Below are 113,527 nucleotides of genomic sequence, written 5' to 3' on the forward strand. Positions count from 1 at the left end.
TCGGCGAGGCGGTCGGCGTGGGCGCGGCTCGGGGGCGCGGCGAGGTCGCCGGGGGTGGTGAGGGCGGCGGCGGCCATGAGGTGGCCGTGGCGCAGGCGGGCCGGTACGGGCAGGCCACGCAGGGCGCCGGAGAGGTAGCCGGCGGCGAAGGCATCGCCGGCGCCGACCGCGGCGACGACGTCCACGCGGGGGGCGGGCTCGGCGTGGCGTACGCCGTGTTCGTCGTAGGCGACCGCTCCGTCGGCGCCGCGCTTGACGACGAGCGTCGCTGGTTCGGGGAGGGCGGCGCGGATGGCGTCGGGGCCGCCGGTGATGCCCCAGGCGTCCTCGGCCTCGTCCTCGCCGACGAAGACGAGGTCGGCGCCGCGGGCCAGGTCGAGCAGGACGCGGGCGTCGTCGGGGCGGGGCCACAGGCCGGGGCGGTGGTTGACGTCGAAGGAGACGAGGGGCCGGCCGGCGGGGATGCGGGCGGTGAGGTCCGCGGTGAGGTCGAGGCAGCCGGGCGAGAGCGCGGGCGTGATCCCGGACAGGTGCAGGACGCGGCCGCAGCGGATCGCGGCCAGGTCCATGTTCTGGCTGGTCATCGCGGAGGCGGCGGAGCCGGCGCGGTAGTAGGCGACCTCGTGGGCGTCAGTGGCGCGGTCGCCCGCGGTGCGGAAGTAGATGCCGGTGGGGCGGGCGGGGTCGCGGCGTACGGCGGAGGTGTCGACGCCGTACGCGCCGATCGTGTCGACCAGGTGGTCGCCGAAGCCGTCGGCGCCGACGCGGCTGACCCAGCGGACGGTGTGTCCGGCGGCGGCGAGCACGCACGCCACGTTGGACTCGGCTCCGCCGATACCGCGGTCGAAGGACGGTACGTCGGCGAGGCGCCCGGGTACGGACGGCACGAAGGTGACCATGGACTCGCCGAGCGTGACGACATCCACGGGTGCGTGGTGCGCGGGGGCGGCAGGTCCGGTGGCGGTCACGGTGGTTCGGGCTCCTCGTGGGGTCTGGGCTCGCGCCCGGAAGGGATCAACAGCTCCGTTGACCCGGCGTTGGCTCGGATGTTAGACAGCAGTAAGCGACATACGCAATGACCGTTGCATTATTTGCAACGGCCTTCTTATGAGGAGGCTCCATGGCCGCCGACAGCGCCGTCAACGCCGTAGCCCGGCTCAGGGATCTGGATCTCGAGCGGGTCGACCACCGCTTCAAGGGGCTGCCCCCGGACGCGGAAGGCCTGACCGTCGGCGAGCTCGCGGCCGAGCGCCGCAACCTCTTCACCGGCGGCTTCACGACCCCGGTCCTCGCCCTCTCCGCCGAGCGCCTGGAGCACAACCTCGCGCTCATGGAGACATACGCCACTCGCCACGGCCTGGCCTTCGCGCCGCACGGCAAGACGTCGATGGCGCCGCAGCTCTTCCACCGCCAGATCGAGCACGGCGCGTGGGGCATCACCCTCGCCGTCCCGCACCAGGTGCGGGTCGCCCGGGCCTTCGGCATCCAGCGGATCTTCCTCGCGAACGAGCTCGTCGACCCGGCGGCCCTGCGCTGGCTCGCGGGCGAACTCGACCGCGACCCCGACTTTCGCTTCATCTGTTACATCGACTCGGTGCGCGCCGTCGAGCTGATGGATGCCGCCCTCGCCGAGGCCGGGGCCACGCGCCCGGTCGACCTGGTCGTGGAGCTGGGCGCGGGCGATGGCGCGCGCACGGGCGTGCGGACCGAGGCCGAGTGCTTCGACATCGCGAACGCCGTCGCCGCGGCGGACACGCTGCGCCTGGTCGGCGTCGCCGGTTATGAGGGTGAGGTGCCGGACGCGTCGCCCGAGACCGTGGGCGCCTGGATGCGCCGCCTGACCGCGCTGCTCGTCGAGTTCGACAAGGCGAACCGCTTCGCGGACCTGGAGGAGATCGTGGTCAGCGCGGGCGGCAGCGCCTGGTTCGACACGGTGGCCGAGGCGTTCGCCGAACTGCCCGAACTCTCCGCTCCTGTTCTGAAGTTGCTGCGCTCGGGCGCGTACGTGTCGCACGACGACGGCCACTACAAGCACCTCACGCCGTTCAACCGGATCCCCGAGGAGGGCGCCCTGCACCCGGCGTTCCGGCTGTGGGCGCAGGTCGTCTCGCGCCCGACGGCGGAGCAGGCGTTCACGAACGCGGGCAAGCGCGACGCGGCGTACGACCTCGACCTGCCCGAGGCGCAGGTCGTGCGGGACGCCCGTACGGGCGAGGTGCGCGAGGCCACCGGTGTGACGGTGACAGGGCTGTCCGACCAGCACGGCTGGGTGCGTACGGAGGGGGGCGAGGACCTGGAGGTGGGCGACTGGCTCGGCATGGGCCTGTCGCACCCGTGCACTTCCTTCGACAAGTGGCAGCTGATTCCTCTCGTCGAGGCGGACGGCACGGTCGTGGACTACGTCCGGACGTTCTTCTAGGCGCCGGGCTCCGGTGGGGGCTGGTCGCGCCCCGCGGCGGAGCCGCTGATGTCACAGCCCCGCGCCCCTGAAGGCTTGCGGCTTCGCCGCTCAGCCTTCATCGGGGAAATGCCGCCCGCAGGGCGTGCATTTCAGGGGCGCGGGGAACTGCGCGACCAGCCACAACGCACCCGCACCCCCGCACCCCCGCACCAAAGAGAGGCACCCCCCATGGACCTGGTCATCCGCGACGCGCGCGTCATCGACGGCACCGGAGGTGCCTCCTACCTGGCCGACGTCGGTATCCAGGACGGCCGCGTCACCACGATCCACCGGGAGGGCGACGGCGGCCCCCGCCCCTCGGCCCAGAAAACGCTGGAAGCGCACGGCCTCGCCCTGTCCCCCGGCTTCATCGACATGCACGCCCACAGCGACCTGGCGCTGCTGCGCGACCCCGACCACAGCGCGAAGGCCGCGCAGGGCGTCACGCTCGAAGTCCTCGGCCAGGACGGCCTCTCGTACGCGCCGGTCGACGACCGCACGCTCGCCGAGGTCCGCCGCGCGATCACCGGCTGGAACGGTGACGGTTCCGACATCGACTTCGACTGGCGCACGGTCGGTGAGTACCTGGACCGCCTCGACCGCGGTATCGCGGTCAACGCCGCGTACCTGATCCCGCAGGGCACCGTACGGATGTACGCGGTGGGCTGGGACGACCGGGACGCGACGCCCGAGGAGCTCGACCGCATGCGGCAGCTCGTCGCCGAGGGCATGGAGCAGGGCGCCGTCGGCATGTCGTCCGGCCTCACCTACACGCCCGGCATGTACGCGAAGGACGCCGAACTCACCGAGCTGTGCCGGGTCGTGGCCTCGTACGACGGTTACTACTGTCCGCACCACCGCTCGTACGGGGCCGGGGCGCTCGACGCGTACCGGGAGATGGTGGAGCTCACCCGGGAGGCGGGCTGCCCGCTCCATCTCGCGCACGCCACCATGAACTTCGGGGTGAACAAGGGCAAGGCGCCCGAGCTGATCACCCTGCTCGACGCGGCGCTCGCGGACGGCGCCGACATCTCGCTCGACACGTACCCGTACACGCCGGGCAGCACGACGCTCGTCGCGATGCTGCCGAGCTGGGCGAGCGAGGGCGGCCCCGACGAGATCATGAAGCGGCTGCAGGACGACGCGACCGCCGAGAAGATCCGGCACCACATGGAGGTCATCGGGGCGGACGGCTGCCACGGTGTGCCCATCGAGTGGGACGCGATCGAGATCTCCGGCGTGTCCGACCCGGGGCTCGCGTCCTGCGTCGGCAAGACGGTCCAGGAGTCGGCCGACATGCGCGGCGAGGAGCCGTGGGTGACCGCGCGCCGTCTGCTCATCAACGACAGGCTGGGCTCGACGATCCTCCAGCACGTCGGCCACGAGGAGAACGTCCGGGCGATCATGCAGCACCCGGTGCACACGGGCGGCAGCGACGGCATCCTCCAGGGCTTCAAGCCCCACCCGCGCGCGTACGGCACGTTCCCGCACTACCTGGGCCGCTACGCGCGCGAGCTCGGCATCATGTCGCTGGAGGAGACGGTCGCCCACCTCACGTCGCGTCCCGCGGCCCGGCTTCGCCTGGCCGACCGCGGCCTGGTCCGCGAGGGCTACCGCGCCGATCTGGTCCTCTTCGACCCGGAGACGGTCGCGGCGGGCTCCACGTTCGAGGCGCCGCGCACGCTCCCCGTGGGCATCCCGCACGTTCTGATCGACGGGAAGTTCGTGATGGAGGACGGACGCCGCACGGATGTGCTCGCGGGGCGGGCGGTGCGACGCACAGCGTGAGTGCCCGCGCCCGAGGGCGTGCACGGCACGTCAGGCGGGCTGACGGTCCAGGGTCTCGGTCGCCGTTCCGGCGCGCTGCATCCGCTGCCAGCGCAGCCGGCTGCCGAGCAGCGCGGTCCACACCGAGTGCACGACGACGAGGTACATGAGCTGGCGGCAGACGAAGATCTGCAGCGGCAGCGTCCACAGCGGCTCGAACCTCTCCTTGTCGAGCCGCAGCGCGTAGACGGCGCCGAAGACCTGGACGGCGGTGAAGCCGAGCCAGACGGCGGCCGCCTGCCCCGCGTCCTGGAACAGCAGCCCGTACAGCGCGAACACGTCGACGAGCGGCGCGAGGAGCGGCAGGAGAGTCTGGAAGACGAGCAGATACATCAGGCCGCGGCGGCCGAACTTGCCCGCCTGCCCGCCCTCGACCGGGGCCCTGCGGTGCTTCCACATCGCCTGGAGCGTGCCGTAGCACCAGCGGTAGCGCTGCTTCCACAGCTGCTGCACGCTCGCGGGCACCTCGGTCCAGGCGATCGCGGACTCCTCGTACACGACGCGCCAGCCGGCCCGGCACAGCGCCATGGTGAGGTCGGTGTCCTCGGCGAGAGTGTCCTCGCTGACGCCTCCGACGCCGGCGAGCGCCTCGCGGCGGAAGGCGCCGATCGCGCCGGGCACGGTCGGCATGCACTCGAGGACGTCGAACATGCGGCGGTCGAGGTTGAAGCCGATGACGTACTCGAGGTGCTGCCAGCGGCCGAGGACCCCGTGCCGGTTGCCGACCTTGGTGTTGCCGCTGACGGCGCCGACGCGCGGGTCGGCGAACGGCTGGATGAGCCGCTCGATCGCGTCCGGTTCGAAGACCGTGTCGCCGTCGATCATCACCACGAGGTCGAACTGCGCCCAGGACAGACCGGTATTGAGGGCCGCCGCCTTGCCGGCGTTGTCCTGACGGACCACCATCACGCGCCGGTCGAGCGCGTGCACCGACTCGGCGATCTCGAAGGTGCGGTCGCTCGACCCGTCGTCGACGACGATGATCTGGACGTACGTGTGCGTGGAGGCGAGCAGGGACCGCAGGGTCGCCTCGATACCCGCCTCCTCGTTGTAGGCGGGGACGATCACGGTGACCGGCTCGGTGACGGGCGGCGGGCGGCGGCCCCTGCGCCGCTTCTTCCTGACCCGGCCCACATGCACGCGCGCGATGGTGAGCAGGAGCACCAGGCGGGCCACGGTGATCACTCCGGCGGCGACCATCAGCCAGGTCATCGCGCCGACGAAGGCGCGTGAGGCGGCCTGCGCCCAGACGACGGCGGCGCCGCGCACCTCGGCGAACGTGGACACGGGGTAGGTGGCGCCGCTCAGCCCGAGTCCCTCACCGACGGTCGTGAACCGTACGTGGCCCAGTGGGCTCGCGAAGATCCGCTCGGTGTCGCGCACGGCAGCCGCGGAGCCGGTGAACTGGCGCACGGCGCCGTCCTTGAGGCCGCGCCCTGGGCCGTCGGCGGCGACCACGACATAGCCGTCGACGATCGCGTCGCGCGCGGCCTGCCACTGGTCGTCGCAGAGCTTCGCGGTGGTGGAGGTGTGCGGCAGGCGCAGCAGATGGGTGCCGACGCCCGCGCTGCCGGCGAGGACGTTCTGGGTGAGGGCGAGTTCGAGGCCGGCGCGCGGGGCCGAGAGCCCGGCGAGGTTGGCGTCGCTGTAGGTGTGCGAGCCGATCTGGTGGCCCTCGTCGCGGATGCGGCGTACGAGGCCGGGGTGGGCGGCCGCGTCGGTGCCGGTGAGGAAGAAGGTGGCCTTGGCGTGGTGCTTCTTCAGGACGTCGAGCAGGCGCGGGGTCCAGGCCGGGTCGGGGCCGCCGTCGTAGGTGAGGGCGACCTGGCCCGCGGGTATCCGGGAGGCGGAGACGCCGCCGGTCTTGGGGTCCATGCTGATGATGGGCCCGCCCGTGAAGAGGTTGGCGGGCGCCTTCTCGCAGACCCCGGACGGCGGGTCCGTGGCGGCTATCTCGTGCCGCCCGTAGCCGCCGAACAGCAGCGCGGTGGCGGCGACCACGAGGGTCAGCAGGAGCAGCACCCAGTGGGCGCGGGGTTCGCGCTGCTTGCGCCGGCTGGGGCCTGGGGAGCGGTGGGGGGAGGGGGCCGGGCGGGTGGCTCGGGTCACTTGGGCCCCTTGGTCGATCCCGTGCCGTGACCACGCCCCGGGTTGTCCGTGGCGTTCCCCTTGGCCGGCGCGGTGGTGGAGGGCGCCGTGGTCGTGGGCGCCGTGGTCGTGGGCGCCGAACTCGTTGCGGGTTCAGACGTGGTCTTGTCCGACGGTTCGCCGTCGCCCTTGGTGGACCCGGGGCTCGCGGAGGAGGACGGGGCGGTGGCCGTGGGGTCCTCGGGCTGTACGGAGGTGCCGGGGCGCGCGGTGGGCGACGAGGACGGCGAGTGCTCGGCGCGAGGCGCCTTCGTGTCGTCCTTGTGGCCCCAGGGCAGCGGTCCGCCGGACGGGCCGGAGCCGAACAGCCCGGCGATCACGACACCGAGGAACACGACGCAGCCCGCGCCGATCCCGATGGCGGCACGCCGCATGTGCCGCCGTCTTCGCCCGGAGCCGTCGACGAAGATCGCGCCGTCCTCGTCCGCGTCGGGGGCGCCGACTGTGGCGATGGGCGCCGTGGATATGAGGTCGTCGGGCGCGTCCGCGTACGCGAGGGGCGGTTGTTCCTCGTACCAGCCGTGCGCCGCGGCCGGATCCGCGTACTGCTCGTACACGCCCGTCGTGGCCTCCGCGTCGTACACGCCGTAGACCCGCGGCGCTTCGCCGTGCTGGGGGTGCTGCCAAGACATGGGGGCGCAGTGTAGAGAGTCGGGGGGCTTCGTGCGTAGCCGGCGGCGATATCGACCCAAAGCGACCCGCTCGTGATGCCCCACGTGGCCGAAAACACGGAGCGCCCCGCCATACCCGGCCGTAAGCTCACGGATATGCAGGTGATCCAGTCGACGAAGCTCGCCAATGTCTGTTACGAGATCCGGGGCCCGGTGCTCGAGGAGGCGATGCGTCTGGAGACAGCAGGCCACCGCATCCTCAAACTCAACACCGGCAACCCGGCCGCCTTCGGCTTCGAGTGCCCGCCCGAGATCCTCGAGGACATGCTCCGCAACCTCGGCGACGCGCACGGCTACGGGGACGCGAAGGGCCTGCTCGCGGCCCGCCGCGCGGTGATGATGCACTACCAGACCCTGGGCGTGGAGACGGACGTCGAGAACGTCTTCATCGGCAACGGCGTCTCCGAGCTGATCGTGATGGCGATGCAGGGCCTGCTCGACGACGGGGACGAGGTCCTCGTCCCGGCGCCGGACTACCCCCTGTGGACGGCCGCGGTCTCTCTCTCCGGCGGCACCGCCGTGCACTACCGCTGCGACGAGCAGTCCGACTGGATGCCCGATCTCGCCGACGTGGAGCGGAAGATCACCGACCGCACCAAGGCGATCGTGATCATCAACCCGAACAACCCGACGGGCGCCGTCTACAGCGACGACATGCTGCGCGGCCTCACCGACATCGCCCGCCGCCACAACCTCCTGGTCTGCTCGGACGAGATCTACGACAAGATCCTCTACGACGGCGCGACGCACACGCCGACCGCCGCCATCGCCCCGGACCTGCTGACCCTCACCTTCAACGGCATGTCGAAGGCGTACCGGGTGGCCGGCTACCGCGTGGGCTGGATGGCGATCTCCGGGCCGCGCGCGCACGCCGACTCGTACATCGAGGGCCTCACGATCCTGGCGAACATGCGCCTGTGCGCGAACATGCCGGGCCAGCACGGCGTCGTCGCGGCGCTCAGCGGACGCCAGACGATCAACGACCTGGTGCTCCCCGGCGGCCGTCTGAAGGAGCAGCGGGACACCGCGTACGAGCTGCTGACGCAGATCCCGGGCGTGACGTGCGTGAAGCCGAAGGGCGCGCTGTACCTCTTCCCGCGGCTCGACCCGAAGGTGTTCAAGGTCAAGGACGACCGGCAGATGGTCCTCGACCTGCTGCGCGCCGAGAAGATCATGGTCGTGCACGGTACGGGGTTCAACTGGCCGGAGCCGGATCACTTCCGGGTGGTCACGCTGCCGACGGTCGGCCAGCTCACGGAGGCAGTGACCCGCATCGGCCGCTTCCTGGACGGCTACAGCCAGCCGTGAGGACCGCCTGAGCGCCCCCTTCGGGGACAAGACTCAACTTTAGACTGAATCTAAGCTAGGATGGTCTTCAAGCTACCAGCCTGGAGGCCATTCCATGTACGAGCCGATCCGCACCAAGTCGGTCCATGCCATGGCCGACCCCGGCGACTTCCCGCACCGCTCCCGCGAGGAGGAGCTCGACATCCAGCTCGCGGGGCACCTGGCCGCCCTGCTCGCGGTCACCGACGAGCTCGGCCTGGGCGAGGTGGGTGACCGCATCGCCGACCAGGTCGCCCGGCTGCGCGGCACGCCGCCCGCCCGGCACACCGGCCGAACCGACGCACCCGCACTCGCGCTCCACCGCCGCGCTCACGCCCTCGCGGGCCGCGCACTGGTGGTGGCCGCGTCCCGCGCCGACACGGCGGCCGCGATCCTCGCGGCCGAGCAAATGGACGCGCACACGGCCGCGATCACCGCTGCCACCACCCCCGCCGCACCCGCTCGACTGGTCGGCGCCCTCTGACGGCCCCGGTCCGCGGGCCGGGGAGGTGCGCGGACCGGGTGCCATTCATGTACCGCACCTGGCGGCCGCCGGCTCGCCCGCAGGCGCCGGCCGCGAGGCGGAGCCGCCGGATCCGTCAGGCGTCCACGAGTTCCCTCGAACCCAGCTTCTCTCGTGACGATTCGAGGTTGCGGGTCACCCGGTCGAGGTGATCGGGGGGCACTTTGCCACTCTCGAGGAGGCGTTGGCTGCAGTTCGCCGACTCCTCATATTCTCCGATCCAGTAGGCGGCTACGGCGAGTTCGTCGAGTGCGTGCCACTCGTACCATTCGAACTCGACGAACAAAGTGTCTTTCGGGTACGGAATCTGCGCTGCCTGCCGCGCGAACATGTACGCAAGTGGCCAGCGCTCGCCGTTCATGCGGCAATAGCGTGCGAGTCCACCGAGGGCTTCGGCGCCGCGCGAGGGACGGCTCTCGTACGCGCGGAGGTAGCGGTCGATCACCTGAGCCGGCGGGCGGCCGATCTCTGCCGCGAGCCGTGCGGCGTAGAGGTGCGCACAGAAGACTTCCTCGGCGTAGCCGCCCATGCGTGCCCGGCGGTCGTAGGCGACGAGTGACTTTTTCGGCTCTCCGGCATCGCGCCAGCTCTGGGCGAGGTAGAAGACGTAGCGGGAGTTGTCGGGTTCCTTGATCAGGCCCTTCTGAAGGATCTTGGCGTCCCGCAGGTACTTCTTCCGCTGGCCTTCCTCCTTCAGGCGTGCGCCGCCCCCCACCGAGAGGATGTTGGCGCCCTTGAACGTCCCGAGGCTGTGCGACGTTCCGCACTCGATGTACTCGTGCAGGACGCCGACATAGCGCCAGGGCAGCCGAGTCGAGACCAGAGCCTGGCGCCAGTGGATGAGTGTCCCGCTGTGCAGTGCGACATGGTAGGCGTCGTGAGTCAGCTCCGGCATGCGAAAGCCGGGCTCCACCTCCATCAGGTCGTCGGCGTCGATGAACAGCAGATAGTCGGCTTCGGAGCGTGCCAGGTCGATCGCCTCGCTGCGGCTCCCGTCGTATCCCTTCCAGGGACTCTCGTACAGGGTGCCGGGCAGATCGCTGAAGACGTCACGGATGACGTCCTGGGTGCCGTCGGTCGAGCCCGTGTCCAGGATGACCCAGGTGTCGATCAAAGGGCGCACGGATTCGAGGCAGCGGCGGATGACATGGGCCTCGTTCTTGACGATCATGTTCAAGCAGATCGTTGATTTCACAGGCTTCATCCTGCTCTTTGAGGTAAATCACCAAAACGGATAGGCATCTGACTGCACAACACTGGCCAGGCAGGCGCGCCGAGTTGACGCAGGGCGGGGCTCTTGAAACTCTTCCCGCGGCGACACGGCGCAGGATCGGGCTCTATCGCTTACGCTCCAGCAGCGCGACAGTCAGACCACTGAGGGGGACCGTCCCGGAGGTGGCGTACTGCGCACGCAGCGCCCTGGCCTGATCCGCGGGGACCGCATTCAAGGGATCCGGATCATTGCCCGGCACCACCACCCAGATTCGACTCTCACCTCTCAAGCACGTGACCGGCGCCGGACAATAAACCGGAAACAGTTCGTTGTTCTCGGCCGCCGGTTTGGCGACGAACACTTCCCGCGGCTTCAGACCGGGTCGAAGATAGTAACGAACTCCCTGGTCGAGCATCCACGGAGCTCCCTTGACATAGACCGCCGCATCCCCGGAGCGGTAATACTTTTCGATGGTCCGCGCGGCTGCCTTATAGTCCGCATTGTGCGGGACATCGTGTTCGAATTCCCCTCTCATCCTGCGCTGGTCGGGCAGCACGAGCAGACCGACCACGGTCAGAACCACGGCAACCGTCAGCCAGGACCGCGCCGCCCGGGCAAGGCCGGCCCCCGCCAGGACCGTCCAGACCGGCACCGTGAACAGGGCGTACTGAAAACGGAAGTAGGAGACATCCCCGTGGGACGCCGCCCACAACACGAAAGGAGGCAGCAGGGCCACGGTGAAGCACAGCAGAAGGGCATCGCGGCGCTCCTTCCCTGCCATGGCGGCCAGCGTCATCACCACTCCGGCACACAGGCCGGAGGTGAACAACTGGGGCCAGAAATCGGCCAGGCCCCACAGGTCCGGCTCGGGAACCCAGAAAAGCTGACGGGACGCCTGCGACGTGCCCAGCACGACCACCGGGATCACACCTGCCGCACCGGCCAGAGCCGCGAGGCAGAAGCGCCACAGGACGCCGCCCTCCTGCCGGGATCGGTGGACGACCACGGCGAAGTGCCCCGCCAGAACGGTCAGCGCGATCAGGTGCAGCAGCCCGACGACCGCCACACACAGGGCGTACCCCGCCCAACGCCACCAGCGCCTGGGGGCATCGAGGGCACGGAGCAGCAGGAACGTCGCCAAGGTCGCGGCCAGGACCACGAGGGCGTAACTGCGAGCCTCCTGACCGAACCGGCTCACGACGGGAATCAGGGCGAAGAGCAACCCGCCGCACATCCCGGCACGCGGGTCGAAGAGCCTGCGCCCGATCAATGCCACCAGAGCCGCTGTTCCGCTCATGGCCAGCGCCGAGGGCATGCGCATGGCTGTCTCCGAGTAGCCGAAGACGGCCATCCACCCGTGCATCAGAACGTAGTACGTGGCATGCACCGCGTCGACGTTCTGCAGCATCGCCAGAGTCTGGCCCAGGCTGCGACGGCCCACATCCGAGGTGACGAGCTCATCGGTGCCCAGCTGAGGGCCGTCGATCCGGAGGAACACGATCGCCAGCGTGGTCAGTGCCGGCCACATCCATAGACCGACAGATGCCCCAAGGGGTCGTTTCCGCCTCGTGGTCTCCGGCTGAGTCTCTGCGTTCTGAACAGGGCTGGTAAGGGTTGTCACGGAAACAGTTTTAGAGCCGCCGCATGGCCGCACGGCACAGCCACGGACAAAGAAACCCGTCATTCGCCTGATCGGCCCTCAGGCACGGCGTCGGCCCAAACCGATAATCCAAGTCTTTCACCGACCAGCGTAGGCACTGCACACCAATGGATCTCTTACGGGTTACTCATGCTGAGCCATTGTGTTGATCGCTTTGCGTACCGCTTAACCGCATTGCGCTCACTGTCGAAGATCCCGAGGGGCTCAAAAGAGCTTCCGGAAAAAACACACAGGTTCCCCAAGGAGTAAAACAGATGAGTCCTGAAAACGGGACCCAATCCAAGCTGGGCCCGCTTCCCCGGCGCGGTAGGTGGATCGCCGGCGGTGCGGTGGCATCGCTGGCCGTCGTGGTGCTCGGCTTCACCAGCCCGGCTCTCGCCGCGACGTCGCAGACGGCCGGAGTGGCCCAGGCGGGAGCGCAGGGCGGCGACAAGTGTAAGGACAAGGAGGACCGCTACGGTGCCCCCGGTGTCCTTGGCTACGGCGACAAGGACAAGGACAAGTGCAAGGGCCCCAAGGGAGACACCGGTAACACCGGGAACACGGGCAACACCGGGGACACCGGCAACACGGGCAACACCGGCGACACGGGTAACACCGGGAACACCGGCGACACCGGCAACACCGGCAACACCGGGAACACGGGGAACACCGGCAACACCGGCGACACGGGGAACACCGGGAACACCGGGAACACCGGCGACACCGGGAACACCGGCAACACCGGGAACACCGGCAACACCGGGAACACCGGCGACACGGGGAACACCGGGAACACCGGGAACACCGGCAACACCGGGAACACCGGCAACACCGGCAACACCGGGCCGTGCACCGACATCGACTCCTACGCCCCCTCGAACACCGAGGGCTTCTCCGCGGTCCTTCTCCCCAACGGCAATGCTTACGCCTTGAAGCAGGACCCGCGGGGTGCCACGGAGGACGACACCGACGACGAGGTCAACTGGGAGCTCATCTCCGACAACGCCGACTACCCCGACGGTGCCTGCGCCATCGCCATTGAGGATCAAGGCAACGACGCCTACATCAAGGTCGTCACCCAGAGCGGCGAGGTGTGGCAGACCCACGGGGACACCAACGGTCAGAACTGGATCTGGAACGAAGGCTGGGTCCAGATCGAGCCGCCGGCGGCGGCACTAGCGACCCGAGCCTCCAAGTTCATGCGCCCACTGCCCGAGGGCGCCCCGCTGAACTGACCTGTCCCGAAGAGCCAGATGCGACCCTGAACTCGTCGGGATCCCTCTGAAGCGTGTCCGTGCCCGGACCATCCGGGCACGACACACCTGCGTGAGACGGCCGCTTCCCGTAACGGGAAAGGGTTCGGCCCCCAAAGCCGGTGAGTCGGCTTCGGGGGCCGGGGTGCGACGGGCCTGTGATGACGCCACAGGACAGGGCGGAAGTCGGTCGGGCCCGCCGCGTTGTCCTACGGGAGCGGGTCAGCCGAGCCGGGCGACCAGCGCGCGGTACTCGTCCCACAGCTCCTTCGGCGTGTGGTCACCGAAGGTGTTGAGGTGCTCGGGGACCAGGGAGGCCTCGTCGCGCCACACCTCCTTGTCGACCGTCAGCAGGAAGTCGAGGTCGGAGTCGGCCAGTTCGAGGCCGTCCGTGTCGAGGGAGTCACGCGTCGGCAGGATGCCGATCGGCGACTCGACGCCCTCGGCCTTGCCCTCCAGGCGCTCGACGATCCACTTCAGGACACGGCTGTTCTCGCCGAAGCCGGGCCACACGAACTTGCCCGCGTCGTTCTTGCGGAACCAGTTCACGTAGTAGATCTTCGGCAGCTTCGCCTGGTCCTTGTCCTTGGCCACGTCGACCCAGTGGGCCATGTAGTCGCCCATGTTGTAGCCGCAGAACGGGAGCATCGCGAACGGATCGCGGCGCAGCTCGCCGACCTTGCCCTCGGCGGCGGCGGTCTTCTCGGAGGCGACGTTCGCTCCGAGGAACACGCCGTGGTTCCAGTCGAAGGACTCGGTCACCAGCGGCACAGCGGAGGCGCGGCGGCCGCCGAAGAGGATCGCCGAGATCGGCACGCCCTTCGGGTCCTCCCACTCGGGCGCGATGATCGGGCACTGCGAGGCGGGGGTGGTGAAGCGCGCGTTCGGGTGGGCCGCGGGGACGCCGGACTCGGGGGTCCAGTCGTTGCCCTTCCAGTCGGTGAGGTGCGCCGGAGTCTCCTCCGTCATGCCCTCCCACCAGACGTCGTTGTCGTCGGTGAGCGCGACGTTCGTGAAGACGGAGTTGCCCCACAGCGTCTTCATGGCGTTGGCGTTGGTGTGCTCGCCGGTGCCGGGCGCGACGCCGAAGAAGCCGGCCTCGGGGTTGATCGCGTAGAGGCGGCCGTCCTCGCCGAAGCGCATCCAGGCGATGTCGTCGCCGATGGTCTCGACGGTCCAGCCGGAGATCGTGGGCTCCAGCATGGCGAGGTTGGTCTTGCCGCACGCGCTCGGGAAGGCGGCGGCGACGTACTTCGACTCACCCTGCGGCGGCGTCAGCTTGAGGATGAGCATGTGCTCGGCGAGCCAGCCCTCGTCGCGCGCCATGACGGACGCGATGCGCAGGGCGTAGCACTTCTTGCCGAGCAGGGCGTTGCCGCCGTAGCCGGAGCCGTACGACCAGATCTCGCGGCTCTCCGGGAAGTGCGAGATGTACTTGGTGGAGTTGCAGGGCCACGGCACGTCCTGCTGACCCTCCTCCAGCGGCGCGCCCAGCGTGTGGACGGCCTTCACGAAGAAGCCGTCGGTGCCGAGCTCCTCGAGGACGGGCTGGCCCATGCGCGTCATGGTGCGCATCGAGACGGCGACGTACGCGGAGTCGGTGATCTCGACGCCGATCGCGGAGAGCTCCGAGCCGAGCGGGCCCATGCAGAACGGGACGACGTACATCGTCCTGCCCTTCATCGAGCCGCGGAAGATGCCGCCGTTGCCCCCGCTGCCCTGGAAGATCTCGCGCATCTCCGTGGGGGCTTTCCAGTGGTTGGTGGGGCCCGCGTCCTGCTCCTTCTCGGAGCAGATGAACGTCCGGTCCTCGACGCGCGCGACGTCGGTCGGGTCGGAGGCGGCGTAGTACGAGTTCGGGCGCTTGATCGGGTCGAGCTTCTTGAACGTTCCCTTGTCGACCAGTTCCTCTGCGAGGCGCTCGTACTCGGCCTCCGACCCGTCGCACCAGACCACACGGTCCGGCTGCGTCAGTTCAGCGATCTCGTTGACCCACGAGATCAGTTCCTGGTGCTTGGTGGGGACATTGCCCAAAGAAACGGGAGCCGCGATGTCGCGCGCCACGATTGCTCCTAAATGAGGGGTTTTTGTGTTGTTGCCCCTTGGGGGCTGCGACCCGGATGCTTCACGTGTTGATCCCTCTGGCGCTCATCCGGTGCCGACCGCACTCATATGATCATCCGACGCCGGCGCCCATATGTCCAGAGGGCCCCACAGCTGAGCGAAGTGAGGATCGCCACTCGTATGCGTCACTGATCGTCACTCGTATTCGTTACTTACGGCCCCGTAGGTACGATGCGGCACATGACTGCCGCCACGCCATCCGAAGTGACCGCGACAGAGCCCGTTCCGGTGAAACCCCGGCTGCGCGGCTGGCTGCACGCCGGGATGTTCCCCGCGGTCGTCATCTCCGGCCTGGTACTGACCGCGCTCGCGGACTCCACCCGCGGCCGGATCGCCTGCGGGATCTACGTCCTCACGGCCTGCCTGCTCTTCGGCGTGAGCGCGCTCTACCACCGGGGCGACTGGGGCCCGCGCGCGGACGGCGTGCTGCGCCGCCTCGACCACGCGAACATCTTCCTGATCATCGCGGGCACCTACACGCCGCTCACGATGCTGCTGCTCCCCGAGGCCAAGGGCCAGTGGCTGCTGTGGGGCATCTGGGCCGCCGCCGCGGCCGGCATCGTCTTCCGCGTCTTCTGGGTCGGCGCCCCGCGCTGGCTCTACACCCCCTGCTACATCGCGATGGGCTGGGCGGCCGTCTTCTTCCTGCCCGACTTCCTGCACGCGGGCGGCACGGCCGTGCTCGTCTGCGTGATCGTCGGCGGGCTTCTCTACAGCGCGGGCGGCGTGATCTACGGGATCAAGCGCCCGAACCCGTCACCGCGCTGGTTCGGCTTCCACGAGGTCTTCCACTCGCTCACGCTCGCGGCGTTCGTCGTGCACTACGTCGGCATCTCGCTGGTGGCGTACCAGCACGCCTGACCTCGCCCTTCACCCTCCCGGCCGCGGCTTCCGAGCCGCGGCCATTTTTTGTGCCCCGGCCCTCGCGTCGTTCGTGACCCGACCCGTGCGCCCGGGTCCAGGGCCCTTGTGTCCGGATCCAGGGCCCCTGTGTCCGGATCCAGAGGTTGACAGTAGCCACCTTTTGAAAGCTACTCTCATTTCATGGTTACTGTCACCAAGCAGGACTCACCGCGGGACAGCGTGCAGCGCGACCTGCGCCGCTGGTGGGCGCTCGGCGCCCTGGTCGCGAGCATGCTCGTGCTCGGCTTCGACATGACGATCCTCAACGTGGCGCTGCCGACCATGGCCGCCGACCTCGGCGCGGACACCGGTCAGCAGCAGTGGATGGCGGACTCGTACGTCATCGTCTTCGCCGCCCTGATGCTTCCGGCCGGGCTGCTCGGCGACCGGTTCGGGCGGCGCCGGATGCTCATCGCCGGACTCGGCGTCTTCCTCGCGGGCTCGCTCGTGGGGGCGCTCGCGAGCGAGGTCGGCTGGGTGATCGGCGCCCGCGCGCTGATGGGTGTCGGCGCCGCGCTCGTCATGCCGCTCGCCCTGTCCGTGCTGCCCTCGCTCTTCGCCCCCGACGAGCGCACCAAGGCCGTCGGGATCATCTCCGCGGCCTCGGCGGTCGGCATGCCGCTCGGCCCGATCCTCGGCGGCTGGCTCCTCGACCACTTCTGGTGGGGCTCGGTCTTCCTGGTCAACGTCCCGATGGTCGCCATCGGCATCACGGCCTGCCTGTTCCTGCTGCCGGAGACCCGCGACCCCGCCTCACCGCGGGTCGACGTCGTCTCCACCGCGCTCACCGCGGCCGGCCTCGGCGCCCTGATCTACGCGATCATCGAGGCGCCGCACCGCGGCTGGACCGACCCTGTGGTGCTGGTCCTGTTCGCGGCCTCCGTCGCCCTGGTCACCGCCCTCGTCCTGCGCGAGCGGCGCAGCGAGCGGCCGCTCCTCGACCTCACCCTGCTGGCCCGCCGCGGCTTCCTGCTCAACACGCTCGCGGCCACCCTCGGCATGTTCGTCCTGTCGGGCCTGATGTTCGTGCTGCCGCAGTACCTCCAGGCCGTCCTCGGCAACGACGCGCTCGGCACCGGCGTACGGCTGCTGCCGATGATGGCCGGGATGCTGGTGGCCGCGAAGTGCGCGCAGCCCCTGGTCACCAGGTTCGGGCCGCCCGCGGTGATCAGCGCGGCGCTCACGGTCCTGGCGTTCGCCGCGTTCCTCGGCAGCCGCACCACGGCCGACTCCGGTTACGGGTTCACCGCGCTGTGGCTGGGCATCGCCGGGGTCGGCTTCTCGTTCGCCCTCGTCCCCGCGATGGGCGCCGCGCTGTCGGCGCTGCCCGCGGACCGGGCGGGCAGCGGCTCGGGCCTCCTGATGACGGTGCGGCAGGTGGGCGGCGCGCTCGGTATCGCCCTGCTCGGGGCGCTCCTCGCCGGGGCCTACGGCAGCCGCCTCGACACCGACGGCCTGCCCGGTCCCGCGGCGGGCACCGCCCAGGACTCCGTGATGGCCGCCCACGCCGTGGCCACGAAGCTCGGGGACCACGCCCTCGCGTCGTCGGCGAACGCCGCGTACGTCCACGGGATGAGCGTCGTGCTGCTCGTCGTGGGCGTCGCGTCGCTGGTCACCGCCCTGCTGGCGGCCGCCCTGCTCCCCCGTACCGCGCCGGCCACGGGCGTGGCCCCGGTCCCCGGTGATGCCCGAGAATGAGCCCATGGCCCCCTCCGCACGCTCCACCTCCGCCGCCGACCGCCCCGGGATGGGCCTTCGCGAACGCAAGAAGCTCAAGACCCGCGTGGCGATCAGGGACGCGACGTACCGCCTGATCACCGAGCAGGGGTACGACGCCACGACGGTCGAGCAGATCGCAGAGGCCGCCGAGGTGTCGCCGTCCACGGTGTTCCGGTACTTCCCCACCAAGGAAGACATCGTCATCACGGACGAGTACGACGCGATGCTGGAGTCCGAGCTGCGGGCGCGCCCCGCGGACGAGTCGATCGTCGACTCGCTGAAGCATGTGATCGCGCAGGCCGTGCACCTCGGGTTCGACGACGATCCCGAGGTGTCACGGCTGCGGACCAGGCTCCAGGTCGAGGTGCCCGCGGTGCGCTCCCGGATGATGGAGTCCATGTCCGTCACCGGGCAGCTGCTGTGCCGGGTGATCGGCGAGCGCACCGGCCGCGACGCGAACGGCCTGGAGGTCCGCGTCTACGCGATGGCGCTGGTCGGCGCGCTCATGGAGACCACGCTGTACTGGGCCGAGCACGGCCACCAGGAAGAGCTGCGCGACCTGATGGACCGCACGCTGGAGACGTTCAGGAACGGTCTCTAGGGGGGCCGGCGGATCAGGGTCGGATAGGTCACGGCGCCTGGCGCGGTGCGTCGCAAGGCGCTGGAGCGTCCTGATAGCGGAGCTGTTCGGACGTTTCGGCAACGCGGCGAGGTGCCGTGTCAGGCGTCGCGACCCCGGCCATGATCCGCCGGACACCCCCTAGCACCCGGCGGAGTCCGACGGCGTCCGGCTCGCTTCAGTCCTGCAGCTTCACCGCGAGCTCCTGGGCGTCGGTGACGGGGGCGTCGCAGGTGAAGTTGCGGCACACGTACGCGGCCGGGCGGCCGTCGACGAGCGGCCGGTCCGCCAGCAACGGCAGTTCGCCGGAGCCCACTTCGCCCACCGCGACAACCGCGCCCGGCGCCGTGCCGAGCAGCGCCGTGCGGTGAAGCTCGCCGCCGATCTCGCCTACGACGGCGACCTCCTTCGGCCCGTCGAGCAGCGCCTCCGCGACCGCGAGCCCGTGCCCGATGAAACGCGGGGCACGCGGCCCGAGCGCCCGCACCACACCCAACGCCCGCTCGGCGGCGGTGCGATGGGGCTCCGAACCGGTCTGGGCCGCGTACGAGAGCAGCGCGCCCGCCGCCGCGCTCCAGCCCGAGGGCGTGGCGTTGTCGGTCGGGTCCTGCGGCCTGCGGATCAGCTGCTCCGCGTCCGCCGCCGTGTCGTACAGGGCGCCGGACTCCGCGTCGGTGAACTGGTCGAGGACGTGGTCGACGAGGAACCCGGCGAACTCCAGCCAGACCCCCTCGCCCGTCACGGACGCCAGCGTGAGGAAGCCCTCGGCGACATCCGCGTAGTCCTCGAGGACCCCGGCGTTCGCGCCGGCCCGGCCGTCCTTGCTGGTACGGGCGATGCGCGCCCGCGCGTCCATGTGGAGCCGTACGAGCAGGTCGGCGGCGGCGAGTGCGGCCTGCACCAGGTCCGGCCGGTCGAAGTACGCGCCGGTCTCCGCGAGCGCGGCGATCGCCAGGCCGTTCCACGCGGCGACGACCTTGTCGTCCCGCCCGGGGGCCGGCCGCTCGGCGCGCGCGGCGAACAGCCTGCGCCGGACGTCCTCGACCCGCGCGGCATCGAACTCGGTGTCCTGTTGCGGGAGTTGGAGGACGGAGGCGCCCTCCTCGAAGGTGCCCTGCTGCGTCACGCCGAAGTACTGGGCGGCCAGCTCGGCGTCCGCGTCGCCGAGCACCTCGCGCAGCTGCCCGGGCGTCCACACATAGAACGCGCCCTCGACGTGGCGGCCCTCGGCGTCCTCGCTGTCCGCGTCCAGCGCGGACGCGAACCCGCCCTCGTTCGTCCGCAGCTCCCGCACCATGAAGTCCGCGGTCTCCAGCGCGACGCGCTTGGCCGTCTCCGAACCGGTGGCCCGCCACAGATGCGCGTAGGCGCGGCACAGCAGCGCGTTGTCGTAGAGCATCTTCTCGAAGTGGGGCACGACCCATTCGCGGTCGACGGAGTAGCGCGCGAAGCCGCCGCCCAGCTGGTCGTAGATCCCGCCGCGCGCCATCCGCTCGCAGGTGTCGTCGGCCATCTGGAGCGCGCCCTCGGCGCCGGTGCGTGCGTAGTGGCGCAGCAGGAACTCGATCACCATCGACGGCGGGAACTTCGGGGCACCGCCGAATCCGCCGTTCGCCTCGTCGTACTCGCGGGTCAGGCCGAGCAGCGCCTGCGCGAGCTCGCCCTCGCCGGGGATCTGTGTGTCCCCGTACGACAGCTCACGCCCGGCCAGATCGCCCACGATCTTCGCGGCGACCTCGGCGACCTCGTCCTTGCGCTCGGCCCACGCCTGCGCCACGCCCTCCAGGATCTGCCGGAAGGACGCCATCCCGTGCCGCGGCTCGGGCGGGAAGTAGGTGCCGAAGTAGAACGGCTCGGCTTCCGGCGTGAGGAACACGGTCATGGGCCAGCCGCCCTGGCCGGTGGCGGCCTGCACGGCCTCCATGTAGACGGCGTCGACGTCGGGGCGCTCCTCGCGGTCGACCTTGATGTTGACGAAGCGGTCGTTCATGAGGGCGGCGGTCGTCTCGTCCTCGAAGGACTCGTGCGCCATGACGTGGCACCAGTGGCAGCTGGAGTATCCGACGCTGAGCAGCACCGGGACCCCGCGCCGCCGCGCCTCCTCGAAGGCGTCGGCCGACCAGGGCCACCAGTCGACGGGGTTGTCGGCATGCTGGAGAAGGTAGGGGGACGTCTCATGGGCCAGTCGGTTCGGCATGCGCCCCATCCTCGCGCACGTCGGTCGCCGATCGGCCCTTTGATCCCCGGCCTCTCGCGCCGTGACCCCATACGCAGCACACTTGACGCGGAACCGTTGCCGCCGGAGGGGGACCTGAGATGCGAGACAGCCATCGGGCGGAAGCCGAGGGGCTGTTGGCCCGGGCCGTGGAGGAGGAAGTACGGCGTTCGGGCGGGCGCACGGACGGCGGGGTACTGCTGTCCCGTGCGCGCGGTGCGCTCGACGCCATGGCGGAGACCGCCGCCGAGGAGTACGCACAGTTCACACACGCCCTGGACGAGGCCGAGGCCGGGCAGATGTCGTTCGGGCAGCGCTTCGCCCAGGAGCGGGGATCGACTCCCCTGCTGGTCACGGCCGTTGCCTCGGTGGGCGCCTGCGTGGCCGACCTGCTGCTGGGTACGGGCGCGGGGACCGCGGTCGGCGCGGGCGCGGCCGTCGCCGTGGTGGGCGCCGCCACGACCGTCGCGAAGGTGACGGCCTCTCATGTGCCCGCCGCGAGCCGCCGAGCCGGGGCGAGGAGCCAGCCGGGCGGGCCCGAACAGCTGAGACTGCAGTGGCTGACGGCGCTCGACGTGCGGGGAATCCGGCCGTTCCTCGATCAGCAGCGCGTCCTCGCCGCCACCGCGGGGACCGGCGCGAAGAAGCCGACGCCGCAGTTGCGCCGTACCGACAAGAGCGCGGCGGCCAGGCGGCGCAACGTACTGGAGCAGTCGTTCGGCCAACTCCCGGAGCCACAGGGCCCGTTCGCGGGCCGCAGGGCGCAGATGCAGCGCATCGCCCAGTGGGTGCACGCGGCCCGCGCGAGCACCGAGACCCGGCCCACCGTCGTCGTGCTGCACGGCGCGCCCGGCTCCGGCCGCACGACGCTCGCGGTGCGGGCGGCGCACGAGCTGCGCGACCAGTTCCGCGGCGCGTGCGTCGTGGACCTGCGGGGCGACGCGCCCGAGGCCCCGCTGTCGACCCGGGACGCGCTGCTCCATCTGCTGAACCGGCTCGGCGCGCCGCGCGAGCAGCTGCTCTTCCGGGAGCGTTCCTCGCAGGAGCAGCAGGTGCGGCGCCTCAGCGAGCTGTACCACCAGCATCTGACGGGGCTTCCGGTCACGATCGTCCTGGACGACGCGAACGACGCGGAGCAGGTGCGCACGCTGATCCCCGAGCGGTCCGACAGCCTCGTCCTGGTGACGGCGCGCAAGCCGCTCGACCTGCCGGCGGACGTCCCGGCGTGGGTGCACCAGGTGCCGGTGGACGCGCTGGACGCGGCGGGCTCGGAGGAACTGCTGCGCGAGTCCGCGGAGGACGACTCAGGGCCTTACGACTCCGAATCATCGGACACAGTAAGGGAGTTGTGCGGTGGCCTGCCGCTGGCGCTGCGCATCGCGGGATCCGCGATCGGGCCGCGTACGACGCGCGCACTGGCGTCCGACCTGGGCGCGTACGGGCCCGTGGAGCCGGTCGAGCGGGTGCTGTGGCTGCGCTACACCGACCAGCCGGAGGCGGCCCGGCGGCTGCTGCGGCGGCTCGCGCTGGCCGGGCGGGCCTCGCTCGGTGCGGCCGCGGCGGCCGCGCTCCTCGCGACGGACGAGTCGGAGGCCACCCGCCATCTGACGGCGCTGTCACGCGCCGGGCTGATCGACCACGTGCGGGGAAGCCGGTACCGGCTGCACGACCTCGTCCGCTCCTTCGCGCAGGCCCGCCTCCTCGACGAGGAGGAACCGGCCGAGCGGACGGCCGCTCAGGAACGCCTCATCCAGAACTACGCGGAGCTCGCGGACTCGGTGATCCGGCTCGTCGACGGCAAGATGTCGACGCGCGCCGGCCAGGTCGGCCCGCACGGCTTCACCTCGCTGGACGCCGCGCTGCGCTGGCTCGACGACGAGTCCAGCTTCATCACGGCGACGCTGCGTGGCGCGGAGGGCGTCGACCAGGCGGCCGTACTCAATCTGCTCGGCGCCCTGTGCGACTACTGCCTGCTGCGCGGCGACCTCTACCGACTCGGCGAGATCAGCGAGCTCACCCAGGCCGTCGACCAGGGGCTTCTCGTGCGCTCGGTCCAGTGGCGCACGGGTATCGCGGCGCGCCAGCTCGGCGAGCTCGACAAGGCGCGTACGACGCTGGCGTCCGTGGTGGACCTCTACTTCGAGGCGCACCACAACGCGGGCGCGGCCCGCGCCCTGTGTTCGCTGGGCATCACGCTGCACCACCAGGGCCAGCTCAAGGAGGCGGCGGCGAAGCTCCGCGAGGCCCTCGACCTCCAGATCACGGAGGAGACGGCGGGCGACCGGGGCTGGACGCTGCATGCGCTCGCCGCGGTGGAGCGCGACCGGGCCCACGTAAAGGAGGCGCTCGATCTGCTGACCTCGGCGCTGGCCCTGCACCGCGAGAACGAGTCCGTGCACGGCGAGGCGTGGGCGCACTTCCAGCTGGGGCAGCTGTGCCTGCGGATGGGCGACCTGCCGGACGCGGAGCGTGAACTGCGTGCCGCCCTCGACCTGTACAGCCGTACGCGAGACAACCGCGGCGAGGCGTGGGCGCTCACGCAGCTGGCGCGGGTGCGCCTGGTGGACGGCGATGCGTCGGCGGCCGTCGACGGACTGCGCCAGGCCGCCTCGCGCCACCGCGACAACGAGGACGCGCGCGGCGAGGCCTGGACGCTCTACTACCTGGGCCAGGCCCTGGAGGAGAGCGGCAACCTCGACCAGGCGGTACGCGAGCTGGAGCGCTCCCGCACGATGTTCTCGCGGATGCGCGACGTGTACGGGCTCGCCTGCGCCCGCCACCACTCGGCCCGGGTCACGCGTGACCAGCGCGCCGCGCAGACGGGCTCGCTGCGCAACTCCGGCTTCGCGCGCCAGCTCCTGGTCGACGCCCGCGCCGACTTCCAGCGCATCGGCGTCGCGCACGGCGAGGGGTGGACGTGCCTGGAACTGGCGGTGGTGGACGCAGGCAACGGGCGCGCGGCCCAGGCCCTGACCCTGTGCGAGGAGGCGGCGGCACTGTTCGCGTCGTACGGCGACCGCCGCGGCGAGGACTGGGCGAACTTCCTGCGTTGCACGCTGCTGCCGTACGCGTCCCCGGGCGGCTCGGAGATCGGCACGGCCGTGGCGCAGGAGGAACTGTCCCAACTCGCCCGCGCCACCCACGCCGGCCGGGACGCCAAGCTCGACGACTACGTGGAGGCCTACCAGCTCCTCCTGGAACGCGGCGCGGACCTGGAGGCGGGCTGGCAGGCCTGGCGCCTCGGCATGGTCCCCAAGCGCCACGCCCGCGACGTGATGGGCGTGGAGGTGGGGGCGGGGCGCTGAGGGCGAGGCGGTGCGGGGGCTGTGCGCGGGGCGGCGCGTGACGCGAGGCTGCTCAGCGCGAGGCTCTGCGAGCGCGTGGGGCGCGTGAGGCGCGTGAGCGGCTGAGAGCGCGGCGCTGCGAGCGCGTGAGGCGCACGATCGCTGAGGACGAAAACGCCTCGTGGCCGGGACGCCACGCGGCCCGAGGACGCAAAGTGCCGCAGGCGCTGCGTGGCCGGGCGCTCAGGGCGCGAGGCACTGGGTGGCGCGAGGGCGCTCAGAGCGCGGCGCTGCGAGCGCGTGAGGCGCACGATCGCTGAGGGCGAGAGCGCCTCGTGGCCGGGACGCCGCGCGGCCCGAGGACGCAAAGTGCCGCAGGCGCTGCGTGGCCGGGGGCTCAGGGCGCGAGGCACTGCGTGGCGCGAAGGCGCTACGGCCGGGGCGCGGGGTCGCTCAGGGCGCGGCGCTTCGGGCGCGTGAGCACGAGCCCGCTGCGTGGCGCGAGGCGCCGGGCGCGAGATGCCGGGCGCGAGGCGCCGGAGACGAGGGTGCTGCGGGCGTGCGAGCGTACCCGCGCAGCACGAAGCCGCTCGGCGCGGCTCACTGCCGTGCCGAGCGCGTTCCGTTCAGCGGGGCGTCAGCCCTTGGCGGGCGAGGCCGGGGAGCCGGCCGCGGGGTCCGCGGCGGCGTCCGTCTTCTCCTTGAAGTCGACCTTGCCCATGTGGCGGTTCATCGACTTCATCAGGCCCCAGACGGCGACGGCCATCACCGCGAAGACGATGAAACCGAGGACGCCCGGGGTCACCTTGTTCTCGTCGACCTCCTTGGCGAGGGGGACGAGATGCGTCATTGCCAGGCTTGCGCTTGCGCTCATGTCAGGCATTGTCGCGGATGCCCGCAAAGAGGTCGTCCTCGGGGAGGGAGGTATCGACGAGAGACTTCGCGAGCTCGTACTCCTCGGTCGGCCACACCGCCCGCTGGAGTTCCATCGGGACCCGGAACCAGCCGCCGTCGGGGTCGATCTGCGTGGCGTGCGCGATCAGCGCCTTGTCGCGGACCTCATAGAAGTCGGCGCACGGAATGTGCGTGGTCAGCGTCCGCTCGACCCGCTCGAACTCGTCCCACCGCTTGAGCCACTCCGCGTAGGGCGACTCCAGGCCGCGGTCGAGCATCGCCTGGTGCAGCGCCTCGGTGCGCGGCCGGTTGAAGCCCTGGTTGTAGTAGAGCTTCTGCGGCTGGTAGGCCGGGCCGTACTCGGACTCCGGGTACTTCTCGGTGTCCGCCGCGCCCTCGAAGGCCACCATCGAGATCTTGTGGGTCATGATGTGGTCGGGGTGCGGGTAGCCCCCGTTCTCGTCGTACGTCGTGACGACCTGCGGACGGAACGAGCGGATCTGCCTGACGAGCTCCCCCGCCGCCTTGTCGACGTCCTCGAGCGCGAAGCAGCCCTCGGGCAGCGGCGGCAGCGGGTCGCCCTCGGGCAGGCCCGAGTCGACGAAGCCCAGCCACTCCTGGTCGACGCCCAGGATCGCGCGCGCCTCGTCCATCTCCTTCTTGCGTACCTCGTGGATGTTCTCCTCGATGTACGTGTCCCCCTGAAGCTTCGGGTTGAGGATGGAGCCTCGTTCCCCGCCCGTGCAGGTCACGACAAGGACGGCCACCCCCTCGGACACGTACTTGGCCATGGTGGCCGCACCCTTCGACGACTCGTCGTCGGGGTGGGCGTGAACGGCCATCAGTCGCAGCTGCTCAGTCAAGACAAGATCCTCAGTGAATGACTCGGTGAATAAGGCGCCCTCGGTCATACAGCGCATTGGGCGGCTTCTATAGTGACGGAACCGGGGGGCGGAAAATTCCGGCAGTCTGTCCGGGGCCGGTCCTCGACCCGCCCCGCGCGAGAGGAACGATCATGAGTGCGGTGAGTGAGCAGCTCCCGGACGGCCGCTACGGCCGCTCCCGCTCCGCCGACGAACGAGCGGACCGCACCCTGAAGATCGTCGGCGCCGCGCTCGGCGCCCTGCTCGTCGTCCTCATCGGCTGGTTCGGCTACCACTACGTCTTCGGTACGAAGATCAGCGCCGAGGTCATCACCTTCAAGGCCTCCGACGCGGCGGTCAAGGTGCACCTCGAGGTCCGTAAGGACAGCGACGCCAAGGGCTACTGCACCATCCGGTCGCAGTCCGCCGACGGCGCCGAGGTGGGCCGCGCGGACTTCCGCTTCGACCAGCGCGACAGCCGGATCGACAAGGTCGTGACGCTGCGCACCACGGCCCGCGGCACCAGCGCGGAGCTGCTCGGCTGCCACGCGGGGTGACCGCACGGCGGCCGTACGTTCGGCCGTACTGCGGCCGTACGGGTTTCGTCGCCTGACCTGCGGTGACGAATTCTTGATGGCATATGTCCTCCCCCTTCGGCGCCTGAATTGTTAGGCTCGTGGTTTCGCCCACCCGTGAAGGCACATGCTTCTGGGTAGGGCGATGCTTTGTATTCCCAGTACCTACGAGGAGCACCTGTGACCCAGACCAGCGAAGACGTCACCTGGCTCACGCAGGAGGCGTACACCAAGCTCAAGGACGAGCTGGAGTACCTGTCTGGTCCCGCGCGCGCCGAGATCACCGTGAAGATCGCGGCGGCACGCGAGGAGGGCGACCTGCGCGAGAACGGCGGGTACCACGCGGCCAAGGAGGAGCAGGGCAAGCAAGAGCTCCGCATCCGCCAGCTGACCCAGCTCCTGGAGAAGGCCAAGGTCGGCGAGGCGCCTGCCGCGGCCGGCGTCGCTGCCCCCGGCATGGTCGTCACGATCGCCTTCGACGGCGACGAGGACGACACCATGACGTTCCTGCTCGCCTCGCGTGAGTACGCGAGCGCCGACATCGAGACGTACTCGCCGCAGTCCCCGCTGGGCTCCGGTGTGAACGGCAAGAAGATCGGCGAGGACGCCCAGTACGAGCTGCCGAACGGCAAGCTCGCCTCGGTGAAGGTCCTCGCGGCGACGCCCTACGACGGCTGAGAAGCCGTACAACGGCTGAACCGACCGTATGGCGAAGGCCCCCGGCGCGTGCTGCGCCGGGGGCCTTCGCGTGTTCGCGCTCGGAGCCGTAGCCGTCAGGCCGTCGCGTTGCGGTACTTGCGGACCGAGAGCGTCCGGAAGGCGACGATGATCACGACGGACCAGAGCAGCGAGGCCCACACGGGGTGCTGCATGGGCCAGGCGGGAGAGTCGGAGACGCCCGGGTTGCCGAACAGCTCGCGGCAGGCCTGCACCGTGGCGCTGAACGGGTTCCAGTCGGCGATGTGGCGCAGCCAGGGCGTCATCTGGCTGGAGTCCACGAACGCGTTCGAGATGAACGTCACCGGGAAGAGCCAGACCAGCCCGCCCGACGTGGCCGCCTCGGGGGTGCGTACGGACAGGCCGATGAGGGCGCCGATCCACGTGAACGCGTATCCGAGCAGGAGCAGCAGGCCGAAGGCGCCGAGGGCCTTCGGGACGCCCTCGTGGATGCGCCAGCCCACCAGGAGCGCGACGATCGCGAGGACGAGCAGGGTCAGGGCCGTCTGCACGAGGTCCGCGAGGGTGCGTCCGGTGAGGACGGCGCCACGGGACATCGGCAGCGACCTGAAGCGGTCGATGAGGCCCTTGTGCATGTCGTCGGCGATGCCCGCGCCGGCGCCCGCCGTGGCGAACGTGACGGTCTGGGCGAAGATGCCGGCCATCAGGAACTCTCGGTAGACCGCGGGGTCGGTGGTGCCCCCGATGTTCATCGAGCCGCCGAACACGTAGCTGAACAGCACCACGAACATGATCGGCTGGATCAGCCCGAAGATGACGACCTCGGGGATCCGCGTCATCCGGATCAGATTGCGCTTGGCGACGACGAGGGAGTCCCTGGCGGACTGCACGGGGCCGCCCGCAGGGCGGGGCGCGAGGGTCTGGGTGACGGCGCTCACTTGACGGCCTCCTTCTTCCGCTTGGACTGCTTGGCGGCGCCCGCCCCCGAGCCGTTCCCTTCCTCCTTCTCCTCGGCCACGTGGCCGGTCAGGGAGATGAAGACGTCGTCGAGCGTGGGCCGGCGCAGACCGATGTCGTCGATCTCGATGCCGCGGGTGTCCAACTCCCTGATGACCTCGGCGAGGAGCTTGGCGCCGCCGGAGACGGGGACGGTGAGCTTGCGGGTGTGCTGCTCGACGGTGGTCTCGCCCTTGCCGAACCCGGCGAGGACCTCGGCGGCGGGCGTCATGTGCTCCCGCTCGTGGACCACGAGCTCGACCCGCTCGCCGCCGGTCTGAGCCTTGAGCTGGTCGGACGTGCCGCGCGCGATGACGCGGCCGTGGTCGATCACGCAGATGTCGTGCGCCAGGTGGTCGGCCTCTTCGAGGTACTGGGTGGTGAGCAGCAGTGTCGTGCCGCCGGCGACCAGCTCCTGGATGACCTCCCACAGCTGCAGCCTGTTGCGCGGGTCGAGTCCCGTCGTCGGCTCGTCCATGAACATCACGGGCGGCGAGACGACGAGTGCGGCGGCCAGGTCGAGTCGGCGGCGCATGCCTCCGGAGTACGTCTTCGAGGTCCGGTCGGCGGCGTCAGCGAGGTTGAACCGCTCGAGCAGCTCGGACGCGCGCACCTTCGCCTCCTTGGCCTTCATCTGGTACAACTGGCCGACCATTTGCAGATTTTCACGACCCGTCAGATACTCGTCGACCGCGGCGAACTGGCCGGAGAGTCCGATCGAGCGCCGCACCTCGTTCGGATGCTTGAGAACGTCGATGCCCGCGACGACGGCCTTGCCGCTGTCCGGCGTGAGCAGCGTCGTCAGACAGCGCACGGCAGTGGTCTTCCCCGCCCCGTTCGGACCGAGCAGGCCGAGGACCGTGCCCTCCGGGACATCGAGATCGACGCCGTCCAGAGCCCTGACGTCGCCGAAGGTCTTCACCAGACCTTCGGCGTAGATGGCGCCTGGCATGTGGCTTCCCCCATGGGTTGTGGGTGACCTGTTTGGTTGCCTTGCTCAGGAAAGCTTAGGTATGTCCGTCCGGGCACGCCCGACGGATTGGTGACGCGCACCACAAAGTATCGCGATACATCGCGTCTCATCAACTGGTTTTCCGTAATCTCCCGGCTCCACCGGTCAGTCGATGACGAGGTAACCCGCGTCCCGGAGCGCCGCGCCCACCTCGGCGCAGTGCACCGGCCCCTTCGTCTCCAGGTGCAGCTCCACCTCGGCCTCCGTGAGCCCGAGCCGGGGATCGGTCCGTACATGGCTCACGTCGAGGACGTTGGCGTCGACCCCCGACAGCACGCCGAGAAGCGTGGCCAGGGCACCGGGACGGTCCGTCAGACGCAGCCGCAGCGACAGATATCGGCCGGCGGCAGCCATGCCGTGGCGCAGGATCCGCTGCATCAGGAGCGGGTCGACGTTGCCGCCCGACAGCAGCGCCACGACCGGGCCCTCGAAGGAGCGCGGGTCGCTCAGGAGCGCCGCGACCGGGCTCGCCCCGGCCGGTTCGACGACCAGCTTGGCCCGCTCCAAGCAGAGCAGCAGCGCGCTCGACAGCTCGTCCTCGGAGACCGTACGGACCTCGTCGACCAGCTCCTGGACCAGCTGGAACGGCACGTCACCGGGCCGCCCCACCTTGATGCCGTCGGCCATCGTCGCCGGATACGGGATCGACACCGGCCGCCCGGCCTCCAGTGAGGGCGGGTACGCCGCCGCGCCCGCCGCCTGCACGCCGATCACCTTCACATCGGGGCGCACCGCCTTGACCGCCACCGCGATGCCCGCGGCGAGCCCGCCGCCGCCGATGCCCACGACGATCGTGCGCACCTCGGGGCACTGCTCCAGGATTTCGAGGCCGACCGTGCCCTGTCCGGCGATGATGTCCGGGTGGTCGAAGGGGTGGATGAACACGGCGCCCGTCTCGAGCGCGTACTCCTGCGCCGCCGCCAGCGTCTCGTCGACGACCTGCCCGTGCAGCCGCACCTCCGCGCCGTAGTCACGGGTCGCCGCGACCTTCGGCAGGGGCGCGCCGACCGGCATGAAGACCGTGGAGCGTACGCCGAGGAGAGAAGACGCGTGCGCTACACCCTGCGCATGGTTTCCGGCACTCGCGGCGACCACGCCCGCGGCGCGCTCCTCGGGAAGCAGGCCCGCGATCCTGACGTACGCGCCGCGCAGCTTGAAGGAGCCGGTCCGCTGGAGGTTCTCGCACTTGAGGTGCACCGGCGCTCCGACCAGCCCGGAGAGGTACCGGCTGCCCTCCATCGCCGTCATCCGCGCGACCCCCGAGAGCATCTTCTGCGCGCCGCGCACATCGTCCAGGGTCACCGTCGGCAAGGAGTCAGCCGTGCTGTAGCTCATGACGGCAAGTCTCGCAGCTCACGCCGTACGGCTCCTGGTGTGACCACGGTCCGAGACTGGTTTGCGCAGCGTCGGTACGACCCGCCTTCCGGCCGCGTACCCTGTCCCCCAACCCACCACCCCCGCATGAAGTGAGCCCCCGGCCATGCCCACACCACCGGAAACGATGGACATGACGACCGCCGGCGACACCGGCCTCCTCGAAACGCTCCAGCACGAGGTGGCGGTCTTCGCCCGCCGTGCCGAACAGACCCGGCTCGGCGGGGTCGGGCAGGTGCGCAACTCGATGGACCGAGCCGCGTATCTGCTGCTCAACCGCCTGGACAAGGAAGGCCCGATGGGCGTCAAGGCGCTCGCCGCGAGCATGGGCATCGACTCGTCGACGGTGACGCGTCAGGTCGCGCCGCTCGTCGACACGGGCCTCGTCAAGCGGACGTCCCACCCGGAGGACGGACGCGCGGTCGTCCTCCAGCTGTCGCCGCGCGGCCTCGCCCGGCTCGACGAGGTACGCACGTCCAGGCAGTCCCTGATGGCCGAGTTGACGCAGGAGTGGACCCCGCAGGAGCGCGAACAGTTCTGCGCGCTCCTCACGCGCTTCAACACCGCGCTGTCCGCGCGGCAGGCGGGCCAGCCCGCCCCGTCCGGGGAAGCCGCTCCCGGCTCTTGACCCCGGGCCCGCACCTGCCCTCATATGAGACCGGGCCCCTGTCGTACGCGGCCGGGGCCCGTCCCGTCCCAGCGACCGGCCGCCGAGCGGCCCGGCTGGAGGTGCGGTGCGAGAACGGCGCGCGTTCCAGGACGCCCGCCGGGCCCGGGAGTTCGAGGCGTTCGTCGCGGGCGCGGCAGGGCGGCTGCTCCATGCCGCGACCCTGCTCACCACGGAGCCGGCCGACGGCAACCCGCGCGCGCGGAAGCTGCTCGTCGCGGCGCTCGCGCAGACGTACGCCTCCTGGGACCGGCTGCGCGGCGAGGACCCCTACGACCGCGCCCGCAAGGAGCTCGCCCTGCGCTTCGCCCGCGCGGCCTGGCACCAGCACCGCGGGTACGGCGGCGTACTGCGCCACCTCGGCCCGCAGGCTCGGCTGATCCTGGTGCTGCGCCTCTACGAGGGGGTCGGCGAGGAGCAGGTGGCCGCGCTGCTCGGGCTCCCCATGGAGCGCGTACACGTGATCCACGCGCGCGCCATGGCGCTCGTCCTGCACCCGCCGCGCGGGCCCGCCCCGGCCCTTGCGGACGCGCCGTCCCTGGAGGAGGCGCCGTCATGAACGGACAGGCCCGCACGGAACGCGAGGTCCGCGCGATCCTGGAGGCCGCCCAGGGAGCGCTGCCGCCCGGGATCCACACCGAGGCGGTGCGCCGGGGCGGGCGGATCCTGCGCCGCAGGAGAGTGCTGCGCCGCCTGATGTGGCTCGCGCTGTGCCTGGCGATGACCGCGTTCTTCGTATGGGCCCTGCTGGCCAGGCCCTGGGTGGAGCCGCCGTCCGGGACGACTCCACCACTCACGGACTGGTGACCGCGCGCCTCCTCGCGGCGGCCGTCCGCGGTATCAGCCGAGCGCCTGCTGGAGGTCGGCAAGCAGGTCGTCGGCCGACTCGATGCCCACGGAGAGACGTACGAGATCGCCGGGCACCTCGAGCGCCGAGCCCGCGACCGAGGCGTGCGTCATGCGTCCCGGGTGCTCGATCAGGGACTCCACACCGCCCAGGGACTCGCCCAGGGTGAACAGCTTCGCCCGGTCGCAGACCGCGACGGCGGCCTCCTCGCCGCCCTCGACCTGGAACGACACCATGCCGCCGAACGCCTTCATCTGCTTGGCGGCGACCTCGTGACCGGGGTGCTCCGGAAGGCCCGGGTACAGAACACGCGTCACGCGCGCGTGCCGGGACAGCATGTCGGCGACCCTCGTCGCGTTCTCACTGTGCCGGTCCATGCGCACGGGCAGCGTCTTGATGCCGCGCAGCACCAGCCACGCGTCCATCGGCCCGGCGACGGCGCCCATCGCGTTCTGGTGGTACGCCAGCTCCTCGCCGAGCGCCGGGTCGGCGACGATCAGCGCACCGCCGACGACGTCCGAGTGACCGCCCATGTACTTCGTCAGGGAGTGCACGACGACGTCCGCGCCGAGCGCCAGCGGCTGCTGGAGGTACGGGCTCGCGAAGGTGTTGTCGACGACGAGCCGCGCCCCCGCCTCCCGCGCGACCTGCGCGACGGCGGCGATGTCGGTGATCCCGAGCAGCGGGTTGGACGGCGTCTCGACCCAGATGACCTTGGTCTTCGGCGTCAGCGCCGCGCGCACGGAGGCCGGGTCGCTGGTGTCGGCGACCGACCACTCCACGCCCCACCGCGAGACGACCTTCGCGAACAGACGGAACGTGCCGCCGTACGCGTCGTTCGGGATGACCACGTGATCGCCGGGGCTGAGCAGCGTACGGAGAAGGCAGTCCTCGGCGGCGAGCCCGGAGGCGAACGCGAGGCCGCGGCGGCCGCCTTCGAGGGCGGCGAGGTTCTCCTCCAGGGCGGTCCTGGTCGGGTTGGCGCTGCGGCTGTACTCGTAGCCACCGCGCAGCCCGCCCACGCCGTCCTGCTTGTACGTGGAGACCTGGTAGATCGGGGGGACAACGGCGCCCGTCAGGGGGTCGGCCGTGTTGCCCGCGTGAATGGCCACGGTCTCGAACCCGTGACCGCCGTGGGCGTTCTGGCTGTTGTGCGTGTCGCTCATGCGGCCAGAGCGTAGTGCGCGCGCGGGCCGCGCGGCGGCCCTACCGGGCCTCATTCGCCAATTGTCCGACCCTTCTGGTTCGCTTGTACGCATGGGAATTCTCTGGGTCCTGATGGCAGTGGTCATGTTGGGGGCGGTGCTGGGCCCGTACCTGTTGCGCAGGCGCGGCGGGATACGCCAGGTCGCGCCCGGTTCGCCGGACGCGGCGGACCCCGCGGAGTACGGCTTCATGCGCCAGGAGGACCTGGACGTGCGGCTCCCGGGCCCCGACCAGGACCTGCTGAACGTGATGTCGGTGGTCCAGCGCAACCAGGACTTCACCGCCGCCAAGCAGCTCCTCGCCAGCACGGGCAAGGACAGCGAGCAGCGCTGGGAGCGCGTGCAGGCGATCGCCGGCGCCGCCGCCCTGGAGCTCGCGCAGACGCCGCGGCTCGGTGCCGGGTGGCTCCACGCGTGGCGTGCCCAGGACCCCAAGGACCCGGGCGGGGCGCAGGTCTTCGCGGAGTTCCTCGTCCAGCAGGCCTGGCGGAACGCGGGCGGTGAAGCGCAGGCCGACGAGCGGCGGATCATCCTGGAGGAGGCCAGGTCGGCCTGCGAGGACGCGGCACTCCTGGCCCCCGGCGACCCGGTCCCCCACATCACCCATCTCGCCGTGGCCCGCGGCCTCGGGTACTCCCAGCACGACTTCGAGCAGCTCTGGCTCAAGATCCTCGACACGGCGCCGGGCCACATGGGCGCCCACCTGGCGGGCCTGCGGTACTGGTGCGAGAAGTGGCACGGCTCGCGCGAGCTCGCCTTCTCCTTCGCCGAGGCCGCCGCCGCGCGCGCCCCGCGCGGCTCGCTCCTCGCCGCGCTCCCCCTCTTCGCGCTCTACGAGCACCTGCCCGACGTCAATCTGGTGCGCAGCTTCTACCAGAGCGAGGTCGTCACCAAGTCGATCCACGGTGCGCTCTTTGCCGTCCAGGCCGCCCGCCCGGACGACCCCATGCTCGCCCACGTCCGCCATCTCCTGGTGTTCTTCCTGGTCCGCTGCGAGCGCTGGGCCGAGGCGATGGAGCAGCTGCTCCACGTCGACGGCCACGTCGGCGCGCTCCCCTGGACGACGGGCTCGGACCCGGCGGCGGACTACGCGGTGTACCGGGCGCTCGCGGTCGCGGGCTACGAGGCGAACGGCGGGAGCCCGGCGACGCTGCGCCACTGACCACCCCGCGCGGCCCGACGCTCAACTGCTGCGTCTCGACTAGAGGTTCTGCTCTCGGCCCAGCATTCCCCGACTGTGGCCCACCGTCGGCACCCTTCGTCCACAGCGGGGCACCCCCAACCCCGCAAGCGCAAGCACGGCCCGGCTGCGGAGCCTCGGCCAGCCAGCCAGCCTCCGCCTTCCGCCGGGCCGCCTCGCGGTCAGCCCTCCGCGCGGGCGGGCAGCCGCCATCCCGGGCGCGGGAAGTGGCAGGTGTAGCCGTCCGGGTAACGCTGCAGATAGTCCTGATGCTCGGGCTCGGCCTCCCAGAAGGGACCGACCGGCTCTACCTCGGTGACGACTTTGCCCGGCCACAGTCCGGAGGCGTCCACATCCGCGATCGTGTCCTCGGCGATCCGCTTCTGCTCGTCATCCACGTAGTAGATCGCCGAGCGGTAGCTGAGACCGATGTCGTTGCCCTGGCGGTTCTCGGTGCTCGGGTCGTGGATCTGGAAGAAGAACTCCAGGATCGCGCGGAAGTCGGTCCTCTCGGGGTCGAAAAGGATCTCAATGGCCTCCGCGTGAGTGCCATGGTTACGGTACGTCGCGTTCGGCACGTCACCCCCGGTGTATCCGACCCGGGTCGCCGTCACGCCCGGGAGTCGGCGGATCAGGTCCTCCATCCCCCAGAAGCATCCGCCCGCCAGCACGGCCCTCTGCGTCTGCGCAGCCATTTCGGCCCCTCCAATATCTGTCAGCTCGGTCACTCGGGGTACTCGGCTCGCACACCGCCGGCATCCCACGCGCAGTTTCTCAACGCGCGAGGGCTCCAAGCGATTCCGCGCCACTCCAACCGTCGCTGCCCGGATGGGTCACATGGCAGCACAGGCTCGCCGGCACGGGCGTCTCGTGCCCGATCGGCGTGGCGAGGGCTGAGGGCTGACAGCACCTGTCAGCCGATAGGTGATCACTTTCGGTCAAGGTTCTCCTGGGCCGCATGACAGCGCCGCTCCGTTGCCACGATTTCCCTCATGGCGACTTCGGGGGCAAAGAGCGGGCGACTCGGCGGACTGGATCAGTGGTGGGGCGTCCTGGCCGGCGCCCTTCTGATCGCCGCGTGGATCAACTCCGCCGCTGGTCCGGCGGTGGTCATCGCGCTCTCCGCTGCCGTACTCGTGTGGTGCTTCTTCCAAGCCCCCGTGACGTGCGGCGCACCCGTGCGAGGACGAGCGGACGGCTGCCGCAACAACGCATCGGGACTGCTGCTTGGCTGCCACATCCACCAGCACCGGTGGCAGAAACTCAAGATGCTGATCCTGCGCCGACAGGTGCGCGCGTTCTGCTCCGGCCTGTTCTCGGACGGCAAGGCGGCGATCGTCACGCTGGCCGGCGTGGGCAGTTTCATCTCGGGCCTGGCCGCTCTGGTCCCTGGCGTCATCGTCAAATGACGGGACCCGCTCCCGAACTCCCTCCTCCGTCACCGTGCCCGTCACCGGCCCGGTCATCGGGTGGTCAAAGGGTGGCCAGGTCACGGCCAAACCGCCGTATGCGTTCGGCATGCGGCCCCGACGGCGGGTGACATAGCCGGATTTGCCCTTTCTCTTGCTGGCTAGTGTGACGGAACGAAAGCGTCCGCAGCGAAGGGGAGCCAGCGGTGGAGGTGCCGATACGTTCGCGGCTTCTCGACTACGCCGACCACACCGAGTACGCCGAGGCGAAACCTCCCGCAGGGGCCGACACCGATCCGGCGCACGGGCGTTCACCGCTCCTCGACTACGTGGGCGGCGTCGACGCGGGGACGCTCGCACGCGATGACGCGACGGGCCCGAAACCCGGTGTTCCCGCCTACCACACGGCCGTGTACGTACCGGCCCATCCCCGCTACGCCGACATCACCGACGCGGACGGCCGCCCCGCCCGCGTGCCCTTCATCGCCTACGAGCTGTTCGCGCACCCCTCCGACGGAAACGTGGCCCTCGCGTTCACCACGCTGGAGAAGCTGGTGTCCGCGCTCGGCCCGGCCCAGCCGTGGATCGCCGCCTCGATCGGCCCGCTGGCCGAGGGCATGCGCGAACACGGCGCCCGCGTCCGCCTCGACCCCGAGGTGGCCCCAGGGCACCACAACTGGCGGCAGGCCGACCTGGCCGCCTACGCCCGGGAGATGCCCTGATGGCCGATCTCAAGGTGGTCATGAGCGACCTCACCTCCATGGCCGGCACCTTCCACCGCGAGGCCGGCCACTACCGGGAGCTGCACCCCCAGGTCGCCCCGCCTCTGGTGGACGGGGGCGACGCCGGGCTCGATCACGCCGTCAAGGAGGTCGCCGACCTCATCGTCGCCCTGCACACCGGCTTCGCCGACCGGCTCGACGACCACGGCGACAAGGTCACCGCCGCCCGCGACTCGCTGCGGCGGCACGACATCGACGTACACGGCCTGTTCGAGGACCTGATGGCGGGAGAGGGCTGATGACCGACAGCTGGGTCGGCGGCGACATCGGCGGGCTGCGCACGATGGCCGAGACGTACCGGAACGCCAAGAAGGCGCTCGAAGGCGTCGTCCATCCGCTCGGCGGCGCCGTGGACACGCTGGTGGACGACGCGGGCTGGAAAGGCGAGGCGGCGGAGAGCCGCGACGCCGTCGCGGACGTCGAGGCGCTGGAGCAGGACATCGCCCGCGCCGATCACGGCAGCACCGCCCTGCCCTACGACCGCGCCCTGAACGTGAAGCTGGCAGACGCCGCGGATGCGCTGCGCGTCGGCGAGGGAGTGGAGAAGCTCCCGGACTTCCTCAAGGAGATCCCGGTCCTGGACGTCGCCGCCGCGGGCACGTGTGGTCTGCTGGAGGCGTCGGACGACCACGACAAGGGCTGGTCCTGGCAGCACTCGGTGGCCGTCGACGGCGGTGCCAACGTCGGCGGCCTCGTCGCCGGTACGGCCATCACCGCCGGCCTGGTGGCTGCCGCGCCCTTCGACGTCCCCGTGGCCGTGGTGGCCGGGGTCGGCGGCGCAGTCGTGATCGGCGCGACCGGCGTCATCGACCACGCCTTCCACGAGCACTGGAGCGAGGACATCCACAAGGACGGCGTGGTGGGCGGTGTGCTGCACGGCAGCGGCCATGTCCTCTCCCAGACCGGGGACGACTTCAAGCGACTTGGGAAGGATGTCTGGGGTGGCATCAAGAGCATCTTCTGAGGTTCCCGCCGCGGGGGCCTCGCCCGTGCCGGGCGATGGCCGGATTCCGGTGCTGCCCGGGCTCGGGACCAGCTGGTACGAGCGTGGGGTGCGGTACTGGATGCGGCGTACCGGGACCGGTGTGCTGTGGCTGGCCGTGCTGGCGTTCTTCTGTTTCGTCTCCCTGAGCCTTTACTCGGGGTTCCGTGAGGTGCTGCCGTCCGGCGTGCGCACCGTGTGGGACGTGGCGCAGGCCGTCGCGGCCTGCGTGGCTGTCGTGTGGGGCTGGGTCGTGCAGCGCCGGGCGCACCGCAGGGATCTTCTGGACCCGCCCAGTCCCGGGCGGGCCCGTGCCAGGCGGCGGGCCTCCGCCGGGCGCTCCACCGGGCTGGCCGTCCTCGGCCGTGGCCTCGTGGTGATCGCCGCTCCCGTCATGCCGGCGTTCGCCGCGTTCTGTGTGGGCTGGAGCGTCGCCGTGCTGACCGTCCGCGAGTATCCGACCGAGGTCGGCGCGCGGCGGGCGCTGCAGGGGTAGGGCGCCACTCCAGGACCACTCGCACCGAGGCGGCGTCCTCAGGCCGCGAGGCGTACCTCGCCCTGGCGCGGGGCGGCCCGGCGGACGGCGTGGCCGGCGGGCAAAGTCGTGAGGCGGAGCAGTTCGGACCGGCCGAGGGCCAGGACGTCGGCGAGGCCGAGGCCAAGGGCGTGGGCCGCGGCCGCCAGGACCTCGGACGACGCCTCCTTGAGGCCGCGCTCGATCTCGGAGAGGTACGGGAGGGAGATCCGGGCCGCGTCGGCGACGTCCTTCAGCGTGCGTTCCTGGGCGAGGCGCTCGCGGCGCAGGACATCACCCACGATGTCGCGCCAGAGCGGCTCCTTGGGCGGCACCCCGGCGGGCTCCGCCGGGACCGGGCGCAGGGCCGGACGCAGAGGGATGACGCGGGCCTGGTTCGACGCGTGGCTGCTCACGGGTTCAGCGTAGGAGCGGCGCACACCGTGCGGCGCATCGTTCTGCCCGCGGCAGAAAACGATGCCCCCACGTCATACGCCCCGCCCCGCCTCCGCCCGCATCCGCGCCGCCATGGTCGACGGGTCGTAGTCCCCCGGAACCCCCTCCACGAAGATCACCTCGCCCTCCAGGTTCCGCGTCCGCAGCGGGATGAGCTCCTGGTAGGCGTCGGAGTCGTACCAGCCGTGCGCCGCGGCCTTGTCAGGGAACGAGATGACGACGACACCCCCCGGCCACGACCCCTCGATGTCCTCCAGCCGGCCGCCGTGCACGAGGAAGCGGCCGCCGAACGGGTCGAGGGTCGACTGGACGCGCTCCATGTAGTCGAAGACCTCTTCGTTCGGCACGGTGGTGTTGCGCAGGGCGGCGATGGCGTAGGCGGTCATGGGGTCCTCCCCGGCAGGATCGGTTCGATGACTCGATCCTGCCGGGGGACGGACGGACCGTCGATTACGCCTCAGGTAATGCCCCGGGTGATGCGAAGGGCAACGGCGAGGGTCAGATCGTCGCCGTGTCGATCACGAACCGGTACCGCACGTCGCTCGCGAGCACGCGCTCGTACGCCTCGTTGATCTGGCTCGCCTCGATCAGCTCGATCTCGGCGCCCAGGCCGTGCTCGGCGCAGAAGTCGAGCATCTCCTGGGTCTCCTGGATGCCGCCGATGCCGGAGCCGGAGAGGGACTTGCGGCCCGCGATCACGGAGAACAGGTTGATGGAGATGGGCTCCTCGGGGGCGCCCACGTTCACCAGGGCGCCGTCCGTCTTCAGGAGCGAGAGGAACGCGCCGAAGTCGAGCGGGGCCGAGACCGTCGACAGGATGATGTCGAAGGTGCCGGCCAGCTCCTCGAAGGTCTTCGGGTCGCTGGTCGCGTAGTAGTGGTCGGCGCCCAGCTTGAGGCCGTCCTCCTGCTTGCGCAGGGACTGCGACAGGACGGTCACCTCGGCGCCGAGCGCGTGCGCGATCTTGACGCCCATGTGGCCGAGGCCGCCCATGCCGAGGACGGCGACCTTCTTGCCGGGGCCCGCGTTCCAGTGCTTGAGCGGGGAGTACGTGGTGATGCCCGCGCACAGCAGCGGCGCGGCTTCGTCGAGGGCGAGGCCCTCGGGGATGCCGACGGTGTAGTTCTCGTCGACGACGATGTGGGTGGAGTAGCCGCCGTAGGTGGGCTCGCCGTTCTTGTCGAGGGCGTTGTACGTGCCGACGTTGCCCTTGGCGCAGTACTGCTCCAGGCCCGCCTTGCAGTTGTCGCACTCGCGGCAGGAGTCGACCATGCAGCCGACGCCGACGCGGTCGCCGACGGCGAACTTGGTGACGCCGGGTCCCACCTCGGTGACGATGCCGGCGATCTCGTGGCCGGGGACCATCGGGAAGATGCCCTCGCCCCAGCCGTCGCGGGCCTGGTGGATGTCGGAGTGGCAGATGCCGGCGAACTTGATGTCGATCAGGACGTCGAACTCGCCCACCGGGCGGCGCGGAATGGTGGTGCGCTCCAGCGGAGCCTTTGCGGAGGGTGCGGCGTAGGCGCTGACGGTGGTGATCTGTGCGGTCATGCGTCCAGCCTGCCCCAGCCGGAGGCCTCCGCCGAGCTCAGGGCCTTGCCCCGCTTTGCGTACGCCCACTGGTCCTAATACTGGCGGGGTCAGGAACACCTTCGTACGACTGTGGCGGCCCGGCGATACTTGACGCATGGACGATCACGGGACCCGCGCCGCCCCGGCCGCCGGCGAGCCGCTGGACCGGCGTGCCGAGCTGAGCGAGTTCCTGCGCACCCGGCGGGCCCGGCTGAAGCCGCAGGATGTGGGGCTGCCGGACTTCGGGCGGCACCGGCGCGTGCCGGGCCTGCGCCGCGAGGAGCTGGCGCAGCTGGCCGGTGTGTCGGTGGCGTACTACACGCGCCTGGAGCAGGGGAACGGGCGGAACGTGTCGGCGGAGGTGCTCGACGCGATCGCGCGCGCCCTGCGCCTCACGGACGCCGAGCACGCGCATCTGACGCATCTCGCGAAGCCGAAGCAGCACAAGAAGTCGAAGCGGTCCAGCAGGCCCCAGCAGGTGCGGGTCGCCCTGAGTCAGCTCCTGAACACGCTGGACGGCGTCCCGGCGTACATCGGCGGTCCGCGCTCGGAGATCCTCGCGTGGAACCGGATGGCAGCGGCGCTCTTCGGTGACTGGAGCGAGCTGCCGCCGCCCGAGCGGAACTGGGCGCGGCTCGTCTTCCTCAACCCCGCCTACCGCGACCTGTTCCTGGAGTGGGACTCCAAGGCGTCCGACATGGTCAGCTACCTGCGCCTGTACGCGGGCTGCCACCCCGACGACCCGGAGCTGTCGGCCCTGGTCGGTGAGCTCTCCGTCAAGAGCGAGGAGTTCAGGCGGCTGTGGGCGACGCACGACGTCAGGGAGAAGAGCCACGGCGTGAAGCGGATGCGGCATCCGCTCGTCGGTGACATGTCGCTGATGTACGAGACGCTGCACCTGCCGGACGACGAGGAGCAGTTCCTGGTCATGTACCACGCGGAACCGGGCTCCCCGTCGGCCGAGGCGCTGCGCCTCCTCGCGAGCTGGGGCACGGACGCGGTACGGGCGGGCCAGGGGCAGGCCAAGGACTGAGCGGCGCTACGGCTGGTAGGGCGGCGCCGCCCCCCAGTTCCACAGCGGTACGGGCTGCTCGGCGGGCCGGACCGCGTCGGGGCCCGAGAAGTACACGGCGAGCCGGGTGCCCCACTCGATGTAGGCGCTGAACGCGGAGCGGAACTCGGCGTCGGCCGGCAGGCCCGCCTCGTCCGCCGCGTCCTGCATCAGGTTGACCCAGCGGCGGCGCTGCGGCTCCGTGATGTGTTTGCCGACGTGCTTGGCGACCATGTGGCTGTGGCCGCCCTGCTGTTCGGAGTAGGCGGCGGGGCCTCCGAAGACCTCGCCGATCCACAGGGCGACGTGCCCGGCGTGCTCGGGCGGGAGGTCCGCGAACAGGGGGCCGAGGAGGTCGTCCTTGAGGACCTTGGCGTAAAAGACGTCGGTGAGCCGCGCGAAGGCGTCGGCGCCGCCGGCCCAGTCGTACAGGCTCGGGACGGACGCGCCGGTGCCGCGCACCGATGTGGGCTTGTAGTGGCGCATCTCGTCGATGTCCCCGACGTACGGCCTGATCTCGGCGAGGAAGTCCTGGAAGAGCTCGGACTTTCGGAAGCCCTCGATGTGGTCCTCGGTCGAGGTCCAGGTGATGCGCAGGATGAAGTGCTCGAAGTCCTCTTCGCAGCGCGCCAGTTCGTAGTCGACGCACTGGGGCGCTGCGGCGAGCTGGACGGCGGCGCGCGTGTACGCCGCGAGGAACTCTGCGGACCGGTCCTCGGGGATCCGGTAGCGGATGTACTCGACAGTCTGCGTCGTCATGGCAGTAAGCAAAACACGGGTGGCCCGCCCCGGCCATGAGGTCGGGACGGGCCACCTGGGCTGTCAGCGCTTGGCGTAACGGGCCATGCCCGTCACTACGCCGGCGGGCGTAGCGCGCCTACGCCACACGACCGCGGCTACTTGCCGTAGTACGCGTTGTAGACCGAGATCGTCGACTTGTTGCCCTTCTTGTCGGCGATCTTGGCGTGGAAGGAGACGGCCTTGCCCTTGGCCGGGTTCTTCACGGTGACCTTGCCGTTCTTGACGTCCAGCTTCTTCCACGTCTGGCCGTAGTCGTAGGACACGTACACGGCCAGCGACTTGAGGTTGCTGCCCGCGGCCGCGCCCTGGACGGTGACGGGGACCGACTGGGTCTTGTCGGCGGGGGCGGTGCTGTCGAGGCCGACGGCCGCGTTGAAGCGGGCCGTGGACAGCGGCAGCCTGGCCGCCTCGGCGGAGGAGGCCGGCTTCTTCGAGCGGAACGTCCAGCTGGCGTCGACGCGGGTGGAGGCCGCGGCGACCTTGACGCTGCGCTTGATGGACGTCGACAGCTTGTACTCGGCGTCGCCGGAGGTGACCTTGAAGGGCTTCTCGCCGACCAGCGGGTCGTCGTTCTCGCCGACCTTGGTGCTGCCCTTGTAGAGCGTGGTCTTCACCGAGAGGTACTGCGAGTAGCCGGCGTGGGTCTTGCCGTCGGCGTACATCGGCAGGTTGCCGTAGATCTCGTTGCCGTCGCGGTAGACGCCGTAGTCACCGCCGATGCGGGGGCCGAAGACGCCGGTGTTGAACGTCTTCTCGTACGCCTTGCCGCCCTGGAACGACTGGGGGGTGCCGAGCGTGTAGGAGGCCTCCTGGGTCGGGAAGCCGTCGCTGTCCTCGGGGCCGTTCTGCGAGAACTCCAGGCCCCACTTCACCTTGTCGCCGGTGGACAGGTGCAGGGTGCGGGTGCCGGGGAGCTTCTGGTCGACGGCCACGGACCAGCCGCCGGAACTGTCGGGCAGCATGCCGTTCGCGCGGATGGAGCCGGTCTTGTCCTTGGCCGCTCCGCCGAGGCCGACCTTCACCGTGGCCAGGTCGCCCGCCGTGTAGTGCTTGGTGTAGCCGGTGGCGAGCTTCTTGACGGCGCCGCCGGAGACGGTGTCGTACTCGGTGTCGGCGCCCTTCATCCACACGCCGGTCCACTGCTGCTGGAGCTTGATGCCGGTCGGCTCCGGGCCGATGCCGGCGGTGCGGAAGTTGGTGTACGAGTCCAGGAGCCAGCCGTAGCTGGACGAGGAGTCGGCGGTGTCGACCGTGAACTCCGGCGCGGCGAGGACGCCCTCGGCGGCGGCGTCGGGGACGGTCACGGACACGGGCTTGGTGGTGCGGGCGTCGAGCGTGACCGTCGTGTTCTTGGTGACGTCCAGCTTCGGCTGCACCAGCCAGTCCGCGCCCTTGGAGAAGTCCTCGGGGTCGGCCGCCAGGTACTCGTTCAGGATGTAACTGCCCTTGGGAACACGGACCTTGACGGTGCCCGAGGCCGGGTCGTAGGGGACGAAGAACGCGTCCGTGCCGATGCCGGCCAGGGACGTCTCGTAGCCCTGGGCGTCCTTGCCGTCGCGCCCGATGTGCTTGAGCGTCACGTCGTACGACTCGACCTCGCGCTGCACGGCGGCCGCGGTGCGCACGGACTGGCCGCCGCCCGTCGCCACGACGTACGCGGAGTACGCGCCGTCGACCGTGCCGCCGAGCTTCGTGTTCGCGGTCAGGTCCACGGAGGCGGTGCCGCCCGCGGGGACGGTCACCTTCGTCGCGCCGAGCTTGAAGAAGCCGGCCGGGGCGGCCTGGCCCTTCGGGTTGGTGCCGGTGGCCGTCAGGTCGAGGGTGACGTCCTTGTCACCGGTGTTCCTGTACGTCACCTTCTTGGTGATCGCGGCATCGTCGGTGTGCGGCCACTGCGCGACGCCGAAGCTCACCGAGACGGGCTCGGCAAACACGGTCTGCTCGATGGCCTTGTCGACCTGGATGCGGCCCGAACCCTGCTCGAAGGGCGTGTACTTGCCGCCCTTGGTGGAGCCGGTCAGGACGCCCTTGAGCTGGGCGGACTTCCAGTCCGGGTGCTCCTGCTTGAGGATCGCGGCGGCGCCCGCGACGTGCGGCGTCGCCATCGACGTACCGGAGATCGTGAGGTAGCCCGCGGGGTTCTCGCCGACTTCCCTGTCGATGACGCTGCCCGGGGCGGCGGCGGCCGTGATGTCGACGCCGGGGGCGGTGACGTCCGGCTTGACGGCGCCGTCGCCGATGCGCGGGCCGCGGCTGGAGAACTCGGCCAGCTTGTCGTTGCCGTCGACCGCGCCGACGGTCAGAGCCGCGTCCGCGCTGCCCGGGGAGCCGACGGTCGAGTCGCCGAACTCGCCCTCGTTGCCCGCGGCGATGGCGAACAGGATGCCCTTCTCGGCGGACAGCTTGTTGACCTCGGCCTCGAGCGGGTCGATCTCGGGAGTGTCACCGCCGCCGAGGCTGAGGTTGACGACGTCGGCACCCTGGTCGGCGGCCCACTCCATGCCGGCGAGGATGCCGGAGTCGTCGCCGAAGCCGTCGTCGCTGAGGACCTTGCCGTTGAGCAGCTTGGCGCCAGGGGCTACGCCCTTGAACTTGCCACCCGACTTGGCTCCGGTACCGGCGGCGATGGACGCGACGTGCGTGCCGTGGCCGTAGCGGTCCACGGCGTCGGCGGAGGTGGAGAAGTTCTTCTCGCCGACGACCTGGCCCTTGAGGTCGGGGTGGGTCGCGTCGACGCCCGTGTCCAGGACGGCGATCTTGACGCCCTTGCCGTCGTAGCCGGCCGCCCACGCCTTGGGGGCCCCGATCTGCGGGACCGACTTGTCCAGGCTGGCCTTGCGCACGCCGTCGAGCCAGATGCGGCTGATGCCGGAGGCGGTGGAGCCCCGGGAGGTCGTGACGGCGTCCCAGAGGCGGGTGGCGTCCTGCTTGGGCGTGGTGACGGCGTCCGCGTTCAGGGACTTGAGGGTCCTGCGGACCGTCGTGTCACCGGCGTCGCGCACGTCGGCGCGGGCGGCGGTCGCGGTGCCCTTGTAGCCGACGATCACCTTGAGGCCGTGCTTCTGCGCCTTGCGGTTGGCCGACTTGGAGAGCTCGGTGACGTCGAAGAGCCGCTGGTCGAGCTTGCCGCTCGCGACCAGCCGCTGTGCGTCGGCCGGCACCACGAGGGTGTGGCCGGCGACGGTGCGCGTCTGCGCGGGGACGTGCTCACGGCCCTTGGCGTGCTGGTAGCCGACCGGCTTCCCCTTCGCGTCGAGGGTGACGCGGTCGCCGGTGATGAGCGTGATGTGCTGGTCGGGCGAGGCCTTCGCCGTCTCGCCGGACTGCGCCGCGGGGGCGGCGGCCACGGCCGGGGCGGTCAGACCCGCGGTGAGGACGACGGCCGCCGCGGCGGCCACAGTCGTGGCGCTCAGTCTCTTCGAGGTTATTCGTGCCTGTCTGTGCAACTTTCCCCCTGGTGACGGTAGTTCACCGGTGGGAGGCCCAAGCGGACCCCCCTGCAGAGAGATGATGCAGGGGGGACACCGGTTGTGCACCGAAGCGATCGAAATCAGACAGCTTTTGAGTTTTCCGTGATGGTGATCCGGCCCTTGCGGATGGTCGCGAGCCGGGGCGCCCTGCGGGCGATCGACGAGTCGTGGGTGACCATGATGAAGGTCAGCCCGTGCTCCTTCCACATGGTCTCGAGCACGTCCATGATCTCGTCGCGCATGGACTCGTCGAGGTTGCCGGTGGGCTCGTCGGCGAGCAGCACCTTGGGGTTCTTGACGAGGGCGCGGGCGATGGCGACGCGCTGCTGCTGGCCGCCGGACATCTCCCCGGGCAGATGGCCGAGCCGTTCGCCGAGGCCGACCGAGTTCAGGGCCTGCGCGGCGCGTTCGCGGCGGTCGGCGGCCTTGAGGCCGAGCGGCACGAGGGCCGTCTCGACGTTCTCCTGGGCGTTCAGCGTCGGGATCAGGTTGAAGCTCTGGAAGACGAACCCGATGGACTCGGCGCGGAACTTGGTGAGCCGCGCCTCCGGGAGCTTCGCCAGGTCGACGCCGTCGAGCTCGATGCTGCCGGCGGTCGGCCGGTCGAGCCCGCCGAGCATCTGGAGGAGGGTGGACTTGCCGCCGCCGGTGGGGCCCTGGATGACGAGCCGGTCGCCGTCGCCGATGGTCAGGTCCACCCCGGCGAGCGCGTCGACGGTGTCCTTGCCGCGCCGGTACTGCTTGGTGACGCCTCTCAGCTGATACATGGTGCAACTCCTGCGGTACGTAGAGGTGTTCGGGAGGCCGCGCGGTGCGGCTACTCGACGCGGCGCAGGGCGTCGGCCGGGCGAAGGCGGGAGGCGCGCCAGCCGCCGAAGGCGCCGGCGATCAGGCCTCCGGCGACGGCGAGGCCGACGGCGAGCGTGATGGTGGTGGCGCTGACGGGCGCGCTGAGGGCGATGTCGAGGGTCTTGCCGGCCGCCTGGCGCATGCCGGGGCCGCCCATGGCCAGGCCGCCGCCCCTGGCGCCGCCGCCCGTGCCCGAGCCGAGTTCGGCGGTGAGGGTGGGGCTGATCGCGGTGACGGCGTAGGCGCCCGCGAGACCGACGGCTATGCCGAGCACGCCACCGACGAGCCCGTTGACGACGGCCTCGCCGACGACCTGGCGGGTGACCCGTCCGGACTTCCAGCCGAGCGCCTTGAGCGTGCCGAACTCCCGTACGCGGCGGGAGACCGCCGACGAGGTGAGCAGCCCCGCGACCAGGAACGCGGCGATGAGCACGGCGATGGAGAGCCACTTGCCGACGTTCGCCGCGAGGTCGGAGGCGGTGGAGAGGGAGCCGGAGACGGTGTCGGCGAGATCGGCCGAAGTGGTCACCGTCGTACCGGAGATGTTCTTCTGGATGGTGGCCTTGACCGCGGCGATCTGCTGCGAGTCGGTCGCCTTCACATAGACCGTGGTGATCTTGTCCTTGGCGCCGGCGAGGGTCTGCGCCTGCTTCAGCGGCACGTACAGATTGGCGGCCGCGTCACCGCTGTCGGGCGTCGCGATGCCGATGAGCTTGTACTTGACACCCTTGATCTTGACGGTCCCGCCGAGGGCGAGCTTCTTCTCCTTGGCGTACGAGGTGTCGGCCACGGCGACCTTGGCGTCGGTCTCGGACGTCTTGAACGTACGGCCCTTGGTGACCTTGGAGGAGGTGAGGGGGCCGAGGCCCTGCTTGGTCACGTCGGTGCCGTACACGCTGTAGGAGTTGACGTCGAAGGAGGCGCCGCCGCCCTCGACCCGGCCCTGCGGCTCGCCGCCGGAGCCGCCGCCCGGACCGCCCTGGCGGGTGGCGCCGCCGCTCTGGTCCTGCTTGAACTCGCCGCGCTTGAACTCGCCGCTGACCTTCATCACCTGGAGGCTGAGGCCGCCCACCGAGTCGGCGACGCCCTTCTGCCCGGCGACCTTGGTGACCGTCGACGAGGCCAGGGTCTGGAAGCCCTGCACCATGACGCGGTCGCTGCTCTGCTCCTCGCCGTCGTCCTTGGCGCCGAACTCGAATCGCGGCCGCCCGGTCTCCCCGCTCTTGGGCGCCTCGGCTGCCTTGGTGACGGTCATGTCGGTGCCGAGGCCGTACAGGGACTGGAGGACCTTGTCCTGGGCCTGGTTCATGCCGGAGGACACGGAGTTGACCACGATGACCAGCGCGATGCCGAGCGCGAGCCCGGAGGCGACGACGAGGGCCGCCTTTCTGCGGCGGCGCAGTTCGCGCCTCAGGTAGGTGAAGAACATGCCGTGAAGCTAGGGACACACCGTGATGTTCGGATAAGCCCGGGATAAGAGACCGATGAGAACTCGCGGCAAGGCAGAAGGCCCGCACCCCGTCGCCGGGGTGCGGGCCTTCTGCGAGGGTTGTCGGACGGAGGCTCGTCAGACGGCCGAACCGGCCGTCCACTGCGCCCAGTCCAGGTTCCAGCCGTTGAGGCCGTTGTCGGGCTGGATGGTCTTGTCGCCCGTGTTCTTCACGACGACGACGTCACCGACCATGGAGTTGTCGTAGAACCAGGCACCGGGGGTGTTCGGGTCATTGGCACCCTTGGCGTCGGACAGGCCGACGCAGCCGTGGCTCGTGTTGGCGCCGCCGAAGATCGACTTGGCGCCCCAGTAGTTGCCGTGGATGAACGTGCCGGAGTTCGACAGACGCATCGCGTGCGGCACGTCCTTGATGTCGTACTCGCCCTTGCCGTCGTCGTCCTTGAAGCCGACCGTCGAGCCGTCCATGCGGGTCTCCTTGAACTTCTCGGAGATCACCATCTGGCCCTGGTACGTCTTGTTCTCCGGCGAACCGGCCGAGATCGGGATGGTCTTCACGACCTTGCCGTCCCGCGTGACCGTCATGGTCTTGGTCTCCGCGTCGACGGTCGAGACCTGGTTGCGGCCGACCTTGAAGGTGACCGTCTTCTGCTGCACGCCGTAGACGCCGTTCGCACCCTCGACGCCGTCGAGGTTCAGCTTCAGCGTGACCGTGGAGCCGCCGGTCCAGTAGTCCTGGGGGCGCAGGTCGAGGCGCTGGTTGCCGAACCAGTGGCCGACGACCTCCTGGCCGCTGCTGGAGGAGACGGTGATGCCCTTCTGGACATCGGCCTTGTTCGTGATCGCCTTGTCGAAGTTGATCGAGACCGGCATACCGACGCCGACGGTGGAGCCGTCCTCGGGCGTGAAGTTGCCGATGAAGCTGTTGGCCTGCGAGACCGTCGTGAACGTGGAGTTCTCGTGGGCCGCGCGGCCGCTGGAGTCCTTGGCCTCGGCGGCGATCTTGTAGACAGTGGCGCGCTGGAGCTGGCCCGCGGGCTTCCAGCTCTTCTTGTCAGCGGATATCTGCCCCTGGACGGCCGCGCCCTCGGCGGTCGTCATCTTCACGTTCGTGAGCGAACCCTTGCTCACGGTGACGGCCGCGGCGTTGTTGATGCTGGCGTTGTCGGAGCCGTTCTTCGGCGCGATCTTGATCAGCGCCTCCGACGTCTTCTTGGCAGCGGCCTCGTCGACGGCGGCCTGTGACTTCGTGCCGCCACCGTCGGCACCGCGGGCCTCGCTGCCGCCGCCGCTGCACGCGGAGAGCACAATCACTCCTCCGAGCAGAGCGGACGCGGCCATCAGACCGTTGCGCCGCTTACTGTCCGTCATCACACGCATCTCCATCGTCGCCGAATTCCCCCAACAACCCCGAAGGCCCTGTGGGCCCCGATCCCCGCCAAGCGGGAATCCCATGAACCTATGTAACGCCATGACCGGTTCGTCCCGTTCCAATTCCGTCCCGATGTGGGGGACGACACGTCCGAACTGGCGTGACCAGGCATGCACCAGTGGTAACGGAACCCCCCTGGTACCCCCTGTGGGACGGGGAAACCCCGGCCGGCGGTTGCCACCCGGGGTTCCGAGTCCCGAGTCCCTGCACTCCTGCCCGGCCCCGCATCCCGTCCTAGTCGTCCGCGTCGAGAGCGTCGCCGGAGTCGTCATCATCCACGTCGAGGTCCCAGTCGGGCGAATCGGGATCGTAGTCGACCTGCTCGCTGGACCAGGAGGCCTGCACGAGGTCCGTCCCGGGCACCTCGCTGACCAGGTCGAACGGGTCGACGAGATAGGCGAGTGCCTCCGCCTCGTCGTCGTTGACGGCGGCCTCGGCATGGACGCGCTCGTCGGCCGGCATGTCATCGTCCTCGGCGATGCGCTGCAACGCGGCCCCGGTGACGGCGGCGGTGTCCTCGATCTCCAGGACCAATTCCACGCGGAGCCGAACAAATCGTGATGCCTCAGGGGTGCTCATACGACGGAGCGTATGCCTCACCCCACCCGCGACTTTCCTGTGACCCGCACCTTTCACTAACATCGCCTCACACGGCCAATTCGCCAGCTCCACAAGGGGGATCGATTCCGTGTCCGTCGCACGACGATCGCTGCTCACCGCCACTGCCGCCGGGACACTCCTGGCTGCTCTGTGGTTCGTTCCGTCCGCCACCGCGACGCCCGAGAAGACGGCGGAGGCAGATCAGCAGCAGACCGCGACAGCGGTACACACACAGGCCGAGGGCCAACTGCGCCTGGCCGACACGGGAACGGTCGATACGACGCCGTACGTGATCGGCGGCTCGGCGTTCCTCGGGATCGGCGCCGGCTTCCTGACGTACTCGGCCAGGAAGAGCCGCGCCGCGGCCTTCTGAGCACAACAGAGGCGGGCCGCACCCCGAGGGTGCGGCCCGCTCGTGATTCCGTAACTCCTAGGCCAGCGGCCCCGTGACGGGCTCCACAGCGGCCACGAGGTGCCCGCCGCGCACGAAGGCGTCGGCGGCCGCGAGGTCGGGCGCGAGGAACCGGTCGGGGCCCGGGCCCTGAACTCCCGCGGCCCGTACGGCATCGATCACCGCGCGCGAGGCGGGGGCGGGCGTGAGGCCCTCCCGCAGCTCGATGCCGCGCGTGGCCGCGTACAGCTCGACGGCGACGATCCGCGTCAGGTTGTCGATCGCGGTACGCAGCTTGCGGGCGGCGGACCAGCCCATGGACACGTGGTCCTCCTGCATGGCGGAGGACGGGATGGAGTCCGCGGAGGCGGGCACGGCGAGCCGCTTCATCTCGCTGACCAGGGCGGCCTGCGTGTACTGGGCGATCATCAGGCCGGAGTCGACGCCCGCGTCGTCGGCGAGGAACGGCGGCAGCCCGTGGGACCGGTTCTTGTCGAGCAGGCGGTCGGTGCGCCGCTCGGCGATGGACCCGAGGTCGGCGGCTGCGATGGCGAGGAAGTCGAGCACGTAAGCGACGGGCGCGCCATGGAAGTTGCCGTTGGACTCCACACGCCCGTCCGGCAGCACGACAGGGTTGTCCACGGCGGACGCCAGCTCGCGCTCGGCGACGAGCCGCGCGTGGGCCATGGTGTCCCGCCCGGCGCCGGCGACCTGCGGGGCGCAGCGCACGGAGTACGCGTCCTGCACGCGCGGCGCGTCGTCCTGGTGGTGCCCGGTGAGCTCCGAACCCTTCAGCACGGCCAGCATGTTGGCGGCGCTGGCGCCCTGCCCGGGGTGCGGCCGGATGGCGTGCAGCTCGGGGGCGAGGACCTTCTCGGTGCCGAGGAGCGCTTCGAGCGACAAGGCGGCAGTGATGTCAGCGGACTTGTACAGGTTCTCGAGATCGGCGAGCGCCATGACGAGCATGCCGAGCATGCCGTCGGTGCCGTTCAGAAGGGCGAGGCCCTCCTTCTCGCGCAGCTCGACGGGCGCGATGCCGTGGGCGGCGAGCAGCTCGCCGGCAGGGGCGAGAACACCGTCGGGCCCTTCGGCGTCGCCCTCCCCCATCAGCGTAAGAGCGCAGTGGCTGAGCGGCGCGAGGTCGCCGGAGCACCCGAGGGACCCGTACTCGTGCACGACGGGCGTGATCCCGGCGTTGAGCACGTCGGCCATGGTCTGCGCGACCTCGGGCCGCACACCGGTGTGTCCGGAGCAGACGGTCTTCAGACGCAGGAACATCAGCGCCCGTACGACTTCCCGCTCGACGCGCGGGCCCATTCCCGCGGCGTGCGAGCGGACGATGTTCCGCTGCAACTGAGCCCGCAGGTCCTGGCTGATGTGCCGGGTGGCGAGCGCGCCGAACCCGGTGGAAACCCCGTACACGGGTTCGGGCTTCGCGGCCAGCGCGTCCACGATCGCGCGGGCCGAGGCGAGGGCGGCCACCGCCTCTTCGGAGAGCTCGATCCGGGCATCCGCCCGCGCCACGGCGACTACATCGGCCGCGCTGACGCCGGACGTCCCCACCACCACAGTGTGCATATCCATATTCAGGAGCGTACGAGGTGAAGAGCTCAATGTCACGACCGAGTTCGGGATGGACCCCTTACGCCCCCGCGCCCCGCCCCCGGAGCCGGCGCCGCTCACTGTCACCGACGGCGGGCGGAGGAGAATCGGCAAGGCGCACAACGGGATCGTCGGGACCGTCCCGCCCGGCCACCACGGGCTTCACGGCCCGCAGCGCCTTGGCCCGGTACTGGGCGGCATCGGCAAGCCGGAAGAGCCGCCGCGCACTGAGCACCTCCCCAATCGGATCGCCGGTGGAAGCAATCCCACAGGCAACGCCTTCACCCAACTCCAACTCAGAGGCGCGCAAGCACAGTTCCTCGCCCGCCCGCACCACGTCATCGGCGTCGGGCCCCACGGCCACCAGACAGAACTCGTCACCCCCGAGCCGCGCGGCCAGGGTCCCCGGCAACATCGCGCCGCACAACGAGAGAACGGACCCGAACCGCTCCAGCAACCGATCCCCGACCGCATGCCCCAGCGAGTCATTGACGCGCTTGAGCCCGTTCAGATCACACACGACAAGAGAAACGACATCCCCTCCAACCCGGTGCCGCTCAATGGCCTCATCGAGCCGCATATCGACGGCACGCCGATTCGCGAGCCCGGTCAGGGCATCCGTGAAGGCGAGCCGCCGCGCCTCCTCGAGCCGCTCGGTCTGGGAAATACCCGCAGCGGCAACAGCTGCGAGCACGGTGGCGAAGGCGGCATCGTGGGCGCCGAAAACCTCGGCGCCCACGGGCCGGGCGACGTACAACTCGCCCCAGGCGCGTCCGTGGAGCACGATCGGCGCGACGACACAGCACCCGCGCCCGCGCCGGCGCAGGGCGGCGACGCGCTGATGGCAGTAGCCGCCGCCCTCCACGGTCCCGGTGGCTGTCTCGACCCAGGCGCGCGGAGCGCCCCCGCCCACCCACTGCTCGTGCAGGAACTCGGTGATCTCGGGGAACTGGTGCACGGGATAGGCCTCGTCCTCGGGGAACTCGACCTCGCCCTCGGCGCGCTCCCCCACGTTCACGAGGACGCGCAGCCGCCCGCGCTCCCGCTCCCACACGGACAGAGCCGCGAAGGTGCCGGACAGAGCGCGGCAGGCCCCGAGGGCGGCGGCCCGCCAGGACTCACGCGGAGACTGCGCCGCGGCCATCCCCTGTGCCATCGCGACCACGGCCCGCAACCGGACTTCCTCTCCCATAGGCCAAGATTAGGAAAGAAAAGCCCAAGTCGATACATTCAGGACCCATACGAGGCCAGGAATAGTCATTCACCGGGCCACTGGGGCGCCCGCTTCTCGTTGAAGGCGGCAACACCTTCAGCCCGGTCGCCGGAGAAGGCAACGGACCGCCAGGCGGCATCCTCGACCTCAAGGCCGGCCCGCAGATCGAGCCCGTACCCCACCCTCAGGGCGCGCTTGGCAGCGCGAAGCCCCACAGGCGAGTTGGCGGCAATGCGCCCCGCCAACTCAAGGGCAGCCTCACGGTCGTCACCCGCCCCCACGACCTGGTCGACAAGCCCCATTTCCAGGGCCTCACGGGCCTCGACACGCCGCGCGGAAAAGATCAGCTCGGCAGCTCTCGCAGCCCCCACCCGCCGGGGCAACAACTGCGTACCGCCCCCACCGGGAATCACCCCCACGGACACCTCGGGCAGCCCCACGACGGCGGTCTCGTCGGCCACGATGAGATCGCAGGCAAGAGCGAGCTCGAAGCCGCCACCGAGGGCGAACCCGTGCACAGCGGCGATGACGGGCATAGGAAGCTCAAGAACACCCCCGTAGGCACCCCGGGTCAAAGGCCGCTGCCGGAGAAGCTCAGCATCGGAAAAGGAGTTCCGCTCCTTCAGGTCGGCTCCCACGCAAAAGGCGCGGGCGGCGGACGACGAAAGAACGACAACCCGTGCACCACCATCACCCGCCAGGGAGGCACAAGCCTCCCCCACGCTCACCGCCATGGCGCTGGACACGGCGTTCATGGCCTTGGGCCGATCGAGGACGAGCTCGGCGACAAAGCCGTGCCGCCGCACCTCGACGAACTCTCCGAACCGCTCGCTCACAGACCCTCCCGGTTAACGACAGTTAACAACGGCAGAATCCTAGAGCGGCCGCCGCGTCAGAAGCCAGGGCTCGATGACACCGAGCCCACGCACGGGCCGCTGCCACATGGGCTGCAGAGCAAAGCGGTACGAGGGCGCGTCCTCGCCCTCCTTCTCCGCAAGAGCGGCGGCCTCCGCCTCGGAAACGGGCGCCGCACCGGCACGCTGCAACTCCTCCGCAAACGCACCGTCGACCAGCACCGCGTCCCGAGGAGCTATCGAGGTGAGCCGACTCGCCAGATTCACGGTCGTCCCGAAGACATCGCCCATCCGGGTCGTAACGGTCCCGAAGGCCATCCCCACCCGCACCTCGGGCATGGTCTCGTCATTGGCCATGGTCTCGATGAGCCGCAGGGCGATCTCGGCCGCGATCCCCGAGTCATCGGCGGCGTACAGCACCTCATCGCCCAGGGTCTTGATCAACCGCCCGCCATTGGCGGCAACAAGATCGGCAGCAGTGGTCTCAAAGGCCTCGACGAGCTCCCCGAGCTCCTCTTCCTCCATACGCCGAGTAAGCCGCGTGAAGCCGACAAGGTCGGCAAAACCGACGGCGAGCCGCCGGTCCACCATCTCCTCGTCATCGGCGGCCTGCACCACACGCCCCGTGGCCGCGGCCAGCTGCCGCCGCCACACATAGACGAGAAACTCCTCCAGCTCGGGCAGGAGCAGTTCCATCAGGGGATACGTGACTTCGGTACGGGTCATCCCCGGCTCGGGAGGCTCGGTGAGCCCCTCCAAAAAGGAATCGATCTGCCACTCGGCAAGCCGGGCGGTGGTCTGTCCCGTGGACCGGGCGACCTGCACGGCCATGGCCTCGCTGAGCAGCCCGGCCTCGACAAGACCGGCAAGCCGCCGCAGGGCGAGCACATCGGCCTCGGTCAGCGCCTTGGCCTGCCCGATATCGGCAAAGCCCATGGCCCGCCAGAACCGGGAGGCGAGCTCCATGGAAACACCGGCGCTGCGGGCGGCCTGAAACGGCGTATACCGCCGCTCCGCACCAAGGATGAGCCCCTCGAGCCGGAGGGCAAGCGGATCCTCACCGCCGGCACCTTCCTCGACAGACTCGATGTCGGATGGGGTGCCCGCGCCGGAGCCCGAGTCGTCGACGGTCACGCCTGCTGCCCTTCCGATCTGCCACGGTCATGTATCGACCGGCCTCAACTTTACGGCAGGTGTGCCGCAGCTCACTCCCCCAGCACACACGAGTCCCGACCCCCACCCAAGTACAAACCGAAAGGACACGCCCCACCGGCGGTCAGTCGCGTACGAGACAGGGCCGGAGACAGCGAAGCCCCACCGGGCGGGCAGGCGCCGACGAAACGGGAGGGGACGTGGGGGCATGTGCGCGCGCAGCCACCAGCACCACGCACAGGCAATTAGCTGGCTGACGTGCACCCATAGAACAGCGAGCACGTACATGCCCCCGCGGCCCCGCACCCGAAAACGCACCTGGCGATCCCACACCGAGCCCGCACCCGACAACGAAGCAGCCCCCACCGAGCCCGCACCCGAAACGCAGCCGCACCGGAAGAGCCCCGTCAGCGTCAGCCCCCGGCCCGCAGATGAACGATGTCCCCCGCCCCCACAGGCTGCTGCACCCCGTCCTCAGAGGCGATGACCAGCCGCCCGTCCCCGTCAACGGCAACCGCCTCCCCCACAAGCTCCAGCCCCCCGGGAAGCTCGGCCCGCACATTCCGCCCGAGCGTCGCGCACCCCGCCGCATAGGTCTCCTGAAGCCGCGACACGGCAGGATCCCCACCCGCGGCCCGCCACTCGACGAACCGCTCCTCCAGCGACCGGAGAACGGCCCGCAGCAGCGGGTCCCGGTCAGTGGAAACGGCCCCGGCCAGGGCAAGCGACCCGGCCCCCGGTACCGGCAGCTCGTCGGCGCGCAGCGAGACGTTGAGCCCGATCCCGACGACCACACCGTCCCCGGCCCGCTCGGCGAGGATGCCCCCGGCCTTGCGCTCCTCTTCGCCGACATTCACCAGCAGGTCGTTGGGCCACTTGAGGGCGGTGTCGACCCCGGCGGCCCGCGCGAGCCCCGTCGCGACGGCCACCCCGGTGAGCAGCGGCAGCCACCCCCACCGCTCCACGGGCACTTCGGCGCCGGGCTTCAGGAAGACGGAGAAGAAAAGCCCGGACCGCGCAGGAGCGGTCCACTGCCGGTCGAGCCGCCCGCGCCCGGCGCTCTGCGACTCGGCGACGAGGACAGCCCCTTCCTCGGCCTTGCCGGCCAGGGCGAGGGCAACGAGATCGGAGTTGGTGGACCCGGTGGCGGGAACAACGTCGACGGAGGACCAGAGCCCGCCACGCACTAGGGCGCGCCGCAGGGCGGCGGCGTTCAACGGCGGCCGGTCCAGGTCCGACCACTGCTGACCGTCGTTCGCGTCGGAGGGATCGTCTGAAGCATTTCGGGGCGTCATGCAACCCACCCTAGGTGTGGTAAACGCCGCACTGCCGAACGGTATCCACGCCACTACGCTACGAGCCAGTAGCTACAGGGCCAGGCCCCAACCCCCGCCTCACCGCCGCGCCACATCGCCCCGCCCCATCCTCACGTCCCCATTGAGCAGCCAGGGAGCCGCATCCCGATGTCCGTTCCGGAAGAGCCCAACGTGTCCAGCGCCATCGACATCCACACGACCGCGGGAAAGCTCGCGGACCTGCAGCGCCGGATCGAAGAGGCCACGCACGCCGGCTCCGCGCGCGCGGTGGAGAAGCAGCACGCGAAGGGCAAACTGACGGCCCGTGAACGCATCGAACTACTCCTGGACGAAGGCTCGTTCGTAGAACTCGACGAATTCGCCCGCCACCGCTCCACCGCCTTCGGCCTGGACGACAACAAGCCCTACGGCGACGGCGTCGTCACCGGCTACGGCACCGTCGAAAACCGACCGGTAGCCGTCTTCTCCCAGGACTTCACCGTCTTCGGCGGAGCCCTCGGCGAGGTCTACGGCCAGAAAATCATCAAGGTGATGGACTTCGCCCTCAAAACGGGCTGCCCCGTCATCGGCATCAACGACTCCGGCGGCGCCCGCATCCAAGAAGGCGTCATGGCGCTCGGCATGTACGGCGAGATCTTCCGCCGCAACACCCACGCCTCCGGCGTCATCCCCCAGATCAGCCTCGTCGTCGGCCCCTGCGCGGGCGGCGCCGTCTACTCCCCCGCCATCACCGACTTCACGGTCATGGTCGACCAGACCTCCCACATGTTCATCACCGGCCCCGACGTCATCAAGACCGTCACCGGCGAGGACGTCGGCTTCGAAGAACTCGGCGGAGCCCGCACCCACAACACCAACTCCGGCGTCGCGCACCACATGGCCGGCGACGAAAAAGACGCCATCGAATACGTCAAAACCCTCCTGTCCTACCTCCCCTCGAACAACCTGTCCGAGCCGCCGGCGTTCCCCGAGGAAGCGGACCTGGCCCGCACCCCCGAGGACGACGAGCTCGACACCCTCGTCCCGGACAGCGCGAACCAGCCCTACGACATGCACACCGTGATCGAGCACGTCCTGGACGACGCGGAGTTCTTCGAGACGCAGGCGCTGTTCGCACCGAACATCCTCACCGGCTTCGGCCGCGTCGAGGGCCGCCCCGTCGGCATCGTCGCCAACCAGCCCATGCAGTTCGCCGGCTGCCTGGACATCGACGCCTCCGAAAAAGCAGCCCGCTTCGTACGGACCTGCGACGCGTTCAACGTCCCCGTCCTCACCTTCGTCGACGTCCCCGGCTTCCTGCCGGGCGTGGACCAGGAACACACCGGCATCATCCGCCGCGGCGCCAAACTCATCTACGCCTACGCCGAAGCGACCGTCCCGCTGATCACGGTCATCACCCGCAAGGCGTTCGGCGGCGCCTACGACGTCATGGGCTCCAAGCACCTGGGCGCCGACCTCAACCTGGCCTGGCCCACCTCCCAGATCGCGGTCATGGGCGCCCAGGGAGCGGTCAACATCCTGCACCGCCGCACCATCGCCGCCGCCCCCGAGACCGAGCAGGAAGCCACCCGCAGCCGCCTCATCCAGGAGTACGAGGACACCCTCCTCAACCCCTACACCGCGGCCGAACGCGGCTACATCGACGCCGTCATCATGCCCTCGGACACCCGCGCCCACATCGTCCGCGGCCTGCGCCAGCTCCGCACCAAGCGCGAAAACCTCCCGCCCAAGAAGCACGGCAACATCCCGCTCTAGCCCCAAAACCGAGCCGCCGACAAGAGCCGCCCGAAAGGACCCGACCAATGATGATCAAGGTCGTGAGGGGCAACCCCACCCCCGAGGAGCTGGCCGCCGCACTGGCGGTGGTCCAGGCCCGCGCCGCGGCGGCCACCACCACCCCGCCCGGCGCGGCAGCCACCCGCGACGCATGGGCCGACCCGGCAAGGGTGGCGCAGGCACGCCGCCCGTCCCCGGGCCCCACGAGCTGGGCGCGCACGTACTGGCCTGCCTAGTCCGTAGGTGGGGGTGCGCCTGAGTACGCGTACTCAGGCGCACCGCACAGCGGGGCAGCAGTATCGAATGCATGCTGTGGTCAGACCCCGAGAACGAGCCCCCCGAGGAGCTGCGCGAAACCCAGGCGATGCTCCGCCGAGCGGGCTTCGTGCTCGCGGTGGCGATGGTGATTGCGATGCTGGTTCTGGGAATCGTGTAGTCACCCCGGACCGAGCACGCCCACCTGCCCACATGTGGAACCCTGACCGCATGAGTGATCCCCACGTGAGCACCCCCGTGAGCACCCGCCGCCTCGTCCTCGCCTCCCAGTCCCCGGCCAGACTGGCCCTGTTGCGCCAGGCGGGCCTGGCCCCCGAGGTGCTGGTCAGCGGGGTCGACGAGGACGCCGTGTCCGCCCCCACCCCGGCCGAACTGGCCCTGGCGCTCGCGGAGGCGAAGGCGTCCGTGGTCTCGGCGAAGCCGGAGGTGCACGGCGCGCTGGTGATCGGCTGCGACTCGGTCCTGGACATCGACGGCCAGGCGCTCGGCAAGCCCGCGGACGCCGAGGAGGCCACGGCGCGCTGGAAGTCGATGCGGGGCCGCGCGGGCACCCTGCAGACGGGCCACTGCGTGTACGACACGGCGACGGGCCGCTACGTGTCGGCGGTGGCCTCGACGGTGGTCCGGTTCGGCGAGCCGAGCGACGCGGAGATCGCCGCGTACGTGGCCTCGGGCGAGCCGCTCCACGTGGCGGGCGCGTTCACGCTGGACGGCCGCTCGGCCCCGTTCATCGACGGCATCGACGGCGACCACGGGAACGTGATCGGCCTGTCGATGCCGCTGCTGCGCCGTCTGCTGGCCCAACTGGGCGTGAACATCACGGACTTGTGGGCGGACTGACCGCCCGCGCTCACCCGGTTCAGACGGGCTGAGGCGCCCCGCCCCCATCGGCCGGACCCGCAGGGGCGTCACCCGCACCCGCTCCCGCGCCCTCCCCCTGCTCCTTGCGGTCATAGGCGACCAGCGTGAGCACGATGAGCCCGAGCACGACCATCATGAAGACGAACGCGAGCCAGCCGACCAGGCCGACGCTGAACGCCCCGAGCAGCCCGTGCACGACAGCGGCGCTGATCAGCAGGATGCGGCCGAAGCCGGCCGGCCCGCGGTCGCGCACGGCGACGCGTACGAGGACGACCGCGCACAGCGCGAGATAGAGCCCGAAGAGCGCGCCGGCTATCCAGGCGGAGACGGACATGGCGCGGGGGTCGAGCCCGGCCAGGGACATGTCCTGGCGGTCGACGACCAGCCCCAGGAACCAGTTGAGCAGGGCGATGCCGATCGCCTCCGCGAAGAGCACGATCGCGGCCACCCATGCCACCGGTCTGCGTGCCACCGGAACCCCACCCACTTTCGACTGCTGTTACCCCTAGTACGTCCGAGACAACGCGAACGCTACTAACGGGTAAACCGCGGGACAAGGGGTCTGCCCAAGGCAAAGAATCATTGGGCCATTCGTAGGGACTCCACAAAGAATCCCGGAGTGCCGCAGCGCCGTCTCACAGAGACCTAGCCCACTCTGGCGGGCTAGGGTTCGAAGAGGGAAGGCTGCGTACCCGGGCGCACCAAGGGGTTTCACCACTTGAGCGCGCCTCGAATAGCACTCCGTGTGGGCAAGCTCACTCATGGGGACGGGTCGAAAGCCCGTGTCGGCAGTCCCTAAACTCGGCTTGTTTCAAGGAGGGAGCCATCGTGCGCAAGGTGCTCATCGCCAACCGTGGCGAAATCGCTGTCCGCGTGGCCCGGGCGTGCCGGGATGCCGGTATCGCGAGCGTTGCCGTTTACGCGGAACCGGACCGGGACGCTTCGCATGTCCGGGCGGCGGACGAAGCGTTCGCGTTGGGCGGTGACACCCCGGCCACCAGCTATCTCGACATGGCGAAGGTGCTGCAGGCCGCCAAGGACTCCGGCGCGGACGCCATCCACCCCGGCTACGGATTCCTGTCGGAGAACGCGGAGTTCGCCCAGGCCGTCCTGGACGCCGGACTGATCTGGATCGGCCCGCCCCCGCAGGCCATCCGCGACCTCGGCGACAAGGTCGCCGCCCGGCACATCGCCCAGCGCGCCGGCGCCCCCCTGGTCGCCGGCACCCCGGACCCCGTATCCGGCTCCGACGAGGTCGTCGCGTTCGCCCGCGAACACGGCCTGCCCATCGCCATCAAGGCCGCCTTCGGCGGCGGCGGCCGCGGCCTCAAGGTCGCCCGCACCCTCGAAGAGGTCCCCGAGCTCTACGACTCCGCCGTACGCGAAGCCGTCGCAGCCTTCGGCCGCGGCGAATGCTTCGTCGAGCGCTACCTCGACAAGCCCCGCCACGTCGAGACCCAGTGCCTGGCCGACCAGCACGGCAACGTGGTCGTCGTCTCCACCCGCGACTGCTCCCTGCAGCGCCGCCACCAAAAGCTCGTCGAGGAGGCCCCCGCGCCCTTCCTCACCCAGGCACAGAACGAACAGCTCTACACCGCCTCCAAAGCCATCCTCAAGGAAGCCGGCTACGTCGGCGCCGGCACCGTCGAATTCCTCGTCGGCATGGACGGCACCATCTCCTTCCTCGAGGTCAACACCCGCCTCCAGGTCGAACACCCCGTCACCGAAGAGGTCGCCGGCATCGACCTCGTACGCGAGATGTTCCGCATCGCCGACGGCGAGGAACTCGGCTACACCGACCCCGCCCTGCGCGGCCACTCCTTCGAGTTCCGCATCAACGGCGAAGACCCCGGCCGCGGCTTCCTCCCCGCCCCCGGCACCGTCACCCGCTTCGCACCCCCCACCGGCCCCGGCGTCCGCCTCGACGCCGGCGTCGAGACCGGCAGCGTCATCGGCCCCGCCTGGGACTCCCTCCTCGCCAAACTGATCGTCACCGGCGCCACCCGCGAACAGGCCCTGCAACGCGCCGCCCGCGCCCTGGCCGAGTTCGAGGTCGAGGGCATGGCCACCGCCATCCCCTTCCACCGCGCCGTCGTCACCGACCCGGCCTTCACCAGCGACCCCTTCACCATCCACACCCGCTGGATCGAGACCGAGTTCGTCAACGACATCAAGCCCTTCGCCGCCACCCCCGACACGGACAGCGACGAAGAGACCGGCCGCGAGACCGTCGTCGTCGAGGTCGGCGGCAAACGCCTCGAGGTCTCCCTGCCCTCCTCGCTCGGCATGTCACTGGCCCGCACCGGCCTCGCCGCCGGCGCCCGGCCCAAACGCCGCGCCGCGAAGAAGTCCGGCCCCGCCGCCTCCGGCGACACCCTCGCCTCCCCCATGCAGGGCACCATCGTCAAGATCGCCGTCGAAGAGGGCCAGGAAGTCAAGGAAGGCGACCTCGTCGTCGTCCTCGAAGCCATGAAGATGGAACAACCCCTCAACGCCCACCGCACCGGCACCATCAAGGGCCTCAACGCCGAGATCGGCGCCTCCATCACCTCCGGCGCCACCATCTGCGAGATCAAGGACTGACCCTGATCTGCTGTCAGAGCACCTGACGCGAACGCCCGGCGGACCGGAAGACGGTCCACCGGGCGTTCGCGTCATTTCGGTCCGTGGTCCGGCCGTCGCGGGATCAGGCATCCTGGAGAGCGCGCGCACGACCAGGGAGGACCGATGACGACCGGCACGGACCAGACGGACCGGCCCCGCCCGGCCCCTTCCGTACGCCCCATGCGGGCCGACGCACGCCGGAACTACGAGCGACTGCTCGCGGAGGCACGTGCGGCGTTCGCGGAGCACGGCACGGGCGCGTCCCTGGAGGACGTGGCACGGCGCGCGGGCGTCGGCATCGGGACGCTCTACCGGCACTTCCCGAACCGGCACGCGCTGATGAGCGCGGTCTTCGAGGACGCGGTGAATGATCTGCTGGCGCGCTCCCGGGCGCTGCTCGCGGACCCGCAGCCATGCTCGGCGCTCGTGGCATGGCTGCGCGACATCATCACTCATGCGGGTGAGTACCGCGGGCTCTCACGTGCCCTCATGTCGGCGTCGCACGACGCCAGTTCGGCCCTGTCGCGGTGCAGTACGCCGATGCGCGAGGCGGGCCAGGCCCTGCTGTCCAGGGCCCAGCGGGCAGGTGCCGTACGCGCGGACGTGTCGATCGGCGATCTGCTTCAGCTGACCAACGCGATCGCGCTGGCGGCGGAGGAGACCCCGGACGACCCGGAGCTGGCGGACCGGCTGCTACGGCTGACGCTGCGAGGCATCACAGCAGGCTAGGACTGCGCCCCACGACCGTCGACCGGCCCCGACAACCCGCAGCCGTACCGAGAAGGGCTCAGCCCCGCACGGAGCGCTGCTCAGCGCCGCCGGAGGTCGGCCACCCTTGCCGCGCGCTCAGGGGGTGCCTGGTCGAGGGCGGAAGCGCTGCGCAGCTGGGGACCGCCCGGGAGCTGGGTGCGGCGCTGGCCCGGCAGAGGTACGTCCCGGCGCGCCTGCCGCGCCGGGACGGGATCTCCCCCCGCCGGCCCGGTTCCGGTCGCCGAGGCTCCGGCGATCGCGATCTGCACCCCCTGGTCGGCGAGTGCCTGGAGTTCGGTGACGGCGCGGTCGTCGTGGCCGGGCGGTTCGTCCGTCACGAGGCGCGTGATCACATCGGTCGGCACCGTCTGGAACATCGTGTCGGTGCCGAGCTTGGAGTGGTCGGCGAGGACGACTACCTCGGCCGCGGCCTGCACCAGCGCGCGGTCGACCGAGGCCGACAGCATGTTGGACGTGGAGAGGCCGCGTTCGGCGGTCAGACCACTGCCGGAGAGGAACGCGCGGGTGACTCTGAGTCCCTGGAGGGACTGCTCGGCCCCGCTGCCCACGAGTGCGTAGTTGGAACCGCGCAGAGTGCCGCCCGTCATGACGACCTCGACCCTGTTGGCATGGGCCAACGCCTGTGCCACCAGAAGGGAGTTGGTGACGACGGTCAGCCCGGGGACGCGCGCGAGCCGGCGGGCCAGCTCCTGCGTGGTCGTACCCGCTCCCACCACAATGGCTTCGCCTTCTTCGACGAGGCCCGCGGCGAGGTCGGCGATGGCCGTCTTCTCTGCGGTCGCGAGATGTGACTTCTGCGGAAAGCCGGACTCCCGCGTGAATCCGCCCGGCAATACCGCACCGCCATGCCGGCGGTCGAGGAGTCCTTCTGCCTCCAGTGCGCGCACGTCCCGCCGTACGGTCACTTCGGAGGTCTGGACGACGCGGGCGAGCTCCCGGAGCGATACCGCTCCATTGGCCCGCACCATTTCGAGGATCAATTGACGACGTTCTGCAGCGAACACGAAACTGACAGTAACCCCAACGACCGTCTGCTTTCAGCAGTTTGCGCCGAATAACAGAAGTTGTTCGCGCAGAACAGCAGGAAGTGGTATAGACGCCTATCTCCCGCGCCTATGGCCGCCGCATGGGCGACAACAGGCTGTGACCTGCGGGAAGTTGATCGTGTCCGGTGAAAGCGCGGCCGTCAGGCTTCGTCGGCCGTCTTCCGCGTATGCAGCTGACGCGCCACCTCGGCGATCGAGCCCGAAAGTGACGGGTACACGGTGAACGCCTTCGCGATCTGCTCGACCGTCAGGTTGTTGTCGACCGCGATCGAGATGGGATGGATCAGCTCGCTCGCCCTCGGGGCGACGACCACACCGCCCACCACGATGCCCGTGCCGGGCCGGCAGAAGATCTTGACGAAGCCGTCGCGGATGCCCTGCATCTTGGCGCGCGGGTTGCGCAGCAGCGGCAGCTTCACCCCGCGGGCCTCGATCTTCCCGGCGTCGACGTCGGCCTGCGTGTAGCCGACCGTGGCGATCTCGGGGTCGGTGAAGACGTTCGAGGAGACCGTCTTGAGGTTCAGCGGGGTCACCGCGTCGCCGAGGAAGTGGTAAACGGCGATGCGGCCCTGCATGGCGGCCACGGAGGCGAGCGCGAAGACGCCGGTCACGTCACCGGCGGCGTACACGCCGGGAGCGGTGGTCCTGGAGACCTTGTCGGTCCAGATGTGCCCGGAGTCCTTGAGCTTGACCCCGGCCTCCTCCAGGCCCATCCCGCTGCTGTTCGGGATGGCACCGACGGCCATCAGGCAGTGGGTGCCGGAGATGACGCGGCCGTCGGAGAGGGTGACCTCGACGCGGTCGCCGACGCGCTTGGCGGACTGGGCGCGCGAGCGGGCCATGACGTTCATGCCGCGGCGGCGGAAGACGTCCTCGAGGACGGCGGCGGCGTCCGGGTCCTCGCCGGGCAGGACGCGGTCGCGGCTGGACACGAGGGTGACGCGCGAGCCGAGGGCCTGGTAGGCGCCGGCGAACTCGGCGCCGGTGACACCGGAACCGACCACGATGAGCTCCTCGGGGAGCTCGTCGAGGTCGTAGACCTGGGTCCAGTTGAGGATGCGCTCGCCGTCGGGCTGGGCGTCGGGCACCTCGCGCGGGTGGCCGCCGGTGGCGATCAGGACGGCGTCGGCGGTGAGAGTCTCCTCGGTGCCGTCGGCGGTGCGCACGACGACCTTGCGGGAGCCGTCGGCGGCCTGCTGGCCTTCCAGGCGGCCGCGGCCGCGCATCACGCGGGCGCCGGCCCGGGTGACGGACGCGGTGATGTCGTGGGACTGGGCGAGCGCGAGGCGCTTCACACGCCGGTTGACCTTGCCGAGGTCCACACCGACGACCCGCGCGGGGCTGTCGATGTGCGGGGTGTCGTCGGCGACGATGATCCCCAGCTCCTCGTACGACGAGTCGAAGGTGGTCATCACCTCGGCCGTCGCGATCAGGGTCTTGGACGGGACGCAGTCGGTGAGCACCGACGCCCCGCCCAGGCCGTCGCAGTCGACGACGGTCACCTCCGCGCCGAGCTGGGCAGCCACGAGGGCCGCCTCATATCCGCCAGGTCCGCCACCGATGATCACGATCCGAGTCACGTACTCCATTGTCCCGCACGCTTCAAGTGCTTTCGCCCCGGGGGCCTCCGTCCGTGCGCGTCCCACGTCGGAGGGGTCCTGTGTTACGGGAGGGACCCCGGCCGCACCTGCCGTACCCTCGACCACATGTCGCTCTACGCCGCATACGCAAGCAATCTCGACGCGCGGCTGATGACGCGCCGCGCACCGCACTCGCCGATGCGCGCGACGGGCTGGCTCAGCGGCTGGCGGCTGACGTTCGGGGGCGAGCACATGGGCTGGGAAGGCGCGCTCGCGACCCTCGTCGAGGCGCCCCGCTCGCAAGTCTTCGTCGCGCTGTACGACATCGCGCCGATGGACGAGGACTCCATGGACCGCTGGGAGGGCGTGGGGCTCGACATCTACCGGCGCATGCGCGTACGCGTGGACACGCTGGAGGGTGAGGAACCCGCCTGGGTGTACGTGCTCAACGGGTACGAGGGCGGCTTCCCCTCGGCCCGCTATCTCGGCGAGCTGGCGGACGCGGCGGAGTCGGCCGGAGCCCCGCACGACTACGTGATGGAACTGCGCAAGCACCCCTGCTGAGCGGGCTTCGTCGGAAACGACAAGACAACGATCGCAATCCCGTGAGGTCTGTCATCTACGCGCGTAGGACCGAACCGGCTACCCTCGATCGCGTGAACGCATCTGTTACTCCGGACAACATCCAGGGCGCCACCCGATTCGATCCCCGGGTCGCCGCCGACGCCGCCGCCTCGCGCCTGCGCGAGCTCACGGGCGCCGACACCCACGACGTCGCCCTCGTGATGGGCTCCGGCTGGGCACCGGCCGTGGACGCCCTCGGCACCCCCGAGGCCGAGTTCCCGGTCACCGAGCTGCCCGGCTTCCCGCCGCCGGCCGTCGAGGGCCACGGCGGAAAGATCCGCTCGTACAAGATCGGCGACAAGCGCGCCCTCGTCTTCCTCGGCCGCACGCACTACTACGAGGGCCGCGGTGTCGCGTCCGTCGCGCACGGCGTCCGTACCGCCGTCGCCGCGGGCTGCAAGACCATCGTGCTGACCAACGGCTGCGGCGGTCTGCGCGAGGGCATGCGCCCCGGTCAGCCGGTCCTGATCAGCGACCACCTGAACCTCACGGCGACGTCGCCGATCGTCGGCGCGAACTTCGTCGACCTCACGGACCTGTACTCCCCGCGCCTGCGCACCCTGTGCAAGGAGATCGACCCCTCCCTCGAAGAGGGCGTCTACGCGCAGTTCCCCGGCCCGCACTACGAGACGCCGGCCGAGATCCGCATGGCCCGCACGATCGGCGCGGACCTCGTCGGCATGTCGACGGTCCTCGAGGCCATCGCGGCCCGCGAGGCGGGCGCCGAGGTGCTCGGCATCTCCCTCGTCACGAACCTGGCGGCAGGCATGACGGGCGAGCCCCTCAACCACGAAGAGGTGCTCCAGGCAGGCCGCGACTCCGCCACCCGCATGGGCGAGCTCCTGGGCAAGGTCCTGGACCGCATCTGATCCCGTAGAGACACGCGAGAGACTGGACGAACCGTGACCTTGCAGGACACCGAACTGCTCGCCAGGGCCGAGGCCTGGCTGGCCGAGGACCCCGACCCGGAGACCCGCGAGGAGCTGGCGAAGCTCATCGAGAGCGCCGACACCCCGGCGCTCGCCGAGCGCTTCGCCGGCACGCTCCAGTTCGGCACCGCGGGCCTGCGCGGCGAGCTCGGCGCGGGCCCCATGCGCATGAACCGCTCCGTGGTCATCCGCGCGGCGGCGGGCCTCGCGGCGTACCTCAAGAGCAAGGGCGAGGCGGGCGGGCTGGTCGTCGTCGGGTACGACGCGCGCCACAAGTCGGCGGACTTCGCGCGGGACACGGCGGCCGTGATGACGGGCGCCGGCCTGCGCGCCGCGGTACTGCCGCGCCCGCTGCCCACCCCGGTCCTGGCCTTCGCCATACGGCACCTGGGCGCGGTCGCGGGCGTGGAGGTCACGGCCAGCCACAACCCGCCCCGCGACAACGGCTACAAGGTCTACCTGGGCGACGGCTCCCAGATCGTGCCGCCCGCGGACGCCGAGATCGCGGCCGAGATCGCGGCGATTCGCACCCTCCACGACGTACCCCGCCCGGACTCCGGCTGGGAAACGCTCGGCGAGGACGTCCTGGAGGCCTACCTGGCCCGCACGGACGCGGTCCTGTCCCCGGACTCCCCGCGCACGGCGCGCACGGTCTACACAGCGATGCACGGCGTCGGCAAGGACACCCTGCTCGCCGCGTTCGCACGAGCGGGCTTCCCCGAGCCGACCCTCGTGGCCGAGCAGGCGGACCCGGACCCGGACTTCCCGACGGTGGCGTTCCCGAACCCGGAAGAACCGGGCGCGATGGACCTGGCTTTCGCGACAGCCGGTGAAGCCGCCCCCGACCTGATCATCGCGAACGACCCGGACGCGGACCGCTGCGCAGTAGCCGTGAAGGACGACGAAGACTGGCGAATGCTGCGAGGCGACGAGGTGGGCGCGCTGCTGGCGGCCCACCTGGTGGCACGAGGAGCGAGGGGCGTATTCGCGGAGTCGATCGTCTCGTCCTCCCTGCTCGGCCGTATCGCCGAAGCGGCCGGCCTCCCCTACGAGGAAACCCTGACGGGCTTCAAGTGGATCGCCCGGGTGGACGGCCTGCGCTACGGCTACGAGGAGGCGCTCGGCTACTGCGTGGACCCCGAGGGCGTACGGGACAAGGACGGCATCACGGCGGCGCTGCTGGTCACTGAACTGGCCTCGACGCTCAAGGAAAACGGCCGCACCCTCCTGGACGCACTCGACGATCTGGCGGTGGCCCACGGCCTGCACGCGACGGACCAGCTCTCCGTACGGGTCGAGGACCTCACGATCATCGCGAGGGCAATGACCGCGCTCCGCGAGACACCGCCGACAGAACTGGCGGGCCTCCCGGTGGTGAAGGCGGAGGACCTCACCCACGGCACAGCGACGCTCCCGCCCACGGACGGCCTCCGCTACACGCTGGACGGCGAGTACCGAGCCCGGGTGATCGTCCGCCCGAGCGGCACAGAGCCCAAGCTGAAGTGCTACTTGGAAGCAGTGATCCCCGTAGCGAACCGCTCAGATCTCCCCTCCGCCCGAGCAGAGGGCACGCGGGTACTGAACGCAATCAAGCAAGACCTGTCAGCGGCGGCAGGAATCTGAAAAGGGCAAGCGAAAGGCCGGGGTCGAAAACCGACCCCGGCCTTTCCCGTACCTGGGCTGCCTACGCCCAAAGCTCAACCGATAACGATCAGCACGGCCATCAGAACCGCACCCACAACCACAGGCGCGACAATCTCGTAGGCCCAGCGGATCGAGGGCTCACCCTGGGCGGACGGCTTGTCGGCGTGGTCACGGGCCAGCTCGCGAATCTCGTCCAAGGACTGATCACCGGCGGCCCTACGAGGCACGGAATCGGCGTCCCCCTTCAGGCCGCCGCCCTTACGCCCACCCGCGGCCCGGTTGGCCTTCTTACGGGCGCGCATGGAGACCGGGATGGCCCAGAGCTGGTACTTGTCCCCGCCCTCGGTGAAGACCTCGCTGGAGTAGCTGGCCCGCACATCGGCGACGGACGCCCAGGGCAGGGTGATCACACGGAACGGATTACGAACGCGCAGCCGGTCCTCATTCGCGTACACCGCGGGCCGGACCGTGAACGCGACGACGAGCGGCGCGACGAAAAGCAGCCCCGCGACGGCCAGCCAGGCGGTGCGTGCGTCGCCATTGACCACGGCGTCGAAACCGAGCCAGGCCCCCATCACGAGCAGCAGGACGCCACCTGCGATACCGGCGGGAGAACGGTAGGCCCGCTCCGCGGCCACAGGTTGCGTGACGGAGGGCTGGGATTCCGGGGTCTTCATACTCCGATGATGCCTGAAGCCGACAAGGACGTTCATCACAGCCTGAGAACAACCACAGCAGCCCCTGCATACCCATGAGCCCCACCGGCGACCAGCCGCGTACGAGACAGCGAAGCCCCACCGGGCGGGCAGTCGCGTACGAGACAGACCGGAGACAGCGAAGTCCCACCGGCGGTCAGCCGCGTACGAAACGGGAGGGGACGTGGGGGCATGTGCGCGCGCAGCCACCAGCACCACGCACAGGCAATTAGCTGGCTGACGTGCACCCATAGAACAGCGAGCACGTACATGCCCCCGCGGCCCCGCACCCGAAAACGCACCTGTCGATCCCACACCGAGCCCGCACCCGACAACGAAGCAGCCCGCACCGAGCCCGCACCCGACAACGAAGCCGAGCAACCCCCACCGAGCCGGCACCCGAAACGCAGCAGCCCGCACCCGACAACACAACGCCCCCACCGCCCGGCACCCGAAGAAGCAGCGAGACCCACCACTCACCCCTCCCCCTGTACAGCAGCTACGCGCGTAGATATGCTCCCCTCGTGACCATGCCCACTGCACCCGCACCCGCATTCGCCGACGCGGTCGCTTCGGACCGTTCGCTGCGTCGCTTCCTTCACGGGCTGCCCGGGGTCGACACGGTCGGCCTGGAGGCTCGTGCCGCGTCCCTAGGCACGCGGTCGATCAAGACCACGGCCAAGGCGTACGCCATCGACCTGGCGATCTCGATGATCGACCTGACGACCCTCGAAGGCGCCGACACAGCCGGCAAGGTCCGCGCGCTCGGCGCGAAGGCCGTGCACCCGGACCCCACCGACCGTACGACTCCCCGCACAGCCGCCGTCTGCGTCTATCCGGACATGGTGGCGACCGCCAAGGAGGCCGTGGCCGGGAGTGACGTGAAGGTCGCCTCCGTGGCCACCGCGTTCCCGGCGGGCCGCGCCGCTCTGGAGGTGAAGCTCGGGGACGTCCGCGAGGCGGTCGCCGCCGGCGCGGACGAGATCGACATGGTCATCGACCGCGGAGCGTTCCTCGCGGGCCACTACCTGAAGGTGTACGAGGAGATCGTCGCCGTGAAGGAGGCCTCGGGCGCCGCGCGCCTGAAGGTCATCTTCGAGACGGGCGAGCTGTCGACGTACGACAACATCCGGCGAGCGAGCTGGCTGGGCATGATGGCCGGGGCGGACTTCATCAAGACGTCGACCGGCAAGGTCGGGGTGAACGCCACCCCGGCCAACACCCTGCTCATGCTGGAGGCGGTACGTGACTTCCGCGAGCAGACGGGCGTACAGGTAGGCGTGAAGCCCGCCGGAGGCATCCGGACGACCAAGGACGCGCTCAAGTTCCTCGTGCTGGTCAACGAGACCGCCGGCAGTGACTGGCTGGACAACCACTGGTTCCGCTTCGGCGCTTCGAGCCTGCTCAACGACCTGTTGATGCAGCGCCAGAAGCTGAGCACCGGCCGCTACTCCGGCCCCGACTACGTGACGGTGGACTGACCCATGACGTTCGAGTACGCACCCGCACCGGAGTCCCGCTCCGTCGTCGACATCGCCCCCAGCTACGGCCTGTTCATCGACGGCGAGTTCGCCGAGGCGGCCGACGGCAAGGTCTTCAAGACGGTGAGCCCGTCGACGGAGGAGGTCCTCTCCGAGATCGCCCAGGCGGGCGAGGCGGACGTGGACCGCGCGGTGAAGGCCGCCCGCAAGGCGTTCGAGAAGTGGTCGGCGCTGCCGGGCGCGGAGCGCGCGAAGTACCTGTTCCGGATCGCGCGGATCATCCAGGAGCGCAGCCGCGAGCTCGCGGTCCTGGAGACGCTGGACAACGGCAAGCCGATCAAGGAGACGCGCGACGCGGACCTCCCCCTGGTGGCGGCGCACTTCTTCTACTACGCGGGCTGGGCGGACAAGCTCGGCCACGCGGGCTTCGGCCCGAACCCGGCGCCGCTGGGCGTCGCGGGCCAGGTCATCCCGTGGAACTTCCCGCTGCTGATGCTGGCGTGGAAGATCGCCCCGGCGCTGGCGACGGGCAACACGGTCGTCCTGAAGCCGGCCGAGACGACCCCCCTGTCCGCCCTGTTCTTCGCGGACATCTGCCGCCAGGCGGGCCTGCCCAAGGGCGTGGTGAACATCCTCCCGGGCTACGGAGACGCGGGCGCGGCCCTCACGGCGCACCCCGACGTGAACAAGGTCGCCTTCACCGGCTCGACGGCAGTCGGCAAGGCGATCGCCCGCCAGGTGGCCGGCACGGACAAGAAGGTCACGCTCGAACTGGGCGGCAAGGGCGCGAACATCGTCTTCGACGACGCACCCATCGACCAGGCGGTCGAGGGCATCGTCACGGGCATCTTCTTCAACCAGGGCCAGGTGTGCTGCGCGGGCTCGCGCCTCCTGGTCCAGGAGTCGGTGGCGGACGAGGTACTGGACGCGCTGAAGCGCCGCCTCACCACCCTCCGCCTGGGTGACCCCCTGGACAAGAACACCGACATCGGCGCGATCAACTCCGCGGAGCAGCTCGCAAGGATCAAGGCGCTGGCACAGACGGGCGAGGCCGAGGGCGCCGAGCGCTGGTCGGCGCCGTGCGAACTCCCGGACAGCGGCTACTGGTTCGCGCCCACGCTGTTCACGAACGTCACGCAGGCGCACACGATCGCGCGGGACGAAATCTTCGGCCCGGTGCTGTCCGTCCTCACGTTCCGCACTCCGGAGGAGGCGGTGGCGAAGGCGAACAACACGCAGTACGGGCTCTCGGCCGGCATCTGGACGGAGAAGGGCTCGCGCATCCTCTCGGTCGCGAACAAGCTCCGGGCGGGCGTCATCTGGGCCAACACGTTCAACAAGTTCGACCCGACCTCGCCGTTCGGCGGCTACAAGGAGTCGGGGCACGGCCGCGAGGGCGGCCGCCACGGCCTGGAGGCATACCTCGCCCCGTCGAGCCCGGAGGGCACGCGATAAATGAGCACTGTTGAGCGACTCACAGTCCTGAAGACCTACAAGCTGTACGTGGGCGGGAAGTTCCCGCGTTCCGAGAGCGGCCGGGTGTACGAGGTGTCGGACTCGAAGGGCAAGTGGCTGGCCAACGCCCCGCTGTCGTCCCGCAAGGACGCGCGTGACGCGGTAGTGGCGGCGCGCAAGGCGTTCGGCGGCTGGGCGGGCGCGACGGCATACAACCGCGGGCAGGTGCTCTACCGCGTGGCGGAGATGCTGGAGGGCCGCCGCGACCAGTTCGTGCAGGAGGTGGCGGACGCCGAGGGCCTTTCGAGGTCGAAGGCGTCGGCGGTCGTGGACGCGGCGGTCGACAGGTGGGTCTGGTACGCGGGCTGGACGGACAAGATCGGCCAGGTCGTGGGCGGGGCGAACCCGGTCGCGGGCCCGTTCTTCAACCTGTCCACGCCCGAGCCGACCGGAGTGGTGGCCGTGCTGGCCCCGCAGAAGTCGTCGTTCCTGGGCCTGGTCTCGGTGATCGCCCCGGTGATCGCGACGGGCAACACGGCCGTGGTGATCGCGAGCGAGACGTCCCCGCTGCCGGCGCTGTCGCTCGGCGAGGTGCTCGCCACGTCCGACGTGCCGGGCGGTGTGGTGAACGTGCTGTCCGGCAGGACGTCGGAGATCGCTCCGTCGCTGGCCGCGCACCAGGACGTGAACGCGATCGACCTGACGGGCGCGGACGCCGACCTGGCCCGTGACCTGGAGATCGCGGCGGCGGACAACCTGAAGCGCGTGCGCCGTCCCCAGGCTGTGGACACGGACTGGACGACGGACCCGGGCACGGACAGGCTCACGTCGTTCCTGGAAACGAAGACGGTGTGGCACCCGACGGGTTCGCTCGGCGCGTCGGGCTCTTCGTACTAGGCCCGAGCCAAAGACCAACCCGAACCCGAAGCCCCGGCCCTCCTCCGTCCAGGAGGGGCGGGGCTTCGTCATGCCCCACCGCCCCACCGCGCACGGATCCGCACACGGATCAGACCCCGAGCCGCGCAGCGATCCCTTCGAGGATGGAGTCGAGGCCGAGGGCGAACTCCCAGGTGGGGTCGTCCTTGTGGGCGGCGCCGAGCCCGTAACGCTGATAGTTCGGGTAACGGCCCGTACCCATCAGGTAGTTCATCTGCGGGGCGCAGCCGGCGATCGGGCGGCAGGTCGGCAACGGGGGCCGCTACCGCGCGTATCCGATCACCGGAGGCGCGCTCGCCACGGAGGGCGCCCTGGCCCTGTTGACGCTCGGCGTCGGCACGTCGGCCGGCCTGGCCTCGGGCGTGACGTTCGTCCTCGGCCTCGGCTGCCTGATGCAGCCGTCGATGCTGATCACGATGAACAGCGTGCCGAGCCCCGCGACATGGGCGCCGCCAGCGGCACCACGACCCTGCTGCGCACGGTCGGCGGCTCACTGGGCGTCGCGGTGCTCGGCTCCGTCCACGCGAGCCGCATGTCCGCCGAACTCACCGACCGCCTCGGTTCCGACGGAGCGCACCGCACCGGCGGCCCCGTCGCCCCCGCCCTCCTGCGGGACCTCCCGACCTCCACACAGGACGCCGTCCGCACGGCAGTGACCGGCGGCTTGCACGGTGTGGCCCTGGGCACGGCCGCCCTGTGCGCGGTCACGTGCGCCGCGGCCTGGCTGATCCGCGAGGCCCCCTGCGGACGAACGCGTCCTAGCCGGGCAGCAGAGAGGCGGCCGGTCCCACCAGTGGGAGGTCGGCGGGGGCGCCGCCCCTGGCCAGGGGGCCGGTCGCGACGGCCGTGGTCACGGGCTTGAAGTCGGCGACCTGCGTACCGATCGCGTTGTCGAGCGGATCGACCCCGGTGCCGGAGAGCGGGTTGAGCCTCAGATGCTTGACCGGGGCGAGACCCCCGGCCGAAGCGGACTCGAGCGCCCCCGTCACCGCTCCCCCGGCCGCCGCGGCGTCGAGGTCGCCGACCGGCGAGGCGAGAGGCGTGGCGGCGGGCTCCGCCGCACCGGCGCTCACCGCACCCCCGCCGAGCGCCGCCCCCGCGGCGGTGAGGGTGAGCCCCGCGCGCAGCAGCGCACGCTGGGCCCCCGAGGACTTCTTCGCTGTGTGTCGTGCCATGAAGTGCCGCCCGTTTCCGGTAGCCGGCGGCCGGTTGGCGCGCCGCCGCAGATCGAGTAATCGTGAGCGTACGCAGAGTAGTTGAGGCGTGGCCGTGCCACAAAGGCCGACCCGCGGGGTCCACCGGGGGAGGAGGATGCAGCACACTGGTGTCTCGTGAGTTCTCATCCCCCGATACCGACCCGGGTCGTCCTGCTGGCAGGTCCTTCCGGCTCCGGCAAGTCGTCGTTCGCGTCCCGCTCCGGGCTTCCCGTGCTGTGCCTGGACGACTTCTACAAGGAGGCCGACGACCCGACGCTGCCGCAGGTGCCGGGCAGCTCGGACATCGACTGGGACTCGCCCCGCTCCTGGGACACGGAGACGGCCGTCGCCGCGATCGCGGAGCTGTGCCGCACGGGCCGCACCCGCGTTCCCGTCTACGACATCGCGACCAGCGCGCGCGTGGGCGAGGAGACGCTCGACATCGAGCGCACGCCCCTGTTCATCGCGGAGGGCGTTTTCGCCGCGGACATCGTGGAGCGCTGCCGGGACCTCGGGCTGCTGGCCGACGCGCTGTGCCTGCGCGGCCGCCCGTCCACGACGTTCCGCCGCCGGCTGCTGCGGGACCTCAGGGAGGGCCGCAAGTCCGTGCCGTTCCTGCTGCGCCGCGGCTGGCGCCTGATGCGCGCGGAGCGCGGCATCGTGGCCCGCCAGACGGCGCTCGGCGCGCACGCGTGCGGCAAGGAAGAAGCCCTCGGCCGCCTGGCCGCGGCCGCCGCGGGCCGGTGCGTGAAGGCCCGCGCCCAGGCCTGAGCGCCCCGCACACCCCGTACACATGAAAGCGGGACCGGAGAGACCCCCCGGCCCTCCGGTCCCGCTTCGTTCCCCGTGAAGATCCCCCGTGATCCCCCCGGTACCGCTCCCCCGTGCAACCGTCGCGTCCCCCCGGAGCGACGGCCCGCCCCCAGCCTTCAGGCCACCAGCTCGCCGAAGGACTCCTCCAGGTCACGGCCGAAGCTGAGGACCTCGTCCTCGCGCAGCCGGCGCAGGGAGCGCCAGATGCTCGACTTCACCGTGCCGACACTGATGTCGAGGATGTCCGCGATCTCGGGGTCCGTACGACCCTCGTAGTAGCGCAGGACGAGCATCGTGCGCTGCAGTTCGGGGAGGCGGGCCAGGGCCTGCCAGAGAACCGCGCGCAGCTCCGTGCCGCGCATCGCGTCCGTGTCGCCCGCCGTCTCCGGCAGTTCCTCGGTCGGGTACTCGTTCAGCTTGCGGCGGCGCCACGCGCTGATGTGCAGATTGGTCATGGTGCGGCGGAGGTAGCCCCCGACCGCCGCCTTGTCGCTGATCCTGTCCCAGGCGCGGTACGTCGAGAAGAGGGCGCTCTGGAGCAGGTCCTCGGCCTCGAACCGGTCACCGGTCAGGTGGTAGGCGGTTGCGTACAGGGAGGCGCGGCGCTCCTGGACGTAGGCAGTGAACTCAGCCTCCGACAGGGACTTCTTCCGCTCCCCCGATTCCTCCCCGTACGCGGCTCCCCCGTCGGATACCGCCTGGTTCGCGTCAACCACCGTCATGTACGTGGTGTGCTGACGCCCGGTGCCGCGAGCGCACCCCCGCCCGCTCACGGCACCGGACAGCTCGTGCTTCCCGGAACCGGGACTCCGCACGAGAGCGTCATGAAGACGTGTGACAACTGCGCCAGTGGTGGTGCTGTGCAGCGTGTTCATCTCGCGCCCCCCGTCGTGGAGTCTCGGTTTCCCGTGGCTCGTAAGGACTTGCGTCCTTGCGATGTCCAAAAGCTTGCCCGGGCCACTTCATGACGGTGTCCGTCGACTGTCACAGACCTGTCACAGGGCCCGGGCGTGTGCGCGTCGTGTGTGGATGGGACCCGATGCCCCCTCATTACGAGCTTGGGAGCGCTCCAACGGTCGAACTTGAGCCGTGCCATGGGACAGAATGACGTCTGTGCCTTCCCTGTTGCTGATCGAGGACGACGACGCCATCCGAACGGCCCTGGAGCTGTCCCTTACGCGCCAGGGTCATCGGGTTGCCACCGCTGCCACCGGCGAGGACGGTCTGAAGCTGTTGCGCGAGCAGCGGCCGGACCTGATCGTGCTGGATGTGATGCTGCCCGGCATCGACGGGTTCGAGGTGTGCCGGCGCATCCGGCGCACGGACCAGCTGCCGATCATCCTGCTCACGGCGCGCAGTGACGACATCGACGTGGTGGTCGGGCTGGAGTCCGGCGCCGACGACTATGTCGTGAAACCGGTGCAGGGGCGGGTGCTCGACGCCCGGATCCGGGCGGTGCTCCGGCGGGGCGAGCGGGAGGCCAACGACGCCGCGTCGTTCGGCAGTCTCGTCATCGACCGGGCCGCGATGACGGTCACGAAGAACGGCGAGGATCTCCAACTGACGCCCACGGAGCTGCGGTTGCTCCTCGAGCTGAGCCGCAGGCCGGGACAGGCGCTGTCGCGGCAGCAGTTGCTGCGTCTGGTGTGGGAGCACGACTACCTCGGTGACTCGCGGCTCGTCGACGCGTGTGTGCAGCGGCTGCGCGCGAAGGTCGAGGACGTGCCGTCGTCGCCGACGCTGATCCGTACGGTGCGCGGGGTCGGCTACCGGCTGGACACGCCTCAGTGAGTGATGCGCACGACCGGCTGCGGGGGTGGGCCGCGGCGAAGAAGGCGATACTCGCCGGCCTGCGCTTCACGAGCCTGCGGCTGCGGCTCGTCGTCGTCTTCGCCCTGGTGGCGCTGACCGCGGCGGTGTCGGCGTCCGGGATCGCGTACTGGCTCAACCGCGAGGCGGTGCTGACCCGGGCTCAGGACGCGGCGCTCAGCGACTTCCAGCAGGAGATGCAGAATCGGGCCGCGGCGCTGCCCGAGCAGCCGACGCAGGGCGAGTTGCAGCATGCGGCGAACCTGATGGCGAGCAGCAGCCAGCACTTCAGTGTGCTGCTGATCAGCGACGACAAGGACGGCCGGCGGATCGCCGGGAACTCCGATCTGGACGCGATCACGCTGGCCGAGGTACCGCGTTCGCTGCGGGACGCGGTGAACAGGGAGCAGCCCCTCACGGACGGCAACAAGCACCCGTACCACCTGTACTGGCAGCGGATCGTCAGCAATGACACGCCGTATCTGGTCGGTGGGGCGCGGGTGATCGACGGGGGGCCGACGGGCTACATGCTCAAGTCCCTGGAGCCGGAGGCGAAGGATCTCAACTCCCTTGCCTGGTCTCTCGGGATCGCGACGGCGCTCGCGCTGATCGGTTCGGCGCTGCTCGCGCAGGCCGCGGCGACGACGGTGCTCAAGCCGGTGCACCGGCTCGGGAGGGCGGCGCGGCGGCTCGGCGAAGGAAAGCTGGACACGCGTCTGCGGGTGTCCGGTACGGATGAACTGGCCGATCTTTCCAGGACGTTCAACAGGACCGCGGAGAATCTGGAGAAGAAGGTCGCCGACATGAGTGCGCGCGAGGAGGCGTCGCGGCGCTTCGTCGCCGACATGTCGCACGAGCTGCGTACGCCACTGACGGCGATCACCGCCGTGACGGAGGTACTCGAGGAGGAGCTCGACGCGGAGACCGGTTCGGTCGACCCGATGATCGAGCCCGCCGTACGCCTCGTGGTGAGCGAGACGCGCCGGCTGAACGACCTGGTGGAGAACCTCATGGAGGTCACCCGCTTCGACGCAGGCACCGCCCGGCTCGTCCTCGACCAGGTCGACATCGCCGACCAGATCACGGCCTGCATCGACGCCCGCGCCTGGCTCGACGCGGTGGACCTGGACGCGGAGCGCGGCATCATGGCCCGCATCGACCCGCGCCGCCTCGACGTCATCATGGCGAACCTGATCGGGAACGCGCTCAAGCACGGCGGCTCGCCGGTGCGGGTGTCCGTGCGGCTTGCGGACTCGGAGCTGGTGATCGAGGTCCGTGACCACGGGCCCGGTATCCCGCAGGACGTGCTCCCGCACGTCTTCGACCGGTTCTACAAGGCGAGCGCGTCGCGGCCGCGTTCGGAGGGCAGCGGGCTCGGGCTCTCGATCGCCCTGGAGAACGCGCACATCCACGGCGGCGAGATCACGGCCGCCAACTCCCCCGAGGGCGGCGCCGTGTTCACGTTCCGGCTGCCGCTCGACGCATCGCCGCTGACGCTGCCGCCCGATGACGAGGGCGCCGACGGTGGCGGTTCCGGTGAGGAGGGCGGCGCGCGATGACCGCACGCAGGACGAGACGGCGTTACGCGGTGCTGGGCGCGGCGGTGCTCGCCGCGCTGCTCGCCGGGTGCGGGATCAGGCCGACGGAGGTGCCGACGGACTTCGGGGCCGCGCCGTCGCGGGTGCCGTGCACGCTGTCGGGCCCGGATCTGGAGTCGCGCACGGGCGGCGAGTTCGCCGTGCAGGTGTATCTGGTCTGTACGTCGCAGCTGGTGAGCGTCGACCGGACGGTGACCCTGCCGAAGGGGCAGGGCGCCTCGGACCGGGTGCGGCTCGCGCAGGCGCTGCTCGACGAGCTGGAGCAGTCTCCGGGCGGCGTCGAGCGGCAGGCGGGGTACACGACGGACGTCAGGCCCGGGATGACCGTCTCGGGGCCGGGCAAGGGTGACCCGGACAACGCGCTGCGGCTGAGCATCCCGCCGGACGACCTCTCGCCGTACGCGCTGGCCCAGATCGTGTGTACGTATGCGAACGGCGGAGCCGCGGCAAAGGACGACAAGGTCGTGCTCGGCGGGCCGGGTGACGACGCTCTGCGCGCGTACGACTGCTCCCCGGAGATGCGGACGCGGCCGGGGCTCGTACCGGCGCCCGCCGAGACGGTCGGCTGACGGGGGCGGGCGCGGTTGTCGCGGGCGGACGCCGGCGACGCGGAACCGATCGTCCCGCCGTCCGCGTCTAGGGGGGCGTGCAGCGCCATCGCCCGGGCGGCCCCAAGGCCGCCATCCGCTTCCGTACGGCAGGGGTAGTCCTCCTTGCCGCGCACCTGCTTCTCGTCTGCTGGATCACGCTGCGACCACTGGACGTGCCATGGGTCAGCGCCGCGAACCTGCATCCGTTCGCCGGGATCAGGGCGGATCTCGCGCTCGGTCCGGCGGAGGCGGTGCGGCGCATCGGCAAGGAGCTGGTGCTGCTCGCGCCTCTGGGGGTGCTGCTGCCGATTGCCGGAGGGCGGCTCGTCGTCTCGCCGCTGGGTTCGCTGGTGCGTACGGTCGCCGCCGGAGCGCTGCTCTCGCTCGGCATCGAGCTGCTGCAGACCGGGGTGCCGGGGCAGGTCGTGGACATCGACTCGCTGTTCCTGAACACGCTGGGAGTGGCCCTCGCGCACGCGGCCGTGGTGCCGACTCTCAGGGTCAGGCTCCGCCGCAGGACCGAGGTCCCCGCCCTCCCCCGGGAGGAGCCCACTCAGGGGCGGACCCCGACGATTTCCAGGGTCGGCATCGCCCCGTGAGCTGACGCTTCGCCCGGTTCGTCACCGTAGCTTTGAAGCCATCGGAGACGTCCCGGCCGTCCCGGCCAAGGGGACGCCTCACCGCTACGGTTCGCGAAGGAGCCCACCATGACCGCCCTTGCCCGCCCCACGAACGGACGGATGATCGGCGGAGTGTGCGCAGCGCTGGCAAGGCGCTTCGGCACCTCCGCGACCACGATGCGCGTGATCTTCGTGCTCTCGTGTCTGCTTCCCGGTCCCCAGTTCCTGCTGTACATCGCGCTGTGGATCCTGCTGCCGAGCGAGGGCAAGGTCCGCCAGGCGTGGTGACGACGGGGCCCGCAGGCTGATGTACGACAAGGCAGGCTGACGTACGACAGGAGGGGCGCACCCGCGCGAGCGGGTGCGCCCCTCCTGAGTGTCCGTGTCTGTGCCGTGCCGGGTGGGTCAGCCGACGGGCAGGGCGCCGCCGGCGGGCAGCGAGTTGACGGGCAGGCCGCCGAGGAGACCGGAGACCGGGTCGCTGCCGTTGGTGGGGAGGGCCTTCTGGACGGCGGGCGCGGCGGCGTTCAGGCCACCGGCGACGGCGTTCTTGCCGGCGGTGAGGGACTCGGTGCCGCCGGCGGGCAGTACCTGCGCGACCTGCTCGGCGGGGAGTGTGCTGGTCACGGTGTCCAGGGCGGAGCCCGCGTCCGGGAGGGCGGGGGCGGCGGACGCGGCACCGGCGCCCGCGGCGGCGAAGGCGGCACCGAGGGCGGCGACACCGAGGGTCTTGACAGCAGACTGCTTCATTGTGAAATGAGTCCTCGTGAACGGGGGCTTGAGCGGTTCACGACCGTAAACATGTGTCAGGGCGCGTCGCAACCAGCGAAATACACGGAGAAGCGGCCGGGAGTTCGTGCTCCCGGCCGCTTCGGATTCGCACAAAGAGGCGCTACTGCGCGACAGAGCCCCTGGTCGAGGCGGTCTGACGGAACAGCCATTCGGATTTCAACTCGGCATATCCGGGCTTGATGACGTCATTGATCATGGCCAGTCGTTCATCGAAAGGAATGAATGCTGATTTCATCGCATTGACAGTGAACCACTGCATGTCGTCGAGCGTGTAGCCGAATGCGTCGACCAGGTGCTCGAATTCGCGGCTCATGCTGGTGCCGGACATGAGGCGGTTGTCGGTGTTCACCGTGGTGCGGAAGTGCAGCTTGCGGAGCAGGCCGATGGGGTGGGCCTCGTAGGAGTCGGCGGCGCCCGTCTGGAGGTTGGAGCTGGGGCACATCTCCAGGGGGATGCGCTTGTCGCGTACATAGGAGGCGAGGCGGCCGAGCTTGACCGTGCCGTCGTCCTCGACCTTGATGTCGTCGATGATCCGCACGCCGTGGCCGAGGCGGTCGGCGCCGCACCACTGGAGGGCCTGCCAGATGGAGGGCAGGCCGAAGGCCTCACCCGCGTGGATCGTGAAGTGGTTGTTCTCGCGCTTGAGGTACTCGAAGGCGTCGAGGTGGCGGGTGGGAGGGAAACCGGCCTCCGCGCCCGCGATGTCGAAGCCGACGACGCCCGTGTCGCGGTAGCCGTTCGCGAGTTCGGCGATCTCCAGGGCTCGGGCCGCGTGCCGCATGGCGGTGAGCAGGGCGCCCACGCGGATGCGGTGGCCGTTGGCCCTGGCGCGGCGCTCGCCTTCCCGGAAGCCTTCGTTGACCGCCTCGACGACCTCTTCGAGGGTGAGGCCCTGTTCGAGGTGCTGCTCGGGGGCGTAGCGGATCTCGGCGTAGACGACGCCGTCCTCGGCGAGGTCCTCGGCGCACTCGGCGGCGACCCGGAACAGCGCCTCGCGGGTCTGCATGACGGCGCAGGTGTGGGCGAAGGTCTCCAGGTAGCGCTCGAGGGAGCCGGAGTCGGCGGCCTCACGGAACCAGATGCCGAGCTTGTCGGGATCGGTCTCCGGGAGGTTCTCGTAGCCCTGTTCCAGGGCGAGTTCGACGATGGTGCCGGGGCGAAGGCCGCCGTCGAGGTGGTCGTGCAGCAGCACCTTGGGGGCGCGAACGATCTGCTCGGGGGTCGGAATCTGCGAGTTTCCGCTGGTCTGGCTCGTCATTTCCGCACTCTAACGCCTACGCGCGTAGATACTCGGTGACGTCCGCCTGTCGATACGTAACGGTGACCCTGCGGACGGGTGGCGTACACCGGGCCTTCTGACACTGTTCTGTCATGGGACAGCAAGCGACGACGGTCCGTGAGGCCCGGCTCGGGAAGGCGATGGGGCCCGTTCCCGCGACGGTGAGCGGTGTGGTTCTACTGCTTCCCGCAGGTGAGGAGACCTCCGCGCGCAGGCCGTCACCGCTGGCCTCGGCGGCCGTACGGACCCTGGGGCGCGCCCTCGTGCGCGAGGGACGGCGGGACGGCCTTGCGGCGCATGTCGTGCACTACCGCGGCCGCGGCTGGAACGGCGCTCAGGCACAGCTCGCACGCGACGCCGACTGGGCCGCGGACGAAGCCGTACGGCGCTACGGCGACATCCCCGTCTGCCTCGTCGGGGTCGACATGGGGGCCCGCGCGGCGCTGCACGCCGGCGGGCACAGCGCCGTCAACTCGGTGCTCGCGCTTGCCCCTTGGCTGCCCGAGGAGGACGTCGCCGCGCCCCCCGAACCGGTGAAGCAGCTCGCGGGCCGCCGCGTTCTGATCGTGCACGGCACGAACGACGAGCGCACGGATCCCGAGCTGTCGTTCCGCCTGGCCGCCCGCGCGAAGAAGTCCAACCGCGACATCTGCCGCTTCGAGGTGCACTCCGACGGCCACGCGCTCCACCAGCACCGCACCGAAGTCCACGCCCTGGCCCGCGACTTCGTGCTCGGCTCGCTCTTCGGCCGGGCGTTCTCGCGGCCGCTGCAGGACGCGCTGGCCGCGCCGCCGCCGCTGGGGCTGCGGATGCCGCTGGCCTCGGGCTTCGGCAGGTCGCTCGCGCGGTGACTACTCCTGCGCGCGCGTCCACTCGGAGAGCAGCTTGCCGCGCCGGGAGAGCAGGAACTTCTTGAACGCCGCGACGGGCGGGGTGTCCGGATGGCCGTCGAGCCAGGCCACGCCGATCTCGCGCACCGCCCGCTGCCCGGTCACGGTCAGCTCCACAACTCCCGGGCGCGGTACGGCGGGTGGCGGCAGGAGCGCCACACCGAGGCCCGCCGCGACCAGGCCGCGCAGGGTCTCCGTCTCCTCCCCCTCGAAGGCGACCCGCGGCCTGAACCCCGCCTCCGCGCACAGGCCGTCGGCGATGCGCCGCAGCCCGTAGCCGGGTTCGAGGGTCACGAACGGCTCGTCGGCCGCCTCCGCGAGGCGGACGCGCTTGCGGCCCGCGAGGCGGTGGTCGTCGGGGACGACCAGGCGCAGGCGCTGCTCGTCGAGGCGGCGCGCGACGAGGCCGGGCTCGTCGGGGACGGGCGAGGTGAGGCAGAGGTCGAGCTCGCCGGCGCGCAGGCGCTCCAGCATCGCCTCGCCGTAGTTCTGGACGAGACTGAAGCGGATACGGGGGTGGTCGGCGCGGAAGGCGCGGATCAGGCCGGGGACGGTCTCGGAGCCCATGGTGTGCAGGAAGCCGAAGGCGACCTTGCCCGACGCGGGATCGGCGTCGGCCCGTACGGACTCGGCGGCGCGGCCGACCTCGGCGAGCGCCCTGTCGACGGACGTGAGGAACGTACGGCCCGCCGGGGTGAGCGAGACGGTGCGGCCGTGGCGCGCGAACAGCTCCACGCCGAGGTCCTGTTCGAGGCGGACCAGGGCGCGCGACAGCGTCGACTGGGGGATCTCCAGCTCGTGCGCGGCCCGCGTGACGTGCTCGGTGCGGGCGACCGCGGCGAAGTACGACAGGCGGGGCGCGAGCGTCGTCACGATGTCTTCCGTGTCACTGGACGGTGACAGACGAGTCTCTGAACTCTGCTTATGCGCCATGGGATTGATTATGGCGTTTTCATGCATTGGACGCATGAAACACGGAGGCCTACCTTCGAGATATGCCTCCTGCCAGTAGCGGGGCGGCCGCCACCCACGCGGTCGCCGCCCGTAAGCCGTCGTCCCCCGAAGCCCCCGACACCCGTCTGAACCCGGGCGGACCCGGTTACCGCCGGATGAGCTTCGCCCTCTTCCTGGCCGGGGTCGCGACCTTCGCCCTCCTCTACTCCACGCAGGCCCTGCTCCCCCTCGTCTCCGCCGACTTCGGCGTCAGCGCGAGCGCAGCGAGCTGGACGGTCTCCGGCGCGACGGGCGCGCTCGCCCTGTGTGTACTGCCGCTGAGCGCCCTGTCGGAGCGGTTCGGACGGCGCACCGTGATGACGGCTTCCCTGTCGGTGGCGGTCGCGGTCGGCCTGCTCGTGCCCTTCGCTCCCTCGCTCGGCGCGCTGATCGCGCTGCGGGCCCTCCAGGGCGCCGCGCTCGCCGGTCTGCCGGCCTCCGCGATGGCGTATCTCGCGGAGGAGGTGCGGCCCAAGGCGCTGGTCGCCGCGATCGGCCTGTTCGTGGCGGGCAACTCCATCGGCGGGATGAGCGGCCGGGTCATCACCGGGTGGGTCGCGCAGGAGTGGGGCTGGCGCGCGGCGGTCGCCACGATCGGCGTGATCGCCGTGGCGTGCGCGGTCGCGTTCCGGCTGCTGCTGCCGCAGCCCCGGCACTTCACCCCGGGCTCGCTGCGGCCGCGGGTCCTGGCCCGCACGGTGCGGGGCCACCTCGCGAACCCGCTCCTGTGCCGTCTGTACGTGATCGGCGCCCTGTTCATGACGGTCTTCGGGGCCGTCTACACGGTGATCGGCTACCGGCTCACGGCCGCGCCGTTCTCGCTCCCGCAGGGCATCATCGGCTCGATCTTCCTGGTGTACCTGGTGGGTACGGTCTCCTCGGCCGCGGCCGGCAAGCTCGTCGCGCGGCTCGGGCGGCGCGGGGCGCTGTACCTGGCGGTGGGCACGACGGCGTCCGGGCTGCTGCTCTCGCTCGGCGACGCGATCGTCATGGTGCTGCTCGGCCTCGTCCTGATCACGGCCGGTTTCTTCGCGGGGCACGCGGTGGCCTCGTCCTCGGTCAGCCACACGGCGACGCACGGGCGGGCGCAGGCGTCCGCGCTGTACCAGTCCGTGTACTACATCGGCTCCAGCGTGGGCGGCACGCTCGGCGCGGTGGCCTTCCACGCGGGTGGCTGGGCCGGGACCGTGGCCCTCGGCCTGGTGGCGGTGCTCGGCGTCGTGTCGGTGACCCTGTGGGGCTCGCACGCGGCGCGGGTGCAGCAGCGGCAGACGCTCGTGGCGGCGCACTGACCCCGCTCCGATCATGCTGAGAACGGCCCCCGGACCGGCGTATTTCGCCGGTCCGGGGGCCGTTGTCAGTGCGCTGCGGTAGCTTCCGAAGTGCTGGGACTTGCATGGACTTTCGGGACTTGCCAGAAGCCGCAGGGCGGGGTGTGGACATGAGTGACATCGCAGGGACGACCACCGAGCTGGACGTCCGTCTCGAGAAGTACCGGGTCGAGCTGACCGGGTACTGCTACCGGATGCTGGGCTCGGCCTTCGAGGCCGAGGACGCGGTGCAGGACACGATGGTCCGCGCCTGGCGCAGCTTCGACAAGTTCGAGGGCCGCTCCAGCCTGCGGTCCTGGCTGTACCGCATCGCGACGAACGTCTGCCTGGACATGCTGAACGCGGGCAACAAACGGGCCCGGCCGATGGACCTGACGGCGGCGGCGCCGCTCGCGCAGGCGGCTCTCACACCCCGGCCGGACAATGTGTGGCTGGAGCCGATGCCGGACGCGCGCGTGCTGCCGGCCGTGCACGACCCGGCGGAGGCCGCGGTGGCGCGGGAGTCGGTGCGGCTCGCGTTCGTGGCGGCGCTCCAGCAGCTCCCGGCCAAGCAGCGGGCCGTGCTCATCCTGCGCGAGGTCCTGGCCTGGAAGGCGCAGGAGGTCGCCGAGCTCCTCGACACCTCGGTGGCGTCGGTGAACAGCGCGCTCCAGCGGGCCCGCGCCACGCTCGCCGAGGTCCCGGCCGAGAAGAAGAGCGCGGACGACGAGCTGGACGAGGAGCACCAGGCGCTCCTCGAGCGCTATGTCGCCGCGTTCGAGGGATACGACATGAAGGCGCTCACGGCGCTGCTCGCCGAGGACGCCATCATGACGATGCCGCCGTTCGACCTGTGGCTGCGCGGCACGCCGGACATCACGGGCTTCATGACGACGATCGGCGCCTCATGTGCCGACAGCCGGCTGGTGCCCGTCGAGGCCAACGGCTCGCCCGCGTTCGCCCACTACAAGCCCGACCCGGACAAGGGCGGGTTCTCGCCGTGGGCCGTCCAGGTCCTCGAGGTCTCAGAGGGCCGGATCACCGGACTCCACTGCTTCCTGGACACAGCGCGCTATTTCCCGCTGTTCGGCATGCCCCTCCATCTCGACGACGAGACCGCCTAGGCCGGGCAGGCCGACCAGCTGAAGCAGGGCCCACAGAGCCGGGGACGGATCGCGCAGCCGCAGTCCTGACCCGGCTCTGCGGGCGGCGAGCTGCATCCGGGCGAGCGCGTCCACGGTGGCGAGATCGGCCGTGGTGACGGCCGCGAGGTCGCAGACGATGTCGCGTGCCGGGGCGCGGGCGCACGCCGTGCGCACCTGGTCGCACAGGTGCGGCACGTCGCCGCGGCGCACGGGGCCGGCGGGAGCCAGGTCGGGAGGTCGGAAAGCTGCCACGCTAGGGAGACCGGCGCGGCGGCGGGAACTCATCGGCGGTCCGGCCGCGCGCCGAGTGCCGCGCATCACGTCGCCCAGGTGTCGCGCGCATCACGTTGACCCTGTGTCGGGTGGCCTCCGAGGCTAGTGCCTGTCTGGGGTTGTGATCTGGATCAGGGAGCGGGGCGTGGTGCGTGCGATCGCAAGGCGCCGGTATGCCCTCGTAGCGGAGCTACTAGGGCATACCGGCAACGCGGCGAGCGTGCGTACCACGCCCCGCGAGCCCAGATCACAACCCCAGACAGGCACTAGGGGGATGCCCCTTGATCGCGTACCTGCTCAGCCGTCCGCACGACGCCGGCAGGGGGCATCGTGGCAGGGGTGCTGAACGGGTTCGCCGTCATCGCGGTGGTCATCGCCGTCGGCTTCCTGATCGGCAGGCGCGGCTATCTCGGGGACAACGGCCGCGAGGTCCTCACCAAGCTCGCCTTCCATGTCGCCACGCCCGCGCTGCTGTTCACCACGCTCGCGAAGGCCGACCTCTCGGTGATCCTGTCGCCGCGGCTGCTGGTGACGGCGCTGAGCACGGCGGCCGCCGCCGGGGTGTTCATCGCGGTGGGCGTCGCGCGCCGGTGGGGCGTGGGGCGGACGACGATCGGCGCCCTGTGCTCCAGCTACGTCAATTCGGGCAACCTCGGCATCCCCATCGCCGTATACGTCCTCGGCGACGCCTCGCTGGTCGCGCCCGTGCTGCTCTTCCAGCAGATCGTGGTGACGCCGATAGCGATGACGGTCCTCGATCTCTCGGAGGCCGGGGAGACGCGGTCCCTGTGGCAGCGGATCGTCACGCCGCTGCGCAACCCGATCGCGGTCGGCGCGCTCGCGGGCGTGATCGTGGCGGCGACGGGGTGGACGGTGCCGGGTCCCGTCTTCAACCCCATCGATCTGATCGGCAAGATGTCCGTGCCGGTGGTGCTGCTCGCGTACGGGATCTCGCTGTGCGGGAGCTCGCTGCCGGCCCGGCGAGGTTCCGACCGGGTGCCGGTGCTGCTGTCGGTGGCCCTGAAATCAGTGGGCCAGCCCGCGGTGGCGTGGGTGCTCGCGGCGGGCGTCTTCGGCCTGCGGGGCGCGTCACTCCTGGACTTGGTGGTGACGTCGGCGCTCCCGGCGGCGCAGAACCTCTTCGCGTACGCCTCGCGCTACAACGTCGCGGAGAAACTGGCGAGGGAGTCGATCCTGCTGTCGACGCTGGCGTCGGTCCCGGCGCTGGTGGTCGTCGCGGCGTTGCTGGGGTGACCGAAGGGGACCGGCAGGGGTCTGCCGATCCCGTTCACCCGTACGGGGAAACCCCAGGTCAGCCGATGCGTTCCCGCACGACCGGCGTGGGCTCGAATGCCGTGCCCGGGGCCGAGATGTCGTAGGAACCCTCGACGGACTCAAGGGCGTACTCGAAACGCTCCGGGGTGTCCGTGTGCAGGGTCAGGAGGGGCTGGCCCGCGGTGACGGGGTCGCCCGGCTTGGCGTGGAGTTCGATGCCGGCGGCGGCCTGGACCGGGTCCTCCTTGCGGGCGCGGCCCGCGCCGAGGCGCCAGGCGGCGACACCGATGCCGTACGCGTCGAGGCGGGTCAGGACGCCGGAGGCGGGCGCCGTGACGACGTGCTGTTCGCGGGAGGTGGGCAGCGTGGCGTCCGGGTCGCCGCCCTGCGCGGCGATCATGCGGCGCCAGACGTCCATCGCGGAGCCGTCGGCGAGGGCCTTCGCCGGGTCGGCATCCTTGATGCCCGCCGCGTCGAGCATCTCGCGGGCCAGGGCGAGGGTGAGCTCGACGACGTCGGAGGGGCCGCCGCCCGCCAGTACCTCTACGGACTCCCGGACTTCGAGCGCGTTGCCGGCGGTGAGGCCGAGGGGCGTCGACATGTCGGTGAGCAGGGCGACCGTGCGCACGCCGCTGTCGGTGCCCAACTCGACCATCGTGGAAGCGAGTTCGCGGGCATCCTCGATCGTCTTCATGAACGCGCCGGTGCCGACCTTGACGTCGAGGACGAGCGAGCCCGTGCCCTCGGCGATCTTCTTCGACATGATCGAGGAGGCGATGAGCGGGATCGCCTCGACGGTGCCGGTGACGTCGCGCAGCGCGTAGAGCTTCTTGTCCGCGGGGGCGAGCCCGTCGCCGGCCGCGCAGATCACGGAGCCGACGGTGTCGAGGACGTTCAGCATCTCGTCGTTGGAGAGCAGGGCGCGCCAGCCGGGGATGGACTCCAGCTTGTCGAGGGTGCCGCCGGTGTGGCCGAGGCCGCGGCCGGAGAGCTGCGGGACGGCGGCGCCGCACGCGGCGACCAGCGGGGCGAGCGGCAGTGTGATCTTGTCGCCGACGCCGCCGGTGGAGTGCTTGTCGGCGGTCGGGCGGGACAGGGACGAGAAGTCCATGCGCTCGCCGGAGGCGATCATCGCGGCGGTCCAGCGGGCGATCTCCGTACGGTTCATGCCGTTGAGGAGGATCGCCATGGCGAGCGCCGACATCTGCTCGTCCGCGACGACGCCGCGCGTGTACGCGTCGATGACCCAGTCGATCTGCTCGTCGCTGAGTTCGCCCCGGTCCCGCTTGGTCCGGATGACGGAGATGACGTCCATGGCGTTGTCCTTCCGCAGGTGGCAGCAGGCCGACTCTACGCGCATAGAGCGACCGGTTGAAAGCGGCCCCGCCCAACCGGGCGGGGCCGTAGGTCAGTTGAGGTGCTGGGGTCCGAACGCGTCGGGGAGCATCTCGCCGAGCGGGCGGATCCCCGACGTCGTCTCCAGGAGCAGCTCGGTGCCCCCGAACTCGTAGAGGAGCTGGCGGCAGCGGCCGCACGGCATCAGGATCTCGCCCTTGCCGTCCACGCACGTGAAGTGCGTCAGGCGGCCGCCGCCGGTGAGCTGGAGCTGCGAGACGAGCCCGCACTCGGCGCACAGGCCGAGCCCGTACGACGCGTTCTCGACGTTGCAGCCCGACACGGTGCGGCCGTCGTCCACGCGGGCCGCGGCGCCGACCGGGAAGGCCGAGTACGGCACGTACGCGCGGGACATGGCCTCGCGGGCCGCCTCCCTGAGTGCTTCCCAGTCGGCTTCCGTCACTTGCCCTGACCCTTCCGGTAGCGCATGCCGTCGGCCTTGGGCATCCGCAGCCGCTGCGCGGACAGGGAGAGCACCAGGAGGGTGACGACATACGGGGTGGCGCCGACGAAGTCGCCGGGCACCTCATCCGTCAGGAGGTACCAGACCAGGACAACTACGGCAATCACCGCGCTGATCGTGGCCTGGATCATGGCCTTTCGGTACGCCTTCCAGCCCGCGAGCAGAGCCAGCAGCACGACCAGCAGGAGCAGCAGCGCGTGGACGGTCTCGCCGCCGTTGCGCAGCTGGAGCGCGTCGGAGAAGCCGAACAGGCCCGCGCCCATGGCGAGTCCGCCCGGCCGCCAGTTGCCGAAGATCATGGCGGCGAGGCCGATGTAGCCGCGCCCGCCGGTCTGGCCCTCCAGGTAGCTGTGCGAGGTGACCAGCGCGAGGAACGCGCCGCCGAGACCCGCGAGTCCGCCGGAGATGGCGACGGCCGCGTACTTGTGCGCGTACACGTTGACGCCGAGGGACTCGGCCGCGACCGGGTTCTCACCGCAGGAGCGCAGGCGCAGGCCGAACGAGGTGCGCCACAGCACCCACCAGCTGCCCACGAAGAGCAGCACGGCGAGGATCGTGATCACGGAGACGTTGGTGACCAGGCCGCCGAGGATGCCGGCGAGGTCGGAGACCAGGAACCAGTGGTGCTGCTCGATGGAGTGCAGTCCGCTGGACAGGCCCGGGATCGTGACGTCGCCGAGCGACTCGGCGGGCGGCGACTGCTTGGGGTTGCCGCCCTTGGCCGCGGGATCGCCGTCGGCGAAGAACAGTTTGGCGAGGTACTGGGTGGCGCCCAGGGCGAGGAGGTTGACGGCGACACCGGAGACGATGTGGTCGACGCCGAACGTGATGGTGGCGACGGCGTGGATCAGACCGCCCAGCACACCGAAGCCGATGCCACAGACGAGGCCGAGCCAGGGGCTGGTCTGCCAGCCGAGCCAGCCGGCGCCGAACGTGCCGAGGATCATCATGCCTTCGAGGCCGATGTTGACCACGCCGGCCCGCTCCGACCACAGGCCCGCGAGGGCCGCGAGGCCGATGGGCACGGCGAGTCCGAGCGCGGCGCTGATCTGGCCGCCGGAGGTGAGCTGGTCGGCGCCCGTGATGACGCGGACGGCGGAGACCAGGAACAGCGCACCGACGACGATCATCAGGGTCTGGCCCGTGGAGAGCCGGCCGCGCGCCTTCTTGGCGCCGCTCACCGCGGGGGCCGCCGGCGGCGGGGTGTCGGTCGTCGTGGCGGTCATCCGGCCACCTCCTGCTTGTCGGTGCGGACGGCGGCGGCCTGCGCGGCGAGCTCGGCGCCGACCCGCTGCTGCTGGCGCTTGAGCCCGTAGCGGCGTACGACTTCGTAGGCGATGACGACGCACAGGACGATGACGCCCTGGATCACGCCGAGGATCTCCTTGTCGTAGCCCTGGAACTCCAGGTGGTTGGTGGTGCGCTCCAGGAAGCCCCACAGCAGGGCGCCGAGCGCGATGCCGACCGGGTGGTTGCGGCCGAGCAGCGCGATCGCGATGCCCGTGAAGCCGAGGCCCACCGGGAAGCTGTTGTCGTACTGGTGGCTGTCGTTGAGCAGCGTCGGCATGCCGACCAGACCGGCCACGGCACCCGAGATGACCATGCTGGTGGCGACCATCTTCTTGACGCTGACGCCGCTCGCGGCGGCCGCCGACTCGGACTGACCGACCGTGCGCAGGTCGAAGCCGAAGCGGGTGCGGCCGAGGACGAACCAGTACGCGATGCCGACGAGCACGGCGATCACGATGAAGCCCCAGACCTGGCCGGCCGGTCCCGCGTCGATCATGAAGAAGTTCGAGGACTCGGGCAGCGGCTTGGTGGAGACCAGGGTGCCCGCCTCGTCGAGCTGGCCGAGCTGCTCGGGCTGGAGGAGGTAGGCGATGATCGCGGTCGCGATCGAGTTGAGCATGATCGTCGAGATGACCTCGCTGACACCGCGGGTCACCTTGAGGATGCCCGCGATGGCGGCCCACAGGGCACCGGTCGCCATGGCGGCGAGCAGGATCAGCGGGATGGAGAGCCAGCCGGGCAGCGTGAGCGCCCCGCCGAGCACGGCCGCGACGAACGCGGCGAGCCGGTACTGGCCGTCGACACCGATGTTGAACAGGTTCATGCGGAAGCCGATGGCCACCGCGACACCCGCGAGGTAGTACGTCGTCGCCTTGTTGAGGATGTAGACCTGGCTGTCGCTCGCGGAGCCGTAGGTCACCATGTCGCTGAACGCGGCGAAGGGGTCCTTGCCGGTCGCCGCGATGATCACGGCGGTGACGACGAGTGCGGCGATGATCGCCAGGAGCGGGGCGGCGACCGCGAGGATCAGCCGCTCCTTGTCGATCCGGGACTTGCCCCGGGATATCAGTGTCTTCATCGGGCGTCCCCGCCTTCGGCGTCTTCCGTGTGCTCGAGGTGGCCGGAGGCCGCACCTGTCATGGCGGAGCCCAGCTCCTCCGGGGTGATGGTGGCGGGGTCGGCGTCGGCGACCAGGCGGCCGCGGTACATCACCCGCAGGGTGTCGGACAGGCCGATCAGCTCGTCCAGGTCGGCCGAGATGAGCAGCACGGCGAGGCCCTCGCGGCGGGCGCGGCGGATCTGGTCCCAGATCTGGGCCTGCGCGCCGACGTCCACACCGCGGGTGGGGTGGGCGGCGATCAGCAGCTTGGGCGCGTGGCTCATCTCGCGGCCGACGATCAGCTTCTGCTGGTTGCCACCGGACAGGGAGGCCGCGGTGACCTCGATGCCGGGTGTGCGGACGTCGTAGTCGCGCACGATGCGCTCGGTGTCGGCGCGGGCGGCCCTGAGGTCGAGCAGCCCGCCCTTGGAGTTGGGGCGCTCGGTGACATGGCCGAGGACCCGGTTCTCCCACAGCGGCGCTTCGAGGAGCAGCCCGTGACGGTGCCGGTCCTCGGGGATGTAACCGACACCGGCTTCGCGGCGCTTGCGGGTGGGGGTCCGGGTGACGTCGGTGCCGTTCAGGGCGACGGTGCCGCGGTCCGCGGTCCGCATGCCCATGATGGCCTCGACGAGTTCGGACTGGCCGTTGCCCTCCACGCCCGCGATGCCGAGGACTTCGCCGCGGTGGATGGTGAAGCTGACGTCGTCGAGGATGACGCGCTCGACGCCGTCCAGGTCGGTCTGCGTGAGGCGCAGGCCACCCAGGTGGAGCATCGGGGTGTCGGTGACCGTCGACTCCTCGGTCTCCGGCGACGGCAGCTCACTGCCGACCATGAGCTCGGCGAGCTGCTTGGTGCTCGTGTTCCTCGGGTCGGCCGTGCCGACCGTCGTCCCGCGCCGGATGACCGTGATCTCGTCCGCGACGGAGAGCACTTCGCCCAGCTTGTGGGAGATGAAGATGACGGTGAGGCCCTCGGACTTGAGCTCGCGCAGGTTGTCGAAGAGCGCGTCGACCTCCTGCGGCACGAGGACCGCGGTGGGCTCGTCGAGGATCAGCGTCCGGGCACCCCGGTAGAGGACCTTGAGGATCTCGACGCGCTGCCGGTCGGCGACCCCGAGCTCCTCGACGAGGACGTCGGGGCGCACCCCGAGGCCGTACGCCTCCGATATCTCGCGGATCTTCGTACGCGCCTTGCCGCCGATGCCGTGCAGCTTCTCGGCGCCCAGGACGACGTTCTCCAGGACGGTGAGGTTGTCGGCCAGCATGAAGTGCTGGTGAACCATGCCGATGCCGCGCGCGATGGCGTCGGCGGGCGTGGCGAAGGCGACCTGGGTGCCGTCGACCGCGATGGTGCCCTCGTCCGGCTTCTGCATGCCGTAGAGGATCTTCATCAGGGTCGACTTGCCGGCGCCGTTCTCACCGCACAGGGCGTGGACGGTGCCCCGCCGTACGGTGATGTCGATGTCGCGGTTGGCGACGACGCCGGGAAAGCGCTTGGTGATGCCGCGCAGTTCGACGGCGGGAGGGCTGGACGCGTTGATGGCGCACTCTCCTCGGGGGACAGGACGTACGTACGGAAGGGGTGAACGGTCGCGCGGAGCCGCGCGGGGGCGCGTCGGCGACGGTAATACGCCAACTCTTAGCTACACGCGTAGAGTTGACACATTGTTATGGCCCGGCGAGGGGAAGCTTTCGCCACTCCCCCCGCCGAGCCGGGCCCTCAGGGGCCTCAGGTCACGGGGTGGTCTTGACCTTGACCTTGCCGCTCGCGATCTGCTCCTTGGCGGCGTCCAGCTTGGCCTGGATGTCGTCGATGTAGCCGCCGGAGGTGGCGAGCGAGACGCCGCCGTCCTTCAGGGCGTAGGTGTTGGTGCCGGTCTTCGGCGAACCGTCCTTGACCGACTGGATCAGGTCGTAGACGCCGATGTCGACGTTCTTGACGACCGAAGTCAGGATCGAGGACTTGTACTTGGCCAGACCCGGGATGTTGTACTGGTCCGAGTCGACGCCGATCGCCCAGGCGCCCTTCGTGCCGGAGACGGCCTCGATGGCACCGTTGCCGGAGGAGCCGGCCGCCGAGTAGACGACGTCGGCGCCCTTGTCGAGCATGCCCTGGGCGGCTTCCTTGCCCTTGTCCGGAGAGGCGAAGCCGGAGGTGTCCGAACCGTGGCTCAGGTACTGGACGTCGACCTTGATCTTCGGGTTGGTGGCCTTGACGCCCTGGACGTAACCCGCCTCGAACTTCTTGATCAGCGGGACGTCGACACCGCCGATGAAGCCGACGTGGTCCTTCTTCGTCTTCAGCGCGGCGGCGACGCCGGCCAGGTAGGAGCCCTGCTCCTCGGTGAAGACGATGGAGTCGGTGTTCTTGGCGTTCACCACGGAGTCGACGATGCCGAAGGTGGTCTTCGGGTACTTCGCGGAGACCTTGGTCATCGAGGTGGCGTACGCGTAGCCGACCCCGATGATGGGGTTGTAGCCGGCGTCGGCCAGGTCGGACAGGCGCTGCTCGCGGTCGGCCTCGGTGTCGGAGGTCTTGGCGGTCAGCTCCTTGAGGTCACCGCCGAACTCCTTCTTGGCCTTGTCGGCACCGCGCGCGGCGGAGTCGTTGAAGGAGTGGTCGCCACGGCCGCCGACGTCGAAGGCGAGGCCGATCTTGACGCCGCCCTTCTTGCCGGAGTCCGACGTGGAGCCCGAGGACTCGTTTTCCGAGGAAGTGCCGCCACATGCGGTGGCGGTGAGAGCGAGTGCCGCGGTGGCTATGCACGCAGCAGAGATTTTGGCTACCCGGCGCAAGGGAGGCTCCTTCGACCTGACCTGAGCGCCGGGCTCCCGGCGCTGGTTTTCGGACGGATCGTAACGCGCGTAGATGTCAGATAAAGGGCCGTTCCGCAGCCGTTATCGGATTGACGCGAACGCCGCCCGGCGGTCCGGTCTACGGGGCGTTACCGGGGTGGGTCGGGTGGGTTACGTGCCGCCCACACCGACCCTTTGCCCGCACCGATCTACGCCCCCTGCTCCCGTGCGGCCCCGTCCATCAGCGCCGCCGCGGTGAACAGCTCCACCCCTACGGTGATCGCCGACTCGTCGGCGTCGAAGTCGCCCTGGTGCAGGTCGCGTCCGCCGCGCTCGCCGGGGGTGCGCACCCCGAGGCGGGCCATGGCGCCGGGGACGTGCTCCAGATACCAGGAGAAGTCCTCGCCGCCCAGGCTCTGCTGGGTGTCCTCGACGGAGTGGGGGCCGCGGCGCAGGGTCATCGCGGCGGTCAGGAGGTCGGTGACCTCCGGGTCGTTGACCACGGGCGGCACCCCGCGGATGTAGTTGATCTCCGACTTGGCGCGGTAGAGGTCGGCGATCTCCTGGATGGCGCCGTGCACCAGGTCGGGCGCCTGCCGCCACGCTTCGAGGTCGAGGCAGCGGACGGTGCCGGACAGCTCGGCGTGCTGCGGGATGACGTTGCACGCGTGGCCGGATTCGATACGCCCCCAGGTCACGGCGAGGCCCGAACGGGCGTCGATGCGGCGGGCGACGAGCGCGGGGACCTCGGTGGCCACCTTCGCGGCGGCGGTCACGAGGTCGGTGGTGAGGTGGGGGCGCGCGGTGTGCCCGCCGGGCCCGTCGAGCGCGACCTCGAGCCGGTCGCAGGCCGAGGTGATCGCGCCGTGCCGCAGCCCGATCCGGCCCGCGTCGACCTTCGGGTCGCAGTGCACGCCGATGATCGACCCGACGCCTTCGAGCACGCCCGACTCGATGGCGTCGGGGGCGCCGCCGGGCAGCACCTCCTCGGCGGGCTGGAAGATCAGGCGTACGGGGTGCGGGAGCCGGCCCTGCCGGTGCAGCTCGGCGAGGACCAGGCCCGCGCCGAGCACGACCGTCGTGTGCACGTCGTGACCGCAGGCGTGGGCGCGGCCGGGCACGGTGGATCGGTAGGCGCAGCTCGCCTTGGTGTCCGGGATGGGAAGCGCGTCGATGTCGGCGCGCAGGGCGAGCATGGGGGGCCCGCCCCGCCACTCCCCCTCCGCCGTGCCGATGTCGCAGACGAGTCCGGTGCCGATGTCCAGAATGCGTGGAGTGAGCCCGGCCTTCTCCAGGCGGGCCCTGATCGCCGCCGTCGTGCGGAACTCCTGGTTGCCGAGCTCGGGGTGCATGTGCAAGTCACGGCGGAAGGCAACCAGTTCGGCACGGAGCTCTTCGGACAGCGTGCCGGGCAGCGCTCCGGAGGGGACCACTTCCCCGGGCTGACCGGCCTCGGACTCTCGGGACATCAATTGGTTCACCCTTTGAAGGGTAGGCCGGGGCGGGGGGCAGCCGCCTCACGATCAACAAAAGTTCAACCGAATTGGGGTAAGAAACTCGGCCGGAGTGCGCATGCGATTCACGCGGAGTGGGTAAGACGTCTCTTTCGCGCCGAGTTGTCTTCGGCTTCCCCGTCACCCGCCACCTGATGACGCGCGGTGACGGCGTGCGTGAGCACTCCGGCCCCGGACAGGGGCGCACCGTCCGACCCCAGGTACACCCCCACCGACCCGATCTCGGCGGTCAGCCGACGATCGCCACCGGCGCGTCCCACGCGTCGCGGTCCACCGTGATCGTGTAACCGCCGCGCGACTCCTTGCTGTTCACCATGTACTGGTGGGCGCGGCGGTGGCCGGTCCACAGGGTGGAGGCGAAGGGCCAGTCCGTAGTGGTCGTGTTGACCTTGTCCCAGAGCGCGTACCAGAGGATGTCCGGCATGTCCGTGCGGTTCGTCGTCGTGGCGACGGCCTTCGCGCTGGAGCTGCGGAAGCCGTAGAAGCCGGTCCGGTAGCTCTTGGCGTGCACGGCCTTGTCCCAGGCGCGGACGTAGGTGAGGACCGCGTTGTTGCAGGACGTGTTCGTCGTGTCGTACGACTCCATGTCCAGGTAGAGCGGGGAGCCGGCCTTCATGCCGAGGGCGGCTGCCTTGGTGACCGCGTCGGCGCCGTCCTTCGCGCCGAGCGAGGCGGCGGTGGACGCGGTCATCTTCTCGGGGTTCGCGCCGGACTGGCAGGGCGGCTGGGCACCCACGTAGAGCGGGATCAGCTTCCAGCCGGAGGCGCTGACCGACTTCACCCAGGACGCGGTGAGGTTGGGCTGGGCGCAGCCGCGGTTCTTGCCGCCGACGTAGACGGCGGCAGCGCCGTAGAAGCCGGTCTTCCAGGCCTTCATGGCGGAGAGGGAGGGGGCCGTGCAGGTGTCGAAGGCGCGGCCGGTGTACGTCTTGGCCGCGGGGAGGGTTGTGGCTGTCGCGGACTGGGCCACGATCGCTCCGGTGGCGGCCAGTGCCACGCCTGCGGCGGACATGGCGACGTAGCGGCGTCTCTTGGAGAGGCGGTGTCGGGAGTGCGTCACGGGTTCCTCTGGCGCTCTGTACGGATACGGAGTGGGGGGTGCGGTGGGTCAGACCCGCCCGGACACCGTTCCGTTGCCCTCCGCGCGGCTAAGCGATCACCAAGGTCTTGCCAAGCGCGGCCGTGCGTTCACACGGCCGGGGCCACCGACGCCAGCCGGTGCACATCCCGCGCCGTCCCCGTGACTCCGGAGAGGAACCCCTGCGCGCGCGGTGAGGCGTTCTCCGTCAGCCAGGCGGGGTCGATGTCACAGACGGCGACGCGGACCTCGGTGCCCACGAGGGCCAGGGGCAGGGTGTGGACGACCGTCGAGGGGAAGCTGAGGATCGTACGGCCGATGGGGCCGCGGCGAGCGATCAGTTCGAGGGGGAGGTCGGGGCGGACCACTTCGAGGCCGGTCTCGGTGGCGAGGCGGTGCAGCTTGTCCGAGCTCTCGCGGCGGTGGGCGAAGTAGCGCGTCGCGCCGTGGGCGCGGGCGAGGGTGCGGACGGCTTCCAGGTAGCGGTCCGGGTCGACGACGCCGGTCTCGACGAGGGACGTGCCGACGAGGTCGGCGCCCTTCGTCATGCGGGGCGGGCCGAAGCGGGCGCGGGTCCAGGTGAAGTCGTTGCGGGTGACGCGGACACCGTCGGGGACGGAGTCGATCGGCATGGCCGAGAAGACCTCGACGGTGCGGCGGGTGCCGTCGGGGGTGAGGCGGCGGCGGGCGGCGGCGGACACGGGCGCGAAGACGATGTCGCGCGGTCCGGGGCGGCCGCCGCGGCGGTGCCAGCGCACGAGGCGCTCACCGCGGGCGAGCTGGGAGACGAACTCCATGGTCGCGGTGCCGTCGTCGACGACGACGAGTTCGGGGGCCCGGGTGATCGTCAGCAGGAGCTGCACGTAGCGGGAGAACGGGTCGCCGATGACGATGCGGGCGGCCTTGCGCAGCGCGCCCGCGAGTCCGCCGATGGTGTGGAAGGGCGCGGTGGCGCCGCCGCGCGCCTCTTCCCAGCGGACGATGTGGCCCTCGTCGCGGGCGAGCTCGGCCATGCGGCGCAGCTGGCCGCGGGTCATGGGGTCCGTGGGCGACAGAACGACCAGGGTGATCCGGTCCGTGTTGTCGGTGCTCTCGGCGCGATGCGCCCATTCCAGGACGTTGAGGAGCTGGACGGGGCTCTCCACGAAACACAGGGTTCCGGAGCGGCGTCCGGAGCGTGCTGCTGACATGGGCGACATGGGCCCTCCGAGGGACCTGTGGGGGGTTGGGGCCCGTGGGCCGGCGCCCGGCTGGGCGCCGGCCCACACGGGCGGACGTCGGACGGTCAGACGCCGACCGGCTCGCCCGCGGCGACGGCGATCTCCGACTCGGCGACGACGCCCGCGACGCGGCGGAGCTTCTTCATCGGGCCGAGCTCCGACTCGTAGACCTTCTTGACGCCGTCACCGAGGGACGCCTCGATGGTGCGGATGTCGCGCACGAGGCGGGTGAGGCCCTGCGGCTCGACGGAGGCGGCCTGGTCGGAGCCCCACATGGCGCGGTCGAGGGTGATGTGACGCTCGACGAAGGTGGCGCCGAGGGCGACGGCGGCGAGCGTGGTCTGCAGGCCGGTCTCGTGGCCGGAGTAGCCGATCGGGACGTTCGGGTACTCGGACTGGAGGGTGTTGATGACCCGGAGGTTCAGCTCCTCCGCCTGCGCCGGGTAGGTCGACGTGGCGTGGCACATGAGGATGTTGTCCGAGCCGAGGACCTCGACCGCGTGACGGATCTGCTTCGGCGTCGACATGCCGGTGGAGAGGATGACCGTGCGGCCGGTGGCGCGCAGGGAGCGGAGCAGCTCGTCGTCGGTGAGCGACGCGGAGGCGACCTTGTGGGCCGGGATGTCGAACTTCTCCAGGAAGGCGACGGCCTCGGTGTCCCACGGGGAGGCGAACCAGTCGATGCCGCGCTTCTTGCAGTGCTCGTCGATCTGGCGGTACTCGTCCTCGCCGAACTCGACGCGGTGGCGGTAGTCGATGTACGTCATGCGACCCCAGGGGGTGTCGCGCTCGATGTCCCACTGGTCACGCGGGGTGCAGATCTCCGGGGTGCGCTTCTGGAACTTGACGGCGTCGCAGCCGGCCTCGGCGGCCACGTCGATCAGCTTGAAGGCGTTGTCGAGGTCGCCGTTGTGGTTGATGCCGATCTCGCCGGTGATGTACACGGGCTGGCCGGGGCCGGCGGTCTTCGAACCGAACGTGCGCAGGCGGGAGTTGGTGCTCATGACTGGGGAGTTCCTTACTTGTTGAGGGAGTCGAGAGAAGGGCCGAGGATCCAGGTGGCGATCTCTCGGATCGCGCCGTCACCACCGGGGAGAGCGGTGACCGCGCGCGCGGCGCCTCGTACGACGTCGTGGGCGCTCGCGACCGCCACGGGCCAGCCGACAAGGCCGAAGCACGGGAGGTCGTTGACGTCGTTGCCGACGTAGAGCACGCGCTCGGGCGCGATGCCCTGTTCCTCGCACCACTGCTTCAGTGCGAGGTCCTTGCGGTCGATGCCGTGCAGGACCGGGATCTGGAGCTTCCTGGCCCGGGCGGCGACGACCGGGTTCTGTTCCGTGGACAGGATCAGCAGCGGCAGGCCCGACTTGCGCAGGGCCGCGATGCCGAGGCCGTCACCGCGGTGCACGGTGACGAACTCCCGTCCGTCGGAGTCGATCAGCACCTTGTCATCGGTCTGGGTGCCGTCGAAGTCGAGGACGACCGCGTCGATGTCTTCGGCGGTCGGGAGGGAGCCGGGCCTGTTCGCGTCGAAGAGCGGCGCGAGGGCCCGGGCGCGGGAGAGGTCGTGCGGGTCGTCGATCTCGAGGACCCGCGCGGGGTCGGTGCGGACGAGTTCCGTGCGGCCGAAGAAGCGGTGCTTGGCCTCGCGGAAGCCGCTCGCGTCCATGGCGTAGACCGCGCCGGTCTCCAGGAGGTCCTGGGGGCGGTCCTGGCGCATCTGGCGGAAGGACTTGTCGTGGTTGACGCCGTAGCCGCCGCTGGTGGCGGCGGGGGCGACGAGCGTGTCGGTGCCGCCCTCGACGGAGGCGCGCTCGACCGCGGGCGCGGCCGGCTCGTCATCGGCGTCGCGCCATACGAACCCGTGGAAGGGGGCGACGGTCAGGGCCGTGTCGGCGCCCTTCTCGACGATCGCGTTGACGACGCCGTCGATGTCCTCGCGGACGATGAAGGGGCTGGTGCACTGGACGAGGAGCACGACGTCGACCGCTGCGCCCTGGAGGGCCTCGTGGGCGTCGAGGGCGTGCAGCACGGCCGCCTCGGAGCTCGACTTGTCGCCGGCGATGGCGGCGGGCCGCAGGACGACCTCGGCGCCCGCCTCGCGGGCCACGGCGGCGATCGCGGCGTCGTCGGTGGAGACCACGACGTCCGTGACGAGCCGGGTGGCGCGGCACTCGCGGACGGTGCGGGCCACGAGGGGCACGCCGCCGACCGGGGCGAGGTTCTTGGCGGGCACTCCCTTGGAGCCGCCACGGGCGGGGATCACGGCGAGGACGCGGCGGACCGGTGCCGCTGTGCCCGCTTCCGGGTTGGTCATCAGGTCTCCTTGAGGGGTACGGGCGTTCACAGCTCGCCCATCCGCCGGATGACGGGCGCCACGCGCTGCACTCCGTGCCGGTAGGCGCCACGTGCGGCGCGGCGCACGATCTGCCGGACGGGGCCGGGCTCCTTGCCGGCGGCGGGTGCGCCGGGCAGCGGCGTCCCGTCGGGGGCGAGGTGGTGGCGGGCGAGGATGCGCGGCAGGTAGCCGGGGGCGGTGGTGAGGCTGTAGTAGGGGGCCAGGGGCGGGAGCCGGTCGGCTCCGGTCAGGCCGGTGACCCGGGCGCGGGCCGTGTCGAAGGCGGTGTCGTACGTGCCGTCGGCCGCGACGCCCTGGCGTGCCACCCACTCCTCGTCGGCCTTCGGCAGGTGGCCCGCGTCGAGCTGGTCCCAGGAGGCGAGGCAGCCGGAGCCGGTGAAGTGGTGGTTGCCGAGCGCCTCGCGCACCCCGAGGTCCGTGAGCAGGGCCGTGGGGATGCGCCGGTGCAGGGCTTCGAGCGCGGCCGTCGAGCTGACGGTGACCAGGAGGTCGGTGCGGTCGAGTACCTCGCCCATGTGCCCGTAGACGAGGCGGCAGTTGGCGGGCAGTCCGCCGTCGATCCGCTGGGCGAGCTTCTGGTAGGGCGCCTCTTCGATGTGCGTGGTGTGCTCGCCCGGCTTGCTGCGCAGCTTGAGCAGTACCTCGCGCTCGGGGTGCAGACGGGCGTGCCCGACGAGCCGCTTGAGCAGGTAGGCGCGGTCGGCGGGGGTGTCCGGTACGGAGGGCTGCGCGGCGAAGACGACCGTGTACGGGTCGTGCTTCTCCTCGTAGGGCGTGCCGCCGAGGAACGGCAGCGCGCACTCGGTCACCGAGGAGGCGTCGGCGTCCACACCTTCGTACACGGCGCGGAAACGGTCCGCGTCGTGGCGGGAGTTGGCGAGGACGAGGTCGGCGCCGTGCCGCAGGAGCAGCCCGTCGGCGAGCTTCTCGTAGACGACTCCCACGTAGCCGGTGACGACGACGGGCCGCTTGGCCCTGCCCTGCCAGGCCCGCGCGAGGCCGTGGAGCATGGCCTGGACGGCGCCGCCGACGAGGGCGAGGACGACGACGTCGTACCGGTCGGCGTCCTGCTCCATACGGCGCAGGAATTCGACGGCGGTGACTTCGTCGAGGCTGTCGGCGCGGACGCCGACTTCGTCGAGCTGGCGGGGTGTCGGGGTGGCCCGGCCGCGCAGGAGGAATCCGTTGAGCGGACTCTCGTCGGTGGTGAGGCGGCGCGCGGTGAGCGCGCCCCACTTCCACCGGGTGTCGGAGTCCGCGAGCACGGCGACCCGTCGGGTCTCAGAGGTACTTGCTGGCACACCGAAGAAGCTAGGAAGCGATTCCGATCGACGGCCCAACCGGAGTGCAACAAACGGTTAACAGCGCACCGACGAATGGCGAATCCGGCCGGGAAGTGACCGGGAAGCAGGCGGGTTCACTATTCCGCCACGCGTCGTTCACCTGACATCTCACCATCGGTCAAGACGAATGCCGGGCCGCCACCTAGCGTCCTTCACGTGGTCAAGCTCTCCGTCATCGTGCCGTTCTACAACGTGCAGCAATACGCGCCCGACACCCTCAGAAGTCTTCGTGCCAACGCACGCGACGACTTCGAATTCATTCTCGTCGACGACTGTTCGAAGGACGAGACCCCGGACATTCTCGCGCGCGCCGAGCGCGAGCTGCCCGGCGCCGTCCTGGTCAGACACGAAAAGAACGGAGGCCTGGCCACCGCGCGCAACACCGGACTCGACGCGTCGCGCGGTGAGTACCTGACATTCCTGGACGGGGACGACTGGCTCGCCCCTGGATACTACGAGCAACTGCTCGCCTCCATCGAAGGCCTGGGCTGCGATTTCGTCCGTACGGACCATGTCCAGTGCACCGCGCGGGCCCGCACCGTCCATCGCGTGCCGACCGGCAGGCGCGGTGTCGTCATGGATCCGCGCGAGGCGATCCTGCCCGCCGACCGCTCGACGTCCGTCGACTACGCGTACGCGTGGGCCGGCATGTACCACCGGCGGCTCGCCGACGCCGGCCTCCTCCACTTCACCGACGGCCTGCGTACGGCCGAGGACAGGCCGTGGATCTGGCGGCTGCACCGCGAGGCGAAATCCTTTGCCGCGGTGGGACTTCTCGGCGTGTTCTACCGGCGCGGTGTCGCCTCGTCGCTGACGCAGATCGGCGATGTGCGGCAGCTCGATTTCATCAAGGCGTTCGACCAGGTGGTGGCCGAAACGGCGCAGGACCAGGACGCGGAAAAACTTCTGCCGAAGGCCGTCCGTACGTACTGCGCGATTATTTCCCACCACTTGGGATCCATCGAAAGGTTCGAACCGGCAGTGGCGCGCAAATTGAAGACACTGAGTTCCGCGGCGCTGAAGCGCATGCCGCAGGACGTACTCGACGACGCGCTCGACTCGATGGACGTCCAGCGGGCGACGCGCCTGCGCCGGCTGCGGCGCCGGCCCGCCGCGGCGGGGGTGGCTGCCGCGTGACCACGCAGATCTTCCTCGCCTCCACGCTGTACGGGACCGCGACGATCGCCGCGGCCCTCGACGCGGACTGCTACGCACCCGCGGACCGGCGCATCCTGCTTGTCGCCAACAACGCGGCGACCCCGGAGACGACGCCCTCCGTCGACGAGATGCCGGGCTTCGAGCAGCTGCGCGGCCGCTTCGACGACGTCGTGTCGTGGAACGAGACCATCGCGCCCTTCCACCCCGGCGGCTGGGCCCCGCGCCCCGACGACGTACCGCTGTGGGAGCGCCATCTGCGCCTCGCCTGGAATCTGGGCGACGACGACGTCGAGCTGGCCGTGGAGTCGATCCAGGTCAACCCGGCGATGGCCGTGGCGCAGATCTTCACCGGCATCCCCCTCGACGTGTACGCGGACGGCCTGATGAGCTACGGCCCCACCCGCAACAAGATCGACCCGCTGGTCGGCACCCGCGTGCGGCGGCTGCTGCACCTGGACCTCGTACCGGACCTGAAGCCGCTGCTCCTCACGGAGTTCGGCGTGGAGCCCGAGGTCGTGCCGACGGACGTCTTCGTGAAGGTGCTGGCCGAACTGGGCGATGTGAGCGGCGAGTTGCCGCCCGTCGGGCCCGAACCGGCCGTGCTGCTCGGGCAGTACCTGTCCGCGCTCGACATCCTCACCGCGCAGGAGGAGGAGGACCTGCACGTGCGGATGATGCGCGGCGCGGTCGCCCTCGGCCACACACGGATCGTCTTCAAGCCCCACCCGACGGCGCCGGCCACCTGGTCGCGCACGCTGGAGGCGGAGGCGGAGAAGCTCGGCGTCGAGCTCACCGTCCTCGACACGCCCGTGCTCGCCGAGGTCCTGTACCAGCGGATGCGCCCGGCTCTGGTGGTCGGCTGCTTCTCGACGGCGCTGCTCACCGCGTCCGCGTTCTACGGCATCCCGGTCGCCCGCATCGGCACCGGCACCCTCCTCGACCGCCTCGCGCCGTACCAGAACAGCAACCGCGTCCCGGTCACGATCGTGGACGCGCTGCTGCCCGAGCTGTCGGAGCAGGCAGCCGTGACCGCGCAGGAGTCCGGCACGGCGAACGCCGAGCTGAACCAGCTGGTGCGCGCGGTCGGCTTCGCGATGCAGCCGAAGATCTACCCGGACCTGCGGGCCGCGGCCGAGCGGTATCTCACGACGCACTTGAACGACCACACGTGGCGCTACTTCAAGCGCCGCCGGCTCACGTCCCTCGCGCTGCCTGGCGCCGTCCCGGCCCAGCTCGCGTTCATTCCGCGCAACGCGACGGTGCGCCGAGTCGCCCGCCGCGCGCGCTCGTTCAAGCGGGCTGCCCTCGGATGAGTACCTCAGAGACGACGCTCCCCAAGCTTTCTCCGGGAGCGGACGCCACGGTGCGGAGCGCGCGTCCCCGCGCGCACGCACCGCGGCTGAGAGCCCTGGACGGCCTGCGCCTCATAGCCGCCCTGATGGTCGCCGCGTACCACTACGGCGGCCGTGACGGTGAGGTGTCCCAGGCCTGGGGCACCTCACCGAGGGTCCAGTTCCCGTCGCTGCACCAGTGGTTCGCCTACGGCTGCCTCGGGGTGCAGATCTTCTTCGTCATCAGCGGCTTCGTGATCTGCATGAGCGGCTGGGGCAAGCCCCTGCGCTCGTTCTTCGCCTCCCGCGCGTCCCGACTGCTGCCGTCCTACTGGGCGGCCGTGATCCTGGTGACGGCGGTCTTCGCGCTGCCCGTGGTCGCGTACAAGGCGGTCTCGCCCAGTGACGCGCTCCTCAATCTGACGATGCTCCAGCAGCCGCTCGGCGTGGACCGGGTCCTCGGCGTCTGCTGGACCCTGTGGGCCGAGGTCCGCTTCTACGCGCTGTTCGCCCTGTGTATCGTCCTGCCGGGCGCGAACCGGCGCCGCGTCGTGCTGTTCTGCGCCGTGTGGACGCTCGCCGCCGCGATCACCCAGGCGTCCGGCGAGCCGGCCCTCAAGGTCATCCTGATGCCGGAGTACGCGCCGTACTTCATCGGCGGCGTCGGCCTGTATCTGCTCCACCTCAACCGCCGCGACATGACCGCGTGGGGCATCGTCCTCGTGAGCTGGCTGATCGGTCAGCACTACGCGGTGGCCGCACTGTGGCATGCACCGAACCCTCACTTCTTCTCGTACCGGGGGTCGGGCTCGATCATCCTGATAGTGACCCTCGGCTTCGTGGCGGTGGGCGCGATCGCGCTCGGGCTGCTGAACCGGATCAACTGGGGATGGCTGACGGTCGCCGGTGCGCTGACCTACCCGTTCTACCTGGTCCACGAGCATCTGGGCTGGGTGGCGATAGAGGTGCTGCACCGGCGTCTCGGGCTGCCCTCGGCCGTGACCTTCACCCTCACGGTGGCCGCGATGCTCACCCTCGCATGGCTCCTGAACCGCTTCGTGGAGAAGCCGCTTGCACCTTTCCTGCGCAAACGGCTGAGCCCCACGCCCGCCAGGATTCACTGAGGGTTCATGCCCGGTGGAGTTTGCTGCCCGATTGGCGGATGCGATCTTCGAGCGTCTTGACCCTGTCGATTAGGAGCTCATAGGTTCGCGTCCCATGACTGCTGTGCACACCACCGCCCGGCGCCCGATCGACCTCGACGACGTCCCCGGCTGGTTCCCCCCGCTCGACCAACTCCTGTTCACCTGGCTCCTCGAACGGCAGGCGCGGCGGGAGGTCCGCGGGGATCTGCTGGAACTCGGCGTCTACATGGGCAAGAGCGCGGTCCTCCTCGGACAGCATCTGCACGGCACCGAGAAGTTCACCGTGTGCGACCTGTTCGAGGGCGACGCCCCCGACGAGGCGAACCAGGCCGAATCCACCAAGTCGTACGCCTCACTGACCCGGCAGGCCTTCGAGGAGAACTACCTCTCGTTCCACGACGAACTGCCGAAGGTCGTCCAGGCACCCAGCTCCGTGATCTCCGACGAGGTCGCCCCGGGCACCTGCCGCTTTGTCCACATCGACGCCTCGCACCTCTACGAGCATGTGTACGGCGACATCGGCGCCGCCCGCGAACTGCTCGGCACCGACGGCATCGTCGTCCTGGACGACTTCCGCTCCGAGCACACGCCGGGCGTCTCGGTCGCCGCGTGGGAGGCCGTACTCAACCGCGGCCTGCGCCCGCTCTGCCTGAGCACCCAGAAGCTGTACGCCACATGGGAGGACCCCGAGCCCCTCCAGGACGAGCTCCTCGGCATGCTCAGGGAGCGCGACGACATCGCCCTCAGCGTGCAGCAGGCGGCCGGTCACCGCCTGGTCCGCACGAAGTCGAGGGCGGTCAGGGCGCCCGCGTTCCCGCGCTCCCGCCACCATGTGGAGCACCTGGAGGAACCGAAGGCGGCCTCCGCCCCGGATCCGGCTCCCGTACGCAAGCGCAGCCGCGCCCGCCGGATCGCCGTGGACCTGACGCCGCCGGTCATCACCCGGGCCGTGCGCCGCGCCCGCAGGGGCTAGGCCGAAAGCAGCCCGGGGGCCTCAGGCCCCCGCGAGGGACAGCTTGACCGCGAAGCCCAGGAACAGCATGCCCGCCGCCGTGGTCGCGCCCGCCGAGAGCCGCTTGCGGCGCCGGAAGGCGCCGGCCAGGCGGGTACCGCTGAAGATCAGGGTGGAGAGGTAGAGGAAGCTCGCGGTCTGGAGCAGCCCGCCGAGGACCACGAAGGACAGCGCCGGGTAGGCGTAGCCGGGATCCACGAACTGAACGAAGAAGGAGATCAGGAAGAGGATCGCCTTCGGGTTGAAGAGGCTGACGATCAGGGCGCGGCGGTACGGGTGCTCGTCACCGCTCCCGGTCACCGGCTCGGTCTCGGTCTCCACGGCGGGCTCACCGCGCTGCTTCCACAGCGCCCGCGCCGACCGGATCATGCCGATCGCCATCCACGTCAGATAGCCCGCTCCCGCGTACTTCACGACGAGGAAGAGCAGGGGCGTCGTCTGCAGCACGGAGGCCGCGCCGAGCGCGGCCAGTGTCATCAGGACCGTGTCCCCGGTGAAGACACCGGCGGCGGCCGCGTATCCGGTGCGTATGCCCTTGCGGGCGGCCACGGAGAGCACGTAGAGGGAGTTCGGTCCTGGCAGCAGGACGATGAGGACGAGACCGGCCAGATAGGTCGGGAGATTGATGACACCGAGCATGAAAGGGAGTGTCGCACGCCTATATGGCCATACGACACTCCCTGCTCAGCGGGTGATACGCGGCCTCAGAACGCGTCGGTCGGGATGTACGTGCCCCACACGTCGCGCAGCGCGTTGCAGACCTCGCCGACGGTGGCGCGGGCGCGCAGGGCGTCCTTCATCGGGTACAGGACGTTGTCCTCGCCCTCGGCCGCCTTCTTGAGCGCCGCGAGTGCCGCGTCCACGGCCGCCTGGTCGCGCTCGGCGCGCAGCTTCGTGAGGCGCTCGGCCTGCTGGGCCTCGATCGCCGGGTCGACGCGCAGCGGCTCGTAGGGCTCCTCGGCGTCGAGCTGGTAGCGGTTGACGCCGACCACGACGCGCTCGCCGGAGTCGGTCTCCTGCGCGATGCGGTAGGCGGAGCGCTCGATCTCGTTCTTCTGGAAGCCGTGCTCGATGGCGTTGACCGCGCCGCCGAGGTCCTCGACCTTCGTCATGAGTTCGAGCGCGGCGGCCTCCACGTCGTCCGTCATCTTCTCGACGACGTACGAGCCGGCGAACGGGTCGACGGTGGCGGTCACGTCGGTCTCGTAGGCGAGGACCTGCTGGGTGCGCAGGGCGAGGCGCGCGGACTTGTCGGTCGGCAGCGCGATGGCCTCGTCGAAGGAGTTCGTGTGCAGCGACTGCGTGCCGCCGAGCACGGCGCCGAGGCCCTGGACGGCGACGCGGACGAGGTTGACCTCGGGCTGCTGGGCCGTGAGCTGCACGCCCGCGGTCTGCGTGTGGAAGCGGAGCATCAGCGACTTGGGGTTCTTCGCGCCGAACTCCTCCTTCATGACCTTGGCCCAGATCCGGCGGGCCGCGCGGAACTTGGCGACCTCCTCCAGGATCGTCGTACGCGCCACGAAGAAGAAGGACAGGCGCGGCGCGAAGTCGTCGACGTCCATGCCGGCCGCGACGGCCGTGCGCACGTACTCGATGCCGTCCGCGAGCGTGAACGCGATCTCCTGCGCGGGCGAGGCACCGGCCTCGGCCATGTGGTAGCCGGAGATCGAGATGGTGTTCCACTTCGGGATCTCGGCCCTGCAGTACTTGAAGATGTCGGCGATCAGCCGCAGGGAGGGCTTCGGCGGGAAGATGTACGTGCCCCGCGCGATGTACTCCTTCAGCACGTCGTTCTGGATCGTGCCGGTCAACTGGTCCGCGGGGACGCCCTGCTCCTCGCCGACGAGCTGGTACATGAGCAGGAGCAGCGCCGCCGGGGCGTTGATCGTCATCGACGTGGACACCTTGTCCAGCGGGATGCCGCCGAACAGGATCCGCATGTCGTCGACCGAGTCGATGGCCACGCCGACCTTGCCGACCTCGCCGGACGCGATCGGGGCGTCCGAGTCGTGGCCCATCTGGGTGGGCAGGTCGAAGGCGACGGACAGGCCCATCGTGCCGTTGGCGATGAGCTGCTTGTAGCGGGCGTTGGACTCGACGGCGGTGCCGAAGCCGGCGTACTGGCGCATCGTCCAGGGGCGGCCGGTGTACATCGACGGATAGACGCCGCGCGTGAAGGGGTACTTGCCGGGCTCGCCGAGCTTCTCGGCCGCGTTCCAGTCGGCCAGCGAATCAGGGCCGTAGACCGGCTCGATGGGCAGTCCTGACTCAGACTCGCGCGCCATGGTTGTGCCTCCAGCTCGGGTGTTACTTGCCAGTTGGGTCGACCCTCGCGACGGACTGTAGCGGCGCGCCTGCTCGCGATGGAGAGCCGCAGGCTGGGACCTTGCTCACAGCCCGTCCTTCACCTTTACTCCATCCCACCATGGGCGGCACCTACGCCGAGTTCGCAACCGGACGCGCGCGGGAAACATCTCTGTTGGCACATCGGACGAGTGACAAGACTGCGGGGGCCCGGATGCGTGCGACCGTCATGCGTGGATCACTCGCCGTCGCCGGGGTCATCGCCCTGGCCGGCGGCTGCAGGACACAGGCCGTCGGCACGGGGGGCAAGCAGCCGCCGCCGAGGGCGCACGGCTCGGCATCGCCGGCCCCCTCCGACGACGCGAAGGAGCCGGGCGCGAAGAAGCCGGGCACCGCCCCCTCCCGCACTCCGTCGGTGAGACCGACACCGCCGCCGAAGGTCCTCATGGCGCGCGGCGCCAGCGGCGGCAAGGTCCGCGAACTCCAGGCCAGGCTGCGGCAGATCGCGTGGCTCTTCGAAGGGCCGCACGGAAAGTACGGCCCCGCGACGACCAAGGCGGTCGAGGGTTTCCAGGGCAAGCGGGGCCTGCCGCGCACGGGGAACACGGACACGGTGACCTGGGCGCGGCTCGTGAGGATGACGCACACCCCGACGCGCGACGAGCTGTACGCGTCCGGCGGGCAGCCCGCGGCGAAGCCGGACCGGCGCTGTATGACGGGCCGCGTCGTCTGCATCAGCAAGACCAGCCGCACGCTGACGTGGATGATCGACGGCAAGGCCCTGATGACGACGGACGTACGGTTCGGCTCGCAGTTCACGCCCACCCGCGAGGGCGTCTTCAGCGTGTACTGGAAATCCCGCCACCACGTCTCGACGATCTACCACTCGCCCATGCCGTACGCGATGTTCTTCAGCGGCGGCCAAGCGGTGCACTACTCGGCGGACTTCGCGGCCCGCGGCTACAGCGGGGCGTCGCACGGGTGCGTGAACGTACGGGACGAGGGGAAGATCGCGTCGCTGTTCGCGCAGGTCCGCACCGGCGACAAGGTCGTCGTCTACTGGTGACCTGCTGAGAGGTGGAGTGGGGCGCGGGCGGGACCGGGGGAACGTGTCCCGCCCGCGCCAGTGGCACAGAGCCGAAGGTACGGGGGGAACCCGCGGCTCGTGCACGGCCGATGACCAGTCGGCTCACTTGTTACTGCGCCCCCGCGTCCAAAAACGTCACACCCGCCTCGGAAATTCTTTGTCTGCGCAGGTCAGGGCGGTTCAGAGCAGGCCTGAGCGAGCTCAGGGACGGCTGCGAAAGCGAGCTCGGGGATGGCTGAGAACAGGCTCAGGACTGTGCGGGCGCGGCGCTGTACGAGGCCGAGGCCGTCGTGGACGGCGTCGTCGGCGCGGTGTCCGAGGCGTCGCCGCCGGGCTCGGACGGGACCCACGAGGCGGTCGGCACGGCGCCGCTGACGCCGGAGTCCTCGCCGTTCTGGCTGTCCTCGTCGCCGTCCTTGCCGCTGTTCTTGTCGTCGCCGTCGTTGCCGTTGCCGTCGTCGCCGCTGCCGGAGTCGTCGGCCTCTTCGAGGACGCGGGCGCAGAACCGGTCGGGGTCACGGTCCCGCTTCGTCGTGGCGATGCGCTTCGCCGCGGCCCTGAGGCGCTCCGTCTGGGAGTCGCTCAGGGCGCCGTCGCGGTACTTGCGGCAGGCGTCGGCCAGGTGCTGCCGCCAGGCCTCCCTGTCCGCGGCGTCCGATTCGCGCAGGCCGGTGCCGGGCTGCGTCGCCGCCGGGCCGGCCCGGTCCGCCGTGTCGTCCTGGGACGGGGCGCCCGAGCCGGGCTCGTGCGAGTGGCCGTCGGGCACGGCGCTGCCCGCGCGTCCGCCGTCGGTCTCCGAGATGTCGGGCGACGGTGAGGCGAGGGGATGTTCGGGAGACGCGGCAGAGGAGACGCTGGCGGCGGGGCCGGGTTCGTTCCGGCCGCCGAACGGCGACGGGAGCACTCCGGTTCCGGCCGCGACGGCGACGCCGCCGATCATGCATCCGGCGAGCGCGGCGGCCAGCCCGAACCGCACCGGGCGGCCCCAGCGGACGGGCCGCGCGTCGGGTCTCGCGAGGCGGACACTGCCGACGTCGGAACCGGCGTGCCCGTCGATACCGGCGTTCGTGTTGGCATTCGCGTCGTTCTCATGGCCCACAGGTCCGTGGAGCGAGGAGACCGGGGCGAGAGCCCCGCGGGGCCTGGCATGGCGTGCCTTCAGGGGCGCCGTGCCCGGCTCCTCCGCCACGGATTCGCGCGCCTTGCGGAACGCCGCCAACGCGGCCGCCTCGCCCCGCAGTTCGTCTCCGTCTACGCGTGTCACTGCAAGTGCGTCGAGTGTCTCGGCCAGACGGGCGGCCCGGGCGCGGGTGGCTGCGTCGACGGCTTCCAGGGCCTCACCGCGCAGCAGACGCTCGGCCGCGTCCCGGTCCAGCCACTTGTTGTGCTCGTCGGCCATCACATGTCCTTCTGCGTCCGCGTGCGCGAATGCGTCACACCGGCGGACGTCACCGCGTGCCCGCGCGGCTCTCTCGGGGGCGGTACGGCGTCGAGCGTGCCGTCCCGGCCCGCGTGCGCCGTCTGCACATGCGAACCCTCGGCACCGAGCAGCTCGGCGAGGCGCTTGAGGCCGCGGTGCGCCGCGGTCCTGACGGCGCCCGGACGCTTGCCGAGCGTCTGAGCGGCGCTCTTCGCGTCGAGCCCGACAACGACGCGCAGGACGACGGCCTCGGCCTGGTCCTGCGGAAGCTGGGCGATGAGCGCGAGCGTGTCACCGGTGGCGAGGAGTTCCATCGCCTCGTCGGCGGTGTCGGACACCGCGGGCCGGCCGGTGAGCTCGGTCTCGTCCCCGCCTATGGCGGGGCGGCGTCCCCGCATCCGTATGTGGTCGAGGGCGCGGTTACGGGCTATGCGTGCGGCCCAGCCGCGGAAGCGGTCGGCGTCCCCGCTGAACCGGTCGAGGTCCCGGGCGATCTGCAGCCAGGACTCGGACGCGACGTCCTCCGCGTCCGGTTCACCGACGAGTGTCCGTACGTACCCGAGCAGGCGTGGATGCACCGCGCGGTACACAGTCCGGAACGCGGTCTCGTCCCCGTCCTGCGCCGCATGCACCGCGGCCGTCAGCTCCGCGTCGTCCCCCAGCACTGCGCCACCCTTGCGCTTAACCCTGCGCCGCTCACCGACGCGAACCAGCACGCTACGGCCTGATACGGCTCCCCGTCCACGTTTGGTACAACCCGCAACTAGCACGTGACACAACGCGGTGTGACAGAAAACGCACGCGCGGCGCTGAAGGTAGTACGGGCCGCCGCGCGGCCCGTACCGCGCGACGGCCGGGGCCTCTCCTGTGGGGGGTGGCGGCCTCGGCCGTCCCGGCGGTGCCCTTCGGAGCGCACGCCGAGGCGTGCCGATGCCGCCCCCGCGCCCTTGCGTGCTGGGACTTCCCTGCTTCTTGGGGTTCCGCTACTTCTTGGGATCCTTCGCCCCGGTCGGCTTCGAACTCGGGTGCCCGCTCTGCTGACTCTCGGCTTTCCCGCCGGCCGCCTTGTCGCTGCCGTTGCCGGCGCCGCCGGTCTCCTGGCGTGCCCGCTCTGCCGCGCAGTACGCGTCCACGGACGCCTCTCCGCCCGCCTCCGCGAGGAAACGCTGCCAGGCGGGCGAGTCGAGCGCCTCGCCCCGGCCCCGTACGGATGCGTACGCGTGGCACTTGGCGAGGGTGTCACCGGCCTGGTCCGGGTGGCCGGCGGACCGGCCCGGCGCGCGGGAGGGGGCGGGCGCCGTGGCGGGTGGCGTGACCTGCTCCGGCGTGGGCCGCCCGGGGGAGCTGGAAGCGCTCCGCCTGGGCGTCGGCCGCTGTTCGGCGTCGTCGCCCGGGACGTCCCCGACCGCGCCGATCCCGGCCATCGCGACGCCGCCCAGCGTGACGCCCGCGACCAGCGTGCCCACGATGGTGCGCAGTGACCAGCGGGCGAGGCCTCGGGAGCGCGGACGCCAGTCGTCGCGGCGTCGTGTCCTGGCCGAATGGGCTCCCTGGTCACGGGCCTCGCGGAACGCGGCGACGGCCCGTTCCTGGGCGCCGTCCCGCTGTTCCGCCGAGCGTACGGCGGCGGCGAGCAGAGTCTCGAAGCCTCCGGCTCCTTCCGGGCCGGCCGGGCCGGCCGGGCCATGGTCCTGCCTGAGTGGGTTGTCAGTCATCTCGACTCCCCCAGCGTCGTGGGGCCGTCATCCGTCACACCTCGCGCGCCGAGCTGGTCCGCGAGCTTCTTGAGGCCGCGGTACGCGGCGGTCCGCACGGCGCCGGGGCGCTTGCCGAGGACGCGCGCGGCGGACGGCCCGTCGAGCCCGACGACGACGCGCAGGAGCACCGCCTCGGCCTGGTCGCGCGGAAGGTCGTTGATCAGCGTGAGCGCCTCCGCGGTGGAGATCGTCTCCAGGGCCTGGTCGAACGTGCTGTGGGTGCCGGGGAGTTCGAGCATGTCCTGTTCGAGGCCGGAGGGGCGCGGACGCACCTTCTGGCGGCGCAGGAGGTCGAGGGCGCGGTGGCGGGCGATGGTGGCGGTCCAGCCGCGGAACCCGGCGCCGTCCCCGCGGAAGCGTCCGAGGTCGCGGGCTATCTCCAGCCAGGCATCGGAGGC

General features: G+C 70.6%; 107 protein-coding genes (2 of these 107 only partly in view). 49 read left to right on the forward strand and 58 right to left on the reverse strand.

Annotation, left to right across the window (positions count from 1 at the left end; all coding sequences use genetic code 11):
* A protein-coding gene (locus OG698_RS19520; RefSeq protein ID WP_406104354.1) for a sugar kinase crosses the window boundary here: on the reverse strand, positions 1-968 show its 5' portion. Its footprint begins 91 nt before the window's first position; only the first 968 of its 1,059 coding nucleotides appear in the window; its start codon is at positions 966-968; its stop codon lies beyond the left edge, outside the window.
* Positions 969-1,120: 152 nt separating this feature from the next.
* Between OG698_RS19520 and OG698_RS19525 the strand changes: the two genes are divergently transcribed.
* Positions 1,121-2,419, forward strand: coding sequence for an amino acid deaminase (locus OG698_RS19525; protein WP_406104356.1), 1,299 nt, complete (start codon positions 1,121-1,123; stop codon positions 2,417-2,419).
* A gap of 210 nt (positions 2,420-2,629) precedes the next feature.
* The gene (locus tag OG698_RS19530) at positions 2,630-4,228 is read left to right on the forward strand and encodes an amidohydrolase family protein (RefSeq protein ID WP_406104358.1); all 1,599 of its coding nucleotides are present in this window, start codon (positions 2,630-2,632) and stop codon (positions 4,226-4,228) included.
* Between the two features lie 30 nt (positions 4,229-4,258).
* On the opposite strand, the gene OG698_RS19535 is transcribed toward OG698_RS19530, so the two are convergent.
* Entirely contained in the window at positions 4,259-6,376 is a 2,118-nt protein-coding gene (locus OG698_RS19535; RefSeq protein WP_406104359.1) for a bifunctional polysaccharide deacetylase/glycosyltransferase family 2 protein, read from the reverse strand.
* The gene (locus tag OG698_RS19540) at positions 6,373-7,047 is read right to left on the reverse strand and encodes a hypothetical protein (RefSeq protein ID WP_406104360.1); all 675 of its coding nucleotides are present in this window, start codon (positions 7,045-7,047) and stop codon (positions 6,373-6,375) included. Before OG698_RS19540 ends, OG698_RS19535 begins: the two co-directional genes overlap by 4 nt.
* Positions 7,048-7,182: 135 nt before the next feature.
* On the opposite strand from OG698_RS19540, the gene OG698_RS19545 reads away from it, so the two are divergent.
* Complete coding sequence (locus OG698_RS19545) at positions 7,183-8,394, forward strand: pyridoxal phosphate-dependent aminotransferase (protein WP_100598258.1); 1,212 nt, start codon at positions 7,183-7,185, stop codon at positions 8,392-8,394.
* A gap of 94 nt (positions 8,395-8,488) precedes the next feature.
* Positions 8,489-8,896, forward strand: coding sequence for a hypothetical protein (locus OG698_RS19550; protein WP_406104362.1), 408 nt, complete (start codon positions 8,489-8,491; stop codon positions 8,894-8,896).
* A gap of 115 nt (positions 8,897-9,011) precedes the next feature.
* On the opposite strand, the gene OG698_RS19555 is transcribed toward OG698_RS19550, so the two are convergent.
* On the reverse strand, positions 9,012-10,106 hold the full coding sequence (locus tag OG698_RS19555; protein ID WP_406104364.1) for a glycosyltransferase: 1,095 nt from the start codon (positions 10,104-10,106) through the stop codon (positions 9,012-9,014).
* 166 nt (positions 10,107-10,272) lie between these two features.
* Positions 10,273-11,676 carry a glycosyltransferase family 39 protein gene (locus OG698_RS19560; protein WP_406104365.1) on the reverse strand — a complete coding sequence of 468 codons (1,404 nt, stop codon included), beginning with the start codon at positions 11,674-11,676 and terminating at the stop codon, positions 10,273-10,275.
* 386 nt (positions 11,677-12,062) lie between these two features.
* Here OG698_RS19560 and OG698_RS19565 point away from each other — a divergent pair, with 386 nt between their 5' ends.
* Entirely contained in the window at positions 12,063-13,025 is a 963-nt protein-coding gene (locus OG698_RS19565) for a hypothetical protein (protein WP_406104366.1), read from the forward strand.
* A gap of 240 nt (positions 13,026-13,265) precedes the next feature.
* On the opposite strand, the gene OG698_RS19570 is transcribed toward OG698_RS19565, so the two are convergent.
* A complete protein-coding gene (locus OG698_RS19570; RefSeq protein WP_406104368.1) occupies positions 13,266-15,107 on the reverse strand; it encodes a phosphoenolpyruvate carboxykinase (GTP) in 1,842 nt (613 codons plus the stop codon).
* 231 nt (positions 15,108-15,338) lie between these two features.
* On the opposite strand from OG698_RS19570, the gene OG698_RS19575 reads away from it, so the two are divergent.
* The 3 genes from OG698_RS19575 (at position 15,339) to OG698_RS19585 (ending at position 18,390) form a co-directional block, all read left to right on the forward strand.
* The gene (locus OG698_RS19575; protein WP_406104369.1) at positions 15,339-16,028 is read left to right on the forward strand and encodes a hemolysin III family protein; all 690 of its coding nucleotides are present in this window, start codon (positions 15,339-15,341) and stop codon (positions 16,026-16,028) included.
* A 183-nt stretch (positions 16,029-16,211) separates the two neighbouring features.
* A complete protein-coding gene (locus OG698_RS19580; protein ID WP_406104370.1) occupies positions 16,212-17,768 on the forward strand; it encodes a DHA2 family efflux MFS transporter permease subunit in 1,557 nt (518 codons plus the stop codon).
* A gap of 4 nt (positions 17,769-17,772) precedes the next feature.
* Positions 17,773-18,390, forward strand: coding sequence for a TetR/AcrR family transcriptional regulator (locus OG698_RS19585; protein WP_406104371.1), 618 nt, complete (start codon positions 17,773-17,775; stop codon positions 18,388-18,390).
* A 196-nt stretch (positions 18,391-18,586) separates the two neighbouring features.
* Here OG698_RS19585 and OG698_RS19590 read toward each other — a convergent pair whose 3' ends face one another.
* On the reverse strand, positions 18,587-20,605 hold the full coding sequence (locus tag OG698_RS19590; RefSeq protein ID WP_406104372.1) for a thioredoxin domain-containing protein: 2,019 nt from the start codon (positions 20,603-20,605) through the stop codon (positions 18,587-18,589).
* A gap of 119 nt (positions 20,606-20,724) precedes the next feature.
* On the opposite strand from OG698_RS19590, the gene OG698_RS19595 reads away from it, so the two are divergent.
* The gene (locus OG698_RS19595; protein ID WP_406104373.1) at positions 20,725-23,928 is read left to right on the forward strand and encodes a tetratricopeptide repeat protein; all 3,204 of its coding nucleotides are present in this window, start codon (positions 20,725-20,727) and stop codon (positions 23,926-23,928) included.
* Between the two features lie 616 nt (positions 23,929-24,544).
* Here OG698_RS19595 and OG698_RS19600 read toward each other — a convergent pair.
* Positions 24,545-24,790, reverse strand: coding sequence for a hypothetical protein (locus OG698_RS19600; RefSeq protein WP_356289583.1), 246 nt, complete (start codon positions 24,788-24,790; stop codon positions 24,545-24,547).
* Positions 24,783-25,643, reverse strand: coding sequence for a mycothiol conjugate amidase Mca (mca, locus tag OG698_RS19605; RefSeq protein WP_406111156.1), 861 nt, complete (start codon positions 25,641-25,643; stop codon positions 24,783-24,785). Before mca ends, OG698_RS19600 begins: the two co-directional genes overlap by 8 nt.
* A gap of 173 nt (positions 25,644-25,816) precedes the next feature.
* Between mca and OG698_RS19610 the strand changes: the two genes are divergently transcribed.
* Together OG698_RS19610 and greA are read left to right on the forward strand one after the other, a co-directional pair.
* Complete coding sequence (locus OG698_RS19610; RefSeq protein WP_383095649.1) at positions 25,817-26,221, forward strand: DUF4307 domain-containing protein; 405 nt, start codon at positions 25,817-25,819, stop codon at positions 26,219-26,221.
* 198 nt (positions 26,222-26,419) lie between these two features.
* Positions 26,420-26,917, forward strand: a complete 498-nt coding sequence (gene greA, locus OG698_RS19615) for a transcription elongation factor GreA (protein ID WP_406104374.1) — start codon at positions 26,420-26,422, stop codon at positions 26,915-26,917.
* A 95-nt stretch (positions 26,918-27,012) separates the two neighbouring features.
* Here greA and OG698_RS19620 read toward each other — a convergent pair whose 3' ends face one another.
* The 3 genes from OG698_RS19620 to ilvA form a co-directional block, all read right to left on the reverse strand.
* Positions 27,013-27,855 (reverse strand): ABC transporter permease, encoded by an 843-nt coding sequence (locus OG698_RS19620; protein WP_406104376.1) that lies wholly within the window; start codon positions 27,853-27,855, stop codon positions 27,013-27,015.
* Complete coding sequence (locus OG698_RS19625; RefSeq protein WP_406104378.1) at positions 27,852-28,865, reverse strand: ATP-binding cassette domain-containing protein; 1,014 nt, start codon at positions 28,863-28,865, stop codon at positions 27,852-27,854. The genes OG698_RS19620 and OG698_RS19625 overlap by 4 nt, the downstream gene beginning before the upstream one ends.
* 165 nt (positions 28,866-29,030) lie before the next feature.
* Complete coding sequence (gene ilvA, locus OG698_RS19630) at positions 29,031-30,260, reverse strand: threonine ammonia-lyase (RefSeq protein WP_406104380.1); 1,230 nt, start codon at positions 30,258-30,260, stop codon at positions 29,031-29,033.
* 145 nt (positions 30,261-30,405) lie between these two features.
* Between ilvA and OG698_RS19635 the strand changes: the two genes are divergently transcribed.
* The 3 genes from OG698_RS19635 (at position 30,406) to OG698_RS19645 (ending at position 31,773) form a co-directional block, all read left to right on the forward strand.
* On the forward strand, positions 30,406-30,927 hold the full coding sequence (locus tag OG698_RS19635; protein WP_383095644.1) for a MarR family winged helix-turn-helix transcriptional regulator: 522 nt from the start codon (positions 30,406-30,408) through the stop codon (positions 30,925-30,927).
* A gap of 106 nt (positions 30,928-31,033) precedes the next feature.
* Complete coding sequence (locus OG698_RS19640) at positions 31,034-31,525, forward strand: sigma factor-like helix-turn-helix DNA-binding protein (protein WP_406104382.1); 492 nt, start codon at positions 31,034-31,036, stop codon at positions 31,523-31,525.
* Positions 31,522-31,773 carry a hypothetical protein gene (locus OG698_RS19645; protein ID WP_406104384.1) on the forward strand — a complete coding sequence of 84 codons (252 nt, stop codon included), beginning with the start codon at positions 31,522-31,524 and terminating at the stop codon, positions 31,771-31,773. The genes OG698_RS19640 and OG698_RS19645 overlap by 4 nt, the downstream gene beginning before the upstream one ends.
* Before the next feature lie 33 nt (positions 31,774-31,806).
* On the opposite strand, the gene OG698_RS19650 is transcribed toward OG698_RS19645, so the two are convergent.
* On the reverse strand, positions 31,807-32,979 hold the full coding sequence (locus OG698_RS19650; RefSeq protein ID WP_406104385.1) for a cystathionine gamma-synthase: 1,173 nt from the start codon (positions 32,977-32,979) through the stop codon (positions 31,807-31,809).
* Positions 32,980-33,070: 91 nt separating this feature from the next.
* Here OG698_RS19650 and OG698_RS19655 point away from each other — a divergent pair, with 91 nt between their 5' ends.
* Positions 33,071-34,180, forward strand: a complete 1,110-nt coding sequence (locus tag OG698_RS19655) for a hypothetical protein (RefSeq protein WP_406104387.1) — start codon at positions 33,071-33,073, stop codon at positions 34,178-34,180.
* Positions 34,181-34,380: 200 nt separating this feature from the next.
* Here the strand turns inward: OG698_RS19655 and msrA are convergent, their stop codons facing one another.
* A complete protein-coding gene (msrA, locus tag OG698_RS19660; protein WP_406104388.1) occupies positions 34,381-34,893 on the reverse strand; it encodes a peptide-methionine (S)-S-oxide reductase MsrA in 513 nt (170 codons plus the stop codon).
* A 297-nt stretch (positions 34,894-35,190) separates the two neighbouring features.
* Here msrA and OG698_RS19665 point away from each other — a divergent pair, with 297 nt between their 5' ends.
* The 5 genes from OG698_RS19665 to OG698_RS19685 all read left to right on the forward strand — a co-directional run bounded on the left by OG698_RS19665 (position 35,191) and on the right by OG698_RS19685 (position 37,867).
* The gene (locus OG698_RS19665) at positions 35,191-35,607 is read left to right on the forward strand and encodes a hypothetical protein (RefSeq protein ID WP_389484947.1); all 417 of its coding nucleotides are present in this window, start codon (positions 35,191-35,193) and stop codon (positions 35,605-35,607) included.
* Positions 35,608-35,813: 206 nt separating this feature from the next.
* Positions 35,814-36,329, forward strand: a complete 516-nt coding sequence (locus tag OG698_RS19670; protein ID WP_406104390.1) for an SAV_915 family protein — start codon at positions 35,814-35,816, stop codon at positions 36,327-36,329.
* Positions 36,329-36,628 (forward strand): DUF6317 family protein, encoded by a 300-nt coding sequence (locus tag OG698_RS19675; RefSeq protein ID WP_326774349.1) that lies wholly within the window; start codon positions 36,329-36,331, stop codon positions 36,626-36,628. Before OG698_RS19670 ends, OG698_RS19675 begins: the two co-directional genes overlap by 1 nt.
* Entirely contained in the window at positions 36,628-37,353 is a 726-nt protein-coding gene (locus OG698_RS19680) for a hypothetical protein (RefSeq protein WP_406104392.1), read from the forward strand. Before OG698_RS19675 ends, OG698_RS19680 begins: the two co-directional genes overlap by 1 nt.
* Before the next feature lie 25 nt (positions 37,354-37,378).
* Positions 37,379-37,867 carry a hypothetical protein gene (locus OG698_RS19685; RefSeq protein ID WP_406104394.1) on the forward strand — a complete coding sequence of 163 codons (489 nt, stop codon included), beginning with the start codon at positions 37,379-37,381 and terminating at the stop codon, positions 37,865-37,867.
* 38 nt (positions 37,868-37,905) lie between these two features.
* On the opposite strand, the gene OG698_RS19690 is transcribed toward OG698_RS19685, so the two are convergent.
* The 3 genes from OG698_RS19690 to OG698_RS19700 all read right to left on the reverse strand — a co-directional run bounded on the left by OG698_RS19690 (position 37,906) and on the right by OG698_RS19700 (position 39,880).
* On the reverse strand, positions 37,906-38,301 hold the full coding sequence (locus OG698_RS19690; protein ID WP_399982417.1) for a helix-turn-helix domain-containing protein: 396 nt from the start codon (positions 38,299-38,301) through the stop codon (positions 37,906-37,908).
* A 72-nt stretch (positions 38,302-38,373) separates the two neighbouring features.
* Positions 38,374-38,727 carry a DUF1330 domain-containing protein gene (locus OG698_RS19695; RefSeq protein WP_406104396.1) on the reverse strand — a complete coding sequence of 118 codons (354 nt, stop codon included), beginning with the start codon at positions 38,725-38,727 and terminating at the stop codon, positions 38,374-38,376.
* Between the two features lie 112 nt (positions 38,728-38,839).
* Complete coding sequence (locus OG698_RS19700; RefSeq protein WP_406111158.1) at positions 38,840-39,880, reverse strand: NAD(P)-dependent alcohol dehydrogenase; 1,041 nt, start codon at positions 39,878-39,880, stop codon at positions 38,840-38,842.
* A 148-nt stretch (positions 39,881-40,028) separates the two neighbouring features.
* On the opposite strand from OG698_RS19700, the gene OG698_RS19705 reads away from it, so the two are divergent.
* Positions 40,029-40,946 carry a helix-turn-helix domain-containing protein gene (locus OG698_RS19705; protein ID WP_406104398.1) on the forward strand — a complete coding sequence of 306 codons (918 nt, stop codon included), beginning with the start codon at positions 40,029-40,031 and terminating at the stop codon, positions 40,944-40,946.
* A gap of 6 nt (positions 40,947-40,952) precedes the next feature.
* On the opposite strand, the gene OG698_RS19710 is transcribed toward OG698_RS19705, so the two are convergent.
* From OG698_RS19710 to OG698_RS19735, 6 genes are all read right to left on the reverse strand, one after another.
* On the reverse strand, positions 40,953-41,723 hold the full coding sequence (locus OG698_RS19710; protein WP_406104400.1) for a group II truncated hemoglobin: 771 nt from the start codon (positions 41,721-41,723) through the stop codon (positions 40,953-40,955).
* A gap of 137 nt (positions 41,724-41,860) precedes the next feature.
* Complete coding sequence (locus OG698_RS19715) at positions 41,861-45,163, reverse strand: S8 family peptidase (RefSeq protein ID WP_406104402.1); 3,303 nt, start codon at positions 45,161-45,163, stop codon at positions 41,861-41,863.
* Between the two features lie 152 nt (positions 45,164-45,315).
* Positions 45,316-46,002: an ABC transporter ATP-binding protein gene (locus tag OG698_RS19720; RefSeq protein WP_356289540.1), complete on the reverse strand. Its 687-nt coding sequence runs from the start codon at positions 46,000-46,002 to the stop codon at positions 45,316-45,318.
* Positions 46,003-46,052: 50 nt separating this feature from the next.
* On the reverse strand, positions 46,053-47,513 hold the full coding sequence (locus OG698_RS19725; RefSeq protein WP_406104404.1) for an ABC transporter permease: 1,461 nt from the start codon (positions 47,511-47,513) through the stop codon (positions 46,053-46,055).
* A gap of 138 nt (positions 47,514-47,651) precedes the next feature.
* Entirely contained in the window at positions 47,652-48,920 is a 1,269-nt protein-coding gene (locus OG698_RS19730; RefSeq protein WP_406104406.1) for an Ig-like domain-containing protein, read from the reverse strand.
* 280 nt (positions 48,921-49,200) lie between these two features.
* Positions 49,201-49,545: a hypothetical protein gene (locus tag OG698_RS19735; protein WP_406104407.1), complete on the reverse strand. Its 345-nt coding sequence runs from the start codon at positions 49,543-49,545 to the stop codon at positions 49,201-49,203.
* Positions 49,546-49,654: 109 nt separating this feature from the next.
* On the opposite strand from OG698_RS19735, the gene OG698_RS19740 reads away from it, so the two are divergent.
* Positions 49,655-49,939: a hypothetical protein gene (locus tag OG698_RS19740; protein ID WP_383095628.1), complete on the forward strand. Its 285-nt coding sequence runs from the start codon at positions 49,655-49,657 to the stop codon at positions 49,937-49,939.
* Between the two features lie 57 nt (positions 49,940-49,996).
* Here OG698_RS19740 and hutH read toward each other — a convergent pair whose 3' ends face one another.
* The 5 genes from hutH to OG698_RS19765 form a co-directional block, all read right to left on the reverse strand.
* Entirely contained in the window at positions 49,997-51,535 is a 1,539-nt protein-coding gene (hutH, locus tag OG698_RS19745) for a histidine ammonia-lyase (protein WP_326778548.1), read from the reverse strand.
* Between the two features lie 64 nt (positions 51,536-51,599).
* Positions 51,600-52,751 carry a diguanylate cyclase domain-containing protein gene (locus tag OG698_RS19750; RefSeq protein WP_406104409.1) on the reverse strand — a complete coding sequence of 384 codons (1,152 nt, stop codon included), beginning with the start codon at positions 52,749-52,751 and terminating at the stop codon, positions 51,600-51,602.
* A 65-nt stretch (positions 52,752-52,816) separates the two neighbouring features.
* Positions 52,817-53,608, reverse strand: a complete 792-nt coding sequence (locus OG698_RS19755; protein ID WP_406104410.1) for an enoyl-CoA hydratase/isomerase family protein — start codon at positions 53,606-53,608, stop codon at positions 52,817-52,819.
* A gap of 39 nt (positions 53,609-53,647) precedes the next feature.
* The gene (locus OG698_RS19760; RefSeq protein ID WP_406104412.1) at positions 53,648-54,760 is read right to left on the reverse strand and encodes an adenylate/guanylate cyclase domain-containing protein; all 1,113 of its coding nucleotides are present in this window, start codon (positions 54,758-54,760) and stop codon (positions 53,648-53,650) included.
* A gap of 431 nt (positions 54,761-55,191) precedes the next feature.
* Positions 55,192-56,073: a biotin--[acetyl-CoA-carboxylase] ligase gene (locus OG698_RS19765; RefSeq protein ID WP_399982387.1), complete on the reverse strand. Its 882-nt coding sequence runs from the start codon at positions 56,071-56,073 to the stop codon at positions 55,192-55,194.
* A 168-nt stretch (positions 56,074-56,241) separates the two neighbouring features.
* Here OG698_RS19765 and OG698_RS19770 point away from each other — a divergent pair, with 168 nt between their 5' ends.
* The 4 genes from OG698_RS19770 to OG698_RS19785 all read left to right on the forward strand — a co-directional run bounded on the left by OG698_RS19770 (position 56,242) and on the right by OG698_RS19785 (position 58,986).
* Positions 56,242-57,849: an acyl-CoA carboxylase subunit beta gene (locus OG698_RS19770; protein ID WP_406104415.1), complete on the forward strand. Its 1,608-nt coding sequence runs from the start codon at positions 56,242-56,244 to the stop codon at positions 57,847-57,849.
* A gap of 47 nt (positions 57,850-57,896) precedes the next feature.
* Positions 57,897-58,106 (forward strand): acyl-CoA carboxylase epsilon subunit, encoded by a 210-nt coding sequence (locus OG698_RS19775; RefSeq protein ID WP_406104416.1) that lies wholly within the window; start codon positions 57,897-57,899, stop codon positions 58,104-58,106.
* 71 nt (positions 58,107-58,177) lie between these two features.
* Positions 58,178-58,306 carry a morphogenic membrane protein MmpB gene (gene mmpB, locus OG698_RS19780; protein WP_264484688.1) on the forward strand — a complete coding sequence of 43 codons (129 nt, stop codon included), beginning with the start codon at positions 58,178-58,180 and terminating at the stop codon, positions 58,304-58,306.
* A gap of 50 nt (positions 58,307-58,356) precedes the next feature.
* Complete coding sequence (locus OG698_RS19785) at positions 58,357-58,986, forward strand: Maf family protein (RefSeq protein WP_406104417.1); 630 nt, start codon at positions 58,357-58,359, stop codon at positions 58,984-58,986.
* A 19-nt stretch (positions 58,987-59,005) separates the two neighbouring features.
* On the opposite strand, the gene OG698_RS19790 is transcribed toward OG698_RS19785, so the two are convergent.
* Positions 59,006-59,479, reverse strand: coding sequence for a hypothetical protein (locus OG698_RS19790; RefSeq protein WP_406104419.1), 474 nt, complete (start codon positions 59,477-59,479; stop codon positions 59,006-59,008).
* Between the two features lie 356 nt (positions 59,480-59,835).
* Here OG698_RS19790 and OG698_RS19795 point away from each other — a divergent pair, with 356 nt between their 5' ends.
* Both OG698_RS19795 and OG698_RS19800 read left to right on the forward strand, forming a co-directional pair.
* On the forward strand, positions 59,836-61,590 hold the full coding sequence (locus OG698_RS19795; protein ID WP_406104421.1) for an acetyl/propionyl/methylcrotonyl-CoA carboxylase subunit alpha: 1,755 nt from the start codon (positions 59,836-59,838) through the stop codon (positions 61,588-61,590).
* Positions 61,591-61,734: 144 nt separating this feature from the next.
* The gene (locus tag OG698_RS19800; protein ID WP_266673567.1) at positions 61,735-62,340 is read left to right on the forward strand and encodes a TetR/AcrR family transcriptional regulator; all 606 of its coding nucleotides are present in this window, start codon (positions 61,735-61,737) and stop codon (positions 62,338-62,340) included.
* An 80-nt stretch (positions 62,341-62,420) separates the two neighbouring features.
* Here the strand turns inward: OG698_RS19800 and OG698_RS19805 are convergent, their stop codons facing one another.
* On the reverse strand, positions 62,421-63,386 hold the full coding sequence (locus OG698_RS19805; protein WP_399971234.1) for a DeoR/GlpR family DNA-binding transcription regulator: 966 nt from the start codon (positions 63,384-63,386) through the stop codon (positions 62,421-62,423).
* A 182-nt stretch (positions 63,387-63,568) separates the two neighbouring features.
* On the reverse strand, positions 63,569-65,017 hold the full coding sequence (locus tag OG698_RS19810; protein ID WP_399971233.1) for an NAD(P)H-quinone dehydrogenase: 1,449 nt from the start codon (positions 65,015-65,017) through the stop codon (positions 63,569-63,571).
* 117 nt (positions 65,018-65,134) lie between these two features.
* Here OG698_RS19810 and OG698_RS19815 point away from each other — a divergent pair, with 117 nt between their 5' ends.
* The 3 genes from OG698_RS19815 to OG698_RS19825 all read left to right on the forward strand — a co-directional run bounded on the left by OG698_RS19815 (position 65,135) and on the right by OG698_RS19825 (position 68,184).
* Complete coding sequence (locus OG698_RS19815) at positions 65,135-65,572, forward strand: gamma-glutamylcyclotransferase (RefSeq protein WP_100594702.1); 438 nt, start codon at positions 65,135-65,137, stop codon at positions 65,570-65,572.
* A gap of 92 nt (positions 65,573-65,664) precedes the next feature.
* Positions 65,665-66,501 carry a purine-nucleoside phosphorylase gene (locus OG698_RS19820; RefSeq protein ID WP_100594703.1) on the forward strand — a complete coding sequence of 279 codons (837 nt, stop codon included), beginning with the start codon at positions 65,665-65,667 and terminating at the stop codon, positions 66,499-66,501.
* 39 nt (positions 66,502-66,540) lie between these two features.
* Positions 66,541-68,184: a phospho-sugar mutase gene (locus OG698_RS19825; protein ID WP_406111160.1), complete on the forward strand. Its 1,644-nt coding sequence runs from the start codon at positions 66,541-66,543 to the stop codon at positions 68,182-68,184.
* Between the two features lie 74 nt (positions 68,185-68,258).
* Here the strand turns inward: OG698_RS19825 and OG698_RS19830 are convergent, their stop codons facing one another.
* Entirely contained in the window at positions 68,259-68,882 is a 624-nt protein-coding gene (locus tag OG698_RS19830; RefSeq protein WP_406104423.1) for a PH domain-containing protein, read from the reverse strand.
* Positions 68,883-69,430: 548 nt separating this feature from the next.
* Between OG698_RS19830 and deoC the strand changes: the two genes are divergently transcribed.
* The 3 genes from deoC to OG698_RS19845 are packed head-to-tail and all read left to right on the forward strand — an operon-like array spanning position 69,431 to position 72,733.
* Positions 69,431-70,381, forward strand: coding sequence for a deoxyribose-phosphate aldolase (gene deoC / locus OG698_RS19835; RefSeq protein ID WP_383092105.1), 951 nt, complete (start codon positions 69,431-69,433; stop codon positions 70,379-70,381).
* Positions 70,382-70,384: 3 nt separating this feature from the next.
* Positions 70,385-71,836 carry an aldehyde dehydrogenase family protein gene (locus OG698_RS19840; RefSeq protein WP_406104425.1) on the forward strand — a complete coding sequence of 484 codons (1,452 nt, stop codon included), beginning with the start codon at positions 70,385-70,387 and terminating at the stop codon, positions 71,834-71,836.
* Positions 71,837-72,733, forward strand: a complete 897-nt coding sequence (locus tag OG698_RS19845) for an aldehyde dehydrogenase family protein (RefSeq protein WP_406104426.1) — start codon at positions 71,837-71,839, stop codon at positions 72,731-72,733.
* 109 nt (positions 72,734-72,842) lie between these two features.
* Here OG698_RS19845 and OG698_RS19850 read toward each other — a convergent pair whose 3' ends face one another.
* The 3 genes from OG698_RS19850 to OG698_RS19860 form a co-directional block, all read right to left on the reverse strand.
* Positions 72,843-73,025 (reverse strand): hypothetical protein, encoded by a 183-nt coding sequence (locus OG698_RS19850; protein ID WP_406104427.1) that lies wholly within the window; start codon positions 73,023-73,025, stop codon positions 72,843-72,845.
* A gap of 9 nt (positions 73,026-73,034) precedes the next feature.
* Positions 73,035-73,187: a hypothetical protein gene (locus OG698_RS19855; protein ID WP_406104428.1), complete on the reverse strand. Its 153-nt coding sequence runs from the start codon at positions 73,185-73,187 to the stop codon at positions 73,035-73,037.
* 343 nt (positions 73,188-73,530) lie between these two features.
* A complete protein-coding gene (locus OG698_RS19860) occupies positions 73,531-73,947 on the reverse strand; it encodes a hypothetical protein (RefSeq protein WP_399971227.1) in 417 nt (138 codons plus the stop codon).
* Positions 73,948-74,103: 156 nt separating this feature from the next.
* On the opposite strand from OG698_RS19860, the gene OG698_RS19865 reads away from it, so the two are divergent.
* Complete coding sequence (locus tag OG698_RS19865; RefSeq protein ID WP_406104430.1) at positions 74,104-74,739, forward strand: uridine kinase; 636 nt, start codon at positions 74,104-74,106, stop codon at positions 74,737-74,739.
* A gap of 158 nt (positions 74,740-74,897) precedes the next feature.
* Here the strand turns inward: OG698_RS19865 and OG698_RS19870 are convergent, their stop codons facing one another.
* Positions 74,898-75,656, reverse strand: a complete 759-nt coding sequence (locus tag OG698_RS19870; RefSeq protein ID WP_362910879.1) for a SigE family RNA polymerase sigma factor — start codon at positions 75,654-75,656, stop codon at positions 74,898-74,900.
* A gap of 238 nt (positions 75,657-75,894) precedes the next feature.
* On the opposite strand from OG698_RS19870, the gene afsQ1 reads away from it, so the two are divergent.
* The 5 genes from afsQ1 (at position 75,895) to OG698_RS19895 (ending at position 79,686) form a co-directional block, all read left to right on the forward strand.
* On the forward strand, positions 75,895-76,572 hold the full coding sequence (gene afsQ1 / locus OG698_RS19875) for a two-component system response regulator AfsQ1 (protein WP_030682803.1): 678 nt from the start codon (positions 75,895-75,897) through the stop codon (positions 76,570-76,572).
* A complete protein-coding gene (locus OG698_RS19880) occupies positions 76,569-78,149 on the forward strand; it encodes an ATP-binding protein (protein WP_399971225.1) in 1,581 nt (526 codons plus the stop codon). Before afsQ1 ends, OG698_RS19880 begins: the two co-directional genes overlap by 4 nt.
* A complete protein-coding gene (locus OG698_RS19885; RefSeq protein WP_406104432.1) occupies positions 78,146-78,757 on the forward strand; it encodes a hypothetical protein in 612 nt (203 codons plus the stop codon). The genes OG698_RS19880 and OG698_RS19885 overlap by 4 nt, the downstream gene beginning before the upstream one ends.
* 77 nt (positions 78,758-78,834) lie before the next feature.
* Entirely contained in the window at positions 78,835-79,377 is a 543-nt protein-coding gene (locus OG698_RS19890) for a VanZ family protein (protein ID WP_406104433.1), read from the forward strand.
* 108 nt (positions 79,378-79,485) lie between these two features.
* Complete coding sequence (locus OG698_RS19895; RefSeq protein WP_100594716.1) at positions 79,486-79,686, forward strand: PspC domain-containing protein; 201 nt, start codon at positions 79,486-79,488, stop codon at positions 79,684-79,686.
* Positions 79,687-79,803: 117 nt separating this feature from the next.
* Here OG698_RS19895 and OG698_RS19900 read toward each other — a convergent pair whose 3' ends face one another.
* Both OG698_RS19900 and OG698_RS19905 read right to left on the reverse strand, forming a co-directional pair.
* Positions 79,804-80,148 carry an ATP-binding protein gene (locus tag OG698_RS19900; protein WP_399971222.1) on the reverse strand — a complete coding sequence of 115 codons (345 nt, stop codon included), beginning with the start codon at positions 80,146-80,148 and terminating at the stop codon, positions 79,804-79,806.
* Positions 80,149-80,290: 142 nt separating this feature from the next.
* Positions 80,291-81,448, reverse strand: a complete 1,158-nt coding sequence (locus OG698_RS19905) for an adenosine deaminase (protein ID WP_326774381.1) — start codon at positions 81,446-81,448, stop codon at positions 80,291-80,293.
* A 113-nt stretch (positions 81,449-81,561) separates the two neighbouring features.
* Between OG698_RS19905 and OG698_RS19910 the strand changes: the two genes are divergently transcribed.
* The gene (locus OG698_RS19910; protein ID WP_399971220.1) at positions 81,562-82,320 is read left to right on the forward strand and encodes an alpha/beta hydrolase; all 759 of its coding nucleotides are present in this window, start codon (positions 81,562-81,564) and stop codon (positions 82,318-82,320) included.
* Here the strand turns inward: OG698_RS19910 and OG698_RS19915 are convergent, their stop codons facing one another.
* Positions 82,321-83,292, reverse strand: coding sequence for a LysR family transcriptional regulator (locus OG698_RS19915; protein WP_406104435.1), 972 nt, complete (start codon positions 83,290-83,292; stop codon positions 82,321-82,323). It lies immediately after the preceding gene.
* A gap of 62 nt (positions 83,293-83,354) precedes the next feature.
* Between OG698_RS19915 and OG698_RS19920 the strand changes: the two genes are divergently transcribed.
* On the forward strand, positions 83,355-84,644 hold the full coding sequence (locus OG698_RS19920; protein WP_398375306.1) for an MFS transporter: 1,290 nt from the start codon (positions 83,355-83,357) through the stop codon (positions 84,642-84,644).
* A gap of 149 nt (positions 84,645-84,793) precedes the next feature.
* Positions 84,794-85,786, forward strand: coding sequence for a sigma-70 family RNA polymerase sigma factor (locus tag OG698_RS19925; RefSeq protein WP_406104438.1), 993 nt, complete (start codon positions 84,794-84,796; stop codon positions 85,784-85,786).
* Here OG698_RS19925 and OG698_RS19930 read toward each other — a convergent pair.
* Entirely contained in the window at positions 85,688-86,059 is a 372-nt protein-coding gene (locus tag OG698_RS19930; protein WP_406104440.1) for an STAS domain-containing protein, read from the reverse strand. The two genes, OG698_RS19925 and OG698_RS19930, sit on opposite strands and share 99 nt — an antisense overlap.
* Positions 86,060-86,410: 351 nt before the next feature.
* On the opposite strand from OG698_RS19930, the gene OG698_RS19935 reads away from it, so the two are divergent.
* Entirely contained in the window at positions 86,411-87,334 is a 924-nt protein-coding gene (locus OG698_RS19935) for an AEC family transporter (RefSeq protein ID WP_406104441.1), read from the forward strand.
* 58 nt (positions 87,335-87,392) lie between these two features.
* Here the strand turns inward: OG698_RS19935 and OG698_RS19940 are convergent, their stop codons facing one another.
* The 12 genes from OG698_RS19940 to OG698_RS19995 form a co-directional block, all read right to left on the reverse strand.
* Positions 87,393-88,670, reverse strand: a complete 1,278-nt coding sequence (locus OG698_RS19940) for a thymidine phosphorylase (RefSeq protein ID WP_406104443.1) — start codon at positions 88,668-88,670, stop codon at positions 87,393-87,395.
* Positions 88,671-88,763: 93 nt separating this feature from the next.
* Positions 88,764-89,153, reverse strand: a complete 390-nt coding sequence (locus OG698_RS19945) for a cytidine deaminase (RefSeq protein ID WP_100594725.1) — start codon at positions 89,151-89,153, stop codon at positions 88,764-88,766.
* Complete coding sequence (locus OG698_RS19950; RefSeq protein ID WP_383092032.1) at positions 89,150-90,439, reverse strand: ABC transporter permease; 1,290 nt, start codon at positions 90,437-90,439, stop codon at positions 89,150-89,152. The genes OG698_RS19945 and OG698_RS19950 overlap by 4 nt, the downstream gene beginning before the upstream one ends.
* Positions 90,436-91,581 carry an ABC transporter permease gene (locus OG698_RS19955; protein ID WP_406104446.1) on the reverse strand — a complete coding sequence of 382 codons (1,146 nt, stop codon included), beginning with the start codon at positions 91,579-91,581 and terminating at the stop codon, positions 90,436-90,438. The genes OG698_RS19950 and OG698_RS19955 overlap by 4 nt, the downstream gene beginning before the upstream one ends.
* Entirely contained in the window at positions 91,578-93,146 is a 1,569-nt protein-coding gene (locus tag OG698_RS19960; protein WP_406111163.1) for an ABC transporter ATP-binding protein, read from the reverse strand. The genes OG698_RS19955 and OG698_RS19960 overlap by 4 nt, the downstream gene beginning before the upstream one ends.
* 193 nt (positions 93,147-93,339) lie before the next feature.
* Positions 93,340-94,401, reverse strand: coding sequence for a BMP family protein (locus OG698_RS19965; protein WP_406104448.1), 1,062 nt, complete (start codon positions 94,399-94,401; stop codon positions 93,340-93,342).
* Between the two features lie 209 nt (positions 94,402-94,610).
* Positions 94,611-95,870: an amidohydrolase gene (locus OG698_RS19970; protein ID WP_406104450.1), complete on the reverse strand. Its 1,260-nt coding sequence runs from the start codon at positions 95,868-95,870 to the stop codon at positions 94,611-94,613.
* Positions 95,871-96,144: 274 nt separating this feature from the next.
* A complete protein-coding gene (locus tag OG698_RS19975; RefSeq protein WP_100594947.1) occupies positions 96,145-96,927 on the reverse strand; it encodes a glycoside hydrolase domain-containing protein in 783 nt (260 codons plus the stop codon).
* Between the two features lie 176 nt (positions 96,928-97,103).
* Entirely contained in the window at positions 97,104-98,192 is a 1,089-nt protein-coding gene (locus OG698_RS19980) for a hypothetical protein (protein ID WP_406104451.1), read from the reverse strand.
* An 86-nt stretch (positions 98,193-98,278) separates the two neighbouring features.
* Positions 98,279-99,217 carry an N-acetylneuraminate synthase family protein gene (locus tag OG698_RS19985; protein WP_406104453.1) on the reverse strand — a complete coding sequence of 313 codons (939 nt, stop codon included), beginning with the start codon at positions 99,215-99,217 and terminating at the stop codon, positions 98,279-98,281.
* A 14-nt stretch (positions 99,218-99,231) separates the two neighbouring features.
* Positions 99,232-100,530 carry a cytidylyltransferase domain-containing protein gene (locus tag OG698_RS19990; protein WP_406104454.1) on the reverse strand — a complete coding sequence of 433 codons (1,299 nt, stop codon included), beginning with the start codon at positions 100,528-100,530 and terminating at the stop codon, positions 99,232-99,234.
* A gap of 26 nt (positions 100,531-100,556) precedes the next feature.
* Positions 100,557-101,873 (reverse strand): DUF6716 putative glycosyltransferase, encoded by a 1,317-nt coding sequence (locus OG698_RS19995; RefSeq protein WP_329570925.1) that lies wholly within the window; start codon positions 101,871-101,873, stop codon positions 100,557-100,559.
* Between the two features lie 198 nt (positions 101,874-102,071).
* Here OG698_RS19995 and OG698_RS20000 point away from each other — a divergent pair, with 198 nt between their 5' ends.
* From OG698_RS20000 to OG698_RS20015, 4 genes are all read left to right on the forward strand, one after another.
* Positions 102,072-103,052 (forward strand): glycosyltransferase family 2 protein, encoded by a 981-nt coding sequence (locus tag OG698_RS20000; RefSeq protein WP_399971209.1) that lies wholly within the window; start codon positions 102,072-102,074, stop codon positions 103,050-103,052.
* Positions 103,049-104,386 (forward strand): polysialyltransferase family glycosyltransferase, encoded by a 1,338-nt coding sequence (locus OG698_RS20005; RefSeq protein WP_406104455.1) that lies wholly within the window; start codon positions 103,049-103,051, stop codon positions 104,384-104,386. The genes OG698_RS20000 and OG698_RS20005 overlap by 4 nt, the downstream gene beginning before the upstream one ends.
* Positions 104,383-105,528, forward strand: coding sequence for an acyltransferase family protein (locus tag OG698_RS20010; protein ID WP_406104457.1), 1,146 nt, complete (start codon positions 104,383-104,385; stop codon positions 105,526-105,528). The genes OG698_RS20005 and OG698_RS20010 overlap by 4 nt, the downstream gene beginning before the upstream one ends.
* A 94-nt stretch (positions 105,529-105,622) precedes the next feature.
* Positions 105,623-106,522 carry a class I SAM-dependent methyltransferase gene (locus tag OG698_RS20015; RefSeq protein WP_406104459.1) on the forward strand — a complete coding sequence of 300 codons (900 nt, stop codon included), beginning with the start codon at positions 105,623-105,625 and terminating at the stop codon, positions 106,520-106,522.
* Between the two features lie 21 nt (positions 106,523-106,543).
* Here OG698_RS20015 and leuE read toward each other — a convergent pair whose 3' ends face one another.
* Together leuE and OG698_RS20025 are read right to left on the reverse strand one after the other, a co-directional pair.
* The gene (gene leuE, locus OG698_RS20020; protein ID WP_399971205.1) at positions 106,544-107,200 is read right to left on the reverse strand and encodes a leucine efflux protein LeuE; all 657 of its coding nucleotides are present in this window, start codon (positions 107,198-107,200) and stop codon (positions 106,544-106,546) included.
* A gap of 65 nt (positions 107,201-107,265) precedes the next feature.
* Positions 107,266-108,846, reverse strand: a complete 1,581-nt coding sequence (locus OG698_RS20025) for a methylmalonyl-CoA mutase (protein ID WP_383092009.1) — start codon at positions 108,844-108,846, stop codon at positions 107,266-107,268.
* 233 nt (positions 108,847-109,079) lie between these two features.
* Here OG698_RS20025 and OG698_RS20030 point away from each other — a divergent pair, with 233 nt between their 5' ends.
* Positions 109,080-109,931 carry a L,D-transpeptidase family protein gene (locus OG698_RS20030; protein WP_406104461.1) on the forward strand — a complete coding sequence of 284 codons (852 nt, stop codon included), beginning with the start codon at positions 109,080-109,082 and terminating at the stop codon, positions 109,929-109,931.
* A 268-nt stretch (positions 109,932-110,199) separates the two neighbouring features.
* Here the strand turns inward: OG698_RS20030 and OG698_RS20035 are convergent, their stop codons facing one another.
* The 4 genes from OG698_RS20035 to OG698_RS20050 all read right to left on the reverse strand — a co-directional run.
* Positions 110,200-111,351, reverse strand: a complete 1,152-nt coding sequence (locus tag OG698_RS20035) for a hypothetical protein (RefSeq protein ID WP_406104462.1) — start codon at positions 111,349-111,351, stop codon at positions 110,200-110,202.
* A complete protein-coding gene (locus OG698_RS20040) occupies positions 111,351-112,037 on the reverse strand; it encodes an RNA polymerase sigma factor (RefSeq protein ID WP_406111165.1) in 687 nt (228 codons plus the stop codon). Before OG698_RS20040 ends, OG698_RS20035 begins: the two co-directional genes overlap by 1 nt.
* A 318-nt stretch (positions 112,038-112,355) precedes the next feature.
* Positions 112,356-113,087 carry a hypothetical protein gene (locus tag OG698_RS20045; protein WP_406104464.1) on the reverse strand — a complete coding sequence of 244 codons (732 nt, stop codon included), beginning with the start codon at positions 113,085-113,087 and terminating at the stop codon, positions 112,356-112,358.
* Positions 113,084-113,527 carry the 3' portion of an RNA polymerase sigma factor gene (locus tag OG698_RS20050; RefSeq protein WP_406111167.1) on the reverse strand. The gene runs 174 nt beyond the window's last position, so only the last 444 of its 618 coding nucleotides appear in the window; the start codon falls outside the window, past its right edge; the stop codon is at positions 113,084-113,086. The genes OG698_RS20045 and OG698_RS20050 overlap by 4 nt, the downstream gene beginning before the upstream one ends.

The organism is Streptomyces sp. NBC_01003, from assembly GCF_045162695.1.
Taxonomy (GTDB): Bacteria; Actinomycetota; Actinomycetes; order Streptomycetales; family Streptomycetaceae; genus Streptomyces.

Bases quoted from the DNA above. Each gene is read 5' to 3' on its own strand.
- OG698_RS19525 (WP_406104356.1), top strand. From the start codon at position 1,121: ATGGCCGCCGACAGCGCCGTCAACGCCGTAGCCCGGCTCAGGGATCTG.
- OG698_RS19530 (WP_406104358.1), top strand. From the start codon at position 2,630: ATGGACCTGGTCATCCGCGACGCGCGCGTCATCGACGGCACCGGAGGT.
- OG698_RS19540 (WP_406104360.1), bottom strand. From the start codon at position 7,047: ATGTCTTGGCAGCACCCCCAGCACGGCGAAGCGCCGCGGGTCTACGGC.
- OG698_RS19545 (WP_100598258.1), top strand. From the start codon at position 7,183: ATGCAGGTGATCCAGTCGACGAAGCTCGCCAATGTCTGTTACGAGATC.
- OG698_RS19550 (WP_406104362.1), top strand. From the start codon at position 8,489: ATGTACGAGCCGATCCGCACCAAGTCGGTCCATGCCATGGCCGACCCC.
- OG698_RS19555 (WP_406104364.1), bottom strand. From the start codon at position 10,106: ATGATCGTCAAGAACGAGGCCCATGTCATCCGCCGCTGCCTCGAATCC.
- OG698_RS19560 (WP_406104365.1), bottom strand. From the start codon at position 11,676: ATGTGGCCGGCACTGACCACGCTGGCGATCGTGTTCCTCCGGATCGAC.
- OG698_RS19565 (WP_406104366.1), top strand. From the start codon at position 12,063: ATGAGTCCTGAAAACGGGACCCAATCCAAGCTGGGCCCGCTTCCCCGG.
- OG698_RS19575 (WP_406104369.1), top strand. From the start codon at position 15,339: ATGCGGCACATGACTGCCGCCACGCCATCCGAAGTGACCGCGACAGAG.
- OG698_RS19580 (WP_406104370.1), top strand. From the start codon at position 16,212: ATGGTTACTGTCACCAAGCAGGACTCACCGCGGGACAGCGTGCAGCGC.
- OG698_RS19585 (WP_406104371.1), top strand. From the start codon at position 17,773: ATGGCCCCCTCCGCACGCTCCACCTCCGCCGCCGACCGCCCCGGGATG.
- OG698_RS19590 (WP_406104372.1), bottom strand. From the start codon at position 20,605: ATGCCGAACCGACTGGCCCATGAGACGTCCCCCTACCTTCTCCAGCAT.
- OG698_RS19595 (WP_406104373.1), top strand. From the start codon at position 20,725: ATGCGAGACAGCCATCGGGCGGAAGCCGAGGGGCTGTTGGCCCGGGCC.
- OG698_RS19600 (WP_356289583.1), bottom strand. From the start codon at position 24,790: ATGCCTGACATGAGCGCAAGCGCAAGCCTGGCAATGACGCATCTCGTC.
- mca (WP_406111156.1), bottom strand. From the start codon at position 25,643: ATGGCCGTTCACGCCCACCCCGACGACGAGTCGTCGAAGGGTGCGGCC.
- OG698_RS19610 (WP_383095649.1), top strand. From the start codon at position 25,817: ATGAGTGCGGTGAGTGAGCAGCTCCCGGACGGCCGCTACGGCCGCTCC.
- OG698_RS19625 (WP_406104378.1), bottom strand. From the start codon at position 28,865: ATGCCAGGCGCCATCTACGCCGAAGGTCTGGTGAAGACCTTCGGCGAC.
- ilvA (WP_406104380.1), bottom strand. From the start codon at position 30,260: ATGAGCTACAGCACGGCTGACTCCTTGCCGACGGTGACCCTGGACGAT.
- OG698_RS19635 (WP_383095644.1), top strand. From the start codon at position 30,406: ATGCCCACACCACCGGAAACGATGGACATGACGACCGCCGGCGACACC.
- OG698_RS19645 (WP_406104384.1), top strand. From the start codon at position 31,522: ATGAACGGACAGGCCCGCACGGAACGCGAGGTCCGCGCGATCCTGGAG.
- OG698_RS19650 (WP_406104385.1), bottom strand. From the start codon at position 32,979: ATGAGCGACACGCACAACAGCCAGAACGCCCACGGCGGTCACGGGTTC.
- OG698_RS19655 (WP_406104387.1), top strand. From the start codon at position 33,071: ATGGGAATTCTCTGGGTCCTGATGGCAGTGGTCATGTTGGGGGCGGTG.
- msrA (WP_406104388.1), bottom strand. From the start codon at position 34,893: ATGGCTGCGCAGACGCAGAGGGCCGTGCTGGCGGGCGGATGCTTCTGG.
- OG698_RS19665 (WP_389484947.1), top strand. From the start codon at position 35,191: ATGGCGACTTCGGGGGCAAAGAGCGGGCGACTCGGCGGACTGGATCAG.
- OG698_RS19675 (WP_326774349.1), top strand. From the start codon at position 36,329: ATGGCCGATCTCAAGGTGGTCATGAGCGACCTCACCTCCATGGCCGGC.
- OG698_RS19680 (WP_406104392.1), top strand. From the start codon at position 36,628: ATGACCGACAGCTGGGTCGGCGGCGACATCGGCGGGCTGCGCACGATG.
- OG698_RS19695 (WP_406104396.1), bottom strand. From the start codon at position 38,727: ATGACCGCCTACGCCATCGCCGCCCTGCGCAACACCACCGTGCCGAAC.
- OG698_RS19705 (WP_406104398.1), top strand. From the start codon at position 40,029: ATGGACGATCACGGGACCCGCGCCGCCCCGGCCGCCGGCGAGCCGCTG.
- OG698_RS19710 (WP_406104400.1), bottom strand. From the start codon at position 41,723: ATGACGACGCAGACTGTCGAGTACATCCGCTACCGGATCCCCGAGGAC.
- OG698_RS19720 (WP_356289540.1), bottom strand. From the start codon at position 46,002: ATGTATCAGCTGAGAGGCGTCACCAAGCAGTACCGGCGCGGCAAGGAC.
- OG698_RS19725 (WP_406104404.1), bottom strand. From the start codon at position 47,513: ATGTTCTTCACCTACCTGAGGCGCGAACTGCGCCGCCGCAGAAAGGCG.
- OG698_RS19730 (WP_406104406.1), bottom strand. From the start codon at position 48,920: ATGGAGATGCGTGTGATGACGGACAGTAAGCGGCGCAACGGTCTGATG.
- OG698_RS19735 (WP_406104407.1), bottom strand. From the start codon at position 49,545: ATGAGCACCCCTGAGGCATCACGATTTGTTCGGCTCCGCGTGGAATTG.
- hutH (WP_326778548.1), bottom strand. From the start codon at position 51,535: ATGCACACTGTGGTGGTGGGGACGTCCGGCGTCAGCGCGGCCGATGTA.
- OG698_RS19750 (WP_406104409.1), bottom strand. From the start codon at position 52,751: ATGGGAGAGGAAGTCCGGTTGCGGGCCGTGGTCGCGATGGCACAGGGG.
- OG698_RS19765 (WP_399982387.1), bottom strand. From the start codon at position 56,073: ATGACGCCCCGAAATGCTTCAGACGATCCCTCCGACGCGAACGACGGT.
- OG698_RS19770 (WP_406104415.1), top strand. From the start codon at position 56,242: ATGTCCGTTCCGGAAGAGCCCAACGTGTCCAGCGCCATCGACATCCAC.
- OG698_RS19775 (WP_406104416.1), top strand. From the start codon at position 57,897: ATGATGATCAAGGTCGTGAGGGGCAACCCCACCCCCGAGGAGCTGGCC.
- mmpB (WP_264484688.1), top strand. From the start codon at position 58,178: ATGCTGTGGTCAGACCCCGAGAACGAGCCCCCCGAGGAGCTGCGCGAA.
- OG698_RS19785 (WP_406104417.1), top strand. From the start codon at position 58,357: ATGAGTGATCCCCACGTGAGCACCCCCGTGAGCACCCGCCGCCTCGTC.
- OG698_RS19800 (WP_266673567.1), top strand. From the start codon at position 61,735: ATGACGACCGGCACGGACCAGACGGACCGGCCCCGCCCGGCCCCTTCC.
- OG698_RS19810 (WP_399971233.1), bottom strand. From the start codon at position 65,017: ATGGAGTACGTGACTCGGATCGTGATCATCGGTGGCGGACCTGGCGGA.
- OG698_RS19815 (WP_100594702.1), top strand. From the start codon at position 65,135: ATGTCGCTCTACGCCGCATACGCAAGCAATCTCGACGCGCGGCTGATG.
- OG698_RS19830 (WP_406104423.1), bottom strand. From the start codon at position 68,882: ATGAAGACCCCGGAATCCCAGCCCTCCGTCACGCAACCTGTGGCCGCG.
- deoC (WP_383092105.1), top strand. From the start codon at position 69,431: ATGCCCACTGCACCCGCACCCGCATTCGCCGACGCGGTCGCTTCGGAC.
- OG698_RS19840 (WP_406104425.1), top strand. From the start codon at position 70,385: ATGACGTTCGAGTACGCACCCGCACCGGAGTCCCGCTCCGTCGTCGAC.
- OG698_RS19845 (WP_406104426.1), top strand. From the start codon at position 71,837: ATGAGCACTGTTGAGCGACTCACAGTCCTGAAGACCTACAAGCTGTAC.
- OG698_RS19860 (WP_399971227.1), bottom strand. From the start codon at position 73,947: ATGGCACGACACACAGCGAAGAAGTCCTCGGGGGCCCAGCGTGCGCTG.
- OG698_RS19870 (WP_362910879.1), bottom strand. From the start codon at position 75,656: ATGAACACGCTGCACAGCACCACCACTGGCGCAGTTGTCACACGTCTT.
- OG698_RS19885 (WP_406104432.1), top strand. From the start codon at position 78,146: ATGACCGCACGCAGGACGAGACGGCGTTACGCGGTGCTGGGCGCGGCG.
- OG698_RS19895 (WP_100594716.1), top strand. From the start codon at position 79,486: ATGACCGCCCTTGCCCGCCCCACGAACGGACGGATGATCGGCGGAGTG.
- OG698_RS19900 (WP_399971222.1), bottom strand. From the start codon at position 80,148: ATGAAGCAGTCTGCTGTCAAGACCCTCGGTGTCGCCGCCCTCGGTGCC.
- OG698_RS19905 (WP_326774381.1), bottom strand. From the start codon at position 81,448: ATGACGAGCCAGACCAGCGGAAACTCGCAGATTCCGACCCCCGAGCAG.
- OG698_RS19910 (WP_399971220.1), top strand. From the start codon at position 81,562: ATGGGACAGCAAGCGACGACGGTCCGTGAGGCCCGGCTCGGGAAGGCG.
- OG698_RS19915 (WP_406104435.1), bottom strand. From the start codon at position 83,292: ATGGCGCATAAGCAGAGTTCAGAGACTCGTCTGTCACCGTCCAGTGAC.
- OG698_RS19920 (WP_398375306.1), top strand. From the start codon at position 83,355: ATGCCTCCTGCCAGTAGCGGGGCGGCCGCCACCCACGCGGTCGCCGCC.
- OG698_RS19925 (WP_406104438.1), top strand. From the start codon at position 84,794: ATGAGTGACATCGCAGGGACGACCACCGAGCTGGACGTCCGTCTCGAG.
- OG698_RS19940 (WP_406104443.1), bottom strand. From the start codon at position 88,670: ATGGACGTCATCTCCGTCATCCGGACCAAGCGGGACCGGGGCGAACTC.
- OG698_RS19950 (WP_383092032.1), bottom strand. From the start codon at position 90,439: ATGACCGCCACGACGACCGACACCCCGCCGCCGGCGGCCCCCGCGGTG.
- OG698_RS19955 (WP_406104446.1), bottom strand. From the start codon at position 91,581: ATGAAGACACTGATATCCCGGGGCAAGTCCCGGATCGACAAGGAGCGG.
- OG698_RS19970 (WP_406104450.1), bottom strand. From the start codon at position 95,870: ATGTCCCGAGAGTCCGAGGCCGGTCAGCCCGGGGAAGTGGTCCCCTCC.
- OG698_RS19975 (WP_100594947.1), bottom strand. From the start codon at position 96,927: ATGTCCGCCGCAGGCGTGGCACTGGCCGCCACCGGAGCGATCGTGGCC.
- OG698_RS19980 (WP_406104451.1), bottom strand. From the start codon at position 98,192: ATGTCGCCCATGTCAGCAGCACGCTCCGGACGCCGCTCCGGAACCCTG.
- OG698_RS19985 (WP_406104453.1), bottom strand. From the start codon at position 99,217: ATGAGCACCAACTCCCGCCTGCGCACGTTCGGTTCGAAGACCGCCGGC.
- OG698_RS19990 (WP_406104454.1), bottom strand. From the start codon at position 100,530: ATGACCAACCCGGAAGCGGGCACAGCGGCACCGGTCCGCCGCGTCCTC.
- OG698_RS20010 (WP_406104457.1), top strand. From the start codon at position 104,383: ATGAGTACCTCAGAGACGACGCTCCCCAAGCTTTCTCCGGGAGCGGAC.
- OG698_RS20015 (WP_406104459.1), top strand. From the start codon at position 105,623: ATGACTGCTGTGCACACCACCGCCCGGCGCCCGATCGACCTCGACGAC.
- leuE (WP_399971205.1), bottom strand. From the start codon at position 107,200: ATGCTCGGTGTCATCAATCTCCCGACCTATCTGGCCGGTCTCGTCCTC.
- OG698_RS20025 (WP_383092009.1), bottom strand. From the start codon at position 108,846: ATGGCGCGCGAGTCTGAGTCAGGACTGCCCATCGAGCCGGTCTACGGC.
- OG698_RS20030 (WP_406104461.1), top strand. From the start codon at position 109,080: ATGCGTGCGACCGTCATGCGTGGATCACTCGCCGTCGCCGGGGTCATC.
- OG698_RS20035 (WP_406104462.1), bottom strand. From the start codon at position 111,351: ATGGCCGACGAGCACAACAAGTGGCTGGACCGGGACGCGGCCGAGCGT.
- OG698_RS20045 (WP_406104464.1), bottom strand. From the start codon at position 113,087: ATGACTGACAACCCACTCAGGCAGGACCATGGCCCGGCCGGCCCGGCC.